This window comes from Paenibacillus xinjiangensis, assembly GCF_059686975.1.
Genome location: NZ_JCAALS010000028.1, coordinates 1 through 89,222 on the forward strand (window position 1 = coordinate 1; position 89,222 = coordinate 89,222).

General features: G+C 48.4%; 70 protein-coding genes and 5 pseudogenes. 49 read left to right on the top strand and 26 right to left on the bottom strand.

What is annotated here, in order from left to right; genetic code table 11:
* Positions 1-178: 178 nt before the first annotated feature.
* Complete coding sequence (odhB, locus tag AC6ESP_RS23285; protein WP_497099132.1) at positions 179-1,411, bottom strand: 2-oxoglutarate dehydrogenase complex dihydrolipoyllysine-residue succinyltransferase; 1,233 nt, start codon at positions 1,409-1,411, stop codon at positions 179-181.
* Between the two features lie 5 nt (positions 1,412-1,416).
* Positions 1,417-4,299 carry a 2-oxoglutarate dehydrogenase E1 component gene (locus tag AC6ESP_RS23290; protein WP_497099133.1) on the bottom strand — a complete coding sequence of 961 codons (2,883 nt, stop codon included), beginning with the start codon at positions 4,297-4,299 and terminating at the stop codon, positions 1,417-1,419.
* Positions 4,300-4,651: 352 nt separating this feature from the next.
* Between AC6ESP_RS23290 and AC6ESP_RS23295 the strand changes: the two genes are divergently transcribed.
* The 3 genes from AC6ESP_RS23295 (at position 4,652) to AC6ESP_RS23305 (ending at position 7,242) form a co-directional block, all read left to right on the top strand.
* On the top strand, positions 4,652-5,344 hold the full coding sequence (locus AC6ESP_RS23295; RefSeq protein WP_497099134.1) for an S-layer homology domain-containing protein: 693 nt from the start codon (positions 4,652-4,654) through the stop codon (positions 5,342-5,344).
* A 121-nt stretch (positions 5,345-5,465) separates the two neighbouring features.
* The gene (locus tag AC6ESP_RS23300; RefSeq protein WP_497099135.1) at positions 5,466-6,422 is read left to right on the top strand and encodes a 3'-5' exoribonuclease YhaM family protein; all 957 of its coding nucleotides are present in this window, start codon (positions 5,466-5,468) and stop codon (positions 6,420-6,422) included.
* Positions 6,423-6,516: 94 nt separating this feature from the next.
* Complete coding sequence (locus AC6ESP_RS23305; RefSeq protein ID WP_497099136.1) at positions 6,517-7,242, top strand: HNH endonuclease; 726 nt, start codon at positions 6,517-6,519, stop codon at positions 7,240-7,242.
* A gap of 63 nt (positions 7,243-7,305) precedes the next feature.
* On the opposite strand, the gene AC6ESP_RS23310 is transcribed toward AC6ESP_RS23305, so the two are convergent.
* Positions 7,306-7,677 carry a DUF4190 domain-containing protein gene (locus AC6ESP_RS23310; protein ID WP_497099193.1) on the bottom strand — a complete coding sequence of 124 codons (372 nt, stop codon included), beginning with the start codon at positions 7,675-7,677 and terminating at the stop codon, positions 7,306-7,308.
* A gap of 98 nt (positions 7,678-7,775) precedes the next feature.
* Positions 7,776-8,702, bottom strand: coding sequence for a glutaminase A (gene glsA, locus AC6ESP_RS23315; RefSeq protein WP_497099194.1), 927 nt, complete (start codon positions 8,700-8,702; stop codon positions 7,776-7,778).
* Between the two features lie 239 nt (positions 8,703-8,941).
* Here glsA and AC6ESP_RS23320 point away from each other — a divergent pair, with 239 nt between their 5' ends.
* Positions 8,942-9,733: a MetQ/NlpA family ABC transporter substrate-binding protein gene (locus AC6ESP_RS23320; protein WP_497099195.1), complete on the top strand. Its 792-nt coding sequence runs from the start codon at positions 8,942-8,944 to the stop codon at positions 9,731-9,733.
* Between the two features lie 397 nt (positions 9,734-10,130).
* Positions 10,131-11,561, top strand: coding sequence for an RtcB family protein (locus AC6ESP_RS23325; RefSeq protein WP_497099137.1), 1,431 nt, complete (start codon positions 10,131-10,133; stop codon positions 11,559-11,561).
* 102 nt (positions 11,562-11,663) lie between these two features.
* Here the strand turns inward: AC6ESP_RS23325 and AC6ESP_RS23330 are convergent, their stop codons facing one another.
* The gene (locus AC6ESP_RS23330) at positions 11,664-13,019 is read right to left on the bottom strand and encodes a dipeptidase (protein ID WP_497099138.1); all 1,356 of its coding nucleotides are present in this window, start codon (positions 13,017-13,019) and stop codon (positions 11,664-11,666) included.
* Positions 13,020-13,331: 312 nt separating this feature from the next.
* Between AC6ESP_RS23330 and AC6ESP_RS23335 the strand changes: the two are divergent.
* Positions 13,332-13,610: pseudogene (locus AC6ESP_RS23335) on the top strand (response regulator); the annotation flags it as partial.
* Positions 13,611-13,950: 340 nt separating this feature from the next.
* Here the strand turns inward: AC6ESP_RS23335 and AC6ESP_RS23340 are convergent.
* Positions 13,951-14,475: an NUDIX hydrolase gene (locus AC6ESP_RS23340; protein WP_497099139.1), complete on the bottom strand. Its 525-nt coding sequence runs from the start codon at positions 14,473-14,475 to the stop codon at positions 13,951-13,953.
* 159 nt (positions 14,476-14,634) lie between these two features.
* On the opposite strand from AC6ESP_RS23340, the pseudogene AC6ESP_RS23345 reads away from it, so the two are divergent.
* Positions 14,635-15,951, top strand: a pseudogene (locus tag AC6ESP_RS23345) (cache domain-containing sensor histidine kinase); the annotation flags it as partial.
* Between the two features lie 102 nt (positions 15,952-16,053).
* On the opposite strand, the pseudogene AC6ESP_RS23350 reads toward AC6ESP_RS23345, so the two are convergent.
* From AC6ESP_RS23350 to AC6ESP_RS23380, 7 genes and pseudogenes are all read right to left on the bottom strand, one after another.
* Positions 16,054-16,443 (bottom strand): annotated as a pseudogene (locus tag AC6ESP_RS23350) (PLP-dependent transferase); the annotation flags it as partial.
* A gap of 203 nt (positions 16,444-16,646) precedes the next feature.
* Positions 16,647-17,888, bottom strand: a complete 1,242-nt coding sequence (locus AC6ESP_RS23355) for a hypothetical protein (protein ID WP_497099140.1) — start codon at positions 17,886-17,888, stop codon at positions 16,647-16,649.
* A complete protein-coding gene (locus tag AC6ESP_RS23360) occupies positions 17,885-18,916 on the bottom strand; it encodes a hypothetical protein (protein WP_497099141.1) in 1,032 nt (343 codons plus the stop codon). The genes AC6ESP_RS23355 and AC6ESP_RS23360 overlap by 4 nt, the downstream gene beginning before the upstream one ends.
* Position 18,917: 1 nt before the next feature.
* Positions 18,918-19,772, bottom strand: coding sequence for an ABC transporter ATP-binding protein (locus tag AC6ESP_RS23365; protein ID WP_497099142.1), 855 nt, complete (start codon positions 19,770-19,772; stop codon positions 18,918-18,920).
* Positions 19,759-20,466, bottom strand: a complete 708-nt coding sequence (locus AC6ESP_RS23370) for a hypothetical protein (protein ID WP_497099143.1) — start codon at positions 20,464-20,466, stop codon at positions 19,759-19,761. Before AC6ESP_RS23370 ends, AC6ESP_RS23365 begins: the two co-directional genes overlap by 14 nt.
* Positions 20,459-21,007, bottom strand: coding sequence for an RNA polymerase sigma factor (locus tag AC6ESP_RS23375; protein ID WP_497099144.1), 549 nt, complete (start codon positions 21,005-21,007; stop codon positions 20,459-20,461). The genes AC6ESP_RS23370 and AC6ESP_RS23375 overlap by 8 nt, the downstream gene beginning before the upstream one ends.
* A gap of 393 nt (positions 21,008-21,400) precedes the next feature.
* A complete protein-coding gene (locus tag AC6ESP_RS23380) occupies positions 21,401-21,751 on the bottom strand; it encodes a hypothetical protein (RefSeq protein WP_497099145.1) in 351 nt (116 codons plus the stop codon).
* Between the two features lie 139 nt (positions 21,752-21,890).
* Here AC6ESP_RS23380 and AC6ESP_RS23385 point away from each other — a divergent pair, with 139 nt between their 5' ends.
* Entirely contained in the window at positions 21,891-23,066 is a 1,176-nt protein-coding gene (locus AC6ESP_RS23385) for a glycoside hydrolase family 27 protein (protein WP_497099146.1), read from the top strand.
* Positions 23,067-23,089: 23 nt separating this feature from the next.
* On the opposite strand, the gene AC6ESP_RS23390 is transcribed toward AC6ESP_RS23385, so the two are convergent.
* Entirely contained in the window at positions 23,090-23,908 is an 819-nt protein-coding gene (locus AC6ESP_RS23390; protein ID WP_497099147.1) for an AraC family transcriptional regulator, read from the bottom strand.
* A 105-nt stretch (positions 23,909-24,013) separates the two neighbouring features.
* Here AC6ESP_RS23390 and AC6ESP_RS23395 point away from each other — a divergent pair, with 105 nt between their 5' ends.
* Positions 24,014-25,054 (top strand): alpha/beta hydrolase, encoded by a 1,041-nt coding sequence (locus AC6ESP_RS23395; RefSeq protein ID WP_497099148.1) that lies wholly within the window; start codon positions 24,014-24,016, stop codon positions 25,052-25,054.
* 1 nt (position 25,055) lies between these two features.
* The gene (locus tag AC6ESP_RS23400; protein WP_497099149.1) at positions 25,056-26,951 is read left to right on the top strand and encodes a sialate O-acetylesterase; all 1,896 of its coding nucleotides are present in this window, start codon (positions 25,056-25,058) and stop codon (positions 26,949-26,951) included.
* Positions 26,952-27,151: 200 nt separating this feature from the next.
* Here the strand turns inward: AC6ESP_RS23400 and yhbH are convergent, their stop codons facing one another.
* Positions 27,152-28,315 carry a sporulation protein YhbH gene (gene yhbH, locus AC6ESP_RS23405; protein WP_497099150.1) on the bottom strand — a complete coding sequence of 388 codons (1,164 nt, stop codon included), beginning with the start codon at positions 28,313-28,315 and terminating at the stop codon, positions 27,152-27,154.
* 480 nt (positions 28,316-28,795) lie between these two features.
* Between yhbH and AC6ESP_RS23410 the strand changes: the two genes are divergently transcribed.
* The 13 genes from AC6ESP_RS23410 (at position 28,796) to AC6ESP_RS23470 (ending at position 50,273) form a co-directional block, all read left to right on the top strand.
* Complete coding sequence (locus AC6ESP_RS23410; protein ID WP_497099151.1) at positions 28,796-34,972, top strand: rhamnogalacturonan lyase family protein; 6,177 nt, start codon at positions 28,796-28,798, stop codon at positions 34,970-34,972.
* Between the two features lie 141 nt (positions 34,973-35,113).
* Entirely contained in the window at positions 35,114-37,426 is a 2,313-nt protein-coding gene (locus tag AC6ESP_RS23415; protein ID WP_497099196.1) for a rhamnogalacturonan lyase family protein, read from the top strand.
* 918 nt (positions 37,427-38,344) lie between these two features.
* On the top strand, positions 38,345-39,157 hold the full coding sequence (locus AC6ESP_RS23420) for an ABC transporter ATP-binding protein (protein WP_497099152.1): 813 nt from the start codon (positions 38,345-38,347) through the stop codon (positions 39,155-39,157).
* Entirely contained in the window at positions 39,141-39,953 is an 813-nt protein-coding gene (locus tag AC6ESP_RS23425; RefSeq protein WP_497099153.1) for an ABC transporter permease, read from the top strand. Before AC6ESP_RS23420 ends, AC6ESP_RS23425 begins: the two co-directional genes overlap by 17 nt.
* Entirely contained in the window at positions 39,950-40,882 is a 933-nt protein-coding gene (locus AC6ESP_RS23430) for an ABC transporter permease (RefSeq protein ID WP_497099154.1), read from the top strand. Before AC6ESP_RS23425 ends, AC6ESP_RS23430 begins: the two co-directional genes overlap by 4 nt.
* Positions 40,883-40,974: 92 nt before the next feature.
* Complete coding sequence (locus tag AC6ESP_RS23435) at positions 40,975-42,069, top strand: ABC transporter substrate-binding protein (RefSeq protein ID WP_497099155.1); 1,095 nt, start codon at positions 40,975-40,977, stop codon at positions 42,067-42,069.
* A gap of 78 nt (positions 42,070-42,147) precedes the next feature.
* Positions 42,148-43,518: an aspartate aminotransferase family protein gene (locus AC6ESP_RS23440; RefSeq protein ID WP_497099197.1), complete on the top strand. Its 1,371-nt coding sequence runs from the start codon at positions 42,148-42,150 to the stop codon at positions 43,516-43,518.
* 3 nt (positions 43,519-43,521) lie between these two features.
* Complete coding sequence (locus AC6ESP_RS23445; protein ID WP_497099156.1) at positions 43,522-44,790, top strand: M20 family metallo-hydrolase; 1,269 nt, start codon at positions 43,522-43,524, stop codon at positions 44,788-44,790.
* 18 nt (positions 44,791-44,808) lie between these two features.
* Positions 44,809-45,675, top strand: coding sequence for a nitrilase-related carbon-nitrogen hydrolase (locus AC6ESP_RS23450; protein WP_497099198.1), 867 nt, complete (start codon positions 44,809-44,811; stop codon positions 45,673-45,675).
* Positions 45,676-45,720: 45 nt separating this feature from the next.
* On the top strand, positions 45,721-47,079 hold the full coding sequence (locus AC6ESP_RS23455; RefSeq protein ID WP_497099157.1) for an NAD(P)-dependent oxidoreductase: 1,359 nt from the start codon (positions 45,721-45,723) through the stop codon (positions 47,077-47,079).
* A 206-nt stretch (positions 47,080-47,285) separates the two neighbouring features.
* Entirely contained in the window at positions 47,286-48,584 is a 1,299-nt protein-coding gene (gene preA / locus AC6ESP_RS23460; RefSeq protein WP_497099158.1) for an NAD-dependent dihydropyrimidine dehydrogenase subunit PreA, read from the top strand.
* A 3-nt stretch (positions 48,585-48,587) separates the two neighbouring features.
* The gene (gene hydA / locus AC6ESP_RS23465; RefSeq protein WP_497099159.1) at positions 48,588-49,973 is read left to right on the top strand and encodes a dihydropyrimidinase; all 1,386 of its coding nucleotides are present in this window, start codon (positions 48,588-48,590) and stop codon (positions 49,971-49,973) included.
* Between the two features lie 75 nt (positions 49,974-50,048).
* Entirely contained in the window at positions 50,049-50,273 is a 225-nt protein-coding gene (locus tag AC6ESP_RS23470) for a hypothetical protein (protein ID WP_497099160.1), read from the top strand.
* 29 nt (positions 50,274-50,302) lie between these two features.
* On the opposite strand, the gene AC6ESP_RS23475 is transcribed toward AC6ESP_RS23470, so the two are convergent.
* The gene (locus AC6ESP_RS23475; RefSeq protein WP_497099161.1) at positions 50,303-51,916 is read right to left on the bottom strand and encodes a PucR family transcriptional regulator; all 1,614 of its coding nucleotides are present in this window, start codon (positions 51,914-51,916) and stop codon (positions 50,303-50,305) included.
* 91 nt (positions 51,917-52,007) lie between these two features.
* Between AC6ESP_RS23475 and AC6ESP_RS23480 the strand changes: the two genes are divergently transcribed.
* The 4 genes from AC6ESP_RS23480 to AC6ESP_RS23495 all read left to right on the top strand — a co-directional run bounded on the left by AC6ESP_RS23480 (position 52,008) and on the right by AC6ESP_RS23495 (position 59,292).
* Positions 52,008-53,480: a CoA-acylating methylmalonate-semialdehyde dehydrogenase gene (locus AC6ESP_RS23480; RefSeq protein ID WP_497099162.1), complete on the top strand. Its 1,473-nt coding sequence runs from the start codon at positions 52,008-52,010 to the stop codon at positions 53,478-53,480.
* 82 nt (positions 53,481-53,562) lie between these two features.
* Positions 53,563-54,690 carry an alanine dehydrogenase gene (gene ald / locus AC6ESP_RS23485; RefSeq protein ID WP_497099163.1) on the top strand — a complete coding sequence of 376 codons (1,128 nt, stop codon included), beginning with the start codon at positions 53,563-53,565 and terminating at the stop codon, positions 54,688-54,690.
* A gap of 343 nt (positions 54,691-55,033) precedes the next feature.
* Positions 55,034-56,203 carry an exonuclease SbcCD subunit D gene (locus tag AC6ESP_RS23490; protein WP_497099199.1) on the top strand — a complete coding sequence of 390 codons (1,170 nt, stop codon included), beginning with the start codon at positions 55,034-55,036 and terminating at the stop codon, positions 56,201-56,203.
* Positions 56,200-59,292 (top strand): AAA family ATPase, encoded by a 3,093-nt coding sequence (locus AC6ESP_RS23495; RefSeq protein WP_497099164.1) that lies wholly within the window; start codon positions 56,200-56,202, stop codon positions 59,290-59,292. The genes AC6ESP_RS23490 and AC6ESP_RS23495 overlap by 4 nt, the downstream gene beginning before the upstream one ends.
* Positions 59,293-59,378: 86 nt before the next feature.
* Here AC6ESP_RS23495 and AC6ESP_RS23500 read toward each other — a convergent pair whose 3' ends face one another.
* Complete coding sequence (locus AC6ESP_RS23500; protein ID WP_497099165.1) at positions 59,379-59,891, bottom strand: hypothetical protein; 513 nt, start codon at positions 59,889-59,891, stop codon at positions 59,379-59,381.
* A gap of 66 nt (positions 59,892-59,957) precedes the next feature.
* Between AC6ESP_RS23500 and AC6ESP_RS23505 the strand changes: the two genes are divergently transcribed.
* Positions 59,958-60,338, top strand: a complete 381-nt coding sequence (locus tag AC6ESP_RS23505; protein WP_497099166.1) for a DUF423 domain-containing protein — start codon at positions 59,958-59,960, stop codon at positions 60,336-60,338.
* A 136-nt stretch (positions 60,339-60,474) separates the two neighbouring features.
* Positions 60,475-62,379 (top strand): putative bifunctional diguanylate cyclase/phosphodiesterase, encoded by a 1,905-nt coding sequence (locus tag AC6ESP_RS23510; RefSeq protein WP_497099167.1) that lies wholly within the window; start codon positions 60,475-60,477, stop codon positions 62,377-62,379.
* Between the two features lie 80 nt (positions 62,380-62,459).
* Here the strand turns inward: AC6ESP_RS23510 and AC6ESP_RS23515 are convergent, their stop codons facing one another.
* The gene (locus AC6ESP_RS23515; protein ID WP_497099168.1) at positions 62,460-62,918 is read right to left on the bottom strand and encodes a hypothetical protein; all 459 of its coding nucleotides are present in this window, start codon (positions 62,916-62,918) and stop codon (positions 62,460-62,462) included.
* 235 nt (positions 62,919-63,153) lie between these two features.
* Here AC6ESP_RS23515 and AC6ESP_RS23520 point away from each other — a divergent pair, with 235 nt between their 5' ends.
* Entirely contained in the window at positions 63,154-63,459 is a 306-nt protein-coding gene (locus tag AC6ESP_RS23520) for a YunC family protein (protein ID WP_497099169.1), read from the top strand.
* A 77-nt stretch (positions 63,460-63,536) separates the two neighbouring features.
* Here the strand turns inward: AC6ESP_RS23520 and mtnA are convergent, their stop codons facing one another.
* Both mtnA and mtnK read right to left on the bottom strand, forming a co-directional pair.
* Complete coding sequence (mtnA, locus tag AC6ESP_RS23525) at positions 63,537-64,589, bottom strand: S-methyl-5-thioribose-1-phosphate isomerase (protein WP_497099170.1); 1,053 nt, start codon at positions 64,587-64,589, stop codon at positions 63,537-63,539.
* Positions 64,590-64,654: 65 nt separating this feature from the next.
* Positions 64,655-65,875, bottom strand: a complete 1,221-nt coding sequence (mtnK, locus tag AC6ESP_RS23530) for an S-methyl-5-thioribose kinase (RefSeq protein ID WP_497099171.1) — start codon at positions 65,873-65,875, stop codon at positions 64,655-64,657.
* 190 nt (positions 65,876-66,065) lie between these two features.
* Here mtnK and AC6ESP_RS23535 point away from each other — a divergent pair, with 190 nt between their 5' ends.
* The 6 genes from AC6ESP_RS23535 to sufB all read left to right on the top strand — a co-directional run bounded on the left by AC6ESP_RS23535 (position 66,066) and on the right by sufB (position 72,004).
* Positions 66,066-66,659 (top strand): DUF1802 family protein, encoded by a 594-nt coding sequence (locus AC6ESP_RS23535; protein ID WP_497099172.1) that lies wholly within the window; start codon positions 66,066-66,068, stop codon positions 66,657-66,659.
* A 176-nt stretch (positions 66,660-66,835) separates the two neighbouring features.
* Positions 66,836-67,615, top strand: coding sequence for a Fe-S cluster assembly ATPase SufC (gene sufC / locus AC6ESP_RS23540; protein WP_497099173.1), 780 nt, complete (start codon positions 66,836-66,838; stop codon positions 67,613-67,615).
* 19 nt (positions 67,616-67,634) lie between these two features.
* The gene (sufD, locus tag AC6ESP_RS23545) at positions 67,635-68,942 is read left to right on the top strand and encodes a Fe-S cluster assembly protein SufD (RefSeq protein ID WP_497099174.1); all 1,308 of its coding nucleotides are present in this window, start codon (positions 67,635-67,637) and stop codon (positions 68,940-68,942) included.
* A complete protein-coding gene (locus AC6ESP_RS23550; protein WP_497099175.1) occupies positions 68,939-70,165 on the top strand; it encodes a cysteine desulfurase in 1,227 nt (408 codons plus the stop codon). Before sufD ends, AC6ESP_RS23550 begins: the two co-directional genes overlap by 4 nt.
* A complete protein-coding gene (gene sufU / locus AC6ESP_RS23555) occupies positions 70,152-70,577 on the top strand; it encodes a Fe-S cluster assembly sulfur transfer protein SufU (protein ID WP_497099177.1) in 426 nt (141 codons plus the stop codon). Before AC6ESP_RS23550 ends, sufU begins: the two co-directional genes overlap by 14 nt.
* A gap of 29 nt (positions 70,578-70,606) precedes the next feature.
* Entirely contained in the window at positions 70,607-72,004 is a 1,398-nt protein-coding gene (gene sufB / locus AC6ESP_RS23560) for a Fe-S cluster assembly protein SufB (protein WP_497099178.1), read from the top strand.
* Positions 72,005-72,085: 81 nt separating this feature from the next.
* Here sufB and AC6ESP_RS23565 read toward each other — a convergent pair whose 3' ends face one another.
* Together AC6ESP_RS23565 and AC6ESP_RS23570 are read right to left on the bottom strand one after the other, a co-directional pair.
* The gene (locus tag AC6ESP_RS23565) at positions 72,086-73,141 is read right to left on the bottom strand and encodes an HD-GYP domain-containing protein (protein ID WP_497099179.1); all 1,056 of its coding nucleotides are present in this window, start codon (positions 73,139-73,141) and stop codon (positions 72,086-72,088) included.
* A 323-nt stretch (positions 73,142-73,464) separates the two neighbouring features.
* Positions 73,465-74,211, bottom strand: a complete 747-nt coding sequence (locus tag AC6ESP_RS23570) for a molybdenum cofactor biosynthesis protein MoaE (RefSeq protein WP_497099180.1) — start codon at positions 74,209-74,211, stop codon at positions 73,465-73,467.
* 185 nt (positions 74,212-74,396) lie between these two features.
* Between AC6ESP_RS23570 and AC6ESP_RS23575 the strand changes: the two genes are divergently transcribed.
* The 6 genes from AC6ESP_RS23575 to ytvI all read left to right on the top strand — a co-directional run bounded on the left by AC6ESP_RS23575 (position 74,397) and on the right by ytvI (position 81,281).
* On the top strand, positions 74,397-74,867 hold the full coding sequence (locus AC6ESP_RS23575) for a molybdopterin-binding protein (RefSeq protein ID WP_497099181.1): 471 nt from the start codon (positions 74,397-74,399) through the stop codon (positions 74,865-74,867).
* A 63-nt stretch (positions 74,868-74,930) separates the two neighbouring features.
* Entirely contained in the window at positions 74,931-76,379 is a 1,449-nt protein-coding gene (locus tag AC6ESP_RS23580) for a bifunctional metallophosphatase/5'-nucleotidase (protein ID WP_497099182.1), read from the top strand.
* Positions 76,380-76,483: 104 nt separating this feature from the next.
* On the top strand, positions 76,484-77,602 hold the full coding sequence (locus AC6ESP_RS23585) for an HD-GYP domain-containing protein (RefSeq protein ID WP_497099183.1): 1,119 nt from the start codon (positions 76,484-76,486) through the stop codon (positions 77,600-77,602).
* Between the two features lie 146 nt (positions 77,603-77,748).
* Positions 77,749-78,885, top strand: a complete 1,137-nt coding sequence (gene yfkAB, locus AC6ESP_RS23590) for a radical SAM/CxCxxxxC motif protein YfkAB (RefSeq protein WP_497099200.1) — start codon at positions 77,749-77,751, stop codon at positions 78,883-78,885.
* A 27-nt stretch (positions 78,886-78,912) separates the two neighbouring features.
* Positions 78,913-80,244: a hemolysin family protein gene (locus AC6ESP_RS23595; RefSeq protein WP_497099184.1), complete on the top strand. Its 1,332-nt coding sequence runs from the start codon at positions 78,913-78,915 to the stop codon at positions 80,242-80,244.
* Between the two features lie 5 nt (positions 80,245-80,249).
* Positions 80,250-81,281, top strand: coding sequence for a sporulation integral membrane protein YtvI (gene ytvI, locus AC6ESP_RS23600; RefSeq protein WP_497099185.1), 1,032 nt, complete (start codon positions 80,250-80,252; stop codon positions 81,279-81,281).
* Positions 81,282-81,343: 62 nt separating this feature from the next.
* Here ytvI and AC6ESP_RS23605 read toward each other — a convergent pair whose 3' ends face one another.
* Entirely contained in the window at positions 81,344-81,700 is a 357-nt protein-coding gene (locus tag AC6ESP_RS23605; RefSeq protein ID WP_497099186.1) for an AMP-dependent synthetase and ligase, read from the bottom strand.
* 188 nt (positions 81,701-81,888) lie between these two features.
* On the opposite strand from AC6ESP_RS23605, the gene AC6ESP_RS23610 reads away from it, so the two are divergent.
* Complete coding sequence (locus AC6ESP_RS23610; RefSeq protein ID WP_497099201.1) at positions 81,889-82,677, top strand: MBL fold metallo-hydrolase; 789 nt, start codon at positions 81,889-81,891, stop codon at positions 82,675-82,677.
* A gap of 62 nt (positions 82,678-82,739) precedes the next feature.
* On the opposite strand, the gene AC6ESP_RS23615 is transcribed toward AC6ESP_RS23610, so the two are convergent.
* From AC6ESP_RS23615 to AC6ESP_RS23625, 3 genes are all read right to left on the bottom strand, one after another.
* Positions 82,740-83,258, bottom strand: a complete 519-nt coding sequence (locus AC6ESP_RS23615) for a DUF3231 family protein (RefSeq protein ID WP_497099187.1) — start codon at positions 83,256-83,258, stop codon at positions 82,740-82,742.
* A 31-nt stretch (positions 83,259-83,289) separates the two neighbouring features.
* Positions 83,290-83,685: a WGxxGxxG family protein gene (locus AC6ESP_RS23620; RefSeq protein ID WP_497099188.1), complete on the bottom strand. Its 396-nt coding sequence runs from the start codon at positions 83,683-83,685 to the stop codon at positions 83,290-83,292.
* A gap of 277 nt (positions 83,686-83,962) precedes the next feature.
* Entirely contained in the window at positions 83,963-85,630 is a 1,668-nt protein-coding gene (locus AC6ESP_RS23625) for a ribonuclease J (RefSeq protein ID WP_497099189.1), read from the bottom strand.
* A gap of 160 nt (positions 85,631-85,790) precedes the next feature.
* Between AC6ESP_RS23625 and AC6ESP_RS23630 the strand changes: the two are divergent.
* From AC6ESP_RS23630 to AC6ESP_RS23655, 6 genes and pseudogenes are all read left to right on the top strand, one after another.
* Positions 85,791-86,634, top strand: a pseudogene (locus AC6ESP_RS23630) (manganese catalase family protein).
* Positions 86,635-86,819: 185 nt separating this feature from the next.
* The gene (locus AC6ESP_RS23635; RefSeq protein ID WP_497099190.1) at positions 86,820-87,050 is read left to right on the top strand and encodes a spore coat associated protein CotJA; all 231 of its coding nucleotides are present in this window, start codon (positions 86,820-86,822) and stop codon (positions 87,048-87,050) included.
* Between the two features lie 19 nt (positions 87,051-87,069).
* On the top strand, positions 87,070-87,333 hold the full coding sequence (locus AC6ESP_RS23640; RefSeq protein ID WP_497099191.1) for a spore coat protein CotJB: 264 nt from the start codon (positions 87,070-87,072) through the stop codon (positions 87,331-87,333).
* Positions 87,334-87,371: 38 nt separating this feature from the next.
* Positions 87,372-87,941, top strand: a complete 570-nt coding sequence (locus tag AC6ESP_RS23645) for a manganese catalase family protein (protein ID WP_497099192.1) — start codon at positions 87,372-87,374, stop codon at positions 87,939-87,941.
* A gap of 301 nt (positions 87,942-88,242) precedes the next feature.
* Entirely contained in the window at positions 88,243-88,695 is a 453-nt protein-coding gene (locus AC6ESP_RS23650) for a MarR family winged helix-turn-helix transcriptional regulator (protein WP_497099202.1), read from the top strand.
* A gap of 24 nt (positions 88,696-88,719) precedes the next feature.
* Positions 88,720-89,112: pseudogene (locus AC6ESP_RS23655) on the top strand (GNAT family N-acetyltransferase); the annotation flags it as partial.
* Between the last annotated feature and the right edge of the window lie 110 nt (positions 89,113-89,222).

Consider the following 89,222-nt stretch of genomic DNA (forward strand, 5'->3'; position numbering starts at 1 on the left):
AGGGGCTTCGCCACACATTTTCAACTGCTTGTCAAGTTCTTTTAATCTTTTTCACGCAAAAAAAGAGCAGGCTATCTTTCGATAACCTGCTCTTTTACATAGTTATTTGGTCCTTCATCTTAACTTAATGACATTGGCCCCAAGGGAGCCACTCTTCTTCGTTACATATAGGGAATGATTAGCCTTCAAGCAGAAGCGTCTCTGGATCTTCGAGCATCGCTTTGACCTTCACAAGGAAGCGAACAGCTTCCGAGCCGTCAACAATACGGTGATCGTAGGAGAGAGCGATGTACATCATTGGACGGTTCTCTGAACGTTCAGCATCAATAGCAACTGGGCGAAGCTGGATTTTGTGCATACCCAGAATACCAACCTGTGGTGCGTTCAGAATTGGCGTTGACAAGAGTGACCCGAATGTACCGCCATTCGTAATAGTAAATGTTCCACCCGATAGATCAGCAAGGCCAAGCGAGTTGGTACGTGCTTTGCCTGCAAGGTCAACGATTTGGCGTTCAATCTCAGCGAAGCTCAGGCGATCAGCATCACGTACGACTGGCACGACAAGACCTTCTTTGGCTGATACGGCAATACCGATATCGTAATATTGCTTAGCAATAATATCTTCTCCATCGATTTCTGCGTTGAGCAGCGGGAATTCCTTCAGTGCGCCAACAACGGCTTTCGTGAAGAAGGACATGAAGCCAAGACCAACCTCGTGTTTATCTAAGAATGATTGCTTACGGCGTTTACGAATATCCATAATGGCAGTCATATCGACTTCATTGAAGGTAGTAAGCATAGCTGCTGTTCTTTGTGCTTCTACAAGGCGGTTAGCAATTGTCGCCCGGCGACGTGTCATTTTCTTACGCTCATAAGGCTTGTTCGATGTAAAAGCAGGCTGAGCTGGCTTAGCAGCTGGAGCTGCAGGAGCTGGCTGTTGGCCGGCAGTACGAACAGCATCAGAGCTTACACGGCTAAGGGAGGATTGAGCCTCAGATAGATCGATGCCTTTCTCTCTTGCCAGCTTTCTTGCAGCAGGGGAAGCCGAGATTTGGCCTCCTTTGCTGTCTGCAGCCGAAGCGGCTGGTGCTGCTACTGCTACTGGTGCAGGAGCTGCTTCGGCAGCTTTGGCTGGTTCAGCTGCTGGAGCCGGAGCCTGGGCAGGAGCAGCACCGCTGCCTGCTCCAATCGTACCGATAACTTCACCAATTTGGACGTTGTCGCCCTCATTGCGAGTAATTTCTTGAAGGACGCCATCGCTCTCAGCGCTAATCTCAATATTAACTTTATCCGTTTCTAGCTCGAGAAGAACGTCGCCTTGCTTAACGGAATCTCCTACTTTAATAACCCATTTGGAAATTGTGCCTTCTGTAATTGATTCTCCCATTGCCGGTACTATAATCTGTTGCACGTAGGCTACCTCCCTGTGTTATATGTCAATGACGGACTATGTTTCAATGTTTGCAAAATGATGTGCTGCTGCTCGAAGCTGTGAACCTGCTGGAAGCCGCTTGCTGTACTGGAGCGCTCTGGACGACCAATGTAGCTGACGCTTGCGCCTTCTGGCGCAACCTTGCGGATACGTGGCTCCATGTAGCTCCAAGCTCCCATGTTTTGCGGTTCTTCCTGAACCCATACAATTTCTTTGAGGTTAGGCAGCTTCTCAATAATGGCTGCGATCTCTTTGGCAGGGAACGGATATAGCTGTTCAATACGTGCAATGTGCAGCCAATCCTTGTCTTTATTCGTATCCTTCTCGACTGCCTCTTCAAGATCAATCGCGATCTTGCCGGAGCATAGAATAAGACGTTCTACACGGTCAGGGCGTGCTCCGAGTCCAGGCTGCTCAACAACAAGCTTGAAGGAGCCTTCGCTCAGCTCAGCAACTGTTGATGCCACGCGTGGATTACGAATCAAGCTCTTAGGCGCCATAATAATGAGTGGACGAGCAGCTTCGCTCTCCGTAATGGAAGCTTGGCGACGCAGAATATGATAGTACTGTGCGGCACTGGAGAGATTAGCAACGGTCCAGTTCTCTTCACCGGATAATTGCAGGAACCGCTCCAGACGTGCACTTGAATGCTCAGGTCCTTGGCCTTCATAACCATGTGGAAGCAACATGATCAAGCTGGATTTCTGCTGCCACTTCGAGCGGCCTGCGGAAATGAATTGATCGATGAGAACCTGTGCAACGTTCGTGAAGTCCCCATACTGAGCTTCCCAGATCACGAGGGTCTCAGGTGCGTGAACGTTATAGCCGTATTCGAAGCCAAGTACAGCTGCTTCGGACAGTGGGCTGTTGTGAATCGCGAACGACGCTTTGGCTTCTGGCAATTGATGTAGTGGTGAGAATGTAGCGCCAGTCTCTGAATCATGCAGCACGAGATTACGGTGCGCGAAGGTTGCACGCTCCACATCCTGCCCGCTGAGACGGATCGGCTTGCCATCAGCAAGAATGGTAGCGAATGCAAGTGTCTCTGCATGTCCCCAATCCAGCTTCTCTCCATCGTTCAGCGCAGTAGCACGGCGCTCTAATATACGCCCAAGCTTCGGATATACAGTGAAGTTATCTGGCCAGCGAAGCAGATTGCTGTTAATCGTGCGCAGCGTCTCCACAGGGACAGCCTTCACTTCTTTACCGAATTCTACATCAGCCTGCATGCCTTGTGTCTGATGAACAGGCTCTTGGCCGTCACGCTGCTTCACTTCATCATAAGCAGCCTTCAAACGGTCGATGACTTCCTGCTTCAAGCCTTCCGCATCAGCAGAGGAGAGAATGCCCTCAGCAATAAGCTTGTCAGTGTAGATCTTGCTTACTGTTGAATGAGCCTTCACTTTTCTATAGATAAGCGGTTGGGTTGTTTCTGGATCATCTGTTTCATTATGACCGTATTTACGGTAGCCGATCAAGTCGATCAAGAAGTCCTTCTTGAACAACGTGCGATACTCACTTGCCATCCGTGCTGCGGCGATAACCGCTTCTGGATCGTCAGCGTTAACGTGGACAATAGGGATTTCATAGCCTTTGGCAACATCACTCGCATAATGCGTCGAGCGGGAATCATGACTCTCAGTCGTAAAGCCAATCCGGTTATTAACGATGATGTGTAATGTTCCACCATGCGAGTACCCTTTCAATTGGGCGATGTTAAGCGTCTCTGCTACGATTCCTTCACCAGGGAAGGCTGCATCACCGTGCATAATAATCGATGCTGCATAATCCAGATTCTGCTGCGGGTAACCCGGCTTGCTGCGATCTTCCTGAGCTGCGCGAGTGAAGCCCTCAACAACTGGATTGACGAACTCCAAGTGACTTGGGTTGTTCGCAAGTGTGATACGAGTCTCAACGGTTTCACCCGTCTTAATTGAGCGATTCGCACCAAGGTGATATTTGACGTCTCCGGTCCAGCCGTAGTTAATGCCGATGGAGCCTTCGGACGGAATAAGCTTTTTATTAGGAGAATGATGGAATTCAGAGAAGATCTTGCTGTATGGCTTGCCCAGAACGTGAGCAAGAATGTTCAGACGTCCACGATGCGCCATCCCCATCAGGATATGGCTAACGCCATCATTGGAGAGCTCATGCACCATCTCGTCAACAAGTGCGACTAGCACATCATTGCCTTCGACGGAGAAGCGCTTCTGACCAACGAAGGTCCGTTGCAGGAAATCCTCGAATTGCTCGGCTTCGAATAGCTTGGTCAACAGCTTCTTGCGCTCTTGCAGATCAAGTGATGCCGAAGGCATTTCTTTCTCTACACGCTGCTTCAGCCAAGCTCGTTCTTCTTCATTGTGTACGTGACTGAATTCAAAAGCGATTGTGCCTGTATACGCCTTGCGCAGCTTCTCGATCGCTTCATAGCCATTCGATACGTCAGCAGGTGCGTGTGTCCATACCAGCTCTGCAGGCAGGGCAGCCAAATCGGCTTGTGTTAATTTGTAGGTTTCGGGCTGGAGCATTCTGGTGCTGGCCTTAGGGCCGAGATTAAGTGGATCGATATTCGCAGCTAAATGGCCGAATGCGCGTATATTCCATACGAGCTTCCCAGCCGCTACGAGGTTTTGAAGAACTTTAGCATCAATAGGTTGGGTAGCGCCTGCGGACGACTGCAGAACGACTGTTGTGTCTTGTTTAGCATATTGAGGCGGTTCACCATGGCGAGCGAACAGCTCGCGATATTCAGAAATTACGGATTCAGGGTCTTGCTTATACAATTCATACTGCTCTTGGACGTAACCAAGGTTGGGCCCATAATAAGAAACCCAAGGATCTTGCGTATGCTCGTTGCCAGATGACATCAACAGATACCTCCGCCTTCGGATTTTGAAGTTCATGGACGGAAAAAAGAACTTTCATATATAACCATTATAGTATAAAGACACCCTATAACTTAAATAACGATTATGTATCATTCTTATCTTGAAAAGAGATCGATCCTTGGCCATTCCTTCTTATTATGATCCAATGACCCTTTTGTTAGTATATATTTTCCATGAATTAGGAAGAAAAAGCCCATTCTAGTCGATCACAACGACTGGATGAGGACAAATTGGTTTTTTTCAACCTCGTGCAACATTTTCCAACACAGGTCCGTCCAATCTGTTGAGCGCGCGCTTAAACACAGCATAGAGGATTAAGGAGGCAATACAAATGACTAAACACAAAAAAACGGTAGCTTTATCGGCTGCATTACTCTTATCCGCTTCAATGATGGGACAGGCATTCGCCGCTGCTCCATTCAAGGACATTGCTAACGTACAGAGCAAGGTTCAGATCGAAGCGCTGCATCAGCTGGGTATAGTTAAAGGGGTGACTTCTACGGAATATCAACCGGAAGAAAGCTTAACAGCTGCTCAAGGTATATCGCTCATCGTCCAAACGCTGCAACTCAGCCTTGCCGCTATTAGTTTCAATCAAGCTCCGACAGCCGACGGTTTCTATACGAATGTGGACAATGATGCGTGGTACGCGGAGAGCTTCGTAATTGCACATCATAATGGCCTCGATATTCCTGCTGATATTGACCCTCAGAAGCCGCTTACCCGTGAGGAATTCACTCACTATGTGGTGCAGGCGCTAGAGACGACTGGTCAGTATCCGCTGATCAAAATGTACGTAGTAATAGCAGATGAAGAAGCCATTACAGCTTCGTATCAAGGCACGATTCAGCGTGCACTGCTGTACAGACTGCTCTCTCTAGACAGTGAAGGAAAATTTAATCCTCAGGAGATCGTGAATCGCGGAGAAGCTGCTGCTATCGCCTATGAGGCTCACAGCTTCGTAGAAGCTCACAAGGATAATGGAAATGACGGCTCCGATCAGGAGACTATCCAACTTAAATAGCTTCATGTAACGCTACATGCCCCTGACAGTTCGCTGTCAGGGGTTTTTGCTTTCTATTGCCCCTTTAGGAGCATTTCCATTGTATAATGAAAGTATTATGCAGTAAGAAAGAGGAACGACAATGACATTAATTAAACAATTAGCCAATCAAGATGATTTCACCGGCTACTATTTGTTGAAAGAGCTTGAAGTCAAGCAGACGAATGGAACGAATCCGAAGGATTATTTCGACATCGTTCTGTGTGATTCCAGCGGACAGATGTCAGCGAAGTACTGGGACGTATCTTCCACGGACAAAGAAACCTTTTTCCAGATGGGACTTGTCAAAGTACAGGGCAACGTGCATATGTACCGCGAAAAGCTGCAGATCAAAATTTCCCGTCTTCGAAAAGTAACCGAGGAGGATGGCGTCGAGCTAACCGATTTCATTCGCTCCGCACCGATTGCACCTATTGATCTCATTCATACGATTAATCAAGCTAAGGATAGTATTGCCGACGAGGATATCCGCAGGATTGTAACGTATTGCGTAACGAAGGTAGAGGATAAGCTGAGTCATTATCCAGCTGCCAAAACCCATCACCATGCTTACTTCGCAGGCCTTGCCTATCATATTGTAAGGATGCTGGAGATTGGCGATTTCATCTGCAAGCAAAGACCATTCTTGAATGCTGATTTCATCAAGGCAGGCATTATTCTGCATGATATCGCGAAGCCAGAAGAAATGATCTCACAGCTTGGGATCGTATCTGACTACAGCCTGCAGGGCAAGCTGATGGGGCATATTTCGCTTGCTTCTACTTGGATTACCGAGGCTGCCATCCGCTGTGATCTGGATCTGCAATCGGAGAAAATTCTCGGACTGCAGCACATGGTGCTATCTCATCATAATCTAGGGGAGTGGGGAAGTCCCGTTCAGCCTCAGACGGCTGAAGCAGTCGCGCTGCATCATATTGATGCTATGGATGCCAAACTGCAAATGGTCGAGGATGCGCTTAGCACAACTCCAGAATCAGAGCAATGGACACCTTATATTCGTGGGCTAGAGAATAAACCAATCTACCGGATGAAGCTGTAGCATCCCAATGGGTTCCAATTAATGCTATAATAGTAGAAAACTTGAGGTGACAAATAGCGGGTGGGTCAGCACTAGTGACTGCCCGGAACTTCCGATGGCTGATAATGAGCAACCAACCTATAAGCAATGCGCACACTGCCGTGAGCCGAGGCCTGTCACGGAGTTTCTGCGAAGAACGGGACGCCGTTCAGGTCCGCAATCCAGGCGCGGAGCCTGCCGGACATGCCGCAAATCGAATAGTAAAGTACACGCAGCTGCTCATGCGCATTCACATGCACATGTACAAGCACAGGCACCGATTGCACAAGCTAATGTGCTGCTACCGGCTCCAGAGCCCGTACAGGCAGCTGCCCAAGCGGCTGCTCCTGCTGCCGAGCCAAGGCGTCCTCGCACGAAACCGCCTGCTCGTCCAGTGAAGCCGCGCCCTACGCCGTCGAATCATTCACCAACTGATTACACCTTCCTGCGGCAGACGAGGCAAGGGACGATCTGGATGAGAGGCAAGACAGACAAGGGCCGCAGATGGTATCAAGAGATTGATATGGAGCTGGCTGTTACGCTGGTGAAGGAACGGGCAGCTGTCGTTGTTAATCGCCATACGATCCGCCGTCTGTTCAGCAACAAGGATTTCCGCAAGCATATATTAACTCGTGACAATTATACCTGCTATTTCTGCAAGCAATATGGCGATACAATCGATCATATGCTGCCAAGGGCGAAGGGTGGACATACAACTCCCGACAACTGCGTATGCGCATGTAATATGTGCAACCAGTCTAAGGCAGACAAGGATCTGGAAGATTTCATGCGTGAGCACTAAGTATTCATATAAAAAGTCCCGCAATGATCGCTTGCATAGCGATTTGCGGGACTTTTGTCATTGTTATACTGGAATCGTACTTAACAGGCTGGATGCAACGTCATAATAGTAGTTGTCCGTTGCTGTACCGAAGCTTACTAATGCAATCACGACAATTAAGATGATAATCGCATAGATAGCAGTGCCGACAATGCCGCATACTAGTCCAGCGATCGCGAGCCCTTTTCCCTGCTCCTGTTTCTTCGCAACTTCCTTCAAGCTGATGGCGGCCATAATAATAGCGACTATCCCAATAATAAAACCGATATAAGGGAGTACAATCGAACAAATCCCTAGTACTAGAGCAGCAATTGCTTTGCCATTCGTCTTAGCTGGTGTCGGTGGATATGGGGGATAAGGCGGATAAGGGGATGAATAGTTGTAGTTCGATCCCATATTGTTGTCATTCACATTATTGTCCTCCTAAAGGCGGTAGATGTTCTGTTGTTCATTATACGTGCAGTTCCACGGAATTTCCATATTTAATGCTAATGTTAGAATAAACTCCAATCACATTCATGAGAGATGGTTTCTAGAAGATGGACTCCTGCAATGCTGTTGCCCTTGGGATTCAAGGCAGGGCCTACAAGACCTATCCCATATTGTCCAGGCAGCATAGTCAGTATTCCACCAGACACACCACTCTTCGCTGGCAATCCCACTTGAATAGCGAATTCGCCTGAAGCATTGTACATGCCGCAGGTAACCATGAAGGTTTTGGCAATCTGGACATACCGGCGCGGAATGAGGGAAGCTCCTGTAATCGGGTCTGTTCCGTTATGAGCCAGTACCAAGGCCATCCTGGCGAGGTCTGCACAGGTAACTTGAATAGAGCAATGACGGAAATATACGTCTAGAACCTCTTCGACGCTGCCCTTCAGCACACCGTTATCCTTCAAGAAGTAGCCCATCGAACGATTCAGATTCGCGGTCTCTGATTCGGATTGGTACACATCAAGATCATAGCCAAGCGAATCATTATTGGACAAAGCGCGGAAGAATGACAGTATTCTAGATGACTGCTCCTGCGGTGTGCTTCCGTGTATTAAAGAGGAAATTGCAATCGCGCCAGCGTTAATAAGCGGGTTGAACGGAATCCCGGGCTGCACAAGCTCAAGCTTCAGCATGGAGTTGAAGTTGTCTCCTGTAGGCTCCATCCCTACTTTATCGAATACGATGTCCTCGCCATTGTCCATTAATGCGAGAATGAGCGTGAATACTTTGGATATACTTTGCATGGTAAAAGTAAGGCCGCAATCTCCTGCAGAGATGAAGCTGCCCGTTGCATCCACTACATGAATGCCAAGCGCTTCCTTCGGTGCTCGGGACAGCTCCGGAATATAGGAAGCTACCTTCCCGTGTTTCGAGCATTGCCGACTCTCTTCTACCCACTGTGGTAAAAGCTCCTTCAGGCGATCCATTTCCTTGGCTGACAATAGGGTTTCCTCCTTCAAGCTTCACATCGGCATTAATTGTCTATTTGGATGCCTATTGCTCACTATTATACCATGATTGAAATAGGGGGCTCCAGATTTAGACACTTTAGCCTGATGGGTATATGTGGTATGCTATTTCTCATGTTATTTAATATTATCGACATCAGGTACGGGGGGAATTAACGAACGTGAAACAAAAATGGGTTTTGATATTGATAGCTGTAATGATGATTGTAGTTGTGGGCTGCGGTCAGAATGCAACGAAGGAAGAGGTACCGCAGGAGGAGAAGCAGGAGGTAACGATTAAGGTTGCGACTCTTATTCCTCCAATGAGTGAAGTGCTGGAGCTCGTGAAGCCATTGCTGAAGGAAGATGGTATTAATCTTGAAATCGTCGTCCTATCTGACAATGTACAGCCGAACAATGCGCTTGCCAATAAAGAAGTTGACGCTAACTTTTTCCAGCATGTTCCTTATATGAATCAATATAATGAGAGCAACGGCAGTGAGCTTGTTGGCGTTAAGGCTATTTATAACGCAGTGTATGGCGCATACTCGAAGAAATACAAGACAATCGAGGAAGTGCCAGATGGAGCAATGATTGCGATTGCTAATGATCCATCGAATATAGGACGCTCGCTCGTGATGTTCGAGAACAATGGCTTAATTAAGCTTAAGGATGGGGTCGGTATTGCGGCAACACAGGCTGACATTGTTGAGAACAAGAAAAATCTGAAGTTCCAGGAAGTCGATCTGCTGATGCTGGCTCGCGTTATCGATGACGTTGATCTGGTTGCGATGACTCCGGCCTATGCGAAGCCGCTAGGTCTAACGCCGAAGAAAGATGCGCTCATTAAGGAAGGCAGTGAATCCGACTTCGTCATTACGCTAGTTGCAAGGAAAGACAATGCAGATTCCGAGGCTATTCAGAAGCTTGCTGAGCGTATGACAGGCCTTGAAGTGAAGAAGTTCTTCGAAGATAACTATGGTGATATTGCTATACCGGCATTCGAATAGATAACAGAAGCTGAACTATAGATAGCCGTGGACGCTCGAGCAGTCCACGGCTTTTTGCTATAGACATGTGTATAGCTGGAAGCAAGCTTCTATAATATGGGTTGACAAATGCTGGGAGCGGATTTATGATGATTGAAATAACTTGAAGGGAGGCCGATGTACATGTTCGCTGCTAATTCGTTATTCACACAATTGAATACCAGATTCTTGGAGACTAAGCAAGTCCATTACACCGGTCTCGGCGGAGCCTGCATGATTTAGCTAGCTGTATGAAGAGTACGAAGCATTGATTATACAAGGTTAACCGAAAGCCATGGACGATACTCGTCTATGGCTTTTTTTGGCATATACCAGAACGAGGGCCGGATTCAACCATTGAAAGAAGGATTATACGTATATGAATACTAAACCAAACAACTATTATCGGCAGGTAGAGCTGCCTGCAGGGACGGTCCATGTATATGCCAGCCCAGAGCTGTACGAGGGGCTCGATTACAAGGTGCTGGACATGGCTAACAACAATCTGCAAATACCGAATCTGGTGTATATGAGCTACACACCAGATGTCCATGTAGGAATCGGAACATGTATCGGTACGACTGCCGTATGGCGAGCTGAGGATGGTTATGTGTCGCCCTCTATTGTCGGCAGTGATATTGGCTGCGGCATGAGGGTGCATCTGACGAATCTGCATAAGGATGAGCTTAAGGATGTGAAGCTGCGCAAAAAGCTGGTCAAAACGATTGAGAAGTATTTGCCAGTGGAGGATCATGCTCGCGGTCATTTCTCAGATATACGTCTGGAGAACGTAGTCCGTAAAGGACTGCATGGTCTACCGAAGAAGTACATTCCGGATGGCTATACTCCGCGTAAATCTACCTCTCTTACGCATGTGGAGCGCAGCAAATTCACCTTCGACGAGAATGCGCTGAATCGCTTCCCTGAGCAAGTATGGCATAGGTCGCATCGACAGCTCGGTACGCTGGGCGGAGGGAACCATTTTGCCGAGATTCAGGCAATTGAAATTCCAGAGCAGAATAGGGAGACGGCAGAGGCGTGGGGAATGTTCGAAGGCCAAGTCGTCATCATGATTCACTCCGGCTCGCGGTCGTGGGGAGGCTCAGTAAGTCAGTACTCCAGCAGTGACCTAGCCAAGCTGATGCGCAACGAGGGTGTAGGCACAGCTGATCCGAAGCTGCTGTATGCACCGCTTGCCCATCCGCTCGCTCAAACGTACGTAGATTTGATGTATTCAGCATTAAACTATGCGGTTGTGAACCGTCATCTGATCGCCTATGCCATTAGGGAGGCAGGGAAGGATGTGTTCGGCTCGAAATTTGAGATGAGGACACTCTATGATCTTATGCACAATTACGCTTGGGAGGAGGAGCATGAGGAGAAGTCTTATTTTGTCCATCGTAAAGGTGCAACGAGAGCTCTTCCTGCTGGTCATCCGGATAACCCTGAGCCTTATCTTGCAACCGGGCATCCTGCACTCATTCCGGGCTCAATGGGAACCGCGTCGTATATTATGGTAGGCTCGCCGGGGGGGCAAGCGAATTATTATTCAATCTGCCACGGAGCAGGCCGCATCAGATCACGCAGCGCAACGAAAAGATTGGTGACCATCGACGAATTCTCATCTGCTATGCGAGTTGGCGAGGAGGATGAGATTGTGGTCAATCAGCGTTCACTTGAATCCATTCTGGATGAGTCGCCACAGGCTTATAAAGATGTGGATCAGATTATAGAGAGTGTAGTTGGTGCCGGATTAGCTGAGGTTGTGGCCAAATGCAAGCCATTAGCAACAGTTAAGGGTGCCAAGTAACGTAGAGAAGGCTGCACGCCGTAATAAAAAGAAACAGGCAGATGGGGACTGGCCGCTATGTGGCGGCTGCAGTCCATCTGCCTGTTTGTTTATTAAATGCTGTTACAGACGTTTCAAGAAATCGACGATTGTAAGCAGCCCTTTATCGAAGTTCTCTAGATTGAAATGCTCATTCGGCGCATGCAGGTTCTCATCCGGCAGTCCGAAGCCCATCATCACAACTGGTGCTCCTAATACACGTGAGAATGTCTCGACGATAGGGATGGAGCCGCCATCCTTCGTGAACAGCGCGCGAGTGCCATATACATGCTCATAGGCATCGGCTGCTGTCTGCAGCATGGGATTAGAAGGGTCCATGTTGAACGCTCTTGCCTTCTCACCTGGTATAATAAGAAGCTTTGCTCCTGGTTGTACATGAGCGTTCAGATGTTCAGTAATACGATCCAAAACAAATTGTGGATCCTGATCCCCGACGAGGCGGCAGGTAATCTTGGCATGTGCTTCTTTTGGAATGACAGTCTTGGTGCCTTCGCCTTGGAAGCCTCCATATACACCATTCAGCTCAAGAGTCGGCCTAGCACCTGTTCTCTCAACGAAGGAGTAGCCTGCTTCTCCATACAGCGCATCAAGTCCAAGATTGTTTCTCAATTGCTCCTCATTGAAGTTCTGCTTGGCGAATTCTTCGCGCATCTGCGGAGACAGCTCAGGCACGCCTTCATAGAAGCCTTCCACTGACACACGTCCTTCATTGTCATGAAGTGAAGTCAAGAGAGCAACCAGGGCATGAAGCGCGTTCGGCACGCCGCCTCCGAAGGAGCCTGAATGCAGATCCGTGTTCGCAGTAGTTAGAGCAACCTCAAGCGAGCATAGGCCGCGAAGTCCTGTAGAAATCGCTGGTTTGCCTTTCTCGAGCAGTGAAGTATCCGAGATTAAGACTACGTTAGCTGCAAGCTTATCATCATTGGCTTGCATGAATGCCGGCAGGTTAGGGCTTGATATCTCTTCTTCGCCTTCAATGCATAGCTTTACGTTGACCGGCAGCTCATTGTCCTGCTGGAGCAGAGCTTCAATGGCCTTGATATGCAGGAACAGCTGGCCTTTGTCATCCGTTGCACCACGTGCGTACAGCTTGCCATCGCGAATGGCAGGCTCGAACGGCGGAGTTTCCCACAGGTTAAGCGGATCGACTGGCTGAACATCGTAGTGGCCGTAGATGAGAACCGTAGGTTTGCCTGGCGCATGAATGTGCTCAGCATAGACGATTGGATGTCCGCTTGTTGGATGAATCTCTATTTGCTCAAGACCAGCCTTCTTCAGTAAATCTGCCAACCATTCCGCCGCTGCATTCATATCCTTCTTGTGGGCAGATAAAGCCGAGATACTCGGGATGGACAGAAACTGCTTCAGTTCGTCAAGCTGCTGTTCTCTTCGTTGTTCAAAATAGGTTTCGTAGCTCATTCGTTATGTACCTCCTTGTATCTATCTTCTTAAGTATACGCCTTTAGGAGGAACAAATAAAAGGAATGCCGCCGTATTGGCCGAGAAACTCAAACAAAAAAGTATTCAATTCACACAAATAATGCTACTATTGGGTTAGTTAATAGCTGGTCGGAGAAAAGGTGAACCACAATGATTCCTTAGCGGATGCTTGCGCTAGGATTGATTGTGTTTTTTTGTTTAAGAGCTTACCAGCATAACGAGCAGATTATCGAATAGCAGACATAAATATTATTGTAAGCGTTAACATCATCAGTATGTAGGAGGGGTACGATGGCAGCGAGTGAGCTATGTAGAGTACTGATCGTCGACGATGAGATACTGATTAGGCAGGGGATTAAGCATTATGTGAATTGGGAGCAGGAGGGCTTTGTAATTGTAGGTGAAGCCTCGAACGGAATGGAAGCACTCGGAATCATTGAGCGGACTCGTCCCCATATCGTGCTAACGGATATCGTGATGCCCATCATGGACGGCGAGGAGCTTACGCGAGCAATAAAAGCAGCATATCCCGCCATAGAGGTCATCATATTGAGCAGCTTCGGCGAGTTCATAGCTTAAGACGGCAACTGCGCAGACATGGAAAGTACACAGACATGGAAAGTACACAGACATGGAACTACACAGACATGGAACTACACAGACGAATGTTCTTACGATCGCTGTTGTTTCCGGATGACCTGAATAATAAGCAGAGGGTGTCATCCGGAAACAAAGGCGAGCGCTATCGCTTCTCCAGAATCATTCGTCCGCTCCGTTGCGGTCTGGCTATTTACCTTTGGGGAAAAAGAAAAAGCAGTGCAGGGATATCTCCTTGCACTGCTTTTTAGGTTCGATATTAACCGGTAATGCCCTCCCGCTTGTGGAAGAAGGACTTGAGAGCATTGGGCAATTAAACATGCCTATGAACTTTGACACTACATTCTTTTGTTGACGGAGTAATATATTCAATATAATTCACCGAGCCGTTAAAATTCAAATAACCCTCATAGCGAATTCGAATAGCTGGTAGAGTAATGAATTCCAAGACCCTCTCCTTTGGAACCCAACGACAGTCGCTTGTTTCATCAGAGGTAGTTAACTCTCCTGCCTCAGCTTTACACACGAAATCAAACATAACCTTCGTCGGGACATCAGTTACTCCATCATACCACTTATGTAACCCTGTACTTGAAACAATGTTAATCAAATGGCTTACGATCGCATCTATTCCACTTTCCTCTTTGATTTCACGAATCACACCGTCAATCAAATTTTCACCAACTTCAGTAATTCCACCAGGATATACCCAGCCATCATCATGAGCTTTTACTAAAAGGATATTTCCGTTCCCATCCTCTACAATTCCGCCTGCAGATACGATATGTGTTTCTATTCCTAGCTCAGAACAGTTATGGGATCTCAATAACCAAAACATAGCCCATTTAAAGGCCTACTGCTATAATGAAAGATGCATTTGAGTGTACAACGAGATTTGATGAGCGGTGGTGGGCAAGTGAAACAGTATCGAATGATTCCAATCAAGGTGAAAATGATTGTGTTTTACCTGCTGCTCATTCTCGTTCCAATATCTATAATGTTCATCAATTCGTATTTTTCCTCGCAGCAGCTGCTTGAACGAAAGTATACTGATCTTCTCGTGGATGTCTCGCGGCAGTCGAATATTCGCATCGAGGAGTTTTTGGCGGATACGCAGCAAATCTCTCTTATTTCAAGCTATGGAATCAACAGCTATGTGTCGGCTATTTCGCAAGAAAACTATCCGATGCAGAACTATCTGCACAACCCTTCGAAAAACAATGAAGATCAGGCAACGCAGTTGTTAATGAACTATATCACGATGAAAGATAGGGCCTTCTCGATTTATATATACAATTTGAACGGCGGAAAAGATTTATACGTCAGTTCCAATAAGCCGATTGATTATACTTATTATCCTGGCAATGAGAAATGGTTCAGAGAATTTCTCGAATCGGATGCCATAACTGTAGACGTTCCGACGCTGTTAGATCGGCAGACGAAAGGCGAGCACAATTGGTCAATATACAATGCCCGTAAAATTTTCGATATGGATGATGGCAAGCTGTTGGGTATTATCGTTATCAGCATCGACATTAATTTCATCAATAAGCTGAATAAGCGTCTGCAGGAAAGCAGCCGGTCGGCCTTTACGGTCGTAGACGCAAACGACAACGTTATTTTTAACAGCAAGTACGAGATGCTCGGTAAGCCATTTAACGAAGTGTTCCCCATCGAAGCGGAGAAGCTCCGACAGATGACGGACAGGCAGATAGTCCGTGTAGAGGGTAAGGATTATATTCTTATCCGTTCCGCGTTCGAGGAGCATGATTGGGCAACTTATCTTTATATGCCAGTCGATGAGTTTGCCGTCGAAGGCAACATTTTGAAACGTAATTTATTGTTTATTGTTATTGTGCTTGTTATTTTCGCCTTCATCAGTTCATTTTACTTTTCTAATCTCATTACGAGGCCGATTAAGCGGCTTATGAGCAACATGACGCTGGTCGAACAAGGGAAATTCGAGAACTTGCCTGCGGTCAAGTCGAATGACGAAATCGGATTGCTTGCCATCCGCTTCGAGCATATGTCCACCGAGCTGAAGCAGCTCGTCGAGCGGATTTATCAGGAGCAGCAGGAAAAAACAGAGGCGGAAATTCGCGCGCTGCAAGCGCAAATTAATCCTCACTTCCTGTATAACACGCTGAACTCCGTCAAATGGATTGCATCCATGCAGCGTTCAGATAAGATTGTCGAGATGACGGAAGCTCTCATTTCCTTGCTTCGTTATTCTGCGAAGACGGAAGATCGGCTTGTGACCATTCGGGAAGAGCTGGATAATATCCGCCATTACATTACGATCCAGAAGGTGCGTTATTTCAATCGGATATCGGTTCAATATGATTTGGATGACACGCTGCTTGATTGCCAAATCTTGAAGCTCAGCATTCAGCCTCTAGTTGAGAATGCTATTTTCATCTCTGGCATTCTTCTCATGTGCCTCCATCCGCAGCCCAAGTGTCTTCATCCCTCTAATAAGCAGCCACGAATCATGAGGAGCGAGTACGCCGCCGGTTGCATTTTGCACAAAATGCAGCTTCTCCCCAAGCTCCATCGTATTCACTACAGCTAGACCAGCAACTACATCGCTATGTCCACCAAGATACTTGGTTGCAGAATGCACCGTAATATCCGCACCCAAGGCCAGCGGCGTTTGCAGATAAGGTGTGCTGAATGTATTATCGACGATCAGGAGCAGCTGATGTGCATGCGCCAGTCTGGCAGCAGCCTCGATATCTGTCACTTTTAGCAGAGGATTCGTAGGAGTCTCTATGAACAGTGCCCTCGTGTTCGGCTGGATGGCCTTCTCCACCTCAGATAGGGGTCCCGCCAACAAAACGCGAAAAACGTACGCTAAGCGGAAATTAAATCAAACAAGCCGGAAATTCCGTACGCTAAGGAAATCCGGCTTTTTTTGTACAAGCGTTATGGAAGATCAACCTTTAGGGTAATCCCTGCGAATCTGTTACCTTACATAAGTGCTGTGTGCAAAGACTTTTGTCCTGTGCCTTAAGCCACATCAACACGCTTCTCCCGTATCGATATAACTATCGCCACAATCATTCCGACAACGGCAACGAAACCACATACGACAACCTCAGGCGCGTCAAATCTACCATGGAAGATAGTATTGAAAACGATGTTATTATCCGATAGTGCCATGTTGACTGAAAGTACGGCTATTCCCGTAATCGCAGCACCGACCGGAACGGCCTTAATCAGCATCATCACAATATTCGCACTGAACCTCGCAAGTATAAATGCGAAACACGCCGTGCCGACACTTAGTGCAAGTATCATTCCCGCGAGTATGAGAGCGTACTGCCCGAAGGTAATATTATAAAGCTGCATCCCCATACCAGCAAGCGACATGATATCCGCGTCCCAATAATTCCCTGCACCCGATGCAAGGAACGGAATATATGCTGCGGCAATCAAAAAGATAGATAAAGCGAGTGTGCTTACAATAGTTGCGGCAAATTGAAGTCTAAAAATCCTGCGACCAATAGTTGACGAATACTGCATTAGGTTTAACTTCCGCATGCGGTCGGTTGTCAGCAAGGGTGCAATGAGAATGATTACGGCAACTACAGTAAACACCCCAACAACAGCGGTATAAAGCGAAAATCCCATATGAAGGTCTTCGCGGATCAAGTTTGCATTGCGCATTTGCAGTAATTTCTCAGCGGTGCGGACCACCACGGGGCGGGAATCATTGTCTATATAGCTGCGAAGAGAATCCTCATAGTCGACATATGTGCGTTCGAGCGCCTTGAGCGTCTGTAGCCTAATCAGTGGCGAGGCGTACCATTCATCCAAGGTTTGTGCGCTATTGCCAAAATCCAGCTTGCTCTGCATTGTGGAAATGGTATCATTGAAGATTTCCTTTTCCTCCTCGTTTAGGTCGCTGGAGTAGCCGTTATCGGCAAATTCCTCATATTCAGCGTAGCTGTAGATATTGTTTTCGGTAAAAATCGTCTCGTTTGAGATAATTTCATCCATTTTAGAAATAAGGGCAACCTTTTTACCTGGGATATCATAGTCGGCCAATTCACCCGGTTCAAGCGTATCGCCGTAAAGTGCAAACATCTCATTCTGATAGGAACCGTAAATACCATGGGTGGTTAGACTATCATATGAGCGCAGTGCTTCGCTCAAAAATGCGAACCACATCAACGTAGCAATTGCAGTAATAAGCGCAAGAATGCGCCAATTCCATAGCTTCTTGAGTTCATATACAAAGATTCTCATAATAGCTCCCTCTTTTTAAATATTTTAGTGGAAATGAATGCGGCGATGGAAAGCACAGCAAGAGAAACGAAAAGCCCAACGCTCTCAAAGTTCGCCCATATAATTTCCGCTCCGCCGTCGGTGAACCATGCTACATTATTTTTCCATAACCAAACGGGAGTAAGGGTCCAAATGCCCCGTGAAACCGAGCCGATTGGAAAAAGGGGCTTAGCAAGAAATGTGACGCCGACTACCGACGCAGCGGCGATAAATGCTCCGTATCCGTTACGAACAAATACCCCAGCTGCATATCCTAACAGGCAAAAGCAAACTGCAATACCAAAGGTTACTCCGATTGTTGCCCAAAGATACCCCTCAACAGTGAAGCTGTGCCATGTGATGAAAGGCTTGCCGTATTCATTCACAGCGTAGTTAAACATACTTGATACGTTATCATTCCACACATCCGAAAAATTGAATCTGAGAAAAAAAATGCACAAACTCACTCCAAGAATTACGACAGTCATGGCTACTACCGCCATCAGCGAGGCACTCAGTTTTGTCCTGAGTACCCGTCTTCCGATTTTTGAAGCGCAGATAATATGTTCGGTCCCTCTCAAGTTTTCGTAGGTTACCGATATAAGCGCGGCAAATAACGCTAGCAAACAGCTTTCCGCAATAATTGCCATAAACATGATCTTAAACAACAGACTGTGGCGGTAATGAGTCTGTCCACCGAAGTAAGTTGACAAAGCATCGCCGTTAGCGGCTTTCTCATCAATTACAGGTTGTAGTTTTTTATACTTGTTGCGTATATTCTCGGCGTTTTCACCTGTGATGTTGTATTTCCTTATATATATCTCCCCGATTTCGCTTGTCTTAAATCCCTCAAAGATATTGACAGCTTCTGCTTCGTAATTCGAGCCATAATCGTTGTAGCCGACTATCGCAATAACAGCATTAAAAACGATGCATAGGGCAACGATTCCAACCATCGCGGGTGAAAACACAAGTTTTTTTAGCTCGTACCCGAATAGCATATTGCTCACCTCACATTGCCTCATCTCGATAAATGTATAGAAACACGTCCTCAAGGTTGGGGCTGACACTACGCGCGACACCGCCGCAGTCGCTCTCACTCGCAAAACGCGTGACAGTTTTGCCGTTCTCCTGGTGTTCTGTGAGCACTAGATAAGGCGATTTGATATCGGAAATATCGTCCGTTTCATAGACCTTGCCCCTGAGCGTCCTGCATATCGACGCAGGTGACTCGTTGGTGAACAATCTGTGATTTTTGAACATAATAACCCTACTTGCGATTGTTTCAATGTCCGACACAATATGCGTCGAAAGTATGACAATTCGGTCTTTGGATAGTGACGAGATAAGGTTGCGGAAGCGGACGCGTTCTTTTGGGTCAAGCCCTGCCGTAGGTTCGTCGAGAATTAGGATTTTGGGATCGTTCAGCATAGCCTGAGCGATTCCGACGCGCTGAATCATACCACCTGAAAACTTCTTCATCTTCTTATCTCGCACGTCCGACAAGCCCACAAGATCAATGAGTTCGTCGGTCTTGCGCTTTGCTTTGTCGCGATCGATACACTTTAACGCTGACATATACAACAAGAACTCTCTTGGCGAGTGATTCCTATAATAGCCGAAGTCCTGCGGCAGATAGCCGATGATGTCGCGGTATGAAGCGTCAAGCCCAACGATTTCATCTCCGTTCCAAAGGATTTCGCCCTTTGTGGGGAAGATGAGTGTCGTGAGCATTTTAATCAGTGTAGTCTTGCCCGCGCCGTTTGGGGCAAGCAAGGCGTAGACACCGCCAGAGAATTCGAGGTTGATATCCTCCAAAGCAGTGAAATTTCCATATTTCTTAGTCAAATTGTTAAGCAATAGCATATTTTTTTACCTCCGACATCATTTTTGAGATTTGATAAGCAAGTGCTACCCCTCCGAGAACGGCAAGCACAACCGAAAAAGCAATCGGCATTTCGCGTAATATTGTCTCCCATTTTTCCCCTAGCGAGAATGGGATTACGATATTAACGAACACCCACCCCGCCGAGAACACCGCATTTACCCATTTGCCGTGAAGAAAACGCATAAAGGATATACTCAAGGTAGCGCAGAGAAACAGGGCGGACAGGCAAATTGGAAACAGTGAGAGGAATTCATATCCGCTGTCTGTACTGATTGTCGCGAAAACCGTGGTGAACACAAAGCCGAAGACCGAGTAGCAAATCACCCGCAGAGCGGTTATCTGCTGGATGGTGTAGCGGCAAGTCTGTTTTAGTCCGTATAGCCCACATGTCCGCTCCGACGTTTCGGCAAACATGGTTATCAATAGGAAAACTAGTGGGGCAACGGCGATGGCCGCGGAGAAGCGGTAATCATCAGGCGCAAAGCTGAATAGCACGAGAACAACTGCGAGAGTTACGGCGGCGAAGAACAAGCTATACCCAGTATCCCAAAATATAAAACGGAAGCCTATGATGCGCAGCATTTCCGCAATCCGTTCTCTCGCCGTTTGCGGCTTGACTAAGCCTTGCGAAAGGATATATTCAATGCTTGCATTCTTTGTTTTCTTATCCATAATCAGCAAACTCCTTTCTAATCAGGTTGATAAGGCGGTAATACTTGGATTTCACGCTTCCCTCGGGAAGTCCTTCGATACCTGCGATTTCAGAGAACGTGTACCCGCCGAATATGTGAAGCCGGAAGATTTTCTGCGTATCCGGAGGCAAACCGCCCAAAAAAGCGCATATCCTCTTCGTGAAATCCCTGTCTTCAAATTGCCGAGTGAAGTCTGCTTCATCAATCGGCTCCACCTCGTCAAGCGATATTGTTTTGGTCATCGCGTGGTAGGCACGTGATCGGAACCAATCAACAACCTTATTTGCGGCAATCCTGTACATCCACGTTCGGAATCCCGCACCTCGCTTCATATCGTAAAACCCGATTGTCCTGAGCATTGAGATAAATATCTCCTGTGTCAGTTCAATGGCAATATCTGCATTTGAGACTTGTTTCCTCACGAAGCCGTAAATCTCGTCATAGTAGCATTGCACCAGTTCATCGGCGGCGGCGCGGTCGCCGTTTCGCTGGATTTTCTTTATTAGGCGTAGCTCATCCAACCGGACCACCTCCTTTTTGTCTGTCCATTTATATATTCGCAGTGGATAGAGAAATAGTTTCAACGCCGGAATAATAATATTTTGAGATATTATCTGCCGCTCAGAACGAAGCCGCCTGTCTATGGTCTTCTCAGTATCTTTAAAGAATATTCCTTGGGCTCTGTGGCCGAAACCTTCTTTTTCTTTTTATAGAGCCTGTTCAAAAAGTACCCTCTCAGCTTGAAAGCAACAGTATAAATGGTCAAACGAGACTCCAAGAATGGGAATGAAAGGGTCGATGTTGCGTAATGTAACTATACGTGGCATAGATTACTATCCCAGAACCTGATTTTGGACAGACGTGTCCCTTGTGTTGTAATTTTCTCTTTTTTTCAATTAGGAGTCCGGCGTTTCTTACCCCGCCAACGGCAATGAGAGTTGTTCCACTTGAATCTCTTGCAGTTTATTGAGTTGTGCTACATGATTCGAAGGTAGGACTGTGTCCCGTAAGAGCCGAATCATCCGTTCAATCAATCGGAACGCATCCCGCAGGATAAACCACTTTTCGACGCGTTTTGTTGTACGAACCGGGATCTTCTTATGCTTCATAACAGAAGTCAGTTGATTCGATTCTTGCGCAAACGCAAGTTCTACTTGCTTCCGGAAATTTAGCATCTGTTCTTGCAGCATGCTTCCTTGCGGCACAGGCCCGTTGAAAAATGGATTTTCCGTAAAGGCATATTGAATTGCAGGAGGTTTTTTCATAGTTTGAAACAACAATTATCCATACTAAAGCAACTTCAAACAATAGGAAGGAGAAGCTAAAGTATGATGTAATGAGAAAGGGAAACAACAATTAGATAGTCTTAATGATAAGCAGAGTATAGGAATTGAGGAAGGATGGATGACTATTATGCATAATCACAAGCAGACTGGCCTGATGCCTGCAATGGGTTGGAATTCATGGAACACTTTCACATGGGATATCAATGAACAATTGATTCGGGATATCGCCGATCTTTTTGTTACGGCAGGCTACAAGGAAGCCGGATACGAATATATCGTGATCGATGACTGCTGGAGCTTGAAGGAACGCGACTTGGATGGGAATCTGGTGGCCGATCCAGCCAAATTTCCGAACGGAATGAGAGCGCTTGCAGATTATATCCATGCGAAGGGCTTAAAGTTTGGCATGTATTCGTGCGTCGGTACCCACACTTGCGCCGGGTATCCGGGCAGCTTTGAGCATGAATTTCAGGATGCGCGATTGTTCGCGGAGTGGGGCGTTGATTTTCTCAAATACGATTATTGCTTTAAGCCTCGACAGCTTTCGGGTGAGTTGATGTATAAACGAATGAGTCTTGCTCTGAAAAATTGCGGGAGAGACATCCTTTTCTCCGCTTGTAATTGGGGGGCCGACAATGTATATCAATGGATTCGCGAATCGGGCGCCCATATGTACCGATCAACGGGCGATATACAAGACAATTGGGATTCCGTTAAAAATCTAGCCAAATCGCAGCTGGACAAACAGAGCTATACCGGTTCTTACTGTCACAACGATATGGATATGCTGATTGTTGGGATGTACGGCAGCAGCAACGACGGTTTTATAGGCAGTAATTCTGGCGGCTGCAGCGACACGCAGTACAAAACCCATTATTCGCTATGGAGCATGATGGGTTCACCTCTCATGATTGGCTGCGATATACGAAACGCCAATCAAGCAACGAGGGATATTTTGTTGAACCATGAGCTGATTGCGATCAATCAGGATCCAGAAGGGCGTGGCGCTTACCGTATTAAGCCGGAGCCGCAGTGGTTCAATACAGACGACATATTCATGCTGGTGAAAGTGCTGACTAATGGCGATTTGGCCATAGGCTTTTTCAATCTGAGCGACAGTCAAAGAGAGCTGTCCTTGCAGTTCTGGGATATCGGGCTTCCATATGCAGAGAGAATATCATTGTCGCTGTATGACTGCTGGGAGCATAAGGAGATCGGCGTATTCAAAGAACGCTTCGCTCCTACAGTACCTGCCCATGATTGTTTAATCGTACGGGCAAAGCTGGTGAAATAGTCGGCAAATTGATCAAGGAATCATTAGCGCCCAGCATAAGCGGCATACAGCATCATATATTCCGAGGGAGTATGGGTTGTTGCTTTTTTGAATACTTTCGAGAAATGCAATTGATCTCTGTAGCCTACAGAGTAGGCAATTGATTTTATGGACAAGTCAGAGGTCTTCAGCAGTTCGCAAGCGCGCTGGATCCGGTATTCGGACAAATAACTTGAGACAGGCATCCCAGTGGATTTCTTGAATAAGCGGAACAAATAACTTCGTTCGACTTTAACGAATTTCACGATTTCCGATACCTTTAGAGTTGTTCTCCAATAGTTATTTTCAATATATTCTTTCGTTAACCCAACATAATCGGTTAGGCGTGTCATCGATTCGACTGGATAATACTCTATGTAATAGGACAGCAGCAGACGTAATTTGGAGTCGTAACGTATTTTTTCAAACGGTTTTGAATCTGCATTGTCAACGATATGATATAAGGGCTTCAGATTGGTAGGGGATTTCCATGTAACAGGCTTATTGGGTATAAGTCCCGTCATGGACAAGAAGCGCATCGTGTCGTTTCCTTTAAACTCTACCCAAACGTACTCCCACGGATCCTGCGGATCGGGATAATAATAGACTTCGTTATGTGGAAAAATAATAAAGCTTTCACCGGCACTTAAAGGAAAAACGGTGTGCCGTGTTTCCAAAAAGCCTATTCCACTTATGATGTAATGCAATGCATAAATATCACGTACACCCGGTCCCCACTTATGAAGATTTGGGGGTTTGTAGCCGCTAGAGACACAAATTAGTTGATTGCTAAAATATGAAGTATTGAAATGAATAGGGTTCATAAGCTGCTACCATATCCTCTCACTCTTTCAGTTTCCTTATAAATACAACATTACTATCTCCATATGTGTTTCGCAAATTATAACTACAGGAAGCGAGGATGAACGATGCAGAATTTAGACAATAATACAATTCCCACTGCGTACATGAAGGCTGCTGTGCGCGGGGAGCAAGGAATAGTACGAGAGATTTTTTATCCGGTTAATAACTATATAAACCCATCGCGCCAGTTGGTGACGGATCGGCAGATCGATTCTCGGGAAGCAGGAAGACCTATAGTTAGCGGACAGGCGATTACGAAAAGCTGTAGCGTCTATCTACCTGCGGGCTACGACGATAGCGATGTGGATACCCGTTACAAGGTGTTGTATTTGCTGCACGGAGTAGGGGGAGATCAATATGAGTGGTTAAATGGCAGCGGAAGTGAAAGCGGACATTCTATCTTATGCAATATGTTGGATAATCTTATTGCGAATGGTGATATTGATCCAGTCATTGTTGTGATGCCAAATGGAAGAAGCTCTCATGACTGGATGGATCGTACCTTCAATCCCGAAGGAACCAATATGCTCGGGTTCTACTATTTTGATTTTGAGCTCCGATACGACTTGATCCCGTTCATTGAATCGGAGTTCAAGACGTATGCGAATGTAGAAGAGACAACTCCTGAAGCAGTCGAATACAATCGTATGCACAGGGCAATCGCAGGTTTATCCATGGGGGGGATGCAGGCATTGAATCTTATCCTTGGGGGCCTGCGATACGACTCTGCCGCTATTACCGGAAAAACAAGCGAATGGAGCAACGGGCTTATCGAAACGGTTCCCGCGCGCGGCATGACCGATCTGTTCGCTTATGTAGGTGCTTTCTCAAACGCGCCTACTTCGAGCAATGGCAAGGTTTTGGGTGCGAGCATCGCATCAAATGGCCATAGACTCAGGCTGTTGTATATGACATGCGGAGATGCCGACAGCGTATCGATCGATTGCTACGTTAAATCGATGGAGCAGCTCACGGATATTGGTGGGGATTATCTCGATGCATATTACCCCGTCTTAATCAAGGACGGGGTCCATGATTTTCAAGTGTGGAACAACGGCGCGTATCATTTTATCCGTCTGTCATTCGGGAATGAAGGGACACACTAACATGAACTTGATACAAAATACAATTAGATTACCTCGTCTGATCAGCGACGGTATGGTCATGCAACGTAATGCACAAGTGAAAATATGGGGCTGGGCAAGGGCGGATCAAGTCATTTCAATTAGATTTTTAGATCAAATCTGCAGCACTGCGGTAAATGATGATGGGGCATGGCAGGTAACCTTCAGGGCAGGGGATGCGGGAGGCCCTTACGACATGGTGATCGAGACCGTTGATGGCACAGCACGAATAATGATTAATGATATTCTGTTAGGCGATGTATGGCTTTGTTCCGGACAATCCAACATGGAAATGAGAATGGACTCTCTGCAGGACGTATATCCGGATGAGATTAAGAACTCCCGTAATGATGCCATACGGCAGTTTCAGGTTCCAATGAGGTATGACTTTATACAACCGCAAGCAGATATTGAATCGGGAGCCTGGGTGCCGGCGGATCCACAGAGCGTGTTGAACTTCACTGCAGCAGGGTATTTCTGTGCTGTGAAGCTTTTTGAACAATATCAGGTTCCCATAGGACTGATCAGCGCGAGTCTGGGAGGGGCTCCTGCCGAAGCCTTTATGAGCGAGGAAGCTCTTTCCCTATTTCCTGAATATATGGAAACCTTGCAGAAGATGAAGGACAGAGATTATTTGGAGGCGTTGGTAAGAGAGGATCAAGTATCTTGGGATGCTTGGCACAATAATCTCATTCAGAATGATGCTGGCATGTCGAATGACGGACAACCATGCATTGAAGCAGACAGCGACGTTTCATCCTGGCCGCGCATTAAAGTTCCGTCCTATTGGGAAGAGGAAGGGGTTGGCTCCTTCAATGGCGCTGTATGGTTTCGAAAAGAGATTGAAGTGTCTTCTTTATTAACTGGAGACCCCGCTAAACTTGTCCTGGGACATATCGTTGATGAGGATGCGGTTTATATAAATGGTATTATGATCGGAACCGAATCAAACCAGTATATGCCGAGAAACTATAGGATTCCCGAAGGGCTGCTGAAAAATGGGGGAAATACGATTCTGGTTCGAGTAATCAATTACTCCGGAAAAGGAGGTTTTTATAAAGATAAGCCCTATCACTTGCAGATAGGGGACCAACTTATTGATTTAAGCGGGGATTGGCAATATAGGGTCGGTGCCAAGAGCGATCCGCTGCCTGCCCCTAACTTTGTCCAGTGGGGACCGACAGGCTTATATAACGGAATGATTGCACCAATTGTCCATTACGCAATTAAAGGCGTCCTCTGGTATCAGGGTGAATCAAATGTGAAGAAGCCTGATGAATACGAGGGTCTGCTCAAAGCGTTGATTTCAGACTGGAGAGGAAAATGGAGCTTAGAGGGGCTCTCTTTTATATATGTGCAGTTGCCTAACTTCCAGCAGGCTTCGAACAGACCTGCCGAGAGCAGTTGGGCAGAATTGAGGGAGGCACAGCGAAGGACGCTAGCCGTACCAGGTACATGCATGGCTGTTACCATTGATATCGGAGAATGGAACGATATTCATCCAGTTAACAAAAGAGATGTTGGGTACCGACTAGCTCTTGCAGCACGCAAAGCTGCTTATGGCGATGATTCGGTTGTCGGCTCCGGACCAATGTTTCAATCGGCGAAGCAGGAGGGAAGCCGGATCGTACTGAGCTTTAGCGATACTGGCAGCGGAATGATCGCCAAGGATGGAGATATGCTTCGGCATTTCGCTATTGCGGGAGCAGACCGAGCGTTCGAATGGGCAGATGCGAGAATTGAGAATAACGGTGTGGCGGTGTGGCACAAACAGATTTCCGATCCTGTCTATGTGAGGTATGCATGGGCCGACAATCCCGAAGGTGCCAACTTATATAACCGTGAAGGGCTTCCTGCATCGCCTTTCACAACGGAATAGCCGCTTCAATTATGAATCTAACAAACCTCATACAAGGCTAATGGTTATTGGATGACTCGCTTCCGCCGCCTTAAATACGAGCATGCCCGAAATCGTCCTCATCGCCGTTGTCGACTCAGCATTAAACTTGGAAGGGAAAAGAAAAGGAAAAGAAAAAGCAGTGCAGGGATATCTCCTTGCACTGCCTGTTATGTTCGATATTAACCGGTAATGCCCTCCCGCTTGTGGAAGAAGGACTTGAGGGCGTTGTAGACCTCGCCTTTTTCACGGATGACGTAATACATGAATTGCTGCATATTAATATGCTTGTAGGCGGACATGAGCGTGCTTGAACGGTTATACTGGTTCACTTCGCCGTATCCGAACAGGTTGGAGCGCTTGAGGAGCTCGCCGATCAGCTTGACGCAGCGTTCATTGTCGGAGGTGAGATTGTCGCCATCGGAGAAATGGAATGGATAGATGTTGTAGGCACTTGGAGAGAAGCGACTATCGATAATTTCCAGTGCTTTGATATAGGCAGAGGAGCAGATCGTTCCGCCGCTTTCTCCACGGGTGAAGAATTCCTCCTCCGTCACTTCCTTGGCCTCGGTATGATGCGCGATGAAGACGATCTCCACTTTCTCATATTGATGCCTCAGGAAGCGGGTCATCCAGAAGAAGAAGGAGCGGGCCACGTATTTCTCGAATGAACCCATGGAACCAGATGTATCCATCATTGCGAGAATAACAGCGTTGGATTGAGGACGAATAATTTCTTCCCAAGTCTTGTAACGAAGGTCATCCGGTGAGATGCCATGAATGCCCGGTTGACCGGAGGTCGCATTCCGCCGCAGGTTCTCCATAATGGTCCGTTTCTTATCTATGTTGGACATGATGCCTTTCTTACGAATGTCGTTGAAGCGAATCTCCTTCGTTTCCAGCTGATCCTTATCCTTCTGACGAAGGAATGGCAGCTCCAGCTCCTCGAAGAGCATGGTCTCGAGCTCCGCCAAGCTAATCTCAGCCTCTATGACATCTTCTCCGGGCTGGTCACCTGCGCCTTCGCCTTTTCCTGGCCCTTTGGCTGCTTGAGGATCTACGCCAAGCACATCGCCGACTTGACTGTCTCCATCCCCTTGCCCCACATGTTTGTTTTTATTGTAATTATAAACGAATCGAAATTCATCAAGGCTCCGAATTGGTACTTTAATGACTTGCTTGCCATCCGACATGACGATGCTTTCCTCAGATACTAAATCCGGCAGATTCTGCTTGATCGCTTCCCGTACCTTTTGCTGATGCCGGGCTTGATCCTGATAGCCTTTGCGATGCAGAGACCAGTCCTCACGGGAAACAACAAACAATCTATTCTCCTCTGAACCCATTGCGGAGCACCTCCTTGCTTAATTTTGCTGTTGTTATATCAATATATTCAAGTCCTCCCCGGATATGTGAAGCAAAAGTTGCCCGAATTCTAGCAAACTTTTATTTGATTAGCTTACGTACTATTAGGGATCAATACTTGAGGTCGATTCTGCTAGAAATGGAAAAAAAGGCAGGGAATATCTGTTTTTTAATGAAAGATAACGGATTTTTGAATGTTAACGGCCCAATGAAAGCGGTATCATCATATTGAATTAAGCGATGACTTGGTAACATTTTACTCTACGCCGAGCTGAATGAGGGGGGATACGGACTAATACGAAAGGACAGTGCAGGTAGTTGTGATGGGAATATCCGCTTCAAACGAATGAATGTAAGCGTTTACTAACAACTCTGCGAAACTATAGAGATACTCAAATCCGAAAGCGGGGAATTCAAATTATATGCAATCTCTGACGAAAAGAAGTTCGTTCATGCTATTCATGGCTATCGTTCTAGCGATCACAGCTATGCTGCCAGGCATGCCATTAAGTCTTAAACAAGCGAGTGCCAACGCGGAGAGGGTTGTACAGAAATACGATTTCGGCACAGCCTCAAGTCCGGTTATGGCGGGCTATACCCGTGTGCATGATTCACTGCTATATGCAGCAGAGGCGGGATATGGCCTGAGTCAAGCTGTCGTGTCGAGGAATCGCTCGGGGGGCGATGACATGACGAATGATTTCGTTCTGGGCACATCCTATTCATTCCTGACGGATCTTCCGAATGGCGAGTATGACGTTATAGTCTATTCAGGCGACCTTCTAACGGGAACGAGCACAACGAAGACGACGATTGCCTTGGAAGGCGTTACTGCGGGCACGATCAGCAGTAGAGTTGCTGTTACGGAAGCCAAATACCGTACGACGGTGCTTGATGGTCAACTAACGGTTGGAATCACGGGTACAGGTGCAGGCGGTTATTTGAATGCGCTCCTTATTGAGCAAGTGGTAGCACAGCAGCCAGCTGCTCCAACTGGTCTTGCAGTGACGAGCCTGACGGCGGATAATGTGACCCTCGGCTGGGGTTCGGTTACGGAATCCCTGTATTACTATGTGTACCGAGGTGAGGGGACTGATGGGCCAAGCAATCGGCTGGCGCAAGTCTCTGGCACCAGCTATAGTGATACAGCTGTTACTACCGGGAGTAGCTACACGTACTCTGTATCCGCTGTGAATGCTAGTGGATTAGAGTCGGAGTTAAGTGAGTCTGTCACAGTTGCTGAGGTTCCAGCGGTTCAGCCGCCAGCTGCCCCTACAGGGTTGGCAGTGACAGCCGTAACAACGGATTCCGTTGCGCTCAGCTGGAACGTAGCGGAAGGTGCTGTAAGCTATACCGTATTTCGCGGTGAAGCAGCGGAGGGTCCTTTTGCATCCATGGGTCAGTCAAGCTCTACGTCTTACGTGGATACGGGTGCTGCAACGGATACCGAACACTATTATTATGTCGTTGCGGTGAATGGAAGCGGAGAATCAGCACATTCGAATACGGCGGTAAGTATTGTTTATGTGCCGCCTGTTACACTTCCAGAAGGATCTGTTCAGCGCTTTGACTTCGGCTCAGGCGCATTGGCGGATGAATATATAAGGGTGACAGCAGCAACCTCCTATACGTCTTCCTTGAAATATGGATTTGCGGACATTGCAGCCGTAACTTCAGGAGACAGGGGAACGACAGACCCAATCAAATCAGACTATGTCATCCCTCAGAATACATCTTTCCAAGTAGATCTCCCGAATGGAGACTATACAGTATCACTTGTCGCAGGCGATCAGAGCGGTGCGACGGATATTGCGATCAAGGTTGAGAACATCCAGAAGGTACAGCAGACGGCTAAGGCAGCTGGCCAATATCTCGAGATGGAGTTCGCTATCGCATTAGTGGATGGACAATTGAACTTTGAGTTCACAGGCACCGCTCCGAAGATTAATGCACTTGTCATTACGAAGCAGGCAGAGCGTCAGCCAGGCGAGCTTCCTACGGTCTATATAGCTGGCGATTCCACCGTTCAGACCTATGATCCGTATTGGGAGCCGGAAGCAGGCTGGGGGCAGATGCTGCCGCGCTTCTTCACGGATAACGTTCAGTTCAAGAATCACGCGATTGGCGGACGCAGCACGAAGTCGTTCATTAATGAAGGACGACTGGATGAGGTTCTAAGAGCAATTAAGCCTGGCGATTATTTCCTCGTCCAGTTCGGTCATAACGATGCGACAATCAGCGTCCCTGACCGGTACGCTTCACCAGCAGATTACAAGAACTATTTGAAAACCTATGTAAACGGCGCAAGACAGCGCGGTGCTACACCGGTGCTTATTACGCCAATGGGACGCAGAGACTTCAATGCAGCTACAGGCAAGTTCAATGTGAGCTTCCCAGAATATGTGCAGGCGATGAAGGAGGTAGCAAGCGAGCTCGAGGTAGATCTCGTTGATCTCAGCACGCTTAGTGTCGCCTATTATGATTCAATCGGCCCTGAGGCATCCCTGTCTGTGTTCCTCCATGTAGAGCCGGGCATCTATCAGGCGTTCCCGAATGGTTCTGCCGATAACACCCATTTCCAAGAATATGGAGCGATTCAGCTATCGAGGCTGCTCGCAGGCGGAATTAAGGAGCTCGGGCTTCCTTTATCCGCTCAGGTGAAGGAGATAGAGCTTCCAGACAGTGTTCCTGCTAAGCTGACAGGCTTGACTGCTGGCAGCATAAGCAATGCAGGGGCCGTGCTGAAGTGGAATCCTGACGTTAATGCGGATATTTACAAAATTTATCGCAAGCTGGCTTCCGATCCTGAATCGGCTTATGCCTTAATCGGCACAGCTACTGTTCCTTCCATTACAGTTGGTGGAATGGCAGAGGGTAAATCCTATAACGTACGGGTGACCGCCGTTAATGGCCGCGGCGAATCTGAGCCGTCTGACGCGGTTAGCATCACGACGAAGTCGGCACAGTATCGTTATGACTTCGGTCCGGTAGGCGCTCCTGTCGCTGAAGGCTACACAGAAGTAACACGAAGCGTCATTTACACACCAGAGCTTGGGTATGGCATTACGAACAGCACAGGTATGATTGATCGTGACCGCGGAAGTGCAGCCGATGCGCTGCGCAGGGATTTTGTAGCGTATTTCGCCAATTCCTATGAATTCAAGGTCGATATGCCGAGTGGCTATTATTCCGTGAAAGCCTACGTCGGCGATTGGATCGGCTCTACAAGAACGAATATCGCCATTGAAGGTAAAGATTATGGTACAACAGCATCCGGCACAGCGAACATTGCGGAGAAAGTATTCAATCAGATCGCGGTGAAGGATGGTCAGATGAACCTGGTATTCAGCGGACAAACCGCTCACCTGAATGGACTAGAGATAACACCGCTTCTTCTTGCTCCAACAGGTCTTGTTCTGGACGAGCTGCAGCTCGGCAATGATCCAATCACTGCGAAGCTGTCGTGGAACGCTGTTGACGGGGTATCCAATTATCGGGTATACCGTCAGGCGACGGTAGCAAGCAGTGCTGAGCTGCTCACGGAGACGACTGCTCTGACTTACACCGATGTAACAGCGGATGTTGGACTGGAATATGTGTACACCGTAACAGCTGTGGACAGCACAGGGCTTGAATCGGTCGCTTCTAACTCGCTTAGCGTGTCGATGATCGACCCTAATGTGGCACTCGCTGCCGTACCGACAGGACTCTCTGTTCAGTCAATCAACAAGAACGATGTCACTATTGCTTGGGAAGCTTCTGCGGGAGCAAGAATGTATAACATTTATCGCTCAACCAAAGCGGATGGTGAATATAAATTGATTGGCAAAGCAACACAGACAGCTTACAAGGACGATACGATTCTAAGCACGATTCCTTACTATTATACGATAGCATCGGTTAACGCTGGCGGCATATCTGCTATGTCAGAGGTATTAGAGACACCTGCGGTGACGATTCTGAAGCGGGATATGGAATATTTGGACCGGGCACCTGTAGCGGTTCAGAATGAGAATGGCAATTACATTGGCTGGAGAATGCTGGGACTTGATCCGGATACCATTGCATTTAATGTGTACCGTGACGATGTGCTGCTGAATGAGTCTCCGATTACGGGCAGCACGAACTATGTGGATGCTGAAGGTACGGAGCAATCGGTATACAAGGTAACTTCGATTATTGCCGGAGTGGAGAAGCAGGCAACAGAGCTTTTCGCCGTATGGGAGAAATCCTATCAGTCGCTTGCGCTGGATAAACCGGCAGATGCTTATACGAAGGATGGTCAGCTTTATACGTATAAAGCGGGTGATGCCAGCGTTGGGGATCTGGATGGAGACGGCGAATATGAAATTGTTATGCTCTGGTCGCCTTCCAATGCGAAGGATAATTCCCAAGCAGGCTATACGGGCATTGTGTATATGGACGCTTACAAGTTAGATGGGACGAAGCTATGGCGCATTAATCTTGGCCACAATATTCGTGCTGGCGCCCACTACTCGCCATTCCTGGTCTATGATTTCGATGGCGATGGCAAAGCTGAGGTTGCACTTAAGACAGCTGACGGTACCATTGATGGTCAAGGGAAGGTTATCGGCGATGCTTCCAAGGATCATCGCAACAGCTCAGGCTATGTCCTTCTAGGAGATGAGTTCTTAACGGTCTTCGAAGGGGAGAGTGGGGGAGAGCTGACAACAGTGAGCTATGATCCGCCGCGCGGCGATGTAAGCGCATGGGGAGATGCATATGGGAACCGTGTTGACCGATTCCTCGCATCCGTAGCTTACTTGGATGGCGAGCATCCGAGTCTTATTTTCAGCCGTGGCTATTACACAAGAACGGTTATAACGGCTTATGATCTGAACGGTGGGGAACTCACGCAGCGCTGGCGCTTCGACACGAACGATGAGGGCAACGGCAGCTATGTCGCACAAGGCAATCATAGTATGTCTGTCGGAGATGCAGATGGTGACGGTAAGGATGAGGTGCTGTTCGGAGCTATCACTATTGATGATAACGGGGAGCTGCTATACAGTACGAATCTAGGTCACGGGGATGCGATGCATTTTGGCGATCTTGATCCATCGAGACCAGGACTTGAGGTATTTGGGGTGCATGAGCATACAGATGCAGAGTATGGACTCGAGCTGCATGACGCTGCTACAGGTGAGATTATCTGGGGCGTGTATACCGGCAAGGATACAGGACGCGGCATGTCCGCGGATATCGATCCTAACTATGTTGGGCAGGAAATGTGGTCATCAACGATTACGAACGAGCAGCAGATTCCGATTGGCGGGTTGTATAGTGCCCAAGGAGAGCTGATTACTACGAACATCCCTTCCTCGACTAACTATGGTATCTGGTGGGATGGCGATCTGCTGAGAGAGCTTCTGGATCATAAGTGGAATTCCGCAGCAGGAGCGGGGACTGGTTCAATTGACAAATGGGATTACAACACCAATACGACCGTTAATCTGTTAACGGCAGAGGGAACCCATTCCAATAACTCTACAAAAGGAAATCCTTCGCTGCAAGCCGACTTGTACGGAGATTGGCGTGAGGAGGTTGTATGGCGCTCAGAGGATAGCACGGAGCTTCGTATTTATACGACGACAGATGAGACGGATTACCGTCTGCGCACGCTCATGCATGATCCAATCTACCGGCTTAGTGTGGCATGGCAGAACTCAGGCTATAACCAGCCTCCACATCCAGGATTCTATCTGGGTCATGGGATGGAGCAGCCTGATGCTCCAAGCATTCACTATGTGGGAGCGCCAGTGGAGCAGGAGGATACGACAGCGCCGATTATATCAGGGCTGCCTTCCGAGCTTCTGACAGAATCAGATAGCATTAGCGTTCAAGTGACGGCTGAGGATGCTGAATCCGGCATAAAAGAGCTGACCATCACTTTTGACGGAAATCCGGTCGAGAACGGACAGCAAATTCTGTTAACGGGTCTAGCTGGTACGCACACGTTCACTGTGACAGCTATCAACCATGCAGGTCTGGAATCGACGGCTTCGGTTACGATCACAGTTACAGCAGCCGAGAAGGCGACTGGGGCGCCAGCCAAGCCGGTGCTATCCAACAATAAGGGTCATGGCAACGGTTTGCTTGGGGGCAGCTATAAGGTAACCATGAACGTCTGGTGGGGCAATAACGGTTCAGTCTACAAGCTATACGAGAACGGAACGTTAGTTGATACGCAAGTATTAACGGACAACTCACCGAATGCGCAGACGGCAGCCACCGAGATTGCCGGCAAATCGAATGGCACATATACGTATACGTGTGAGATCATTAACTCCTACGGTACGACAGCATGTGATCCTCATACGGTTACGGTCAAAGACGCTTCCCCAGGGAAAGCAGTGCTCTCGAACGATAACTGGGATGGCGATGGCAGCTACAAGGTAACGATGAATCTATGGTGGGGAACGAATGCAGCGACCTATCGGTTGTATGAGAACGGTGTCCTGATTGATACGCAGACATTGACGGAGCAGACGCCGAATGCTCAATCTGCTGCAACAGCGGTTACTGGCAGGGCAGCCGGCACGTACGAATATCGTGTGGAGCTTGAGAATGCGAGTGGTATTACGGAGAGCAGTGTGATGAAGGTAACGGTGAAGTAAGTGAATAAAACAAGCTAGCGCTAGGGGCTGCTCAATTAAGCGAGGTGTGTATTTTGCTTAGGAGCAGCCCCTTTGTCTTGTGTTGTTACCATTATTGAGGAGTGATTGATGATGGATTCATGGATAAAAACAAGCTATAACATGCTGCCTAGAATCATTTTGCTGCTTATTGTAATTATGCTTGCTGTTCCAGCTATAGGACCAGCAAGTCAAGTATCGGCTGCCTCACCCCGTCAGATGGAAAATCTTAATAGAGGACTCGTCGCTGTCCAAGTAAGCGGAGGCGTGTTCGTTAGCTGGAGGCTGCTGGGTACGGAAGCTGTCAGTACAGGATTTAACCTCTATCGTAATGGAACCAAAGTGAATACGAGTGCGATCACGACCAGTACGAACTACTTGGATGCTGCGGGTACAGCTTCCTCCGTGTATCATGTGCGCGCATTGTCAGGAACGACAGAGCTTGCGCCTTCCGGCTCGGTATCTGTCTGGGCGGGCAATTACCGGGACATTCCGATCAGCAAGCCGGCAGGAGGAACTACACCTGATGGCGTAGCCTATACGTATAGTGCGAATGACGCCAGCGTTGGCGATCTGGATGGCGATGGGGATTATGAGATTGTACTCAAGTGGGACCCCTCCAACTCCAAGGATAACTCGCAGTCCGGTTATACAGGCAATACTTATGTGGATGCTTACAGAATGGACGGGACTCTGTTATGGCGCATTAACCTTGGCATTAATATTCGTGCCGGTGCCCATTATTCGCCGTTTCTTGTGTATGACTTCGACGGCGATGGCAAGGCGGAGCTTGTCATGAAGACAGCGGATGGCACCATCGATGGAACAGGTGCCGTTATTGGCAGTTCAAGTGCGGATTACCGCAATTCCAGCGGCTATATTTTGAGCGGGCCAGAGTATTTGACAGTCTTCTCCGGACAGACTGGAGCGAATCTAGTGACAACGGATTATATTCCAGCCAGGGGAACGGTTTCGAGCTGGGGTGACAGCTATGGCAATCGCGTCGATCGTTTCTTAGCGACAGTCGCCTATTTGGACGGTACTCGTCCCAGCCTTGTCATGGCCAGAGGCTATTACACGAGAACGGTTCTAGTAGCCTACGATTGGAGGAATGGCAGTCTGACTCGGCGCTGGACGTTCGACAGTAACAGCTCCACGAATGCGGGCACAGCGGGACAAGGCAATCATAATCTGAGTGTTGCCGATGTGGATAATGACGGGAAGGATGAGATTATTTATGGTTCTCTAACCGTTGATGATAATGGGCATAAGCTGTACAACACGGGTCTTGGTCATGGAGATGCGATGCATGTCAGTGATCTTAATCCCAATCGTTCAGGACTTGAAGTATTTAAAGTAAATGAAGATACATCTGCGGCCTATGGCGCTGAAATGCATGATGCAGCGACGGGGCAGATTTTATGGGGCGTGTATACGGGGCAAGACACCGGGAGGGGAATGGCGGCAGATATCGATGCCAGCTATGCTGGTGCAGAAGCTTGGACGACAAGCAGCGCAGTTGGATTAAGAAGCGCTACAGGAGCATTAATTAGCAGCGCAGCGCCTTCCTCTGTCAATTTCGGTATATGGTGGGATGGTGACCTGCTGCGTGAGCTGCTCGATCATGTGTGGTCAGGCAGCACATCAACTGGAGTCGGGAAAATTGAGAAGTGGAATGCGGCGACCAGCACGGTTACTAGGCTGCTGACGGCCACGGGAACGAACTCCAATAATTATACGAAAGGCAATCCAAGCCTGCAGGCTGATCTTATTGGAGATTGGAGGGAGGAGGTCATCTGGCGGACGTCGGACAGCTCAGCTCTTCGGATGTACACGACAACGGACGTGACTACCTATAAGCTTCATACACTGATGCATGATTCGGTGTATCGATTAGGGGTTGCTTGGCAGAATGTGGGGTATAATCAGCCTCCTCATACGAGTTATTTTCTAGGAGCGGGGATGAGTACGCCTCCTGCGCCAAGCATCTATGTAACGGCTCAGGCATCTCTTGCAGGCTCATACAATGTGTATAATCCGAGAAGCGGCAAGGTGCTTGATATAGTGAGTGGAGGCACAGCGAATGGGACGAATGTTCAGATCTATACCGACAACAACGGTGCTAATCAGCTGTGGAATGTGAGTGCGAACAGTGATGGGACCTATACGTTCATTAATCCAGCTAGCGGCAAGGCGCTCGATGTGAATGCCAGCGGAACAGCTGATGGGACGAATGTGCAGATATGGACCAGCAACAGCGGAACGAATCAGAAGTGGTGGATTGTCAAAAATGCGGACGGCACGTATAAGATTACGAGCGCCTTAAGCGGCAAAGCGCTTGATGTGACAAATGCCGGCACAGCGAACGGCACGAATGTCCAGATCTGGTCCGACCTTGATGGCACCGCGCAGAAATGGCGACTGTTAGCTCCTTAATACATTATTACAGCAGCATACGAGCATCCCGATGCTCGTGTGCTGCTTTTGTATAGCGAAGTAGCAGATGAGGCTATGGAAGGGAGGGATGCAGCACAAAAGTCAGCATTATCGGTCGGGAATGGTGGAAGGAGGGCCGAATGTTGCAGAAAAGTCAGCATTATTGGTTGGTAAGGGTGTTAGGAGGGCCGAATGTTGCAGAAAAGTCAGCATTATCGGTCGGGAATGACGGTGGGAGGTGATAATGTTGCAGAAAAGTCAGCATTATCGGTTGGGAATGACGGTGGGAGGTGATAATGTTGCAGTGTAGTCAGCATTATTGGCTGGAAAGGGTGGAAGGAGGGTGGAATGTTGCAGAAAAGTCAGCATTATTAGTCAGGAATGGTAGTGGTGGGAGGTAATAATGCTGCACACACCACAAGTCATTATTGGAATGAATCCATATTATAAATATCTTTAGTAAACAGCAATGCTTCTTTTCCCACGATACCTAACATAATAAGATATAAAGTAGATGCAGGAAGTTGATGCTTCTCGCCGCCTGTCTACTTCTTCGGTTAACCAGCTCCCCCAACCTTTAATTACAAGCACAAATTTAGAGTTGGAAATTCCCCTATATAACAATTTTTGTTCGCTTCAGTCTAGTCATCCAAATCACCTTTTACTTAGATAGTCTGAAACACCCCTTCAGTCACAAGTAAGCTCCTATTCTCCAAAAATATGAGATATTAATGATAGAAAATATTACGTTTGATTAAATCTGTCTATTACTAATTATACATAATGTCCACTTAACCTCATCATTTGCAAAACGTTTTGTCTAGTGAAATTGTATTTTTGTGTTATATAATATTACATATAGAAGGAATGGAAGTGACTTAAATCTTACGTTAAATCATAGCGAAGAGGAGTGACTGCATGAATTCCAACGAGACTAACAAGCACATAGAGATTCAGGTCGATGATGTGTCGATGGTTTTTGGCAAAAAGGATCGTGAAGTGACGGCACTCCAGAATGTTAGCTTCGATGTGTACAAGAATGAGTTCGTGTCTTTGCTGGGCCCGTCGGGCTGTGGCAAATCTACCCTGCTCAGGCTGATGGCTGATCTGCTTCAGCCGACGAGCGGTCATATTACAATTGGTCAAGAGCATCCCCGGGAGGTTCGCCTCTTACGTAAGTTCGGCATCGTATTCCAAACCCCAACCTTATTCGAATGGAGAACGGTTAAAGACAACATCGAGCTCCCGATGGAAGTTCTAGGACGTAAAAAGTCTGAATATTCAGCAATTTCAGAGCAATTACTCGACATGATTGGTTTAACGAAATTCAAAAATCATTATCCGTGGCAGCTTAGCGGAGGCATGCAGCAGCGTGTTGCAATTGCTAGGGCGCTATCGCTCGACCCTCCCATCCTATTAATGGATGAACCCTTCTCTGCTCTTGATGAGTTTACGAAGGAGAAGCTCCAGCTTGATCTGCTCGACATTAAAAAACAGACGAACAAAACGATTGTCTTCGTTACGCATAGCATTCCTGAAGCTGTATTTCTGTCTGATCGGATTATCGTTCTCTCCGCCCATCCCGGGCGTGTCCATTCCATCCTGACGATGGAGCGGGAGGAGGGCAGCCCTGCTCATATCCGCCAGTCGGAGCGTTTCCACGACATGACCGCGTTAGTGAGGAAATGTTTCTACGAGGAGAGTGATTCTCTTGATGAGCAGGTCGTTTAGCAAATGGGGACAGGGCCGCATCATTGCAGCTTGGGCGATCCTGCTTTTGCTGCTATGGGAGGCATCGGCTTGGTTTATTGCTGATGTTGTTCAAGTAATAGCACCCGCCTCGAAGCTGCCCTATCTTCATCTGGTATTAAATACGCTAGTGAATAACTGGCACACCTTAGCCGAGCAAGGCATAATGACCTTCGGCAACTCTATTACCGGATTCGTCATTGGGTCGGCGGTTGGTTTTCTGTTAGCGATCATCATGAGTCTGTCACGCACGGTCGAACATACACTTTCCCCGTACATGATAGCCTCGCAGATGATTCCGATCATCGGGCTTGCTCCTATCATTTATGGAATTGTGCATGATCCAGCGCTATCTCGGGTACTGATGGCTGCTTACGTTACCTTCTTCCCTGTTACAATCAATGCCCTTCGCGGGCTGCGGAGTGTGAAGCCGGAACAGCTTGAGCTGATGCAATCTTACGCAGCTTCAACTTGGACAATGTATTCGAAGCTGAAGCTGAAGGCAGCGCTGCCGGGATTGTTCGCAGGTCTCAAAATATCCGCTCCACTGGCAATAACCGCCTCTATCATTGTGGAGCTTATGGGTGCCCCCAATGGGATTGGCGTATTGATGATCAGCTCTCTTTATTATGGTAATGCGCAAGTGTATATGTTCTGGTCAACGGTGCTTATCAGTGTGGACATCGGACTTGTTATGTTCCTAATTATTAATCTGGCAGAGCGGATATTCACGCCATGGCAGCCCGAATTCCGCAAGCAGGGGAGGGAGGAGCGATGAAGGAGGCGGCCGTGGATACCGAACAGACAGCTGTACGGGTCACTACTCGAACAAGTGCGATGAGCACTGCTGATGCTTCTCCGCCAGTCGTGGAAGTCGCCAGCCCGAATAGGAATACTGCCCGCCCTGTTAATCCAAAATTATCCAAACGTAACAGCAAGTCCAGCATTCAGCTGCCAGCGTTCGTACTGCCTGTCATCTTCGGATTGGTATTCCTGCTTATATGGCAGTTCAAAGGCTTCCACAAGCTGTTCAAGCTAGAAATCTATCAGCTTCCAGTCCCATCTGCGATAGCGGCTTCTATCCGGGACAATATCGACGTTCTATGGAGCTATTCCTTATATACAGGAGCTGAGATTATTGGCGGCTGTCTAATTGGCTCCTCACTTGGCCTGTTAGCCGCTGTTGCGGCATCCTTTTTCCCGAATGCAGGTCGAGGTGGGATTACCTTCATGGCATCGCTGAATGCGATTCCGATCGTTGCCCTGGCGCCTGTAATGAATAACTGGTTCGGTGACGGAGTTGCCTCGAAGATGGCGATTGTGTCGGTGATGACGATGGCTACGATGGCAGTAAGTGCCTTCAAAGGACTTCGCTCTGTAGAGCCGACCTATATCGAGCTGATGGATTCGTATGCGGCAGGCAAAGCTCAGATATTCATGAAGCTGCGATTCCGCAGCGCACTTCCTGCTATTTTCACAGCACTCAAGATCAATATGTCTACCAGCATTATCGGAGCGATCGTCGGCGAGTTTTTCATTTCCTCCAAGGGACTCGGCTACTTGCTGTCGGATCAGATCAGGCTTGCGAATATGCCGCTCGCTTGGTCCTGTATCGTTCTTGCTGCCGTTCTCGGCATCGTGCTGTATTATATCGTGCAATTCGCTGAACGAATCGCTATTCCTTGGCATGTAGCACAGCGCAAGTAATGGCTCTACTCGACCATTGACCCAGCCACTTATGGCAGCAGGGGATGACATCATCTTTCATATAGAATTCGATAGGGAGAGGAATGGTCTTGATGAAAAAGAGAAACCATGTTCTGCAATCTGCTTCAATGATCTTCATTGCTTTATCGCTGCTGCTGCTCGCAGCCTGTGGCAACAACGCGGAGCCCGCAGCCTCCACCAAGGAGCCCGATGCTGCGGCGACAGCTACGCCAGCAGCGGAGACAGAGAAGCCAGCTGAGCCGCTGAAGAAGGTGCGGATACAGCTGAAATGGGTGCCTCAAGCACAGTTCGCTGGGATTTTCGTAGCGAAGGAGAAAGGATTCTACGAGGAGGAAGGGCTCGATGTTGAGATTATTCCAGGCGGCCCGGACATTGTCATTGAGCAGCAGGTCGTCAATGGCGCAGCCGACATCGGTGTAACGAGCTTCGACAGCTTGCTGGTCAACCGTGATAATGGACTCCCGCTCGTATCGGTGGCGCAAATTCTTCAGAAGAGCTCCTACCGATTCGTGGCGAACAAATCCTCCGGCATTGATGAGCCTGCGAAGATGAAAGGGAAGAAGGTTGGTATGTGGACGGGCAGCCAGCAGTTCCAAGTGCTCGCCTTCATGGAGAAGAATGGGCTTGATCCGAAGAAAGATGTTGAACTGGTTAAGCAGGGCTTCACGATGGATCAATTTTTTAACAAGCAGCTGGATGTTGCCGTCTCTACGATCTATAACGAGTACCATGTCGTGCTTGAGAGCGGTGTGAAGGAAGAGGATCTGTATGTGTATGACTTCGAGGATGCGGGCGTTGGCATGCTTGAGGATACGCTTGTTGTGAAGGATGAATGGCTGAAGAACAACCGTGATGTTGCGGTGAAAGCGATCAAGGCAACGATGAAGGGCTGGAACTACGCTATTGCGAACCAGCCGGAAGCGGTTGATATCGTCATGAGCGCAGTTACTGAAGGAAGCACGACGAAGGAGCATCAGACGACGATGCTCATGGAGATGGCGAAGCTAGTGAAGCCGGAAGGGTTCACGGATGCGCAGGTAGGCTCGTTCGTGGATGATGCTGTACAGAGAACGGTCGACATTGCGATCAAATACGAGCTGATCAAGAAAGAGCCGGACCTGGCAGCTGCTGTTGACAAAACCATACTCGAAGACGCAGCGAAGTAGCAGCGGGGCATTAGGGAGAAGAATCGCAGCAGCGATTCTTCTTATCCGGTGCCAGGAAGGGAGAAGAGGCGAATGAGCATGAACGAAGCAGCGATGGATACGAATGCGAAGGAAATGCTGCTCGAGAAGGATCGCAAATATCTATGGCATCATATCTCTCCTCATAATGATAATCCGATGGTCATTGTCTCAGGTGTTGGCAGCTGGGTTACGGATATGGACGGCAATCGCTACTTGGACGGCATGTCGGGTCTATGGTGCGTCAACGTCGGTCATGGAAGAGCCGAGATTGCTGAGGCAGCGGCCGAGCAGATGAAGACACTCGCTTATTCGACTCTTATCCAGTCTCATGTGCAGGGCATTGAGCTTGCAGCTAAGCTCAACGATTGGCTGGAGGGCGAATACCGGATTTTTTTCTCGAACTCGGGCTCGGATGCCAACGAGGTGGCTTTCAAAATCGCGCGTCAATACCATCATCAGCGAGGCAAAGCGACTAAGCATAAGTTCATATCTCGGCATCGGGCCTACCATGGCAACTCAATGGGGGCGCTCGGAGCGACAGGTCAAGCGCAGCGCAAGCTGAAGTATGAGCCGCTTGGCGTAGGCTTCCAGCATGTCCCGCCGCCTTATTGCTACCGTTGTCCCTTCGGTCAGACGAAGGGGGCCTGCGAGATGCAATGCGCACAGGCTTATGAGGATGCTATCAACTGGGAGGGCGCTGAGTCGGTAGCAGGTATTATTGTTGAGCCGGTCATTACAGGCGGAGGTATGATTGTACCCCCCGATGATTACCTGAAGCGGCTGAGGTCGATCTGCGACAAGTATGATGTGCTGCTCATTGTTGATGAGGTGATCTGCGGCTTCGGCCGTTCAGGCGAGAAGTTCGGACATGTGAATTACGGTGTGAGGCCGGATATGGTAACGATGGCCAAAGGGCTGACGAGCGCCTATTCTCCGCTATCAGCGACTGCGGTTTCTGCAGAGCTCTACGACAGCTTCAAGGAGTCTGGTGCAGATAGTCATTTCCGGCACGTCAATACGTTCGGAGGCAATCCGGTATCCTGCGCGGTTGCACTCAAAAACTTGGAAATTATCGAGCGTGAACAATTAGTCGCGCGCTCTGCTTCTATTGGCAAAGAGCTTCGCAGCCGATTGAAGACGCTGCTCAAGCATCCTCATGTTGGAGAAATTAGATTCTTCGGATCAGCTGTTGGCATTGAGCTCGTAGAGGATAAGCAGACCAAAGTGCCGGCTGCTGCTTCGCTCGTAGCTGGCATTATAGCAAGCTGTAAGAGCAAGGGCCTGCTTATTGGCAAGAACGGAGACACGGTTCCCGGCTTCATGAACATACTGACGCTTAGCCCTCCACTATCTTCAACGGACGAGGACATCTCATTTATTGCTGACACGCTTCTTCGTGTATTCGAGGAGCTAGGGAAAGGGGAGTAAGGGATGGAACTGAAGGATATGGCTCGCATTAACTCGCAGAGGCTGCACAGCCGCATTGAAGAGCTGGCACAAATCGGAAGGCTCGGCGAGACAGGTGTCTGCCGATTAGCCTTATCAGAAGAAGACAAAGCCGGCGCCTTGCTGGTGAAGAGCTGGATGGAAGAGGCGGGGATGACAGCAAGTATCGATCCTTTTGGCAACTTAATTGGCGTGCTGTCAGGACGTGATCCGAATGCACCAGTGTTAATGCTCGGATCGCATGTGGATTCACAGCCTTATGGCGGCCGATATGATGGTGTAATCGGTGTGCTAGGCGCGATAGAAGCCGTCCAGACGATGGTGGAGGACGGTACTCAACCGGAGATGAATATCGAGGTAGTCGCTTTTTGTGATGAGGAAGGCTGCAGGTTTAATAAAGGTTTATTCGGTGCAAGGGGTATGACTGGCAAGCTGGAGGACGGTGAGCTGGATCGAACGGATAAGAATGGAACAACCCGTAGAGAAGCATTGATGCAATTCGGATGCGATCCTGCAGGGTTTGAAGGATATACATTCCAGCAAGGTCGAATTGCTGCTTTTCTGGAGCTTCATATTGAGCAAGGCCCGGTGCTGGAGGCGCTGGATGAGCCTATCGGTATTGTGACGGGAATATCCGGACCCGTATGGTGGACCGTTGAGCTGACTGGCTTCGCAGGCCATGCGGGCTCTGTGCCGATGCCGATGCGGCAGGATGCGCTTGTAGGCTGCGCCAAGGTTGTCGTGGCGCTCGATGAGCTGGCAAGGAAGGAGCCAGGAGCACCTACGGTAGGAACAGTAGGGTCCGTCACGGTGTTCCCGGATTCCCGCAACATCATCCCCGAGAAGGTATCCTTCACGGTAGATTTCAGGGACATCGACTTGGAGCGGCGGGATCGTCTAGAGGAGCAGATCCGCAAGGTCATCGAGCAAGTCTGCATGGAGCATAGCTTGACAGCCTCCATTCGGGAGGATACGAGGAGTGAGCCGCGCTTCTGTGCAGAATGGCTGAAAGCGATTCTCCGTGAGGAAGCTGCGAAGCTGGTAGTGACACCGCCGCCAGAGCTCATGAGCGGTCCGTTCCATGATTCGCTCACGATGTCATACGTATGTGATTACAGTATGATCTTTGTTCGCTGCAAGGATGGCATTAGCCATAATCCGAAGGAATACTCCTCACCAGAGGATATTTCGCTCGGGACAGAGCTATTGTATCGTGCAGCCGTGAATATAGCTAAGAAGAAAGGGAGGGAATAGTGAGAGAGCAAAGTAACGATTGGTTTAATTCAAGCATCCAACGATATCCACGGCGACGAGCCAGTAGAGATTCATAAGAAAGCAGCAATCGAGAAGCATATCGGACTCATTCGCGAAGCAGCAGCGAAGGGAGCACAGATTATCTCGCTGCAGGAAATATTTTATGGCCCGTACTTCTGCTCAGAGCAGCAGACCAAATGGTATACGGCCGCCGAGGAGATTCCGAATGGCCCTACGACGAAGCTGTTCCAAGAGCTGGCGAAGGAGCTGGGCGTCGTTATCATTCTTCCAATCTATGAGCGGGAAGGCATTGCGACTTATTACAATACAGCGGCAGTCATTGATGCTGATGGCGCCTACTTGGGCAAGTACCGCAAGCATCATATTCCGCATGTGGCTGCTGGCGGGGGGGCATGCGGCTTCTGGGAGAAATATTATTTTAAGCCGGGCAATCTGGGATATCCGGTATTCGATACGGCCTTCGCCAAGGTAGGCGTCTATATTTGCTACGATCGACATTTTCCAGAAGGTGCTCGGGCGCTTGGGCTGGGTGGAGCGGAGATCGTATTTAACCCATCTGCTACGGTAGCAGGCACCTCAGAATACCTATGGAAGCTGGAGCAGCCGGCGCATGCAGTGGCTAACGGCTATTACGTAGCTGCTATCAATCGTATTGGTGTCGAGGCTCCTTGGAATATGGGGGAGTTCTACGGCCAGTCCTATCTGGTTGATCCGCGCGGAGAGATTGTCGCCATTGGCAGCAGGGATCAAGATGAGGTCATTATTGGAGTAATGGACAAAGAGCTGATCAGAGAAGTACGTGATGTATGGCAGTTCTATCGTGATCGCAGGCCGGAGACCTACAACAATCTCGTTAATTTGTAGCAATAGCTGGCAAGCATTCGAGCATGTGAGGAGGGGATGGGACAGATGAGCACTACGTATATTTCTGTAGAAGCATTAAGACGAAATTTCGCTGAGGTGAAGGCTGGCATGAAGCCAAAGGAGGCGATTGAGGAATCGAATCGCTGCTTGTATTGCTACGATGCCCCATGTATTCAGGCTTGTCCAACAGGGATCAACATTCCATCCTTTATCAAAAAGATCGCTTCTGGCAATATGAAGGGCTCGGCTAGAGCGATTATGGATGCGAATCCCGTTGGAGCCACCTGCTCACGCGTATGTCCAACGGAGGAGCTCTGCGAAGGCGCCTGTGTGCTTAATCATTCATCGAAGCCGATTATGATTGGAGATCTACAACGCTATGCGACGGACTGGGCAATTCGTAATGAGCAGGTGCTGTTCACGGCAGGTCGGAGCAATGGCAAGAGCGCTGCTATTATCGGCGGCGGACCTGCAGGGCTGTCAGCAGCAAGGGAGCTTGCTAGATTCGGCTTCGCTGTAACGGTATTCGAAGCGAAGGAGCAAGCAGGAGGATTGGATACGTATGGTATCGTATCCTTCCGATTGCCTCAGGAAATCTCGTTATGGGAGGTTGAGCAGGTTAGACAGCTGGGCGTAGATATTCGGACGAATACGAAGGTTGGCGTAGATATTAGCGTGGAGCAGCTGCTTCATAAGTACGACGCTGTTGTGCTTGCAATTGGCATGTCGAAGGTGCCAATGCTTGGCATTGAAGGCGAGCAGCTGCAAGGCGTATACGATGCAATCGACTTCGTAGAGTCGACCAAAACAGCGGTTCATACCGAGCTTGTCGGCAAGCGGGTTGCTGTTATTGGAGCGGGCAACACCGCTATTGATGCCGCGACCTGCTCGGTACGGCTCGGTGCGGACAATGTGAAGATCGTCTACCGGAGGACAGCCGAGGAAATGACGGCTTATAATTTTGAATTCGATTTCGCCAAGCAGGATGGAGTGGAATTCAAGTGGCTTACGGCACCGACGCGAATCATTGGTGATGCCGACGGCAAGGTGACTGGCATGGAATGTGTGTCGATGCGGCTGGAGGAATCCCCCGAAGGACGGGCACGGCCAGTTGCAATAGAAGGCTCTGCGTTCGTAATGGAGCTTGATGCTGTCATACTGGCTATTGGCCAGACACGTCATATGCCGCTAATTGAGCAGCTTGGACTTGTGCATAAACGCGGAGTTGTTACGGTTGATACGCAGACCTACCAGACATCAGATCCACGAGTCTTCGCTGCTGGGGATGTCATATTCGGCGAAGGTCAAGGAGAAGCGATGGTCGTATCGGCAGCGCAGCAAGGCAAGCGAGCTGCATATTCGATCTATGAGCAGCTGGTGAAGCTACAGGAGGAGACGGCGTAGCTAGCAGCAAGGCTATCTTCTACGAATAATGTGGCATGAAGGGATCATTTGCATGAGCTACACCGGTGATTGGAAGAACATCGTCATGAGATGTGTTTCATTGAAATGGCAGGAATGAAGCTGGCGAACGGGAGATCGACCAGTTGAATGGATTGGAACAGGGATAGCTTAGCAGCAAGCAAACAAAATGGTGGGAGGGGTACGTAATGGCTGATTTAAGAACGAATCTGGCGGGCATTTCATCTCCGAATCCGTTCTGGCTCGCATCGGCGCCGCCTACGAATACAGGATACCAGGTGCAGCGTGCTTTCGAAGCAGGTTGGGGAGGAGCTGTATGGAAGACATTGGGTGATCCGATCATCAATACGTCTTCTCGGTTCGCCGCTGTTCATTTCAATGGGCAGCGCGTAGCAGGCTTCAACAATATTGAGCTAATAACGGATCGGCCCCTTGAGATTAATCTGAAGGAAATCTATGAGACCAAAAAAAGATTCCCAGCTCATGCGGTCGTAGCGTCATTAATGGTCGAGCCAACGCGTGAGAAATGGCATGAGATCGTGAAGAAAGTGGAAGCGATCGGCGTAGACGGCCTCGAACTTAACTTCGGCTGTCCACATGGGATGGCGGAACGAGGGATGGGGGCTGCCTCCGGTCAGCAGCCAGATCTTGTAGAAGCCCAGACGATGTGGGTGAAGGAGGTTGCTACGACCCCGGTTATCGTTAAGCTGACTCCGAACATTACCGACATTACGGCAACGGCGAAGGCAGCTGTTCGCGGCGGGGCCGATGCGATCTCGCTTATTAATACGATTAACTCCTTGGCTGGTGTTGATCTGGATTCATGGAACACGATTCCTCATGTCGGGGGCAAGGGGGCTCATGGCGGCTACTGTGGTCCGGCGGTTAAGCCGATTGCGCTTAATATGGTGGCGGAATGCGCTCGTAATCCTTATGTGAATATCCCGATATCCGGCATTGGCGGGATCTCCAACTGGAAGGATGCAGTCGAGTTCATGCTAATGGGGGCAACAGGTGTCCAGATCTGTACAGCAGCGATGCATCATGGCTTCAGCATCGTGGAGGACATGATTGACGGGCTGAACAATTATTTGGATGACAAGGGTCTAAGCTCTATTACGGAGCTGATTGGGAAATCTGTTACCCGATATTCCGACTGGGGAGATCTGGATCTGAATTATCAGGTTGTTGCTCGTATTAATGAGGACAACTGTATCGTATGCAATAAATGCCATATTGCTTGTGAAGACACCTCGCATCAATGCATCGAACGTCATACGGATGCTGATGGCCGTGCTTATTTGTTAGTACGGGAGGAAGATTGCGTAGGCTGTAATCTCTGCTCTATTGTATGTCCAGTTGAAGATGCTATTGCGATGGTCGAGATTCCACCGACGGAGCTGCCGATGTCATGGAATGAACGGCAAAAAGCAGTAGCAAGTGTCGGTTCCAAGCAAGCACCACCTGACGCGAAGGAGGCTGTATAGCGAATGGCTAAGTTAATTCAGAACGGGACAATTGTAACAGCGACAGACACCTATAAGGCGGATGTGCTCATCGACAATGGGATCATTACGCAGATTGGAATTGGACTGGAGTCGGCAGATGCTGAGATCATTGATGCCACGGGACAATACGTATTCCCTGGAGGGGTCGATCCGCATACCCATCTGGATATGCCATTCGGCGGTACAGTAACAGCCGATGATTTCGAGACAGGTACGATTGCAGCCGCTTTCGGCGGTACAACGACGGTTATCGACTTCTGCCTGACGGACAAAGGCAAGCCGCTCAGCGATTCCATTAAGAAATGGCATGCCAAGTCCGAGGGGAAAGCGGCGATTGACTACAGCTTCCATCTCATGATTGGCGAGATCAACGATGCTGTGCTTGCGGAGCTGCCAGATATCGTTAATGAGGAAGGTATTACGTCGTTCAAGGTTTTTATGGCTTACAAGAATGTATTCCAAGCTGATGACGGTACACTGTACCGTACCATGCTGACAGCGAAGGAATTAGGCGCAATGGTAATGGTACATGCAGAGAATGGCGATGTCATCGAATATCTGGTGGAGAAGGCTCTTGCCGAAGGCAATACGGACCCGATCTATCATGCGCTGACGAGACCGTCTGCCATTGAAGGGGAAGCAACGGGCAGGGCAGCGAAGCTTGCTGGGATGACGGGTGCACGGCTCTATGTTGTACATGTAACCTGTGCCGAGGCGGTCCAAGCGATCGTCGAGGCTCGCAGTCAAGGCGTCGATATTTGGGGTGAGACGTGCCCGCAATATTTGGTGCTGGATCAATCGTATCTGGAGCTTCCAGATTTCGAAGGGGCCAAGTATGTATGGTCCCCGCCGCTGCGCGAGACTTACCATCAGGATGTATTATGGAATGCGCTGAGGACGGGACAGCTTCAGACGATTGGATCAGACCAATGCTCATTCAACTTCAAGGGACAGAAGGATCTCGGTCTAGGTGATTTCAGCAAAATACCGAACGGCGGTCCGGTTATTGAGGATAGATTCTCCCTCTTGTATTCCGAAGGAGCTGCCAAGGGACGTATTACGCTTAATCAATTCGTAGATATCGTATCGACTAGGAATGCGAAGCTGTTCGGTCTGTTCCCTCGAAAAGGAACGATAGCAGTAGGAAGCGATGCCGATATCGTCCTGTTCGACCCCACGGTAGAGAGGACGATCTCAGCGGATACGCATCATATGAACGTGGACTACAATCCTTTTGAAGGAATGACCGTTAAGGGTGTTCCAGCGAGCGTATTGTCCAGAGGTGAATTCGTCATTCGAGAACAGCAATTCGTAGGGACTGCCGGCTCGGGACAGTTTTTGAAAAGAAATACGTATCATACAGCGTGAGCTCCGCTCACTGGGGACAAGGAAGCCATTAAGCTATAGCATGACGAGACGATTAAGCTGACGGGAGGTCATTGGATGTCCGCCTATAAGGAGTTTCTGGAAGAGAAGGAACGAATGGATGGCTTTATTGCTAGGAATTTTATGATATGTGGAGTAGAAGAAACGTTAAGCGGTGCTATTCTGAAGCTGGAGCATCCGGGCGGAGAAACGGCCACTGTACACGTGTTCTCCGCTGATGCTCGCAAATATATGTCTAATCTGATTATTAAGCAGTTGTCCGCTGAGGCCAAACTAAGCTAGGTAAGGCTACGTATGATGTATGGCAGAGGCTACTTAATAGCTCCATAGGTGTATTCATAGGCATGAAGGGCAAGCTCTATCGCAAGCCGCTTATCTGGATTCATATAATCATCGCCCAGCAAGGACGCGATTTTGTCCAGGCGGTGATAGAGTGTCTGCCTCACGACGAACAGCTCTTTGGCCGTATCCTGCTTGGAGCCTGACAGGGCTAGATAGATCTTCAAGGTTTTGAGCAGCTGGCTGTTCTTCTCTTGATCATAGCGGGTAATTGGGCCGATATATTCTTCTATTAGAGTAGGCAGCATGCCTGTCTTCTTAAGAGCGGCAATGACCCTATACGCGTGAAGATCATTGTAGAAAGGCGAGGGCAGCGGCCCAATGTCCTTCTGTATCGCTACCGTTTCTTGAGCCGACTCGTAGCTCTCCTGAGCCTGTGCCAGATCGGTCATATATTTGCCTACACCCACCGTCCCGCCAAAAAGTGCAGGCTCCTGATGGCGTTCGGTTTTGCGCAGCCGCTCGATGGCCCGCAGCAGCCGTTCCTTCCATTTAATCTGATTCAGCTGATCGATCAGCACGAATACGATCGCCTCATGGAGCGCGGCTGGCAGCAGGTAGAAGCCCTCACCTTCAAATATAGCTCTAGCCACCATATTCTTCTGGATAAGCAGCGCCTCGCCATCCTTCCACTCTGCGAGCTTAACGTCTAGACGGAACAGGCAGACGATGACGCTGCTCAGCTTCGCAGAAGGCTTGATAGAGCTAATATAATCACGAATATCTTGTGGAGTATGCTTCCCGCTCAGCCATTCCGTCACCCACAGATCATCCTTATAGCGGCGCTTCTCTTCCATGTATTTCGTACGCATCATCTCTTGTGCAATAGCTGTTGCACAGCGATCCAACGCCAGAATTTGAAATTCGCTAAGCTCATGCTTTGCTTGCAGGAGCAGATCGGCGAATAGATGATCGAGAGCAAGAATAGGACGGTGAGCCAGCTTATGCTTGATTTGGGGTGCGGCGAACATCTCGCCATAGACCCATTTCTCATAGAAGGCATCGGCTCTGGCTCTTGGCATATGGGGCATGAATTGTGCCTCCGCATTAAGTGGGAAGAAGGCTACCTGTGCGCCAGTCGTCTGATGCAGCAGCTTGAGAAGAGACATGATGCCCTTGCCGGAGAGCAAGAGCTGGTTCAATTGGGTGGACAGCAATTCGAGCTCCGATACCATTCGATGATGCTGGTGAATGAAGTAGGCATGCAGATCCTGTGTAATATCGATGTAACGGACTTCTTCGTGGAAAAAAAGGAGTGGGAAGTGCTCGCGCTCGGCAAGCTCAATCATGCGGTCAAACGGCTTCTTCGTGTAAGTGCCCAGCTCAATGCATAATCCAGAGGCTCCAGAGTCGATTAATTGCTGTAGGAAGGAGACACTTCGTTCTTCATCATCATGCCATCCGATACCTGTCGAGAGGATGAGTTCATTCCCGTTCAAGAGATGACCAACTTGGATGACTTCCATAATATGTACCCATTTGACTGTGCGGTTGAGTGCTTCTTCACTTGCTATCGTCTCGGCTTTCTGGAACAAGGGACGTTGCAGGATATCTCTTACTGTAAGCTGCAGCAGCGTTTCGACCATCGGCATTCACCGCCCTAATGAGGTTTATTAATAGTATACAAGATGTCTAATGGATCAGGTGAAAAAATATGCAGCCAGGAGTGAGCTGAAAATGAATAGAAATACAGACCTCTTGCAGGGAACGCAGCATTTGTCCAATTTTATCGGCGGGCAATGGGTAGCTGCCTCCGGCAATCAAGTTGACAATGTGTTCAATCCAGCGACGGGGGAGAGCATTGCTGTTCTGCCTTTGTCGGAGCAGGAGGATGTGGATGCTGCTGTAGCCTCGGCTAAGGCTGCCTACGAGTCATGGAGCAGAACCCCTGTTCCGAAGCGGGCAAGAGTATTGTTCCGTTACTGGCAGCTGCTTCAAGAGCATTATGAGGAGCTGGCTCAGCTCATTACGCTGGAGAATGGCAAGAGCTACAAGGAAGCCTATGGGGAGGTGCTCCGCGGCATTGAATGTGTTGAATTCGCGGCAGGCGCCCCATCGCTTATGATGGGCTCGACTCTCTCCAATATTGCGACAGATATGGATTCGGAGCTGTTCCGTGTTCCTCTTGGGGTGGTCGGCGGCATTACGCCATTCAATTTCCCGATGATGGTGCCCTGCTGGATGTTCCCGCTTGCCATTGCCTGCGGCAATACGTTCGTGCTGAAGCCATCGGAGCGGACGCCGCTTACAGCGAGCAGGCTCGTGCAGCTGTTCCATGAAGCGGGCCTGCCGGATGGTGTGCTCAATATGGTGCATGGCAGCCATGCTGTCGTGAACGGCCTGACGGCAAGCCCAGATGTGAAGGCGATCTCTTTTGTAGGCTCGCAGCCAGTCGCCAAATATGTATATGAACGCTCTTCTTCCTTCGGCAAAAGAGTACAAGCGCTGGCAGGCGCCAAAAACTATCACATCATCATGCCTGATGCTCATGTTGAGAAGACGGTTGAGAATATTATCGCTTCTTCGTTCGGAAGTGCAGGCGAGCGCTGCATGGCATGCTCAGCAGTTGTGGTCGTCGGCGATGGCCGTGCAGTCATGGAGGCGCTGCAGCAGGCGGCAGCCAGTATGGTTGTGGGTGATGGCATGCGGGAGGATGTGACGCTAACGCCTGTCATTCGCCCTGAGCATCGTCAGCGGATTGAAGCTTATATAGAGAAGGGAATTCAAGAGGGAGCAAAGCTGCTGCTGGATGGCCGTAAGAACAGCTGTAGGAGTGAAGAGGGGTATTTTCTCGGCGCGACGCTGTTCGATGAGGTGAAGCCCGATATGACCATCGCGCAGGAAGAAATATTCGGCCCTGTGCTGTCGGTGCTGCGAGCGGCTGATCTGGACGAAGCTGTCGCCATCGTTAACCAATCTCGGTTCGGTAATTCAGCCGTTATTTATACGGACAATGCGAAGGCGGTCAGGCAGTTCCGCGAGGAGACGGAAGCTGGCATGCTCGGGGTCAATGTCGGAGTCCCAGCACCGATGGCGTTCTTCCCATTCTCTGGCTGGAAGGATTCATTCTATGGGGATCTGCATGCTAACGGCAAGGATGGCGTTGAGTTCTATACGAAGAAGAAAATGATTACTTCGCGGTATTTTTAGAAGCAGAGTGTAGCAATGGAGAAGATAGGGGTAAAGGTAGAGATAGAGGAATAGTCATTGGTGGAGAAGGAGAGAGGCGGCTATGGAAATCGGGGTTCCGAAGGAAATCAAGAGCAACGAGAACAGAGTCGCGATTACGCCTGGCGGCGTATATGAGATGACGCGTCATGGGCATCAGGTGTATATAGAGACGGGAGCGGGCATCGGCTCGGGCTACACAGATGAACAGTATAGGAAGGCTGGTGCAAGGATCTCCTTGAAGCCAGAGGAGGTATGGTCAAGAGCGCTGGTTATGAAGGTGAAGGAGCCGCTGCCGCAGGAGTATGGCTATTTTCACGAGTCGCTCATTCTGTTCACGTACCTGCATCTTGCGGCTGAGAAGGAGCTGACAGAGGCACTTGTCCAGCACCGGGTAACGGCTATTGCGTATGAAACCGTACAGCTGGCTAACGGCCAGCTGCCGCTGCTGACTCCGATGAGTGATATTGCTGGACGGATGGCAGCACAGATCGGCGCACAGTTTCTGGAGAAGACTCGAGGCGGCAAAGGCATTCTGCTAGGCGGTGTTCCAGGTGTGAAGAAAGGCCGGGTCGCTATTATCGGCGGCGGCGTGGTCGGAACGGGGGCGGCGCAGATTGCGCTCGGCCTAGGAGCGGAGGTATCGATTCTGGATACCGATGCCAACCGGCTGCGTGCGCTGGAGGATCGGTTCGGCGGACGTGTGCAGACGCTGTCCTCCAGCGCCAGCCAAATTGCGGAAGCTGCCGCGGAGGCAGATCTGCTGATTGGCGCTGTGCTTATTCCAGGAGCTAAGGCTCCGAAGCTCGTGACAGAGGATATGGTGCGAACGATGGCAGCAGGCTCAGTCATTGTAGATGTTGCTATTGATCAAGGTGGAAGCGTGGGGACGATAGACCGCATCACCACTCATGCAGATCCGGTGTTCGAGAAGCATGGTGTGCTCCATTATGCGGTAGCGAATATGCCTGGGGCGGTACCGCAGACCTCGACAGCGGCACTTACGAACGTGACGCTGCCTTATGCACTCTCTATTGCCAGTAAGGGCTTATATGAGACGCTAACTAGCAGCGAGGCTCTTCGGGCAGGAGTGAATACGATGGGCGGCTGCCTCACACATCAAGCGGTTGCGAAGGCTCATGACATGGATTACATCTCTATGGATGAGTATCTGCAATCCTCGATTGCCTGAACGAATAGGAAGGGAATAAGCCTTAAGAAGACACTAGTTAATAGTAGTCTTCTTAAGGTTTTTTTATTGCAGCTATAGCAGGCAATACATAAGAAGCGACGCTGAGCAGAGGAGTGCGCATGGCGCCGAGGAAGCTCTCTATTCTAGCGTTCACAATTGTTTCACATGCCTATGGAGCATGATTCATCCCTTCGTGCATCGCGGTTTTCATTCACAAGCAGCAGCACAGACAAGGCTGGGGGAAATATTTGCTGGAAGGAAATTAGCTGCTGCAGGGCGAATTGGAATATGTTTGCGGGTATTTATAGGTGGCTCGCAGATGGAAAGGAACGTGACTATTACTATGAAGCTATTTCATACCGCAGACTGGCATTTGGGCAAGCTGGTACAGGGTGTATATATGACAGAAGATCAGCGCTATGCGCTCAAGCAGCTGGCAGCAGCTGTAGAAGAAGAACGGCCGGATGCCGTTATTATTGCTGGCGATCTCTATGATCGTGCAGTACCGCCTACGGAGGCAGTAGAGCTGCTTGATGAGCTGCTGAGAACCATTGTAATGGAGCTGAATACGCCCGTTCTGGCGATATCAGGCAACCATGACAGTCCAGATCGGATAGACTTCGGCACGTCGATGATGGAAAGCCGCGGACTGTATATCGCAGGGCGGTTGAAGGCAGATATGAAGCCGGTCGTTCTGAGTGATGCGTATGGGGAAGTGCATTTCTATCTCGTGCCTTATGCAGACCCAGCTCAGGTGAGGCTTGCGCTTGGCGATGAACAGATACGGTCGCATGATGACGCGATGCGTGCGGTAACGAAGCGGATTGAAGAGAAGCTCGACAAGGGAGCCAGACATGTCTTCATTGGACATGCATTCGTAACCGCATCCGGTGCGGCAGAGCCTAATACGAGCGATTCCGAGCGTCCGCTGGCGATCGGCGGGGCGGAGCATGTACGTGCGAATTATTTTGACCCGTTTCATTATACGGCACTTGGTCATCTGCATCAGGCGCATTTTGTCGGGCAGGACAAGATCAGGTATGCCGGCTCTCCGCTGAAATATTCGATCTCGGAGGAGAATCATAACAAGGGCTATTATGTTGTGGAGCTGGATCAGAATGGGGCAGTGGCGATCGGTAAAAGAGACTTCAAGCCGCTGCGCGAAATGCGGAGGGTAACGGGAACGATGGAGGAGATCGAGACGCATCCGATATGTGAGGATTATGTATTCGTCACTCTTCTCAACGATAACCCTGTTCTCTTCCCGATGGAGAAGGTTCGTGCAATCTACCCGAATGCGCTGCATGTTGAGAGGCGCGTAACGCCGCTGCTTGCAGCTGGGGAGACGGCAGAGGATGCGGGTCTGGCAGTCCGTCGGCGAGAAGCGGATCCACTCTCCTTGTTCGTGTCCTTCTATCAGGAAGTAAAAGGTGTTCCGCTAAGTGATCATAAGAAGCAGCTGTTCGCAGAGACGTTCGAGCAGCTGCTGCGCGAGGAAGGGGGTGCCGTATGAGGCCGCTCAAATTAACGATGACCGCATTCGGTCCCTATCGCGATGCGGAAACGGTAGATTTCGCTAGATTAGAGAACCATCGGCTGTTCGTTATCTCCGGGAGCACGGGAGCGGGAAAAACGACGATATTCGATGCGATCTGCTTCGCGCTCTATGGCGTGGCAAGCGGTGAAGACCGTTCCGAGCCGCGTATGCTTCGGAGCCATTTTGCCCAGGATGACATTCATACAGCAGTGGAGTTCGACTTCGCAATTGGGCGCAGGTCTTATCGCTTATTCCGTCAGCTGCCTCATCGCAAAGGAACGAATAAGAGTGAGACAGGCGGCAAGGCAGAGCTGTATGAGACAACAGACGGACAGGAGCTTCCTGCTGTAGACCGATTCACAGTATCGGATGTGAATGCGAAGGTTGAGACGATTATTGGGCTCACGAAGGAACAGTTCAATCAGATCGTCATGCTGCCGCAAGGTGAGTTCCGCAAGCTGCTGACCTCTGATACGGACAATAAAGAGGAAATTCTGCGCCGCATATTCCGGACTGAGCTGTATCAGCGGCTCGAGTCTCGGTTTCAGCAGCGTAACCGCGAGCTGAACGATGCCTTGAAGGAAGCGAGGCTGAGGGCCGAGCTCTTAATGAAGCAGACGGCGGAAGCACTGCCGCTGCGGGAGGATAGTGCATTCGCCCGGACACTAGGGCAGGATGTGTACAGCTCTGCGCAGCTGACCGAAGGGCTGGAGCAGGAGATCTCTTATTACCGCGAGCTTACGCGGGAAGGGGAAGCTGGCAAGTCGGCGCTAGAAGACTTGCTGGAGGCGCAGCAGGCGAAGCTGGCAAGCGCGATTGCGCTGAACGCGCGGTTCGCCGAGCTTGCTGGCGAACGTGTGCGGCGCGAGCAGCTGGAGCAGCAGCGCGGCGATCATGCTGAGCTGGGCCGCCAGCTGACACTGGCGGAGCGGGCAGCTCAGCTGCTGCCTTACGCGGAGCAGGCGGGGCGAGCGAGACAGGAGGCAGAGGCGAAGCGCAAGCAGCGTGACGTGCGCAGAGCTGGAGCAGAGGCTGCAGCCCAGTCACTAGCTGTGGCGGAGGAGCAGTATCGCCGCGAGGAGCTGCGAGAAGCGGAACGCATCGGGGCAGAGCGAGAGCTTCACAGACTTACAGAGCTGGCACCGGCTGTACAGACACTGGATGCGCAGCGGCAAGTCGTAGAGCGGCTAGTCAAGGAGGAGAAGAGTGGGAGTGAGAAGCTAAGCCAAGCCGAAGCGCTTATAGCGGCAGCCAAGGAAACGAAGCTATCCTATGGGCAGCAGCTTAGAGCCATTGAAGGCGAGACGATGGTCCTGCCGGAGAAGCTCGAGGAGCTGCGTCAGATTGAGCAGCAGGGCAAGCATATCTCGAAGCTGCTTGAGCTGGAGAAGCAGCTAGAGAAGCAGGCTGGCATGGAAGCTGAGCTGCAGCAGGCGCTAGGCCGTATTCGTGCAGAGCATGAGCAGCTTGAGGTCCGGTGGATTGAAGGACAGTCAAGCCTGCTCGCAGCTCATCTGCATGACGGTAAGCCCTGTCCTGTATGTGGAAGCGAGGAGCATCCTGACAAAGCGGTGATGTCCTCGGCCGTTCCATCGCGAGAGCAGCTGCAGCAGGCGAAGGAGCAGCTGAGTGTGGTGGAGCGCGAGCTTAATGAAGCGAGGCTACAAGCAGCAGCCTCCCGATCAAGCTGGGACGGAAGCGCTGCAGAGCTTGCTGAGCTGGGGGGCGAAGCGGCCAATCTAAGCGCTCAGCAAGCATCCTTAAGACAGCGCTGGAAGCAGCTCAAGGAGGAGACCGACCTCCTGCAGCAGCAGAGCAAGGCTTACCGGAGCGTGAAGCAGCAAGCAGAAGAGCTTGAGGAGAGAATGGAGCAGCTGCAGCAGGCGAAGGAAGCGCTGCAGACCCAGCAGCAGCAGACGGCTGTCGAGCGAAGCACGAAGCAATCCTTGCTGGAGAAGGAGCTGGAGCGTATTCCGCTGTCGCTGCGTTCTCCTGAGGCGATGAACCAGAAGCTGACCGCACAGCGTCAAGTGTCAGAGGGGCTGGCCGCCGCATGGAAAGCCATTCAGGAGCAGGTGCAGCGTCTGCGTATGAAGGCTGCTGAGGAGAAGGTGTACGCCGAGCAGACCGAGCAGCAATTCATAGAAGCGCGAAGCAGCAGCGAGCAAGCGGCTGAACGCTTCTCACAGGAGCTTCAGAAGGCTGGATTCGAGAGCGAAGAAGAGTACAAGGCGGCCTCTCTGCCGGACAATGCGCGACAAGCACTTAGACAGCAGATCGAGGGCTATAAGACGGCTGTTGCAGCAGCCGAGCACCGCGTAGCGGAGCTTGAGCTTGAGCTCGCGGAGAAGCAGCCCTCCGATATGGAGGTGCTGAATGCTAAGACTGCTGAGCTGAAGCTCAAGCTGGACACTGTCATTAGCGTCATGCAGACGGCATCTCGTTATGCGGAGGAAGCGGAGCGCTTAAGCAAGCTGCTTGCATCTGCTGCCGTGTTGGTGAAAGAGCTGGAAGCTAGCCTGGAGCAGGTGCTGGATGTGTATCAGATGCTGAAAGGTGATAACGCGCTAAAAATATCATTCGAACGCTACATCCTTATTGAGTTTCTTGAGCAGATTCTGCATGCGGCTAACGTCAGGCTTCAACATCTGTCCGGCGGGCAATATGTGCTGCAAAGAAGTGACAGGCTGGAAACACGAGGCAAGCAAAGTGGACTTGGGCTGGATGTATATGATGCCTATACGGGTCAGAACCGCGATGTCAAAACAATGTCCGGCGGCGAGAAGTTCAATGCTTCTCTCTGCTTAGCGCTTGGGATGACTGACGTCATTCAGGCACATCAAGGCGGTATATCTATCGAAATGATGTTCATCGATGAAGGCTTCGGTTCACTAGATGAGGACGCCTTGAACAAGGCGATAGAAGCGCTGATCGACCTGCAGCGTTCAGGTCGGATGATCGGGGTTATCTCCCATGTTCAGGAGCTTAAGGCCGCTTTCCCAGCCAGCCTTGAGGTTCATAAGACGAAGGAAGGCTACAGCCGCACGTCAATTACGGTAAGATAGACAGCTTCAAATAAGAAAAGGCTGATCGCCTGGGAGCATGGAGCTACCCGGGCAATCAGCCTGCTGTGAACATGAAATGATGCTAGCTATACTGAAGCTGTTGCGAGAAGGCTAATAGCGAACAACCCTACTGTTCCGAGTACAATTAACCCGTTCAAGATGATGCCGACGATGGCAAAAGCCTTGCGGCGATTCTTGGAGCAAGCGCCAATAATGCCGAGAATTAGACCGACAAGTGCTACAGCGATAGAAGCTAAGATGCTTAATCCGGCTAACATAATCGGTACAATGGAATCTGAGAGCTGACTGTCGATATTGGCAAGATCGTCCAGCAGCAGCTGTGGATCGCTAGCCGCTTGACTGACGAATACGGCAGCCATGATAAATCCAATTACGATAAGGACTACAGCTGCAAGCGATATAATGAATGACGCGATGCCAAGTCCTGATTGCTTGATTCGTTCATTCTCTTGCGGAGGCAAAGGCGTGTTCGCAAGAGCGGGCTGCGAGGCGTAGGGATTGTAATTGCGTCGCTCCGATTGCAGGCTGCCTTCGGATTCGGTATTCTCCCGCGGGAAGTCCTTTTGATCTTCTTCCAAGGTTAACAACTCCTTTTATAACTAATACGGTAAAATTATACACAAACTTGAAAGGAATGAACAACAATGTTTCAAAAATATTTTGCTTATGGCGCCATTGGCGCAGCTCTAGCTGTTGCACTAGGGGCATTCGGAGCCCACGCTTTGGAAAAAATCGTATCAGCAAATCTACTTACGACCTTCGAGACAGGGGTACGCTACCATATGTATCACTCATTAGGACTCATGCTGGTGGCGCTGTTAGCGGACCGTATCGGTGACAGCAGACTGCTGCGTGTCGGGGGAAGGTTGTTAATCGCAGGCATTGTTATATTTAGCGGAAGCCTGTATGTGCTGGTTCTTACTGATACTCCTATATTAGGTGCTGTTACACCTATTGGCGGAGTGGCTTTCCTCTCTGGATGGGGCTGTATTATCGCAGCAGCGCTCAAGGCTCGTCATAAATAGATGATTATCGACAGTTTCTAATAATATATTACATTTTCCTTCACTGCTTTAGTAAATATTTCTATACCGTCACGCCCATATCGTTTATACTGATACAGACACTCACTTGACTGGAACAGAGGAAGGAAGTTGGTGTGTGACTAAACGGATGGATGACTCGCCGAAGAGACGGCCACGAGACGCGGTTGCGCAGCCGCCGAATAGATCCTGGACGGCAAATGTACTCGTATGGATTGCCGTTGCAGCTGTGGCTGTACTTATCTTTTTTTGGATTGTTAATCCTTTGCTCAGATGGTTTTTATGGGCTGTGACAGCATCAATCTTAGTAGTTACATTCATCATTTTGTCCAAGCGCCGCCATTCTGTTAGCTTTCAGAACTTTCATACGCCAATAGTAGAAACGCTGCTTCGATCAGAGGCTGTACCGCTTGCTGTGCTGGATCGCAGCGGAGTTATCATGGAGATGAACGATGCCTCGAGCAAGACGCTCGGTTATAGTCGTTCAGAGCTTCTAGGCAATCCTCTTACACCGCTTATTGAGCCGGGCAGTCGTCAGAACTTACTGGATTTGCTGGCTCAGTCGCTTCTAGGGGATGCACAGCAGGCGAATGTTCATATTACCCATCGATCCGGATATCCGCTTGAGCTTCAGGTCGTCTGTGCTCCGATGCTTAAAGGTCAGGATGTGATTGGTACAGTCATTGTTATCCATGATCTAAGCGACCGCAAACGGAATGTCGAGAGAATCCGCTATATGGCCTATTATGATGATATGACAGGACTTCCGAATCGAACTTTGTTTCATATTAAGCTAAATGAAAGCCTGGATTTAGCGAAGGCAAGCAATCGTCTGGTTGGATTATGTTATTTGGATCTGGATCGGTTCAAGCTAGTCAACGCTTCGTTCGGCCGTGAATTCGGTGATATGCTTCTAATGCAAGTAGCGGAACGCTTAACAAGTGCGATCTCCGAGCGAGGATTCGCTGCTCGCATGGAGGGCGATGAATTCGCTCTGCTGTTCACACATGTGGAATCGGGGGAGCATCTGGTCGGGCTCGCACGGGAACTCCTGGTTGCGATCGAGGAGCCGTTCGAGCTGAAGGGCTTTCCGCTTCACATTACGGGAAGTATCGGTGTCATAACGAGCAGTATCGAAGAGGATGACGGTTATTTGCTGCTTAAGAAGGCCGATATGGCATTGATTAGAGTGAAAGAGAGCGGCAAAAACGATTGTATGCTCTATTCAGAGAGCTGGGACAATTCCTCGCTAGAGCGCCTTACTCTGCAGCATGAAATGTACCGCGCGATTCAGCGCAAGGAATTCGTGCTTCATTATCAGCCGCAATATGATATGGTGTCGGGTATGATGGTAGGTGTGGAAGCGCTAGTACGCTGGAAGCATCCGGTCAAAGGAATGATTCCGCCTGGTGAATTTATCCCATTAGCTGAAGAAAGCGGAATGATTGTACAGATTGGCGACTGGGTGCTGGAGGAAGCATGCCGTCAGAACAAAGCTTGGCAGGATGCAGGACTGCCGCCAATGCCTGTATCTGTGAATTTGTCTATTAGACAATTCGTGCAGCATGATCTTTCGAGCAAAGTAGCAGCAGTGCTCGAGAAGACGGGCTTGAAGCCGGAATTTCTGGATCTGGAAATTACGGAATCGATGACGATGGATATCGGACATGTGTCGCGCTGCTTAATAGCCTTGACTGATATGGGCATCGGTATTAGCATCGATGATTTCGGCACCGGCTACAGCTCCTTTCATTACTTGAAAAACTTCCCGATCGACCGGTTGAAGATTGACCGTTCATTCGTGAGAGATATTCAACAAGATCCGAGCGATGCGGAGATCGTTGCAGCCATTATTGCAATGGCGCATAACCTGAACATTCAGGTTATCGCAGAAGGCGTGGAGACGGAAGGTCAAATGGAGTTCCTGCGGAAGCATAATTGCGACGAGATACAGGGTTACTTCTGGAGTCCCCCAGTGACTAGTGATAGCATTGAGCAGATGTTAGGGGCGGCATACATATAAGAGAACAACCAACTGAGAGGTGGAAGACATCTCAGTTGGTTGTTCTCTTTTTTTAGTCCGATGAAGGTATTGATCTACAGCTATTCTTGAAAATCTTCAATCTCATTCAGACGAAACGTGTAGACCTGCTTCTCATCTACATGGTAGACCGTTATGATGGTTGTCACTTCATCCATGTTAATAATTCTGCAAGGAATGCTAAGCTTGATTCCTAAACCTTTGTTCACAATTAAACGTATGAGCTTATTATTCTTCATATAACCGCGTATGGCCTCAAACCCGCTGACCATTGGACTGCTTGCTGCAGGTGCAGCCGTTTCTTGGAGTATATCGATGGGATGCTGCTCAGAAGATGCAGCTAGCCGCTCTTCAATGAGTTGGCCAAGCTGAATACCCTTGAGAATACGATAATCAGGAAAGGGAAGCTGATTCAGTGCTCGAATGAGCTGCTCTAGTGCAGCTTTATTGTTAGCGTCTTCAACAAGTAATTCAACTTGAAACAGGTATGTATTCGTATTAGATGGCTGCTTAGCTTTCATAATTCCCCCGAACTGCATGACTTGTATATAAATATATCATTAATTTGTCTAGTCTTATAGGCCTAAATTTATCCTTTTTAATGAGTATATGCATAAGTAAGTTATTCCCATGAATTAGGCTAGTCTGCTGCCCACGAACCACACCATTCATCTAATACCGATGAGAATGAACTGCATATAATGTTGATGCAGTTTGAACCATGTTATCCGGAAGAAGAAGGGGGTGGAACCCAAAATGATGCGAATGGTACCCGTTACGCTAGAGAACGGAGTTACAGTTATTGGTGTCGAAGTGAAGCTGCCCAAAACTACCTTACTTGCTGTAGCAACAGACAAAGGCTACATTATGTGCGGAGCTCTGGACGTTGGGCTCTTGAATGATCGGCTGAAGCATCGTGAGATCGTAGCCGGCAGAGCTGTTGGCGTGCAAACCCTTGAGCAGCTAATGGAAGCGCCGCTTGAATCCGTGACGACGACAGCGGAAGCATTAGGTATTGTTGTCGGTATGAAGGGCTCGGAAGCACTTCTCTTGATGTTATAGCACAGGAAAGCCCCTTGGTCGGCATATATAATATGCCGCTGCCAAGGGGCTTATCTTATGGATTGACTCTGGAAGGCTTATTCAAAAAGCTTCTTCAGGTTCACATCATAAGGAGCTTGGATAATGCCTTTTTCAGTAATGATTGCCGTCACATATTCATTAGGCGTGATATCAAAGGCAGGGTTGAACACTTTAACGCCTTGTGGCGCTGTTCTTTTGCCGAAGCCTTCTGTAATTTCTTCTGCATTACGCTCTTCGATCGGAATCTCCGAACCGTTAGGTGTATTCAGGTCGATCGTTGACAGCGGGCAAGCTACATAGAATGGAATGCCATGGGCTTTGGCAAGGACGGCCACGCTGTACGTACCGATCTTGTTCGCCACATCGCCATTGGCTGCTACGCGGTCGGTTCCGACGATTACAGCATTGATCCAGCCCTTGGACATGACCATGCCAGCCATGTTGTCGCAGATTAGCGTTACATCCACACCAGCCTGCTGCAGCTCGAATGCTGTTAATCTAGCCCCCTGAAGGACAGGGCGGGTCTCATCGGCGAATACGCGAAGCGACATGCCGCGCTCTTGTGCCAGATAGAAAGGAGCTAGAGCTGTGCCGTATTTGGCAGTAGCGAGTCCACCGGCATTGCAGTGAGTAAGAACACCCATATTATCCTCGAATAGGGTTAGCGCATGCTCTCCGATCATACGGTTCGTTTCTTCATCCTCGGATTGAATAGCGATGGCTTCATCCAACAATGCCTGCTTGATCGCTTCCAACGTGAGGTCGCTCTTGGATAGAACGTCAGCACGTGCTTTCATCCGATCCAGCGCCCAGAACAGATTAACGGCTGTTGGCCTGGAAGTAGCAAGGTATTCAGCCTGCTTATGGACTGCTTCAAGCCAGCTCTCAACCGAGGACTCGTTACGGCCTCCAAGTACAACGCCATATGCGGCAGAAATACCTATAGCTGGAGCTCCTCTTACTTTGAGATGGCGAATAGCTTCCCATACATCCTCCGATGTCGTAAGCGGCAAATAAACGATTTCTTCTGGCAAAAGCCTTTGGTCTAACAGATCAAGCCTGTTCTCCGTCCAGATGACAGATTGCAAGCCTACATAGTTGGTAGTCATATAGGTCAAATCCTTTCTTATTCTAAGGTTCTAAGTTGTCTATTAAATGAAGTAAGACGCAGGCGCTATGAATGCTTCTTCGCTGCTGCACTCAAGGCGATATCAATCGCTTGCTCGATAGATACAGCTTGTCGGTTCAAGTGAATAAGCGAGGTGCCGATGCTAAGAGCCATACGTTGTGCACGCTCGCGGACAGCAGCATCTGGAATCGTATCAATGTCAGCCACATGTGACAGGCCAACGATTCTTCTAACGATTTTGCAGCCAGCAAAGCCAATTGCATCCTGAAGCAGACGATTCATATAGTAACCCTGATAGCCTTGTGCGGAGCCTGCGAGTCTGTCAATGCCGTTATCTTCCCATAATGCGCGGAATTTCTGATCGAACTTCGTCCATACATCACGAATCGTATCAGTAAGATAACGGCGGAAGTCTGCGCGCTCTGCTTGGTCAGCAATCCAATGCTCTTGCCCAGCGAAATTCAGCAGCAGATTGGCAATGACAGCTCCAATATCGAAGCCTATTGGACCGAAATAGGCGAATTCCGGGTCAATAACTTTCGTTGACTCTGGCGTAGCGAATACGCTGCCTGTATGAAGATCCCCATGTAGAAGGGCTTGAGCATTCGTTAGGAACTTTTCGCGTAATATAGCCACTTCGAGATGGAGAGAGCCGTCTTGTCGCAAAGCTTCAGCTGCATCCTCAATGGCATCATCGTAGCTATTGTTAGTCGTTTCTGTGTAAGGGTCATCAAAAATAAGATCCTCCGTTATTTTGCACAGGTCAGGATTAATGAATTCTTTAACAAGGAGCTTCTTGTCCTGCTGATTCATACCTAGATCTGAAGTGTAAAATAAGGTGCGAGCCATGAAGGTCGAAATATCTTCAGCGAACTTCGGATAGCGAACGCCGGAGATTAATCCATGACGCATAATCATGTGATCGCTAAGGTCTTCCATTACGGTCAAAGCAAGCTCCGCATCATAATGGTACACAGCAGGAACAAGACCAGGTGCAAGCTTGTATTGGGACTGAAGAGCTTCACTCTCAATACGAGCACGATCAAGCGACAGCGGCCAAGATTCGCCGACAACCTTAGCATACGGCAGCGCTTGCTTCAGAATAAGTGCTTTCCCATTGCTTGGATCGATAATATGGAATACCAAATTCAAATTACCGTCGCCAATTTCACGTGATTGCAGCTCAGCGCCTTCGGAGAAAAAGCCCTCTATGGATCGCGCGATTTCAATTGCTTCTTGTTCTGTTAATGGATGATAAGCAGACATGCTTGTCCACCTCCTATAGTTATTAGAAGATACGCTTGTTAACTACTACACAGCTTATCTTTTATTGCAGGCTTGGGCAATGCCAAGTATTCTTCTCAGCTTAGTATAAAGCATATTATTTCACCATGGAATACCTACAAATGATATAATGTTACACAACAAAGGACAAGTATGGATTGGAGGAACGGATATGGCTGACAATATAGAACGTCAACCGGTCGCTCTGAAGGAGTGGGCCGTAACAGTAAATGCTCTACGTGAAGGACAGCTTATTCTGGTCATGCGCAAAGGTGGCATTATAGAGGAAACGAAAGATTTTCAGCTGGTTAGCACAAGCTTCTATATGATGCCCGCCTATGAGCATCAGAAGGAGCATCTGCTGAAGGAGCCGTATCAAGGGAAAATCAGCGGGACGATGGCGGACTGGTCGCCCGATATGCCTTCTATGAAGCTGGATGTCTATGCGGAGGCAGTGGCTGATATTGAGATTACAGATCAGGCAGCACTCGATCGACTTCGAGAATTTCATATATGGACGGATACGTTCGCAGAGGAACGTCTGAAATGGAAACGCACCAAGCCACTCCATCTGCTGCTGCTCAGAGTATACCGTCTGTCAGAGCCAATAGAAGTTCCGATGCTGCCTGCTTATAATGGATGCAAATCTTGGATATCACTGGATCATGAGACTGTGGCGGGTAACCCTGAGATGGAGCCTGTTATCTCTAATGAAAGATTCGAAGAGCAAGTAGCTCGAATAAGAGAGGCTCTTGCTGAAAACTGACGTTTACGCCCGGTTTTAATTTGGTTTCGAGATGTTCTCGGATTGCTTTATAACAAAACTTATAATAAAATAATTATTGAGAATCAATGAGAATCACTTTATAATTCGAACGCTTAAATTTATAGAGTGGTGGAACGAACAGGCGAACATACCAACCATGGAGGGATCAGCATATTATGGCAACACAATTTGTCATCGACGGCCTGAAAGCGGCTATCGAAGGAAAAGAGATACTTAAGGGGATCAATCTAGAGATAAAAGGCGGGGAAATCCACGCAATCATGGGGCCGAACGGTACAGGTAAAAGTACACTGGCTTCTGCACTTATGGGTCACCCGAAATATGAAGTAACAGACGGTACTGCTGTATTGAACGGCGAAGACCTGCTGGAGATGGCTGTAGACGAGAGAGCACGCGCTGGCCTATTCCTTGCTATGCAATACCCAAGTGAGATTCCAGGTGTAATGAATTCTGACTTCCTTCGCAGTGCAATTAATGCACGTCGTGAAGAAGGCAGCGAAATTTCCCTGATCAAGTTCATTCGCCAAATGGAAGGCAAAATGAAAGAGCTTGAGATGAACCCTGAATTCGCACACCGTTACCTGAATGAAGGCTTCTCCGGCGGCGAGAAGAAACGTAACGAAATTCTGCAAATGACTCTGCTTGATCCAAAAATCGTTATTCTTGACGAGATTGACTCAGGCCTTGACATCGATGCACTCAAAATTGTATCAAACGGCGTGAACGCTATGCGTTCTGAAGACCGTGGTTTCTTGATCATCACTCACTACCAGCGTTTGCTGAACTATATTACACCTGACTTCGTACACGTTATGATGCAAGGACGCATTGTGAAATCCGGTGGTCCTGAGCTTGCACAGCGTCTGGAAAACGAAGGTTATGACTGGGTTAAAGAAGAACTTGGCATCGATGATGAAACGGTCGGCCAGGCCTAAGCAGAAAGGGGCATAACGGATGAGTACACAATTATCGACTCCGACTGACCGTCAGTCTGCTGAAGCGCTCGCTCACAGCAAGGGAGAGCCGCAATGGCTCGTTGACCTGCGCGGTGAAGCAGCTGAGCTAGCTGGAACGCTGGAATGGCCGAAGCCGGAAAAAATGCGTATAGACAAATGGAACTTAACAGCTGTCGGAAGCTATGAGCAGCCAACAGCAGTAAGCTCTATCACTGAATTGCCTGCTGTAGTACGCGAGCTTGTAACAGAAGGCACGGAGAACTTGCTGGTTCAGCAAAATTCCGGCGTTGTTCTGAAGCAGCTGTCCGCGGAGCTGGCGGCAAAAGGAGTTATATTCACTGATCTCGAGACAGCTTGCAAAGAGCATAGTGATCTTGTTAAACCATACTTGTTCCAAGCTGTAGCGAAGAACGAGAACAAGCTTACGGCACTTCATTCCGCACTATGGAACGGCGGCGTGTTCGTCTATGTGCCACGCAATGTAGAGGTTGAATTGCCGCTTCAAGCTATTCTATTCAACAACAAAGCGGATGCTTCATTCGCTCCGCATATCATTATTGTTGCCGAGAGCAACAGCTCAGTCACTTATGTAGATTATGTTGTTACTGAGCCTAATGCGATTGCTGAGCCATTCGTACACCACTCTATCGTAGAGGTATACGTCAAGTCTGGCGCACATGTAAGGTTCGGTTCTGTTCATCATATGGCAGACAGCGGTGTAGATATGACCATTCGCCGCGCTGTTATTGAGAATGACGGACAAATGGAATGGGTTATCGGTGATCTGAATGATGGCTACACCGTATCCGACACGACTTCCGTGCTCAAGGGCAATGGATCGAACTCGGATGCCAAAGTAATCAGCGTAGGCAAGAACGCGCAGAAGCTAAGCCTAACGACGCAAGCGACACACTGGGGCCGCAGCTCGGAGAGCAACATGGTTACACGCGCAGTTATGAAAGACAGTGCTACAGCGATCATCAATGGGATTACAAAAATTGAGAAGGGCGCTACGAAAGCAAACGGCGTGCAGACAGAAAAAGTTCTGATGCTCAGTCCAAAAGCACGTGGAGATGCCAATCCAATCCTTCTTATTGATGAGGATGATGTAAAAGCAGGTCACGCAGCAAGCGTAGGGCAGGTCAACGCGGAGCAGGTCTACTACCTGATGTCACGCGGAATAACTAAGCAAGATGCTGAACGATTGATCATATACGGATTTTTGGCGCCTGTCGTATCGGAGATTCCGATTAATGCGGTACGCGAGCAGCTTCAGCGTTTGCTCGAAAGGAAGCTGGAAGGATGAATATAGAGGCGGTACGGGAACAGTTCCCGATACTGCATCAGGAGATAAACGGGCATCCGCTCGTTTATCTGGACAGCGCGGCATCTTCCCAGAAGCCGCGTTCCGTCATTGATGCGATGAAATATTATTATGAGAATGATCATGCCAATGCGCATCGGGGTGTTCATACACTGGGCTCCCGCGCAACGGAAGCGTATGAAGGGGCAAGGGAGAAGATTGCTAAGTTCATCAATGCTGCGCATGCGGAAGAAATTATTTTCACGCGTGGTACGACGACTGCACTTAATCTCGTTGCTTCGAGCTATGCACGTTCCGTCTGTAAAGAAGGCGATGAGATTGTCATCACGCCAATGGAGCATCACAGTAATCTGATTCCATGGCAGCAGGTGGCCAAAGCGACTGGAGCGACGCTTAAGTATATTCCGCTTCAGCCTGACGGCTCACTATCGCTTGCTGACGTGGAGAGCACGATCACTCCGAATACGAAGGTTGTATCCGTCACATATGTGTCGAACGTACTAGGTGTCGTGAATCCGATTAAAGAGATTGCTGCTATTGCGCATCGCTGCGGAGCGGTTATGGTGGTGGATGGCGCACAGAGTACTCCTCATATGAAAGTAGACGTACAAGACCTGGATGCAGATTTCTATGCCTTCTCCGGTCACAAAATGTGCGGCCCTACGGGTATCGGAGCTCTGTACGGCAAGAAATCACTGCTTAATAATATGGAACCGATTGAGTACGGCGGCGAAATGATCGATTTCGTTGATCTGTATGAATCGACTTGGAAGGAAATTCCGTTCCGATTCGAAGGTGGAACGCCAATGATCGCTAACGCGGTTGGACTTGGCGCAGCGGTTGATTTCCTGAACGAGATCGGGATGGACGAAATTGATAAGCATCAGAAGCAGCTTACCGCATATGCTTACGACAGACTATCTCAGATAGAAGATGTTGTGATCTATGGTCCAGTAACGAATCGTGTAGGTCTGGTAACATTTAACTTAGGTGATGTGCATCCTCATGATGTGGCGACTGTACTGGATTCCGAAGGCATCGCGGTACGCGCAGGCCATCATTGCTGCCAGCCGCTTATGCGTTGGTTGAATGTATCAGCCACAGCTAGAGCAAGCTTTTATCTATACAATACAGAGGAGGAAGTGGACCGGTTAGTTGACGGCCTTCTCAGAACAAAGGAGTTCTTCGGTCATGCAATTGGATGATTTATATCGCAGAGTCATCATGGATCATTATAAAAATCCACGCAACCGCGGAACGTTGGAAGCCGACGCTGTCACGATTAACTTGAACAATCCGACATGCGGCGACCGCATTTCGCTTCAGCTTCAAGTGGAGGAAGGCAAGGTAGTCGACGCGAAATTCAGCGGCGAAGGCTGTTCTATCAGCTTAAGCTCCGCATCGATGATGACGGAGGCAGTAAAGGGCAAAACATTCGATGAGGCACTTGAGCTCGCGGGAAGATTCTCCGGATTGATGAAGGGCGAATCGGTCGAGTTCGAGGAGAATGAAGATATAGAGGCGCTGTCAGGGGTTAACAAATTCCCTGCACGCATCAAATGCGCAACGCTGGCATGGAATGCACTGCGTAAAGGAATCGAGCAGCAGCACGAATAACATCATTATGAAAAGGAGTGTGAACGGACATGGCTGGGCAAATGCCTGAAATGGAAGAGTATAAATATGGTTTCCGCGACGAGCATAAATCGATTTTCCAATCCGGTAAAGGGTTAACTGAAGAGGTTGTTCGTACGATTTCCTCAATGAAGGGCGAGCCGGAATGGATGCTTGAATTCCGTCTGAAGTCGCTTGAGCAATTCAACAAAATGCCAATGCCTACATGGGGCGGCGATATGGATTCGCTTGATTTCAACGACATCCAATACTACGTTAAACCATCCGAGAAGCAAGGTAAAACGTGGGAAGAGGTTCCACAAGAAATCAAGGAAACATTCGATAAGCTAGGTATTCCTGAAGCTGAGCAGAAATTCCTCGCAGGTGTATCTGCACAGTACGAATCTGAGGTAGTCTACCACAGCATGCAGGAGGATCTGGAGAAGCAAGGCGTTATCTTCACTGATATGGATTCTGCACTTCGTGAATACCCTGAGCTTGTCAAAGAATATTTCAGCACAATCATCCCGCGCACGGATAACAAGTTCGCTGCTCTGAACAGCGCAGTATGGTCTGGCGGAAGCTTCATTTATGTACCGAAGGGTGTTAAATGTGAGGTTCCTCTGCAAGCCTACTTCCGCATTAACTCGGAGAACATGGGTCAATTCGAGCGTACGCTCATTATTGCCGATGAGGACAGCTTCGTACACTACGTAGAAGGCTGTACAGCACCGGTATACAGCACGAACTCCCTGCACAGCGCAGTTGTTGAGATTCTCGTCAAGAAGAACGCTCGCGTTCGTTATACGACAATCCAGAACTGGGCACCGAACATCTTCAACCTTGTTACGAAGCGTGCTGTTGCTGAAGAGAACGCTACAATGGAATGGGTTGATGGCAACATCGGTTCCAAGCTGACGATGAAATACCCAGCTGTAATCCTGAAAGGCCGCGGTGCAAAAGGTATGGTATTGTCCATAGCTGTTGCAGGTAAAGCTCAGCATCAGGATGCGGGCGCGAAAATGATTCACTTGGCACCAGATACGACGTCTACAATCGTATCCAAGTCCATCAGTAAGCACGGCGGTAAAGTTACGTATCGTGGTCTTGCATCCTTCGGACGCAACTCTGATGGCGCTAAATCAAATATCAAATGTGATACGCTCATTCTTGATAATGAATCGACTTCAGATACGATTCCTTACAACGAGATCATGAACGATAACATTACACTTGAGCATGAAGCTACGGTATCCAAAGTTTCTGAGGATCAGCTGTTCTATCTGATGAGCCGTGGATTGACAGATGCTGAAGCTACGCAAATGATTGTAATGGGCTTCATCGAGCCGTTCACGAAAGAGCTCCCTATGGAGTACGCAGTTGAGATGAACCGTCTGATCAAGTTCGAGATGGAAGGCAGTATCGGTTAATAATCAGATAAATAAGTATAACAAAAGAGCCTCAATCTAAGTTAAATTAGATTGGAGGCTCTTCTTGCACGTTACAACCTATTAAATAATAATTTCTAGAATCTCATAGTCGCGCTCCACAGTCAAATCAATGAATTGTTCTTCGATCTGGATGAGCGGACGGAAAAACTCGGTCGGGTGAGTCATAATGATGGTAGCGGTCTCACCGGATTTCAGAAGCGCTTTTTTGCCAATAAAATTAGGAATCATATGCTTGATGAAGGTATGTGTTGTAAAAGCGTCAAGCTCCACGAAGCTCAGCTTGTACAGCTCCTTAAGGACATAGAATAAATCTCGTTTGTTCTGATACACTCGTTGAGAGATCATAGCGCTATAAATATCGACGACAGAAATGATCTTGGCTACAGGGTGTATGTCATCACCGTGCAAGCCATGTGGATAACCACTGCCATCATTCCGCTCATGATGCTGCAAGGCGCTAATAGCGAGGTAAGGCTCATCGAACGATTCTTTGATGATGTCATGGCCATATATCGTATGCTTCTTCACTTCATCAAATTCAGAATCAGTGAGCTTGGCCGGCTTATTCAAGATCGTATCTGAAATTTTGCTCTTACCGATATCATGCAGGAAGCCAGCTTTACCGATTTGAAGCGCTTCCTCATTCGTATAGTCAAGCCAAGTAGCGAGGTAATAAGACAGCATGCCTACCTGCACGGAGTGCTGGTACGTATAATCGTCTGTCGTATTAAGCAGCAGCAGCATGGAGACTACATCTCGTTCCATTTGAAAGTTCTTAATTAAAGGCTGAAAAGCAGCTGCCACTTCATCTTGATTAACGACACCATTGGCGGTAGCTTTGGAGAATAAGCTCTGGAAGCCCTTGATGGCATTCTCATAGTCAGGCTGAACAGTGGGCAGCCACTTGGGACTGACTGTCGATTCAAGCGTACGATGGAGTATTTCTTCTGAGGCGCGTGCTTCGATATCGACATAATCTATCTGGTGCTGGAATAACTTAGATATTTCTTTGCTTTGGAGAAGTGTACCTTTGGAAAGGACATGCAAGCCGTAATTGTTGAATGTGTCTTTCTCTAAAAGGTCACCTGATACTAAATCGGTTACATGAACCCTCATCGTTGCACCTCTGTAGAATAGTTGATATTAAGTAAATAGTAACAATGAATGAGGGTATTAGCAATAAGAGGATATACAAAATACGACTAAATACCTAGTATTTCGGCAATTGCTGCTCTTGCTTTTATGAAATTGACAATACTTTACTAAGAAGAGGAGTAAGCGCTTCCTTCTGTATGCTGAAGTTGTCCATTCCGAAGCAGCTGCCTAGCATTGTAAGCTGTTATATTGCGGGTGTTGTTGGCTTATCTGCTGAGCTAGCAGATAAGCGCAATTGAGCCCCTGTGGCTTCTGCTAGTGGCAGAAGCCACAGGGTATTATGTTCATTCCTGCTCTGTCAGCGGAGATACTGGATTCCATGGGCCTTGCTGATGGCCTTTCCATACAGAGCCGTCTTCCCAGATTTCTTTTTTCCATATCGGGACGATTTGTTTGAGTCTTTCAATGGCATACCGGCTAGCCTCATAACACATATCGCGGTGAGGGGAAGAGACGGCAATAACGACGCTTGTCTCCGCAATGTCGACGATTCCGATACGGTGGGCTATGGCACATCGAGTCCCAGGGAAGCGCTCTGCCAGCTCGTCTCCGATCTGCTCCATCGTCTTGATGGCCATTGGTGCGTAAGCTTCATATTCAAGCCGAACGGTACGCTGACCATGCGTCCATTCTCGGGTTGTGCCTACGAAGGCTATCGAAGCCCCGTGCTCAGGAACGATGACTTTGGCAAGCACTTCATCCGCTGTCAGCTTGTTAGCTGTGATGGTATAGAGCTGATCTGTCTCGGCAGTCAATGCTTCTTCAGCTGTATCTGCCTCACCGCCAGAAACAGGAGGAAGCAGTGCCAGCTCGTCCGATATGTTAATGATTGCTTCTGCTGCCGCATATTCATGATTGCATGCGACGAATGATACGCGAAGCAGGTCGGCTTGCTCAGGATACTTGCTGATTAGCAGCTGCTTAAGCTCGTCTACAGACATTGTCTGCTGCGGAGTGTTTATTAGGATCGCGGGGGCGCAGAAGCGCTCAGATAGCCCGGCAAATAGCTGAATAGTCCAATTGAATTCCATGATAATTAACCTCTCATAACCTAGGATGAACACGGTTATAGCATACCATAATCAAGTGAAAAATGTTATGCTATTGGAATAGACAAATGGACTTAAGAGGGGACTGTACCCCCACGAAACGTGGAATAGAAAGCCCATATAGATGGCATCGGAAGTGGCTGGTGCTGGAGGAGGACGAAGCGCAGATGGGAATGAATGAGGAAATACATATTAGTCATTATAACTATGGGACGCAGAAAATGATGGCAAGCAGAATGGCGGAGCTGGCAGGTGCGGTTTTTGAATTGGCGGACCGGGTGCCTGATGCGGCAGGGCAAGCTTTTGACTGGCATCATTGGTATGCAGCATGGAGAGCGGAGATTAGCTTGGATAGAGACATTCCTCAGCCAACTGCGCTTCAAGTAGAAGCGGCAGATACGTTCCAAGCCTTGATGCCTTGGGAGCAGCTGCAGCAGGCAGCTGTGCTGTATGCTATAGATGGGAAGCCGCTGGCAAGTGGTGGTCCCATTCGCTTGTACGTGCCAAACGGAAGCAGCAAATGTCTGAATGTCAAAAGCATCATCAAGCTTGAGCTGATTCATGCTGCGCTATCAAGTGAAGCAACATATGGCTTCAAGAGCACATTCACTGCTGAGGATATGCGTCTGAGAAAATAACAAGTTAACGATAGAACGCTTACGAAAGAGGGTTGGATATAGGCAACCCGATAGGAGGCCGGCATGGATTCCATTAACAATCTAACGAGTAAGGTTATTATCCTTCATAGCAATGACATTCACAGCCGGTTGGAAAATGCAGCAAGAATGGCTACTTATATAGATGAGCAGCGTGAATGGTATGATCAGGATCAGCTGCTCGTTATCGATATCGGAGATCATATGGACCGCATTAGGCTGGAAACAGAAGGCAGCGAAGGGCTAGTCAACGTGGAGCTGCTGAATGCGGCAGGCTATGAGGCAATAGCGCTTGGCAATAATGAAGGCCTTACCTATTCCAAAGAAACGCTTGCGAAGGTCTACCAAGCTGCGAGATTCGCTATTCTTGGGGCGAATATGCTGGATGCAGAGTCAGGCAAATGGCCGGAGTGGCTGCTGCCGCATACTATTGTAGAGAAACAAGGCTTGTCGATTGGGCTAATCGCGGTAACAGCTAGGTTCACGGATTTCTATGAGCTGCTGGGCTGGAACATCACTGATCCGTTAGAGGCTGTTCGTGATGAGATTGCTAGACTGCGGGAGCAAGTGGATGTAATCGTCATTATGTCGCATCTTGGCCTTGGTATGGATAAGCAAATGGCTGAGCAGCTTGCAGGCATTGATCTCATCCTGGGAGCGCACACGCATCATTTGCTGGAGGAGCCAATTGTTATCGGCGATACGACGATATGTGCCGCCGGGAAATTCGGCGAGTACATGGGGCGCGTGGAGATCGATAGAGACAAGGTCACGAAGCGCCTGCAGTTCCGCGCAGCATGCGTGCCTATGGCTGCATATGCGGAGCATCCGGAAGCTGCGGCTATTACTCGCGGCTTCCGGGAGGCGGGCATGCGCCGCTTGAGCCGGGTCATTGCCCGGCTCGACGCGCCCTTGCCCGCCTTGGCCGAGCGGGAATCACCGCTCGGGAACCTGCTGGCTGCCGGCCTGCGCCGCCACACAGATGCCGAGATCGGCATCGTGAACACGGGGCAGCTGCTTGGCAGCCTAGCGCAGGGCGACGTGACAGAGGGGCAGCTGCATGCCCTCTGTCCGTCGCCCATTAATCCATGCCGGATGCTGCTCACCGGCGCAGAAATTCGCACAGCGCTGGAGCAGGCGCTGCTGCCTGAATATACAAGCAAGCCAATCAAGGGCTATGGCTTCCGCGGGGAAGTGCTTGGAACGCTGGCAATTGACGGCCTTGCTGTAGATTATGATTCGGCCAGGCCGCCGCTGGAGCAGATCGCAGCCATTACCGTAGGTGGCGAGCCGTTATTCGATGAGAGAGTATACACGGTTGGATCAATAGATATGTTCACGTTCCATATTGGTTACCTGTCACTCGGGCTCGGGAAGGAAATTGCTTATTATTTGCCGGAATTCATCCGTGACATTCTGGCTGATGAACTGACGAATCAAGCAGCAATCCGAGAGTGTCAGATCGATCGGTGGAGAAATTTGTCGAAGGATTAGCATAAAATGGTTGCGAATTGCTTGTTTATCCCGTACATTAACATTACGAGACAAGAATTCCGATATCATATATATAAGAACCATTAAGGGGAAGGATCGAGAAAATGCGTTTAATGCCGATAACGAAATGTCAACCGGGTATGAAACTGGCTAAAAAGATTTTCTCTGGCGAAGGTCTAGTACTCTTAGGGGAGAATGTCGAATTAACGAATAGATTAATTCAAAGGCTTGATCAATGTGGAATCCAATATGTATTCATAGCTGATCCGAAGACGGATGATATAGTTGTTCCTGAGATTATAAGTGAGGATACGATTCGAATCGCTTTGAAGGAAATTAGAACGAATTTCCGCCAAATGATGGATCGCCCCAAGATGAAGAAGGGCACTACATATCCTTATATTGCTCAGCCTTTTAAACAAATGATGAACCTAATTATCGATGATCTGGCGAGCCACCAGGACGCGATGATTATGCTCATGAATATGGGAGTGGTGGATGATTATTTATTCCAGCACTCTTTGAACGTGTGTGTATATACGACTCTGCTGGGGGCGGCACATGGCTATACACGAGATGAGCTGACGACGCTTGGGATGGGAGCCCTGCTCCACGACATTGGCAAAACACAAATCTCGATGAATGTGCTGAAGAAGCCAGGCTCCCTCACTTCAGAGGAATATATGAATATGAAGCATCATGCGAAGATTGGCTACGAGCTTCTCAAGGATGAGCCTAACCTGCCTTTAATCGTTGCCCATTGTGCATTCCAGCATCATGAGCGTCTCGATGGCAGCGGTTATCCACGCGGTATTGGCGGCAATGAAATTCATGACTATGCCAAATGGATCGGACTTGTGGACTCTTATGATGCAATGACAACCAATCGTGTATATAGAGCGCCAATGCTGCCGCATCAGGCGATTGAGCTGCTGTATGCAGGGACAGGAACGCTGTATGAGCAGCATATGGTACAGCTCTTCAGGGATAAGGTTGCCATATATCCGATTGGCATTACCGTCAAGCTGCATACGGGCGAAGAGGGCGTTGTCGTCGATTTCAACCAGTCCTATCCACATCGACCGATCGTTAGACTGTTATATAATGAAGCTGGTGAGGAATTGAAGATACCTTATGAGGTGGATCTATCCAAACAACTGTCTACCATGATTGTAAGTGTAGATGGCGACGGTAAAGATGTGCCTCTGGCATCAGGCAATTAGGTCAAATCTCATGGGAAAAGGAGCCGCCTAGGCTCCTTTCTATTTTTTTATATGCAAATCATTTGCTTCCTCCCGTCTCGAACATTACAATGAGAGTAGATATACCATTCAAACGATGTAAGTCAGGTGCTGATATAATGAACACGATGAATTCTCTAGCTGTACATAAAAGAGTGACAGAGCTTCCCCCACTATCCCCGGTTAATGATCCTTGGGACCCTATTCGTTCCTTGCAGAGGCATGGGAAACATAAATTAACAAGCGTAGAGATGACAGTCTCTAATCTCTGTAATATGAGATGCGAGCACTGTGCTGTAGGCGATACACTTGTGATGGCTGAACCGGCCAAGATTCCTCTAGAGGTTATGCTAAGAAGGCTGGATGAGGTCGAGCACTTAGAGACCATCAGTATTACAGGGGGCGAACCATCCTTCTCTGACCGTACGGTCAAGGAATATATGGTGCCGCTTCTTCAGTATGCACGAACCCGTGGTATCCGTTCGCAGATTAACTCTAACGTCACGCTTCCTTACAGCAGATACGAGCAGCTTGCTCCCTATCTGGATGTTATGCATATCTCGTTCAACTATACGAATGCAGACGAGTTCCATCAGATCGGCTTCGCGAGAGCTGGCCATCACGTGTCGCAGCAAGCCGCCACGAAGCTGTATGAACGCATGATCGATAATGCCCGTCGTCTTAGTGAGGCTGGAGTACTCGTATCGGCGGAGTCGATGATTAATTACCGGACGCATGAACAAATAGACGAAATTCATCGCCTTATTATTGAAATGGGCTGCCAGAGACATGAGGTTCATCCGATGTATCCAAGCTCATTCGCTAAGAATCTGCCTGTCATATCGAGACTTGAGATGCGCCGAGCGATTGAGAAGCTGTTAGATAACAGAGATCCATCCATATGGATGCTGTTCGGTACGCTTCCGTTCTATCATTGCAGTGATGATGCCGAGGAGCGTGCGTTATTGACTCGGCTAGCTAATGAGCCGAATGTAACGGTACGCAATGATCCGGATGGCCGCAATCGGCTTAATGTGAACTTGTTCACGGGCGAAGTGTTCGTAACTGACTTCTCCGATGTGCCAGCGTTCGGGAATATCGCTTCTGAGAATCTGGATGACTTGTTCGAGCGTTGGCTGGATCATTCATTAGCCCGCGACGTGAATTGCCATTGCCCAGCAGCTTCCTGCTGCGGACCGAACTTGCTGGTTAAGGATATGTATTACAAGGACGTGGACTTCCTTAAGCAGAAAGCCATACTTTAGCAGGCAATAAAAGGAGAGAATTCAGCTTTGGGTCATACCGAATTTTTGCCTGGCCAGATTGTTCTTAATCTCGCTCTTGTTGCATTTCTTGTATTAATGAACGGATTATTCGTTGCAGCTGAGTTTGCTTTGGTGAAAGCAAGACAGACTCGTCTGACTCAGCTGTCCAACGAAGGTAATGCAAGAGCCAAGTATGCACTGAAAATAAGCAGCAAGCTGGATGCTTACCTGTCGGCAACGCAGTTAGGCATTACGCTTGCATCACTTGGCCTTGGCTGGGTGGGCGAGCCGGCAATCTCAGAGTTAATCGTTGAGCCCCTATTACATACGTTCGGAGTTACTGACCAGACGCTCATTGCAACCTTATCGATTACGATTGGATTTATTGTGATCACCTTTCTGCATATTGTTCTGGGAGAGCTTGCTCCCAAATCACTTGCGATCCAGAAATCCGAAGAGACCTCGATGTGGCTGTCGATGCCGCTGTCTATTTTCTACAAAATTTGTTGGCCTGCGATATGGCTGCTGAATGGCACAGCTAACAGACTCCTTAAGTTGATTGGTGTTGAGCCTGCTAGCGAGCTTGAAGGTGCACATACGGAGGAGGAAATTCGCATTCTCATGAATGAGAGCGCGAGGAGTGGTATTATCGACAAGGACGAAATGAAGCTGTTCGATAATATTTTTGAATTTTCAGACAGGTTAGCACGTGAAGTAATGCTTCCAAGGACAGACATGGACTGTCTGTATAGGGAGATATCCTTCTCTGACAATATGAAGCAGGTGTATGCGACGAAGCACACCCGTTACCCTGTTGGCGTTGAGGACAAGGATCAGATTATCGGATTCGTTCACATTACCGATCTGCTCACGGCAGATCCTGATGAAGTGCATGATATTGAGAGCTTTCTTCGTCCCATCCTTACGGTTCCCGAATCGATGGAAATTAGCGATGTGCTCAAGCTAATGCAGCTCAAGCATTCGCAGATTGCGATTATTGTGGACGAATACGGCGGGACAGCTGGGATGCTTACGACCGAAATGATTCTTGAAGAAATTGTCGGTGAGATTCATGGCGAGTTCGATAACGAGCTCCCGAGCATTATTGTGAAGGGCAACGTCACCTCTGTCGAGGGACGCATGCTGATCGAGGATGTCAACGATATGTTCGACCTCGAGATAGAGGATGATGAGGTCGATTCCATCGGAGGGTGGTTATTCACTCATTTCGAGGGAAGCACGGCTAAGGGAGCCATTATCGAGCAGGATGGTTACGTGTTCGAGGTTGCAGAGTACAAACGGCATCGTGTAACCCGAGTGAACATTTATCGCAAGGCAGCCCAGGGAGAGGGGAAATAAGCGTTGTGTCGATAAAAACGTTAATATTAATAGCGGTTGGCCTGCTTCTATTGTATCTATTCTTCACAGTAGGAGCGCCTTTCCTGCTTGCGATTATAGTGGCCATCTTCATGGAGCCTCTAACAGGCCTTATAATGAGCAAGCTCCGATTGAATCGGCTCATTGCTTCAACGATATCCAGTACATTGTTCACAATTGTCCTGATTGGACTAATGGCACTGCTGGGCGTCAAGGTTGTAGCCGAGCTTATTGCTTTTGCTCAACGAGTACCTAATTACTTCGGCGATGCGAACAATTATTTCACGGATCTTATAGAAAACGCCCAATCCTTATACGACCACTTGTCTCCAGATGCGGTAACTCAAGTAGAGAATTGGTTGAATGGCCTCAGTGCGACGTTGACGAAAATGGTTGGAAGCTTGTCTTCAGCTGTTATCTCCTTCGCATCAGGCATACCAGGCATGTTCATCTTCTTTATCGTGTTCTTGGTCGCTGTGTACATGTTCGGCTACAGCCTCAATACGATGAAAGCGTCTGTGCTCTCTCTATTCGAGGAGAAGTCCCGCCCGCAGGTGAATGAAGTGCTGGATAATCTCAAAAAATCAATATTCGGCTTCCTTCGGTCCCAGTTCATTCTCAGTGCAATGACCTATGCCATCTCTCTGGTTGGTCTATTAATTCTGGACGTGAAATATCCGCTCGCAATTGCTCTTCTTATCGTCATTGTAGATATTATGCCTATTCTTGGTACAGGTTCCGTACTCGTACCATGGGGGACGTATCTGGCAGTGACAGGTGATGTGTACACAGGTATTGGACTGTATATACTCTTCCTGTTCATTACCGTATTCCGCCGGATTGTGGAGCCCAAAATTCTGGGTGATGCTGTCGGTATCGGATCATTATCAGCCCTTGTCAGTCTATATGTGGGATTCAAGCTCTTCGGCGTGATTGGGGTGTTCCTTGGTCCGCTCGTTATCATTATTTATATGGCAGCACGTAAGGCAGGGTTGTTCAAGATTAGTATTAAGCTATAAAAATAAGCCTAGCAAAGAAGCCACTATCTGGGATGAACCAGATGGTGGCTTCTTCATGTCTGCTATTGGAAGGAACGGTTCATGTTGGCATTCATTTGGTGATTGTAGTCATTATTGAATGCTGCTGGGGAAGTAGAATAGGATTGGGACTGATTGGAGATTTGGTTGCATAGCATAGAAATTTGGTGAAGCTGTTGAATAGCTGTCTGATGGCCTTGTAAGGCAGTTTGGATGATATGTGAGGCTTGCTTCTCCCGCTCAGCGAGCTGCTCCAAGGTTCTTGCATTCTGTTGTTCCTGAGCCAATAGCTGTTGATACTGCTGGGAAGCTTGTTGCGTCTGGTTTACTAATTGCTGAATGAGTTGTTCAGCATGGGAGAGCTGCAGTTGTGCTTGATTGTTTGGTGTGAACTGGTTCATTTCTTGATTCCTCCAAAATTTCAATTGATGTAACCTATTTAATATTTAGTATTGTTGGGATTATTATTCACTAATTAAGATATTTCCTGATCCAGCATCAAATTTATATTTGGAAGGCAAAATAACCTTGAACGTTCAAAATTGGAGGTGATGAATTGGAAGTGCCATTTGATAAAAGTTGGATCCCTATGACAACTCTGACTAGTGGACAAGGGGAACAAGTAACGGCTGATATCTATTGCTTGCCTATTCAGATAGTCAATGTCTGTTTCATTGAGGAATCTGACGGTTGGGTTCTTGTCGATGCGGGTATGCCTAGATCCGCTCAGATGATCATAGAAGCTGCTGAAGAAAAGTTCGATATGCCGCCTAAAGCGATTATTCTAACCCATGGCCACTTCGACCATGTAGGAGCCATTGCGGAATTACTCGAGCATTGGGATGTTAAGGTGTACGCCCACGAGCTTGAAATGCCTTATCTAACCGGTAAGATGGATTATCCTTCAGGTGATTCGACAGTAGACGGAGGAATGATAGCTGAGCTGTCCCCGTTGTTTCCCCATCAGGGAATCAATCTAGATAATCGGGTGCAGGCATTGCCTGTCGACCATAGAATTCCTCATATGCCGAATTGGAGATGGATCCATACACCAGGCCACACACCAGGTCATATTTCCCTATTCCGAGAGGAAGATCGTTCCCTTGTTGCCGGTGATGCCTTCGTCAGCGTGAAGCAGGAAGCCTTGTATAAAGTCATCACGCAGGAGAAAGAAATAAACGGTCCTCCGAAATATTTCACGACGGATTGGGAGGCAGCTATGCGTTCTGTTGAGATACTGAATGATCTTCATCCCATGCTTGCTATTACTGGTCATGGTCGACCGATGTCCGGCAAGGAATTAACAGACGGACTCGCACTGCTCGCTCATGAATTTACACAATTAGCTATCCCGGAGCATGGAAGATATGTGGATTAACGAAGCACGCGAATAACAATAGATCCCGCCAGAGCCTGGCGGGATCTATTGTTATTTGTTAGCTATGCGTGAACCGCCTCAGGTGTTCGAACTTGAAGAGGAGGGGGGATAAGCCAGCCCTTTTCTTTGCTTAATTGAAGAATTTTCATGCCCAGCGCTGCTTTTGTTAGATGATATTTAGCATACAGGGCAGCAATATCTTCTCTAATGGATTGTCCCATTGCTTGACTGCAAGCAACAAGGCCTAAGGATACGTCAGCACCTATGGCAGCAGCTATCTCTGGATCAGCGAATTTCACTCCAACAGGGATATCCTCAAGCTTAACAGAGGGTCTCTCTGGCAATGCAGGTGTTGGGGCAATCCCATTATCAATGAGCAGCGTGTCACATTCCTTAATCTCAAGCCTCGCCTGATCAATAAGAGCCTCTAATGTTTTCTTGAGATCCTTATCACCAGCATGATTGTAATAAGCTTGATAGCAAGACAGCGCGCCTTTGGCAACAGTTGAGCTTTGCCATACACTGTATATTTCTCCATAGTGCATTGGCTCATTCTTCGGATTGCCGCTTAGTATACCCATTGTTATTTTCCCTCCGTTGTCTTATTCGTTATTAGGTTCTCTCGTGATCGCGGTTGCGATTTCTCATACCAGCTAACCCAAGAAGCCCTAGAAGACCAAGCCAGCCCCAATCGAAGTCGTTGTCATCTGCTGCATTTGCACGGTAGTTGTTAGCACTCACACCAGAAGATGTGCCATATGTGCCTGCTGTATTATTATTCGTTGACATGGAGTTGTAGCTTCTGTTAATGACATTACGATCCATCTCAGCATACGTGCTGCTCATTCCAGTACCGGGGCTAGAGGTGCCCAGGTTGGTGTTCCCATAAGTTCCAATCTTGTTCGAAGTACCAGATGCTGATGTACTGGAGGATTCAGCAAATGCTGGAACAGCAGCTGCCACGAGGGCTAGACAACCAAGAAAAAAAGTAATCAATTTCTTTTTCAATTTAAAGCCTCCCTTAAGCGTTTTGTTTTGACCTGATTGTTTTTCCCGTTGAGTTTCTAATTTATACGGCAAGGCAACATTTTTATTATCGTACAATCCCTCAGAGGCGAACGAAAATGACTTTGTACATCAGTTACTTATTATTAGGATTATCACTTGCAGCACCAATCGCCCTGTGAATGCGGCACAGGGGAAAGCAGCGAATACCGTATCATAGCTTAATTGGTAATCAACAATACCCTCTGTTCATCCCGAACGGAGGGCATTGTCATTGTTCTTAAACTTGAATAATGATCGGAAGGATCATCGGTCTTCTTTTGGTTTTGGCATATAGAAACTTTCCGATAGCATCTTTGAGTGCCTGCTTATACGTACCCCATTGATTGGTATTGGCTTCTTGAAGCTGAGCGATTGTCTCGGCTGTAATGCGGTGTACTTCCTCTAATAAGCCTTCTGATTCCCTTACGTAGACGAACCCTCGAGAAATAATGTCGGGATGGGATACCAGCTTGCCATCTGACTTGGCAATCGTAAGTACAAGAATGAGAATGCCATCCTCGGACAATACTTTTCGGTCACGGAGCACGATATGGCCTACATCGCCTATGCCGAGTCCGTCGACAAGAGTGTTCCCATTCGGGATTTTGCGCTCTTGACGTGCAATAGAATCCTCGATATCTACGACATCCCCATTATTAACAATGAAGATATTATCGGCTTCAACACCAACGGCCTCTGCCAACAGGCGGTGCTGATGAAGCATGCGGAATTCCCCATGAATGGGGATGAAATATTTGGGTCTCATCAAGGTGAGCATAAGCTTTAATTCCTCTTGGCTTGCGTGACCGGATACATGCATGCCAGTAACTGAACCAGAGCCGTAGATAACATTCGCTTTCCGCAGGAACAGATTATCAACAATGCGTGCCACATTGCGTTCATTACCTGGAATTGGGGTAGAGGCCAGAATAACGGTGTCACCGGCAGTAACATTCACTTGGCGATGAGTTCCACTAGCTATGCGAGCTAAAGCGGCCATTGGCTCTCCCTGACTACCGGTACATAAAATAACCAGCTCATGCGGAGCATAGGGTTTCAAGTCAGAGGCCTCAATTAGCATCGATTCTGGCAATCTCAAGTAACCCAGCTTCGAAGCGATATCCACTACATTGACCATGGATCTCCCTAATAGGACAATCTTGCGATTTGTCTTTTCTGCTGCATCAATAACTTGCTGAACGCGATGGACGTTAGAGGCGAAGGTTGACAGAAATATACGGCCAGTTGCCTTGTTAAAGGCTTCCTCGATATGCTCGCCTACCATTCGTTCGGAGGGCGTAAAGCCTGGTCTCTCTGCATTCGTGCTTTCTGACAATAGAGCAAGAACACCATTCTTGCCGATTTCAGCCATTTTATGAATATCGGCGTATTGCTCATTAACAGGTGTGAGATCAAATTTGAAGTCGCCCGTATGTACGACTACACCTTCAGGGGTGTGGAAGGCTACACCTAGACAATCCGGGATACTATGGTTAGTGCTGAAGAATCGAAGAGGAACAGCTCCTAATGTCAATTCACTGTCGGAGTCAATCTGATGCAGCTGCGTGCTGCCTAACAGGCCATGCTCTTTCAGCTTTCCCTTAATTAAACCGAGTGTAAGGCGTGTTGCATAGATAGGCATGTTCAACTGCTTAATAATGTAGGGAATGCCGCCTATGTGATCCTCGTGACCATGTGTTACAACAAGCCCCCTGACCTGATCCTGATGTTCAAGGAGATAGGTAATGTCCGGAATGATGACATCTATGCCGAGTAAGCTTTCATCTGGAAATTTAGAACCGCAATCAATGACGATAATGTCATTATCATATTGGACAATATACATGTTTTTGCCGATCTCATTTACGCCGCCTAGAGCAGCAATTGATATTCTCTTGTTGGACATTGCAGAGGCTCCTTTCACTGTAGGTATAGCAAGAATAATATGGCTTAGGACATAGGGTTTTATCCTATTACTCTGTACATTGCTGAATGAATAGCCTATTCGTATATCCCATCTCGGATGGGGAACGATAACGATAGTATTCAATGAAGCAGTGGTTGTCATATATTATTACAAAGAAGAATTGATTAACAAGATTGTAGTAGATCGGCCAGATCCGGCTGCAGCGAAGGTGCTGCAGGAGACATTAGGCGGACAGTTCGGCGAGATGCGGACTATGATGCAATACTTCTTTCAAAGCTCCAACTTTCGAGGGAAGGAGAAGCAATTCCGTGACTTGCTTCGCGGTGTATTCCTTGAAGAAATTGCGCATGTTGAGCTAGTCCAGAGCACGATTAATCAGTTGTTGAATGGTGCAGGCAACCCTGCCCCCGGCAATGCAGGAATAGATGCTGCGCCCCTGAATGACGCTGTTAAGCATGCGAATCCCCATCATTTTATTGTGGGAGCTCAGAGTTCCTTGCCTGTCGACGCAGGAGGGAATCCGTGGAATGGATCGTGGGTATACAGTCATGGCAACTTAATTAGCGATATGCTTAATAATGTCGTACTTGAATCCACGGGTGTGCTGCAAAAGACTAGAAAGCAGCAATCCATCATTCCGTGAGACGTTAGGTTTCCTGATCGTCCGAGACAACGCGCACCAGAATGCTTTTGCCAAGGCACTGGAGGTGTTGGGGGTGAACTGGGGCAAGCTGTTCCCCGTGCCGAACTACGATATAAACAAATATCCAGAATGCCGTAAGTTTGTAGATATGGGCTATCACAATATGCAATTCAACTTCAGGCTGGATGAGACAAGAATAGCGGAAATATTCCAAGGCCAGAGCCCAAGCCGCAACGGCGGGGAGCTGCAGGTGACAGAGCCTCCTATTGGTTTCCCTGTTCCAGAAATGCCGGAAATGCCGAATGAGCATAGCCCAGGATTAAGTGATATGAACCGTTAAGCATGTATCGCAGGCAAGCCAGGTAGACTAGAGCCCTGCCCCGAGAGTGACACCTCTGCGGGAAGGGTTCTTTTCTTTTTGACTATGAGCTTACTCTTGCGTGCTGTGGTTAAATCAATAAGATATGAATCGAGTGCCCGCTGCATATAGTGAATATAAATGATGATAAGGCAGGAGGAAAAGAATTGAGTGATATATTGAATAATCCTTTGAACCAGGTACGCTATTATCCTGTATCAGCGGCTCCCTTCGACCCATGTCCGCCTATCGGGTATAGGTCTTATGTATTGCCGCCGAATCAGTTCATTGCTTTTCAGCCGCCGGGCTTACCCCAATTCTCTTTGCAAGATGCTCTGAGACTGGGAACCCTGTGGCCCGCACTGTATAGCTCTTATCAATCCAAGTACAGCTTGTAAAAGAGGATGGTGAACGAGGTTGGCCGTTAAATGTGATGAACAGTATTATCGCAAGCTGCAGGAGCTGCAGGAGGTTGATTTTGCGCTTGTAGAGTTAACCTTATATTTGGATACCCACCCGCATGACAAGCAAGCTCTACAGCAATTCAATCATCTTGCGTTGCAGCGTCAGCAGGTTGCCCTTCAGTACGAGCAACTGTATGGGCCTTTATTGCAATTCGGCCACAGCTACTCGCAATACCCTTGGCAATGGGCGGAGAGTCCTTGGCCTTGGCAGGTGTAGACTGGAGTTGAAGAAGAGGGAGGAGGAGAGGCGAGAACATGTGGATCTATGAAAAAAAGCTTCAGTATCCCGTTAGGGTAAGCAAATGTGATCTCAAAATGGCGGGCTATCTTGTGGAGCAATATGGAGGAGCGGATGGTGAGCTATCCGCTGCGCTGCGCTATTTGAATCAGCGGTACACCATTCCAGACAAAGTGGTTGGACTCCTTACTGACATTGGGACTGAAGAATTTGCCCACTTGGAAATGATTGCTACGATGATCTATAAGCTGACGAAGGACGCGACGCCGAGGCAGCTGGAGGAAGCGGGCTTAGGTTCGCACTATGTGAATCATGATGGTGCTTTGTTCTATAATAATGCCTCCGGTGTACCGTGGACAGCTGCCTACATAGCGGCCAAAGGAGATCCGCTTGCCGATCTGTATGAGGATATTGCAGCTGAAGAGAAAGCGCGTGCTACGTATCAATGGATGATTGATATGACCGATGATGTCGACTTGCAGGACAGCCTGAAGTTTCTGCGAGAGCGTGAAATCGTGCATGCAATGCGGTTCAAGGAAGCGGTAGAGATGATTAAGGATGATCGGGATACGAAGAAGATTTATTAGATGACTGCTAGACCATTAAGCTGTATCCTGAAAAGTCCAACTAATGAAAAGGCACATTCTCCTCACGTTTTGTTGAGGTGCATGTGCCTTTTCATGTCTTGATTGATAGGTAAGGCTGGAACACAACTATAGCTTAACCAATCACAAGAATGAGGCTGCCGGCATAAATCGGCAGCCTCGTTGAGCTGGTGGGCAGGTAAGTATGGGAAAGCCTACAGTGGTTTTTGTTGTAAATACAACAAAAATGGTGTACTATTTTTATACCGCGTTTGAAAAATACAATAGTAGTGGAGCTGCAAATATGAAGGAAATTCTACGTGAGGTTGGAATGATCGCTAGGGCATTGGATTCAATAAGTAATATAGAATTCAAACAATATGACCTTACAAAAGGACAGTACTTGTACCTAGTGAGAATATGTGAAAATCCAGGAATTATTCAAGACAAGTTAGCTGAAATGATAAAGGTAGACCGAACAACGGCTGCTCGTGCAATTAAGAAGCTGGAGATTAATGGATTTATTGAAAAGCATGATGATCAATATAATCAAAAAATTAAAAAACTATTTCCTACTGAGAAAGGGAAGAATGTGTATCCTTTTATCAAAAGGGAAAATGATTATTCCAATAAGGTCGCATTATCTGGATTCACTGAAAGTGAATTAGAAACGGTTTTTAACCTGCTGCAAAGAGTCAGAAAAAATGTAGAAAAAGACTGGGAGTTTGTAAAAAAGGGAAACAAGAGAGAGTATTGATGTAGTAAAAGGAGGACAAATGGAATGTCAATAAATATAAAAAAATGCACATGTGAACAATTAGAATTACTTCAAGAAATTAGTGTTGAAACATTTAATGAGACATTTAAGAATCAAAACTCACCTGAAAATATGATAGCTTACTTGGGAAAAGCATTTAACTTAAATCAATTAGCAAAAGAATTATCAAATCTTTCATCGGAATTTTATTTTATATATGCTAATGAGGAAATTGCCGGGTATCTGAAGCTAAACACCAGTGATGCACAAACTGAAATAATGGGCAATGATTCGCTTGAAATCGAGAGGATTTATATAAGGAAAAAATTTCATAAACAAGGGCTTGGCAAATATCTAATAAATAAAGCTATAGAAATCACGATAGAACGGAATAAAGAGAAGATCTGGCTAGGGGTTGAGTCTGTAAAATAGTTTGTGTAAACTCCAAAACCTACTAAAATGAAAGTAGTAGAAAGGTTGGGGAGAGCACATGGGACTGTGGACCAAAGAGCAATTACGTTCGTTTA

Excerpts from the sequence above, each read along its gene's own strand:
- AC6ESP_RS23290 (WP_497099133.1), bottom strand. The coding sequence starts at position 4,299 with ATGTCATCTGGCAACGAGCATACGCAAGATCCTTGGGTTTCTTATTAT.
- AC6ESP_RS23295 (WP_497099134.1), top strand. The coding sequence starts at position 4,652 with ATGACTAAACACAAAAAAACGGTAGCTTTATCGGCTGCATTACTCTTA.
- AC6ESP_RS23300 (WP_497099135.1), top strand. The coding sequence starts at position 5,466 with ATGACATTAATTAAACAATTAGCCAATCAAGATGATTTCACCGGCTAC.
- AC6ESP_RS23305 (WP_497099136.1), top strand. The coding sequence starts at position 6,517 with ATGGCTGATAATGAGCAACCAACCTATAAGCAATGCGCACACTGCCGT.
- AC6ESP_RS23310 (WP_497099193.1), bottom strand. The coding sequence starts at position 7,677 with ATGGGATCGAACTACAACTATTCATCCCCTTATCCGCCTTATCCCCCA.
- glsA (WP_497099194.1), bottom strand. The coding sequence starts at position 8,702 with ATGGATCGCCTGAAGGAGCTTTTACCACAGTGGGTAGAAGAGAGTCGG.
- AC6ESP_RS23320 (WP_497099195.1), top strand. The coding sequence starts at position 8,942 with ATGATGATTGTAGTTGTGGGCTGCGGTCAGAATGCAACGAAGGAAGAG.
- AC6ESP_RS23325 (WP_497099137.1), top strand. The coding sequence starts at position 10,131 with ATGAATACTAAACCAAACAACTATTATCGGCAGGTAGAGCTGCCTGCA.
- AC6ESP_RS23330 (WP_497099138.1), bottom strand. The coding sequence starts at position 13,019 with ATGAGCTACGAAACCTATTTTGAACAACGAAGAGAACAGCAGCTTGAC.
- AC6ESP_RS23340 (WP_497099139.1), bottom strand. The coding sequence starts at position 14,475 with ATGTTTTGGTTATTGAGATCCCATAACTGTTCTGAGCTAGGAATAGAA.
- AC6ESP_RS23355 (WP_497099140.1), bottom strand. The coding sequence starts at position 17,888 with ATGAGAATCTTTGTATATGAACTCAAGAAGCTATGGAATTGGCGCATT.
- AC6ESP_RS23365 (WP_497099142.1), bottom strand. The coding sequence starts at position 19,772 with ATGCTATTGCTTAACAATTTGACTAAGAAATATGGAAATTTCACTGCT.
- AC6ESP_RS23370 (WP_497099143.1), bottom strand. The coding sequence starts at position 20,466 with ATGGATAAGAAAACAAAGAATGCAAGCATTGAATATATCCTTTCGCAA.
- AC6ESP_RS23380 (WP_497099145.1), bottom strand. The coding sequence starts at position 21,751 with ATGAAAAAACCTCCTGCAATTCAATATGCCTTTACGGAAAATCCATTT.
- AC6ESP_RS23385 (WP_497099146.1), top strand. The coding sequence starts at position 21,891 with ATGACTATTATGCATAATCACAAGCAGACTGGCCTGATGCCTGCAATG.
- AC6ESP_RS23390 (WP_497099147.1), bottom strand. The coding sequence starts at position 23,908 with ATGAACCCTATTCATTTCAATACTTCATATTTTAGCAATCAACTAATT.
- AC6ESP_RS23395 (WP_497099148.1), top strand. The coding sequence starts at position 24,014 with ATGCAGAATTTAGACAATAATACAATTCCCACTGCGTACATGAAGGCT.
- AC6ESP_RS23400 (WP_497099149.1), top strand. The coding sequence starts at position 25,056 with ATGAACTTGATACAAAATACAATTAGATTACCTCGTCTGATCAGCGAC.
- yhbH (WP_497099150.1), bottom strand. The coding sequence starts at position 28,315 with ATGGGTTCAGAGGAGAATAGATTGTTTGTTGTTTCCCGTGAGGACTGG.
- AC6ESP_RS23410 (WP_497099151.1), top strand. The coding sequence starts at position 28,796 with ATGGCTATCGTTCTAGCGATCACAGCTATGCTGCCAGGCATGCCATTA.
- AC6ESP_RS23415 (WP_497099196.1), top strand. The coding sequence starts at position 35,114 with ATGCTGCCTAGAATCATTTTGCTGCTTATTGTAATTATGCTTGCTGTT.
- AC6ESP_RS23420 (WP_497099152.1), top strand. The coding sequence starts at position 38,345 with ATGAATTCCAACGAGACTAACAAGCACATAGAGATTCAGGTCGATGAT.
- AC6ESP_RS23425 (WP_497099153.1), top strand. The coding sequence starts at position 39,141 with ATGAGCAGGTCGTTTAGCAAATGGGGACAGGGCCGCATCATTGCAGCT.
- AC6ESP_RS23430 (WP_497099154.1), top strand. The coding sequence starts at position 39,950 with ATGAAGGAGGCGGCCGTGGATACCGAACAGACAGCTGTACGGGTCACT.
- AC6ESP_RS23435 (WP_497099155.1), top strand. The coding sequence starts at position 40,975 with ATGAAAAAGAGAAACCATGTTCTGCAATCTGCTTCAATGATCTTCATT.
- AC6ESP_RS23440 (WP_497099197.1), top strand. The coding sequence starts at position 42,148 with ATGAACGAAGCAGCGATGGATACGAATGCGAAGGAAATGCTGCTCGAG.
- AC6ESP_RS23445 (WP_497099156.1), top strand. The coding sequence starts at position 43,522 with ATGGAACTGAAGGATATGGCTCGCATTAACTCGCAGAGGCTGCACAGC.
- AC6ESP_RS23455 (WP_497099157.1), top strand. The coding sequence starts at position 45,721 with ATGAGCACTACGTATATTTCTGTAGAAGCATTAAGACGAAATTTCGCT.
- preA (WP_497099158.1), top strand. The coding sequence starts at position 47,286 with ATGGCTGATTTAAGAACGAATCTGGCGGGCATTTCATCTCCGAATCCG.
- hydA (WP_497099159.1), top strand. The coding sequence starts at position 48,588 with ATGGCTAAGTTAATTCAGAACGGGACAATTGTAACAGCGACAGACACC.
- AC6ESP_RS23470 (WP_497099160.1), top strand. The coding sequence starts at position 50,049 with ATGTCCGCCTATAAGGAGTTTCTGGAAGAGAAGGAACGAATGGATGGC.
- AC6ESP_RS23475 (WP_497099161.1), bottom strand. The coding sequence starts at position 51,916 with ATGGTCGAAACGCTGCTGCAGCTTACAGTAAGAGATATCCTGCAACGT.
- AC6ESP_RS23480 (WP_497099162.1), top strand. The coding sequence starts at position 52,008 with ATGAATAGAAATACAGACCTCTTGCAGGGAACGCAGCATTTGTCCAAT.
- ald (WP_497099163.1), top strand. The coding sequence starts at position 53,563 with ATGGAAATCGGGGTTCCGAAGGAAATCAAGAGCAACGAGAACAGAGTC.
- AC6ESP_RS23490 (WP_497099199.1), top strand. The coding sequence starts at position 55,034 with ATGAAGCTATTTCATACCGCAGACTGGCATTTGGGCAAGCTGGTACAG.
- AC6ESP_RS23495 (WP_497099164.1), top strand. The coding sequence starts at position 56,200 with ATGAGGCCGCTCAAATTAACGATGACCGCATTCGGTCCCTATCGCGAT.
- AC6ESP_RS23505 (WP_497099166.1), top strand. The coding sequence starts at position 59,958 with ATGTTTCAAAAATATTTTGCTTATGGCGCCATTGGCGCAGCTCTAGCT.
- AC6ESP_RS23515 (WP_497099168.1), bottom strand. The coding sequence starts at position 62,918 with ATGAAAGCTAAGCAGCCATCTAATACGAATACATACCTGTTTCAAGTT.
- AC6ESP_RS23520 (WP_497099169.1), top strand. The coding sequence starts at position 63,154 with ATGATGCGAATGGTACCCGTTACGCTAGAGAACGGAGTTACAGTTATT.
- mtnA (WP_497099170.1), bottom strand. The coding sequence starts at position 64,589 with ATGACTACCAACTATGTAGGCTTGCAATCTGTCATCTGGACGGAGAAC.
- mtnK (WP_497099171.1), bottom strand. The coding sequence starts at position 65,875 with ATGTCTGCTTATCATCCATTAACAGAACAAGAAGCAATTGAAATCGCG.
- AC6ESP_RS23535 (WP_497099172.1), top strand. The coding sequence starts at position 66,066 with ATGGCTGACAATATAGAACGTCAACCGGTCGCTCTGAAGGAGTGGGCC.
- sufC (WP_497099173.1), top strand. The coding sequence starts at position 66,836 with ATGGCAACACAATTTGTCATCGACGGCCTGAAAGCGGCTATCGAAGGA.
- sufD (WP_497099174.1), top strand. The coding sequence starts at position 67,635 with ATGAGTACACAATTATCGACTCCGACTGACCGTCAGTCTGCTGAAGCG.
- AC6ESP_RS23550 (WP_497099175.1), top strand. The coding sequence starts at position 68,939 with ATGAATATAGAGGCGGTACGGGAACAGTTCCCGATACTGCATCAGGAG.
- sufU (WP_497099177.1), top strand. The coding sequence starts at position 70,152 with ATGCAATTGGATGATTTATATCGCAGAGTCATCATGGATCATTATAAA.
- sufB (WP_497099178.1), top strand. The coding sequence starts at position 70,607 with ATGGCTGGGCAAATGCCTGAAATGGAAGAGTATAAATATGGTTTCCGC.
- AC6ESP_RS23565 (WP_497099179.1), bottom strand. The coding sequence starts at position 73,141 with ATGAGGGTTCATGTAACCGATTTAGTATCAGGTGACCTTTTAGAGAAA.
- AC6ESP_RS23570 (WP_497099180.1), bottom strand. The coding sequence starts at position 74,211 with ATGGAATTCAATTGGACTATTCAGCTATTTGCCGGGCTATCTGAGCGC.
- AC6ESP_RS23575 (WP_497099181.1), top strand. The coding sequence starts at position 74,397 with ATGGGAATGAATGAGGAAATACATATTAGTCATTATAACTATGGGACG.
- AC6ESP_RS23580 (WP_497099182.1), top strand. The coding sequence starts at position 74,931 with ATGGATTCCATTAACAATCTAACGAGTAAGGTTATTATCCTTCATAGC.
- AC6ESP_RS23585 (WP_497099183.1), top strand. The coding sequence starts at position 76,484 with ATGCGTTTAATGCCGATAACGAAATGTCAACCGGGTATGAAACTGGCT.
- yfkAB (WP_497099200.1), top strand. The coding sequence starts at position 77,749 with ATGAATTCTCTAGCTGTACATAAAAGAGTGACAGAGCTTCCCCCACTA.
- AC6ESP_RS23605 (WP_497099186.1), bottom strand. The coding sequence starts at position 81,700 with ATGAACCAGTTCACACCAAACAATCAAGCACAACTGCAGCTCTCCCAT.
- AC6ESP_RS23610 (WP_497099201.1), top strand. The coding sequence starts at position 81,889 with ATGACAACTCTGACTAGTGGACAAGGGGAACAAGTAACGGCTGATATC.
- AC6ESP_RS23615 (WP_497099187.1), bottom strand. The coding sequence starts at position 83,258 with ATGGGTATACTAAGCGGCAATCCGAAGAATGAGCCAATGCACTATGGA.
- AC6ESP_RS23625 (WP_497099189.1), bottom strand. The coding sequence starts at position 85,630 with ATGTCCAACAAGAGAATATCAATTGCTGCTCTAGGCGGCGTAAATGAG.
- AC6ESP_RS23645 (WP_497099192.1), top strand. The coding sequence starts at position 87,372 with ATGTGGATCTATGAAAAAAAGCTTCAGTATCCCGTTAGGGTAAGCAAA.
- AC6ESP_RS23650 (WP_497099202.1), top strand. The coding sequence starts at position 88,243 with ATGAAGGAAATTCTACGTGAGGTTGGAATGATCGCTAGGGCATTGGAT.